Genomic DNA, 107719 nt, shown 5'->3' with positions numbered 1-107719 from the left:
AGAATCGCGCGGAGAGGGACGTGCCGTACGGAAAACGAAAAGACCCCGAGGATTCCTCGGGGTCTTGGTGGGGTGGCTAACGTGGCTTGAACACGCGACCTTCTGAACCACAATCAGATGCTCTACCAACTGAGCTATAGCCACCATGTGGTCTTGACCCGCTTGCGCCGGTCAGTGACAACAGGTGGATACATTACATGACTTTCGCCCGTTGTCCAACATCGGCGTGTCGCGCCATCCCGTTCCGCTCGCATCCGCACATGGGAACGGTCACATTGTTCGGTTATGTTCACTTTGAACTACGCCACAATCACTACTGCCGATTGGATTTTCAGCGTGTCGAGATACCACCCATGTTCGTTTTTTGGTACACTTGCAGACGAAGGCCGGAGTTCAAGATCGGCCGGGAATCCGGCAGGTCGCAACGAAGCGCAGAAAGCCGTAAGGCCGCAGGCGCAACACCTTCGAACTGATAACCGAACAGCGAACAGTGGTGAATTCACCGGATCGCGGCAAGGCTGTACGGCGCATGCGCCGGGCCGCGCATCATGTGCACAGACGATCGAAGTACTGGTTGTGTGAGCAGACATCATGTGGATCATCATTGCAAGGAGACCGCGCAGGGCGGCGCGGCAAAGGCAACGTACCATCACCTCCTTCCCCAAATACAGACGACTCCCGGAACTTTTCCCTTCGGTTCCGGGAGTCGTCTTCTTTTACGACCTAGACGTCTTACAGCCCGGACGCCCCGCCGGGCGTAGACTCGTCATCATGCTTTCCTTCGAAAACGACTATTCCCGCGCAGCGCATCCGGCGGTGCTCGACGCCATCGCGCGCGCCAACGAGACCCTCTACCCCGGCTACGGTTCGGACGCCCTGTGCGCCTCGGCCGCGAACCGCATCCGCGAAGCCTGCGACGCCCCCGACGCCGACGTGCGGTTCCTCGTCGGCGGCACGCAGACCAACCAGGTCGTCATCGACGCGATCACCCCGCCGTACGCGGGCGTCGTCACGGTCGACTCCGGCCACCCCAACGTGCACGAGGCCGGCGCCATCGAGTATTCCGGCCACAAGGTGCTCACCCTCCCCCACCACGACGGGAAAATGGACGCCGCGGAACTCGCCGCGTTCTGCGACACCTTCTACGCGGACGGCAACCACGAGCACATGGTCTACCCCGGTGCCGTCTACGTCTCCATGTCGACCGAATACGGCACCATCTACTCCGCATCGGAGCTGGAGGCACTCGCCGAAACCGCACACCGCTACGGCATGCCGCTGTTCGTGGACGGCGCGCGCCTCGGCTACGGGCTGACCGCCACCGGCTGCGACCTGACGCTGCCGGACGTGGCGCGCATCGCCGACGTCTTCTACATCGGAGGCACCAAGGTCGGCGCGCTGTTCGGCGAGGCGGTCGTCTTCACGAACCACGGCGAATACTCGCGCACGCCGAGGCACTTCCTCACGCAGATCAAACAGCACGGCGCCCTGCTCGCCAAAGGCTTCGTGCTCGGAGCGCAGTTCGACGCGCTGTTCACCGACGGTCTCTATCTGCGCATCGCGCGCAACGCGAACGCGCAGGCGGACCGCATCCGCGAGGCGCTCGTCGCCAAAGGCTACACGCTCACGTTCGAGGCGCCCACGAACCAGATCTTCGTCACGCTCGACCATCCGACCATCGCCCGACTCGAACGCGACGTGCGTCTCGGGTTCATGGAGAAGGCGGACGAGACGCATACGGTGATGCGCATCTGCACGAGCTGGTCCACCACCGACGCACAGACCGACGCGCTCATCGCGTTGCTGTAACGGTCGCGGACGAGTCCGGGAGCGTGCGTTGGCGCGGTTCCGCGCGGCGAGCGCGGAACCGTCGCGTCAACGCGCTCCCTGCGCCATCGCCTCACGTTCCATGTCGACGAACCGGTGCACGGACGCCTCCACCGAATAGTGCTCGCGCGTGTGGCGCGCATACGTCGCGCCCCAACGCGCGAGTTCGTCTGGATGATCGATCCACCAGTCGATGCGGCGCGCGAGCATCGTCGCGTCGCGCACCGGGAACAGCGATTCGTCGAGCAGCGCGAACTGGCTCGCCGCGGACAGTTCCGACGCGGCGATGACCGGCACGAGGCCGCACGCCATCGCCTCGATGACGCTCACCGATTCGATGTCCGCGATCGAACAGTGCACGAACAGGTCGCACGAGCGCAGCAGCGCGGGCATGTCCGCGTTGCGGTGGAAGCCGATGTCCGCCTTGCGCTTGAGACGACGGTTCGCACGGAACGTCAGGTAGCGGCGCAACGGCCCGGTGCCGGCGATCACCAGCTGGATGTCGCTGGCATGCCGGCTCATCGAAATCGCCTTGATGAGCGTGATCTGGTCCTTCTCATGCGCGAGACGCCCGGAGGCGATCACACGGAACGGCACATGCGCCGCGGCATCCGGGGCGAGAGGGGCGCGCGCGGTGAACCGCGGCGCGTAGCCGTTGGAGATTACATGCATCACGCCCTTGTAGCCGTGCTCGCGAAGCAGGCTCGCGGTCATCTCGGTCGGCGTGTGTATATGGTCGACGCGCTTGTACAGCCACTGGCGGAACAGCCAGTACAGGAACCGCTCCATGCCGGGGATGTAGCGCAGCGGACCGGCGGAATACAGCACGTTCTCCGGCTGCAGGTGGAATCCGGCGGTCACCGGAATGCCCATCTGACGGGCGATTTTCGCGGCGCGGCGCCCGAACTTGAACGGCATGTAGATGTGGACGACGTCGACGCCGCGGAACGCGGTGCGGAACAGCGTGTCGCTCGGTTCGGCGAACTGCATCTGCTGTTTGGCGGCCACCCAGGAGACCAGCGGAACATGGTTCACGCGCGCCGGATATTCGGGGGCGCCGATGCCCACCAGCCGCACATGATGCCCCTGCCGTCTCAGCTCCGCCGCCCATTGCAGCGCCGAGTTCGAGGTGCCGTTGCCCTGGTTGCCGATCGTGTCGACCACGAGGGCGATGGTCAGCGGGCGGTCGATGCCCTCCTCCGTGACGCCCGCGTCGTCTCCGGACTTGACTGTTCGGGCGTCACGGCCGGAGACGATGCGGTCTTCTTCAACTTCCTGTTCGCGCATTGCTTCAGTGTACGTCCGCCGAATCGCCGCGAATCCAGACGATGCGGCCGTCAGTGTCTGGAAACCGCGCGTGCGATGCGCGATACCGCCTCGTAGAGATCGGATTCGGGCCTGAGCAGGCTGAAGCGCACGAAACCGTCCGAGGCCGGGCCGAAGCACGAGCCCGGCATGACCGCCACGCCCGCATGCTCGATGAGCCACGCGGTGAACTCGTCGGAAGTGCCACGCCCCTGCGGCACATGCGCCCACAGGAACAGCCCGCCCTGCGGCGGCGCGACGGCGAATCCCGCCTCGCGCAATCCTCCGGCGAGCACCTTCGCGCGATGCCCGTAGGCGGCGGCGAGCTCGGCGACGGAACGCAGGTCGCCGCCCAGCGCGACGGCGCCGGCCTGCTGGACGATGCTGGGCGCGAGCACGGTGGTCTGGTTGTGCACGGCCTTGGCGGCGTCGACGATGGTCTCGTTGCCGGCGATCCACCCGCCGCGCCAACCGGCCACCATGAACATCTTCGACAGGGATCCGAGTTCCACAGCCACGTCGAGGGCGCCCGGAGCCTCGAGGATGCTGGGGCTCGGACTGCCTGCGAATTCGATGCCGGCGTAGGCGAAGTCGTTCATGATCGCGAACCGGTGCTTGCGGGCGAGCGCGACGGCCCGCTCGTAGAACGCGGCCGTGGCGACCGCGCCGGTCGGATTGTTCGGATAGTTGAGGATGAGGAGTTTCGCACGATCCCACAGGGCGGGGTCCACGGCATCGAGGTCGGGCAGGTAGCCGTGCGCGGGGTCGGCGGGTATCGTCTCAAACCGCCCCTTCGCCACGGCCGTGGATCCCTCGTACTGCGGGTAGTACGGGTCGACGGCCACGACGGTGTCGCCTTCGTCGATGAGCGCCTCGATCACCGTGGAGATGCCGACGGACGCGCCGGCGACGGCGAGAATCCTCCGTGACGGGTCGAGTGTGACGCCGTGGGCGTTCGCGTACCATCCGCCGATCGCGTCAAGATAGGCGGGGATGCCGGCGAACGGCGGGTAGCGGAAATTCGACGAATCGTGCGCGGCGTGGGCGAGCGCGTCCTGCATGAACGCGGGCGGCGCGCCGTCCGGATTGCCTTTGGACAGGTCGATGATGTCATGCCCGGCGCGAATCGCGGCGGCGGTGCGCGCGTCGGCCTGGGCGAACGGATTGGGCGGGAGCTCCGCCGTTCTGCGCGAAATCAGTCCCGCGACCGGCTCCTGAGCGGACGACGGACTCCCGTTCCCCATCTGCGACCCCCTGTTTCCCCTCATCTCCTCCCGCACGTGTGGCTCGTACGGGAGACGTTGGCCCGATCGTGTTTCACCATCGATCGGTGAGACCCACCATACGTGGCGTATGTCGCACGGTCCACGGCGTGTCTATACACGATGCTTATGGGCCGTTATCGATCCGCGGCGCGCCTTGCGGCGTCTCATCTGGTGGCGATGCGAGAATGTGCCCATGACCGATAGCGTGAACCTTCCCGTCGATTCCCTCTCCACCCCCTCCCCCACAGGCCATGCGCCGTCCGGCCGCGTGCTCGGCACGCCGCTGGGCGCCCGTGCGACTCGCGTGCTGTTCCTCGGCGCCGGCGAACTCGGCAAGGAGGTGACGATCGAACTCATGCGGCTCGGCGCGTGGGTGTGCGCGGCGGACTCGTATGCGGGCGCGCCCGCCCAACAGGTGGCGCACGAGTCGCGCGTGCTCGACATGGCCGACGCCGCCCAGCTGCGCGCCTTGTTCGATGAGGTCCGTCCGGACATCATCGTGCCGGAGGTGGAGGCGATCGCCACGTCCGAACTGGCGGATGCGGCGGCGCGCGGCGCGCAGGTGGTGCCGAGCGCCGAGATCGCGGCGATCTGCATGGACCGTGAGCGTCTGCGCGTGCTGGCGCATGAGGATCTGGGGTTGCCGACCACCCCGTACCGGTTCGCGGGCTCGTTGGAGGAGCTGCGCGCGGGGGCCGGCGAGGTGGGCTACCCGTGCGTGGTCAAGCCGGTGATGAGCTCGTCCGGTCACGGCCAGTCGGTGGTGCGTTCGGACGAGGCGATCGACGCCGCATGGACGGAGGCGCAGGAGGGTCGCCGCGCGGCCGGCGAGGGCGACGTGTCGCGTGTGATCGTCGAGGCCTTGGCGCCGCTCGACTACGAGCTGACCGTATTGACGGTCTCGTCGTCCGCGGGCATCGTGACGTGCGCGCCGATCGGGCAGCGTCAGGAGTCCGGGGATTATCGCGAATCGTGGCAGCCGGCGGCCTCCTCGGAGGCGGTGCTCGCCGAGGCGGGACGCATCGCGCGCGCGGCGGTCGGAGGTCTGGTCGCGAAGGCGCAGGCCGCGGGCGAGACCGGCTGGGGCGTGTTCGGCGTGGAGCTGTTCGTGCTCACGGACGGGCGTGTGCTGTTCAACGAGGTGTCGCCGCGCCCGCACGACACGGGCATGGTGACGATGATCTCGCAGCGGCTGAGCGAGTTCGCGTTGCACGCGCGCGCGATCCTCGGGATTCCGGTCACCGAGGGTCATGTGGCGACGACGCTCGGCGACGGCCAGGTGGCGGCGAGCCATGCGATCGTCGTCGGAGGCGACGGCGAGGCCGGGTTCTCCGGTCTGGCCGGCGCGTTGGCGGAGCCCGGCACCGACCTGCGCATCTTCGCGAAGCCCGAGGTGCATGGCCACCGCCGCATGGCCGTGGCGCTGGCCGTCGGCGGCAGCGAGGCCGACGCGCGCGCCAAGGCCGCACACGTCGCCGACGCGCTGACCATCGACGTGCGCTGACCGCGTCGCCGGAAACGGACCCGGCCGGCTGCATGCGCCATCCGGCCGGGTGTCGCATGTAGCCGGCGATTGGTACCCTTTTACCGTTAGTTCACCCAGAAATCCCACTCCTGAAAGGCGAGTAATGGAGAAGCTGGAAAAGCTCTACGAGGGCAAGGCCAAGCAGCTGTACGCAACCGACGACCCCGAGGTCCTTTGGGTCGAGTACAAGAACACCGCCACCGCCGGTGACGGTGAGAAGAAGGAGGACTTCACCGGCAAGGGCCGTCTGAACAACCTCATCACCACCATCATCTTCGACCTGCTCAAGAAGCGCGGCATCGACAGCCACCTCATCAAGCGCGTGAACGCCACCGGCCAGCTGGTGCGCAAGGTGAACATGTTCCCGCTGGAGATCGTGCTGCGCAACGTGGCCGCCGGCCACTTCTGCTCGCGTCTGGGCGTCGAGGAAGGCCTGCCCCTCAAGGAGCCGGTGCTCGAATACTTCCTGAAGAACGATGATCTGCACGATCCGTTCGTCAACGACGACGATCTCGTCGCCCTCGGCGTGTGCACGCGGCGGGATCTCGCAGAAATCGCCCCGCTCGCGCGTCGCATCAACGAGGCGCTCATCGAGATCTTCGCGAAGATCGACGTCAAACTGGTCGACTTCAAGATCGAGATGGGGCGCGCCTCGGACGGCACGCTGCTGCTGGCCGACGAGATCACGCCGGACTCCTGCCGCCTGTGGGACCAGCGTGACCATTCCGGCAAGGTCGAGCACCTCGACAAGGACCTCTTCCGCCGCGGACTGGGCTCGATCATCCCCGCCTACGAGGAGATCGAGGAACGCCTCGCCAAGCTGGCCGAGTCCGAAGGCATCGAAGTCGCCGAATGACGCGATGATCTGGCTTCCGCCTACGGAACCGTCGCCTCCCCGCAGGAGCACGGTCCGTAAGACGGGAGCCAGTTCTGGTTTTACACGAAACCGTCCATCTCTTTTCGCAGAACAGTCTCCCAAACATCTTCCAGAGGAAAGGAATCCCATGGTTTTCCGCGTGTACGTGGAGAAGCGACCCGGCTTCGACGTCGAGGCGCAGCAGCTCGCCGGCGAGCTGCGCACCATCCTCGGCGTCTCCGGCCTCAAGTCCGTGCGCATCGTGAACCGTTACGACGTGGAGGGCATCAGCGCCGAGCTGTTCGCCAAGGCCACGCCCACCGTGTTCAGCGAGCCCCAGGTCGACGCCGTCTCCAACGACCTGCCCGACTTCGGCGAGGCGAAGGTGTTCGCCACCGAATTCCTGCCCGGCCAGTTCGACCAGCGCGCCGACTCCGCCGCCGAGTGCATCCAGCTGATCTCGCAGGGCGAGCGCCCCACCGTGCGCTCCGCCAAGCTGTACGCCCTCGAAGGCGACCTGACGGACGCGGACGTCGCGGCCATCAAGAAGTACGTCATCAACCCGGTCGAGGCGCGCGAGGCGTCCCTCGAGACCAAGGAGACCCTGAAGACCGCCGTGCCGACGCCCGGCAAGGTCGAGGTCATCGCCGGATTCAACGAGATGGACGCCGAGGCGGGGTACCGCTTCATCGACGAGCGCGGGCTCGCGATGGACCTCGCCGACCTCGAATTCTGCCAGCAGTACTTCACCGAGGCGGGACGCGAACCGACGATCACCGAGATCAAGGTGATCGACACCTACTGGTCCGACCACTGCCGCCACACCACGTTCGGCACGATCCTCACCGACGTCGCGATCGACGACGAGGTCGTCAGGGCCGCGTTCGAGCGCTACCTCGAACTGCGCCACGAGCTCGGCCGCGACGAAAAGCCGCTGTGCCTGATGGACATGGGCACGATCGGCGCGAAGTGGCTCAAGAAGAACGGCATCCTCACCGGTCTCGACGAGTCCGAGGAGATCAACGCCTGCACCGTCAAGGTGAAGGTGGACGTCGACGGCGAGATGCAGGACTGGCTGTTCCTGTTCAAGAACGAGACCCACAACCACCCGACCGAAATCGAGCCGTTCGGCGGCGCCGCCACCTGCATCGGCGGCTGCATCCGCGACCCCCTGTCGGGCCGTTCCTACGTGTACCAGGCGATGCGCGTGACCGGCGCCGCCGACCCGACCGTGCCGGTCTCCGAGACGCTGGAAGGCAAGCTTCCCCAGCGCAAGCTCGTGACCACCGCCGCCGCCGGCTACTCCTCCTACGGCAACCAGATCGGTCTGGCCACCGGCCAGGTCGACGAGATCTACCACCCCGGCTATGTGGCCAAGCGCATGGAGGTGGGCGCGGTCGTGGCCGCCACCCCGGCCGACCATGTGCGCCGCGAGACCCCCGCCCCCGGCGACAAGATCATCCTGCTGGGCGGCCGCACCGGCCGTGACGGCATCGGCGGCGCGACGGGCTCCTCGAAGGCGCACAACGTGGAATCGCTGGAGCTCGACGGCGCCGAGGTGCAGAAGGGCAACGCGCCGGTCGAGCGCAAGCTGCAGCGCCTGTTCCGCCGCGGCGACGCGTGCCGTCTCATCAAGCGCTGCAACGACTTCGGCGCCGGCGGCGTGTCCGTGGCGGTCGGCGAGATCGCCGACGGCCTGTACGTGAATCTCGACACCGTGCCGAAGAAGTACGAGGGCCTCGACGGCACCGAGCTGGCGATCTCCGAGTCGCAGGAGCGCATGGCCGTCGACGTTGCCGCCGAGGACGTGGACGAGTTCCTCGGCTACGCGCGCGAAGAGAACCTCGAAGCCACGGTGATCGCCACCGTGACCGAAGACCCGCGCATGGTGATGACCTGGAACGGCGACGAGATCGTGAACCTCTCGCGCGAATTCCTCGCCTCCAACGGCGCGCCGAAGCATCAGGCGGTGCACGTCGAGGCGCAGCAGGCGTACGAAGTGCCGGCCGCGTGGCGTTCCGGTTCCCTGTCCGAGCGTCTCGACGCACTGGTCACCGACCTCAACGTGGCCTCCAACAAGGGCCTGTCCGAGCGCTTCGACTCCACGATCGGCGCGGGCACCGTGCTCATGCCCTTCGGCGGCGTGAAGCAGCTCACCCCGAACGAGGCGATGGTCGCGAAGTTCCCGGTGTTCGGCGAGACCACCACCGCCTCCGCGATGGCATGGGGCTTCAACCCGTACATCATGAGCGCGAACCAGTTCACCGGCGCGTACCTGTCCGTCGTCGAATCGCTCGCCAAGCTCGTGGCCGCAGGCTTCGAGCATGAGAAGGCGTACCTGAGCTTCCAGGAGTACTTCGAGAAGCTGCGCGACGAGCCGGAACGCTGGGGCAAGCCGATGGCAGCCGTGCTCGGCGCGCTGATGGCGCAGATCGACCTCGGCACCGGCGCGATCGGCGGCAAGGACTCCATGTCCGGCTCGTTCGAGGATCTCGACGTGCCGCCGACGCTGATCTCCTTCGCCGTGGCCGTGGGCGACATGAAGCGCGCCACCTCCCCCGAGTTCAAGGGCGCAGGCCACCGTGTCGTGCGCATCGCGCCGCGCTACCTGGCCGACGGCCTCACGCCGGACAAGGACGCGCTGCTCGACGCGTTCGCGCTGGTCGAGGAGCTCACCGATGCCGGCACCGCGCTGGCCGTGTCCACGCCGGGCTACGGCGGCACCGCCGAATCGCTGTTCAAGATGACCGTGGGCAACGGCATCGGCCTGACCCTGAACGACGGCATCGCCGCGGACGACCTGTTCGCGCCGGCGTACGGCTCGTTCATCGTCGAACTCAAGGACAACGAGAAGATCCCCGCCGTCTCCAACCTCGTCGAGGTCGGCGAGATCGGCGTGACGACCGAAGCGTACGAGTTGCGCGCCTGCGGCGAGACCATCGATCTGGCCGCACTGCAGAACGCGTGGGAGGGCGGCATCGAATCCGTGTTCCCGTACCGTTCGCACGGCGCCGCGCAGGGCGAGGGCGTCACCGTCGAGACGGTCGACTTCCATACCGAGGCGGCCGGCGTGAAGAAGACCGTGTACGTGGGTGCGGGCGTCGCCAAGCCGCGCGTCATCATCCCCGTGTTCCCGGGCAACAACTGCGAGTATGATTCCGCAACCGCGTTCGAGCGGGCCGGAGCCGAGGCGCACACGCTGATCGTCAACAACCTCACGCCCGAGGCGGTGGCCGAATCCACCGCCAAGCTGGTCGAGGAGATCAAGGCGAGCCAGATCGTGATGATTCCGGGCGGCTTCTCAGGCGGCGACGAGCCGGACGGCTCCGCCAAGTTCATCACCGCGTTCTTCCGCGCGCCCGCCGTCACCGAGGCGGTGCGCGACCTGCTGAAGAACCGTGACGGCCTGATGCTCGGCATCTGCAACGGCTTCCAGGCGCTCATCAAGCTGGGTCTGGTGCCGTTCGGCGACATCGTGGACATGACCGCCGACTGCCCGACGCTGACGTTCAACACGATCGGCCGCCACCAGAGCCGTCTCGTGCGCACGCGCGTGGCCTCCGACCTGTCCCCGTGGCTTGCGAAGACCTCTGTCGGCGACGTGCACACGGTGGCCATCAGCCACGGCGAGGGCCGTTTCGTGGCCTCCGACGAGGTGCTGGCGCAGCTCAAGGCCAACGGCCAGATCGCCACGCAGTACGTGGACGAGGCGGGCGTGCCCGGCATGGACCTTGCGGTGAACCCGAACGGCTCGCTGCTCGCCGTCGAGGGCATCACCAGCCCGGACGGCCGCGTGTTCGGCAAGATGGGCCATTCGGAGCGTTCCGGCAGCGGCCTGTACGCCAACGTGCCCGGCGACAAGTACCAGCCGATCTTCGAGGCCGGCGTCGAGTACTTCGCGGCGTGAGCTGTGGTGGGCGGCTGTCATCGGGCGGCCGCCCACCACATAGACGTTTCCTCCCCCACTTGGCTTGGCGCGATTTTGGTGCGCAAAACAGCTGTTTTGCGCACCAAAATCGCGCCAAGTGAATATTTGCCATCACCGGCTACGATATGGCCGTATGGGCGGACTGGGATTGCTACATGTGGAACATGGGTTCGGACCGGTGTGGGATGCCGGTTCGCGCATACTGGGCTGGGTTCGATGCCGAGTCCGAAATCACGGGAGGCGGCGTTCTACTACATGCACCCGCGAAACCGGTTCTGGCCGGTATCGGCAGGGGACGCGACCGCGACTAGACCCATCGTCGATGGGCGACGTCTTCTGCGACCGTTCAGCCGATGCGCTTGGCCGTGACGTGGTGGACGCTCACGGTGAGTTTGAGGTCAAAGTCGACGCTCTTGGCCATGCCGTCGTAGACGAATTCCTTCGTGGTCTCATCGGAGCCGAACTCCGATTTGGCGACCTTCCTGCCCTGTTCGGAGTCGGCATCGGCCTTGCTGGTCCACTTGCCCGTGGATTTGAGCGCGTCGGCGTCGACGGTGCCGTACCAGTACGGGTATTCGCCGAAGTTGTCGGACATGACCGCCGAAACCATGCCGTCCTTGATGGTGACGGTGACTTTGCAGTCCTTGACGCAATCCTTGCCGAAATCGGAGAACTCGTAGGTGCCGTTGACCGTCGCGGGGTCGGCGGGAGTCGGGGTCACGTCGGATGCGCCGTCGTCAGTCGAATCGCCGCTTTCGGAAGAGCCGGAATCGGAACCGTCGTTCCCATCCGTCTGCGAGCTCTGCGACGAATCGTTCGCCGTGTTCGACCCATTCGCCCCATTCGTTCCGTTCGACGACCCGCACGCGCCCATTCCGATCGTGAGCGCGCCGCACAGCAACGCCGCAGCCAGCGTCCTTCCCATCCTTACATCCATGATTCCCGGTCTTCCTTTCGTGACGTCCATGACGCCGGTGTCTGAACTATGCCTATACGGACGCCCATGATAGCGGCTTTTGCCAAAATTCCGTCGCATGATGCAAGAAACGGCTCGCGGAGTAGATTGGGCCGGGACAGGATTCACGATCCCGGCATGGGGATCTCGGTGATGAGGAGGCATGTTCGGCATGGCATCGGAGATTGCGAATGGAGGAGCAGGGGTCGATGTCCGACCTGCCGATACGGGGAATACGAAGGCGACGATCCTGCTGGTCGGCGGCTTCGGCGCGCTGCGCGGTTCGTCGTGCCCCGGCATCGAACGGGTGACGTTGCATGTCGCGAATGACGACACGACACCGGAAGGCGTCGGGGCGTCCGACGCATCCGTCTCGCTGCGCAAGGACGGTCTGCTGGCCGACGTGCCCTCCCCCACATGGCTCACACGCCACGGCGATACGCTGTACGCGGTGTTGGAGGACACGAACGAGGTCGCCGCGTTCCGTATCGATGCCGGCGAAGCCGGCGACAGGTGGGACGTGCGTCTGATTCCGCTGTCGCGAGTCCACACGCCGGGCACCAGCCCGACCCACGCGGCGGTCGTCGTGGACGATCTGGGCGGCGAGCATCTTCTCGTGGCGAACTACGCCGATGGTCATGTGTGCGTGCATCCGATCGCGGCCGACGGATCGGCGCTTGCGGCCGCACAGGTGTTGGAGAGCGAGGGCCATGGCCCGCTTCCCGCGCAGGAGGGCCCGCATGCGCACTGGATTCTGCCGCTTCCGGATGGGCGCGTGCTGTCCACCGATCTGGGCGCGGACCGCATTCATGTGCATCGCTGGGAATCGGGAAGTCTGGTTCGTGTCGGCGAGGTGCGGCTCATGCCCGGCACCGGACCGCGCGATCTGCATCTGCTGCCCGTTCCGGGCGCGGCAGATGCTGCGGCGAACGGCTCCGACTGGCGCGTGGCCGTGGTCGGTGAGTGGTCGGCTACCGTGACATTGCTCGGCCCGGCGCCGAACGGGCCGAGCGATGCGGATGGCTCTGACGGCATCCATGTGCTCCAGACCGTGGGACTCGGCGGCGATCATCTCGATCAGGCGGCGTCGCTCGCGTTCGTGCCGTGGACCGCGCTTCGTCACGGTTCCGATGACGCTACGGCCGATGACGATATGGCCGATGACGATATGGCCGACAGCACCCGTGGCATCGCGTATATGGGTCTGCGCGGTTCGGAGCGCATCGTGGCGTTGGGGTGGAACGGCGAACGTCTGTCCCGTCTCGCGCCGGAGGATGAGCCAAGTTGGCATGGACGTGGCCTCGACTGCGGCGGCAGCCGTCCGCGTCATATCCTGCCGATCGGAAACCTCCTGCTCGTGGCGAACGAGGTGTCGAACGACCTGACGGTCTTCCGTCTGGCTTCGGACGGCGAGCCGAGACGGGCCGCCGATCTTCCTTCCGGTTCCCCGACCGTGTTCGCGCGTCTGTGAAAGACGGAACGGATATGGACAGCCGCGTGGAACATCATGTGGAACATGTGAAACATGTGGAACATGGGTTCGGACCGGTGTGGAACATGACGTCGCGCGTGCTGGTGCTGGGGTCGATGCCGAGCCCGAAATCGCGTGAGGCGTCGTTCTACTACATGCATCCGCGCAACCGGTTCTGGCCTGTGATGGAGGCGGTATTCGCCGATCCGTCCGATCCGACGGATGTCGCAGGCGATACGCCGCAGTCGCGGCGCGGGTTCGCCCTGCGGCATCACGTCGCATTGTGGGATGTGATCGCCTCGTGCGACATCATGGGTGCGTCCGACGCGAGCATCCGCAACGCCGTGCCGAACAATCTGACGCCGATCCTTGCCACCGCGCCGATCGCGCGCATAGTCACGACCGGCGCCAAGGCCGCGCAGCTGTACCGTCGTCTTATCGCGCCGACACTGACTGCGTGCGGCATCGACGTGCCGATGACGCCGCTGCCCTCGACCAGCCCGGCCAACGCCTCGATGAGCCTCGACCGTCTCATCGCCGTCTACCGTGAGGCGTTCACCCCATACCTGCCATGAATCCCGCATCGGCCACACGTTCACGGATGTCCTTGGCTATGGAGGCGCAACGTGCACGGGCGATGCCGGCGCGTGTGCCGACCATCGTCAGATCACCAATCGTGATTCCCCGTCCTTTGCCGTTCACGGCGGTGGTGTGTTCGCCGTTGATTCCGGGGTTTTCGGTCAGATCGTAGCCGGGAGACAGGTGCCACTCCCCTTTGCCCCGGTCATACAGATATGAGAAGTTCTTGGCGTGATCATCCCGGTTGCCGATGAACACGTTGAAGCACATCAGCCTGTAAAGACGTTCGCAGTCCTCCGCGCTGTCGCACAGACGCATGGTCAGCCGCATCAGCAGACCGTAATCGAGGTTGGCAAGACGATGAGAGGTCTCCAACAATCCTCCGGCCGAAACCATATGAATCTTCGTTCGTGAGCGGTTCGGCCCGTTCACCCGGTCGAACCGCCGAGTACCGAAATACCCGGCGCATTGCTTCGATGGGAACAGCCGTGTCTCCGGCATGTCAATGCCGCATGCGGCCGCCAGTCGGGAGATCATGTATTCCCGTTCGCCGATATTCGGCGGATCCACGGAGGACGGGAATTTGATGATCCATTCCTCGCCATCGATTTCCGTCAGGATCTTGGGACGCGCACCTCCGGACGAACCTCCAAGGGCGAACAGCGTGTCCAGATCGTCCACAAAATCCGTTTCCAGCAGGCGGGCGCATTCCGCTGCTATGTCGTCCAGATCCGTTGGGAATACGCTGTCATTCATCGATGCGGCCGGCTCGTATTCAAGCGCTCCCATGCCGCCGGCTCCCACGATCGACAATCGGGTCAACGGGCCGACCGAGAACGGATCAATACCTCGTTTCCGTAGCATGCGATCGGTCAGCAATCTTCCCCAACCATCCGGCATGCTGTCGTCGAACACCCCGAACATGCCGTTGAGCGGATCACGCTTGGCCACGAACACGCCGGATCGCAGCGGCAACGACAGAGGACTGATGCTGAATCCGGCAGTCAGCCAATCATGGTCGTAGGCGAATGCCAAGGTGCGGGATGGAGCGATCGTGAGCCATCCCACGGTCACGCCGTCATAGATCACACGCACACGATCTACGGTCGCGTCCAGATTCCCCAGTTCATTGCGAGACATTATCACTGCGCTTTCCGCCTTTCCCGCCGACCTTCCCGCCGACCTTACCGTCATCGCCACGTGCGGCGACGACGGCGTCGATGTCCCTGTAATACGGGTGCGCGAACAGCCCCTCGAAATCACCCTCGCACCCTAACGCGAAGGCGATGTTGATCAACGACGTCAATGAGATCTCATGTGATTGCTCGAACCGTCTGAGCGACGAAAGACTGACGCCCGACTTGGAGGCCAACGCCGTTTGGGACATGCCGTGTTCCTTACGACGTTCGACCATACGACGTGCGATGCCGGCCGACACATCACCCGGCATGACTTCATCCAACAAAGTAAACATACCAATATATTAGCAATTTTTAGTTGCTAGAAGCAGAATTATCAATATATAGATAGTTTTTATGCTGTGTTGCCTAACGGCGCCTTGCGACACGCGCGGCAGCGGGGCGCGGGTTTGCGTTCAAGTGCGGTTGAGGTGTTTCAGAATGTGTTAGCGTTCACGGCCGATTGTGATGGCGACACGCGATTGGCGCGCGGAACGTCGAACCGTAGGAGCTGCAAACGAAGGAGCATCAATGAAGTACCGCAACGTAGGCAAGTCCGGACTGAAGATCAGCGAGATCACGCTGGGAAGCTGGGTCACGCAGCTGACGAGCGTCACGTGGGCTGACCCGTCACGTACGCGCGTTCACGCGCCGAAATCATGGTCATACTGGTTGTCCGCCTTGCGGACGGCCTCCTCGACATGGCGTGCGGTCTCCTCGATGACCTGATCGTAGCCGGTGAGCGCGGCGAACGGCATGAACTGCGCGGCACGCTTGTGCCGCGACATCGGCGGATGCCGCCGCGACACGTGATGCGGCAGATCGATGATGTCATCGTAACGGTGGGTCTCATGCAATGCCATACCACATTCCTTTCGTACACACGGACGGGCCACGCCCGCATACACCGGCTCGTCTCACGGCTCGCACACCACCTACAGACAACCCACAGGGTTGTCTGCTTAACGGCGCCGGCCCGCAACAGCGGACGGGCTACGCCCGCGTTACATCAGCTCGCCTCACGGCTCGCACACCACCTACAGACAACCCACAGGGTTGTCTGCTTAACGGTGGTGTCCCCCAATCTGGTTGTTGCGGGCTATGCCGGTGGCGCCGGGTTCCATGTCCATCGCCTTGATGACGGCGTTGCGACCGTATTTGCGTTTGATGTCAAGCAACGTACGCTGCACATCCCCGCTGCGATCGGGACGCGCCGACTCCGATTCGGCCACGGCGGGCGAGGACGGACCGGATGCCGACGCACCGTTCGCCGATCCACGGTTTCCACCATGCCCCGCGGCGTCGTCACCCGCACCGTCTCCCGCAGAGCCTTCTCCTTCCTCCAGTCCGGCAAACAGGTCGAGCTGCTCGTAGCGTTTGCCGGCGGCCAGCTCGTCGGCCGTGGCGAGATCGTCCGCGATGACGGTCAGACGTCTCGCCAGCAGACGCGAATCCACGATGCGCTCGAACAGCATCGTCATCGCTTCTCGTATCCGCGCCGAGGACGACGTGTACTCCCCCAACCCGATGGACCCGACCGCCGGTTTGGGGACCTGCCGCCCGTAATGGTCGACGGCCACCGGCCCGTGGTACTCCTGCGCGGCGCGGCGCGCCAGCCGGCGCATCGACGGATCCGCGCAATCGTCAAGTCTGGAAGCGTCGAGACTGCCGATGTCATACCCCACCGCCAAGGTGAGCCGATTCGTCAGTACGCCCTTGTCGACCAGGTCGAGGGCGAGCGCATTGGCCATCTCCTTGGCGATGAGGCGCGCGGTGGCCCAATCGGCCGGCCCGGTGAGCACCTGGCCGATGCTGGCGCTGTGCGCGTCAGGCTCATACGATGCGATGTCCGCGATGGTGCACGGCTCCCACCCCCACGCATGATCGATGAGCAGCTCCGCGTTGACCCCGAACATGCGGTAGAGCAGCTCCTCGTTGTAGTAGTCGGAGGCGCGCCCCACCGAGCATCGGGCGATGTCGCCCATCGTCATCAGACCGGCCTTCTCCAACCTGCGCGCATACCCACGCCCCACCCGCCAGAAATCGGTGAGCGGACGGTGGTCCCACAGCAGGCGCCGGTACGACGCCTCGTCGAGTTCGGCGACGCGCACGCCATCGGCGTCTGCGGGCATGTGCTTGGCGACGATGTCCATCGCGATCTTCGCCAGATACAGGTTCGTGCCGATGCCGGCGGTGGCGGTGATGCCCGTCTCCGCGAGGATGTCACGCACGATGGTCATGGCCATCTCGTGCGCGGTCATGCCCAACGCCCTCAAATAGGGCGTGGCGTCGATGAACACCTCGTCGATCGAGTACACGTGGATGTGCTCGGGTGCCGCGTACCTCAGATAGATGCCGTAGATGCTCCCACTGACCTCCAGATACCGGGCCATGCGCGGCGGGGCGATGATCATCGACGCTTTGAGCCTGGGAGCGGCGGCGAGGTCACGCGCATCGCACGACTCCCCCACGAGACGCCGACCGGGCGCGGCGAGCGCACGCTCGGCGTTCACCCGACGCAACCGCTCCTTGGCCTCGAACAGCCGGGGACGGCCGGGGATGCCGTACGCCTTGAGCGAGGGCGAGACCGCCAGACAGATGGTCTTGTCGGTACGGGTCTCGTCGGCCACCACCAGATTCGTCGTCAACGGATCGAGACCGCGCTCATGGCATTCCACCGACGCATAGAAGGATTTGAGGTCAATGGCGAGGTAGACACGCCCGCGCGGAGCGGCGCCCGACCCGACCTTGCCGTTCATCGCCATCGACATCGCCATCACTTCCTTTCGCGCGCTCGTTCCACGTGTCCCCACCACCATACCAGATAGTCGAACATCTGTTCGACCGACCGGCCGAGAGCGCGCCGTATTGTAGTCAAAATACTTACACGGAAGCACCTCGCGCATACCCGGTGATTAGCATGAAAGGATGTGCTCAGCGACTCCGAACCGAAACACGCATCACACCGGGCAAACTCCGATTCGCGTCGGACTGGTGGACAACGACGACTGTGTGCTGCAGTGGCTCCGCATGGCATTACGCAGCCATGGCATCAACGTCGTCTGGGCCGAGAAAAACTCCGGGAACGCAATCCAGCGGACACTGTTCGGCATGGACATCCCCCAAGTCGTCGTGACCGACATCGTCCTCGACCTCATATCGGGAGTGCGACTCTGCGAGGAGATCAGACGACACAATTCGACCATAGGCATTATCGGCATCACCTCATACACGACGAAGCATTATGAAAAAGCCTTGGCACGCGCCGGCGCCCAAGGTCTGCTCGACAAGAACCACACCATCATCGCGGATCTCATAAAAGCGATTCCCCTAGCCGCCCACGGGTTGCCGATCGACCAGAACGGCCCGTTCCTGGACGCCCAAACAGCACACCGATTCGTATCACCATCCAGTGCGGGCACCATCGGAAAACTCTCCGCAGCGGAAACAGCGATTCTCAGATTATACGACAGGCATTATTCGACGCAGGAAGTCGCCGATCTGCTCGACATGAATCCGAGAACCGTTTCCACCCATATCTCACGCGCTATGCGAAAACTCGGAGCAAAGGACAGATATGAGGCACTGAGAATCTGCTCCCGATATCAGCTACTCAACTAAAAGGCATCACACATGTGTCATTTCACGCGGACGATCCATTCCATCAACCACCGGTGGACAGCAATCATATCAATAACGATATGCGGATTCCTCATCAACGATGAAGCCCATCTGCTTGCCCACGACACCGCACCCATCCAAGTGCTGGTCACGGCGGCAGTAGTCGGCGCGCTACTCCTCATGGCTCCATATCCCCGGTTCGGCGCATGGGGAACAATCCTGGCAAGTGCAATCGCATATTTGCTCATGCCCATCCCCGTACTGTTCGCCGGAGTGTTCTCACTGCCGATGTACCTGGCCGTCGGAGTCCTCTCCTACAGGAATCTCACACAGGGCATTCTCGCGACCGTATGCACTGTGACCATCGACCTATGCACAGCATATGCCAGCGGACGATTGCATCTCCTCTCACTTTCCAACATCACGCTTATGGTAGCGGTCCACGCATTCGCCTGCGTCATAGGCTACTCACTGCACTGGCGGGAGCAAGGCATGCAGACGATGTTCAGACTTCGAGAAGCCCACACACGAGAAGCCGCGGCGCATCGACTGCACGATTCCATAGCCAACAGGCTCTCTTATGCGATGATGCACATCGATGCCTATCTGGACCCGAACCACGACACAAACAATCCGGACGAGGAAATCATGGTCCTGCGGGAAATACTCGCACAGACCATCACCGACACCCACAAGCTCATCGAAGAAATGGATTCCGGGCAAACCACCGACGGCGGGTCATTACACGCACCATCGACTGCCGTCGCGCCGTCTCCCGATCGTCCGGCCCCCTCGCCATCACATCACAACCGACAATGGCTTCGCCGTATGCGCATGGTTATCGATGAGGAACAATCAAGACTCGTAAAGCTGCACATCAAGGGAATCGTGTTGCTCCCGGAGTCCACGAACCGAATCATGTCCGACGTCACCGAACGTCTACTGACGGATTTCATCCGGGAACTGTTCGCCAATGTAGCCAAATACGCGAATCCCGAGAGCGGATATACCTTCATCCTGTCCGCGGACGATGATGCGGTAAGGCTTTCGTTGTCCGACTGCGCGAAACAACCGATTCAGCGGCATTCGTCCACCGGTCATGGCATCCGATACTATGATGCGGCTTTGAGACGTGCAGGCGGAACATGCACGGTCCGTGACGAGGACTCCCCCATTTGGAGCATCACCGCATATCTGCCCTACACGGATGAAATCAGGCGTCCCGATCCCTCTCCCATGTAGGAGTATGCACTACAAAGATTTGCCCATTCCCCTTCGCATCCTCTGTAATGGATTCCCGAATTCACCGTCGGCACATGATCAACGGTGAATGACCAGACAACTCAGCAAAGGAGAAACGCCATGAAAACAACTCTCCGACACATCGCGGTCGCCATCCTCGGCATGCTCGCGTTGCTGTTGCCGGCGCCCGCGACGGCCGCGGAACCCACCCAACCCTCAGGCACAGACTCCGCATTCATCCAGGTCGGCCCCACCCAGGTCGAAGCATCACTCAACATCCACACCGAGCAGGAGCTCAATGATTTCCTGCTGTCAAGCACCCCGAAGGACGTGTGGGAGGATGTCGAAACCGGGAACGTCACGAAGGTGACCCTGCACAAGGAAGAAGAGGCTCCCTATACCGATTACCAAAGCTACTGCGACACCTTCACCCTGTGCCTCATGACCCCAGGCGGCGCGGATGTCGCCGGCTTCAAAAACTCCGGCATCCGAGCCGGGCGTTGGGGCGGTGTCGGGCAATGGCGCACCTTGGCAATCAGCGGAGGCCAAATCCGATATTCCCAAAACGGTCGATACATCACCACCGCCAAAAAAGGCCCCTGGACATGGAGTCGACTGTCCGGAACCGTCGACGTGGTACAAGTTCGAGTCTGGAACTGACATCCCCAAGTCGACATCCCCAGGACACCGGTGCCCCGCAATCTCTGCGGGGCACCGGTTTATCCATTCCACCACGCTGATGTAGCCGGCGATTGGTAGGGTTAACGTTTAGTGAACCCCCCAGTTTGAGAAGGAGCTTTGGCTTGTCGGCTGAACTCGAAGACATTCATGAGGAATGTGGCATCTTCGGCGTGTGGGGACACCCAGACGCCGCTCGACTCACCTATTTCGGATTGCACGCGCTGCAGCACCGCGGCCAGGAGGGCGCCGGCATCGTCTCGAACGACCACGGCCACCTCATCGGTCACCGTGGACTGGGTCTGCTGACCCAGGTCTTCGGCGACGAGCGCGAGATCGAACGCCTCAAGGGCGACCGCGCGATCGGCCACGTGCGCTACGCGACCGCCGGTTCCGGCACCACGGACAACATCCAGCCGTTCATCTTCCGCTTCCACGACGGCGACGTGGCCCTGTGCCACAACGGCAACCTCACCAACTGCCCATCCCTGCGCCGCAAGCTCGAGGACGAAGGCGCGATCTTCCACTCCAACTCCGACACCGAGGTGCTCATGCACCTCATCCGCCGCTCCCTGCAGCGCACCTTCATGGACAAGCTCAAGGAGGCGCTCAACACCGTCCACGGCGGCTTCGCCTACCTGCTGATGACCGAGAACGCGATGATCGGCGCCCTCGACCCGAACGGCTTCCGCCCGCTCTCCCTCGGCAAGATGAAGAACGGAGCCTACGTGCTCGCCTCGGAGACCTGCGCGCTCGACGTGGTGGGCGCGGAACTCGTGCGCAACATCCGCCCGGGCGAGATCGTCGTCGTCAACGAGCACGGCTACCGCATCGTGCAGTACACGAACAACACGCAGCTGGCGATCTGCTCGATGGAGTTCATCTACTTCGCCCGCCCCGATTCCGACATCTACGGCGTCAACGTCCACTCGGCGCGCAAGCGCATGGGCGCGCGTCTCGCCGCCGAAGCCGGCGTCGACGCGGACATGGTGATCGGCGTGCCGAACTCCTCCCTGTCGGCGGCGTCCGGCTACGCCGAGGCCGCCGGCCTGCCCAACGAGATGGGCCTGATCAAGAACCAGTACGTGGCTCGTACGTTCATCCAGCCGACGCAGGAACTGCGCGAGCAGGGCGTGCGCATGAAGCTGTCCGCCGTGCGCGGCGTCGTCAAGGGCAAGCGCGTCGTCGTCATCGACGATTCCATCGTGCGCGGCACCACGTCGAAGCGCATCGTCCAGCTGCTGCGCGAAGCCGGCGCCGCCGAGGTCCACATGCGCATCAGCTCCCCGCCGCTCAAATACCCGTGCTTCTACGGCATCGACATCTCCACCACCAAGGAGCTCATCGCCGCGAAGAAGTCCGTCGAGGAGATCCGCGAGTACATCGGCGCCGACTCCCTCGCCTACCTGTCGCTCGACGGTCTGGTCGAGTCGATCGGCCTGGGCGCGGACGCGCCGTACGGCGGCCTGTGCGTCGCCTACTTCAACGGCGACTACCCGACCGCGCTCGACGACTACGAGGAGGCCTTCCTCAAGTCCCTCACCCCCGAGGACCGCGTGCGTCTGCCCGAGTTCGCGCTGTACAAGAGCAAGTACGTCGGCAACGAGTACACCGTGCAGCCCGACGGACCGGCAGCGGCGGGCGCCTGAGCGCGCCGACCGCACCGACCATATCGGCCCACCGGCCCCACCGCACACCACACTTCCCATCCAACCCAACCGAGCCCCAAGAAAGGCACCATACCAACATGCCCAAAGCATATGAGAACGCCGGCGTGAGCGTCGAAGCCGGCTACGAAGTCGTCAACCGCATCAAGTCGCATGTGGCGCGCACCGCCCGCCCCGGCGCCGGCGGCATCGGCGGCTTCGGCGGCCTGTTCGACCTCTCCTCCCTCGGCTACAAGGAGCCGGTGCTCGTCTCCGGCACCGACGGCGTGGGCACCAAGCTCATGGTCGCGAAGATGATGAACAAGCACGACACCATCGGCCAGGACTGCGTGGCCATGTGCGTCAACGACATCCTCGCCCAAGGCGCCGAACCGCTGTTCTTCCTCGACTACATCGCCTGCGGCAAGAACGATCCGGCCCTGCTCGAGCAGGTCGTCAAGGGCGTGGCCGACGGCTGCGTCGACGCCGGCGCGGCGCTGGTCGGCGGCGAGACCGCCGAAATGCCCGACATGTACGACGCCGACGAATACGATCTGGCCGGCTTCACCGTCGGCGTGGTCGAGAAGTCGAAGATCATCGACGGCACGAAGATCGCCGAAGGCGACGTGCTCATCGGCCTGCCGTCCTCCGGCATCCACTCCAACGGCTATTCGCTGGTGCGCAAGGTCCTGTTCAAGGACCATGATCTGACCGTCGATTCCAAGCCCGAGGAGCTGGGCGGCGAGACCCTCGGCGAGGAGATCCTCAAGCCCACCCGCATCTACGCGAAGCCGCTCAAGCCCCTGTTCGCCGGCGACGACCTGCTGCACGGCGTGGCGCACATCACCGGCGGCGCGTTCGTCGAGAAGGTGCCGCGCATCATCCCCGAGGGTCTGGCCGCCGCGTTCGACATCACCAGCTGGGACGTCCCGCCGATCTTCCGCCTGCTCCAAAACCTCGGCAATGTCGACGAGCTGGAGATGTACAACATCTTCAACATGGGCATCGGCATGGTGCTCATCGTCGAACCGGGCAAGGTCGCCGAAGTCGAGCGTCTGCTCGACGCGGAAGGCGAGAAGCACACCACCGTCGGCAGGATCGTCAAGGACGTCGACGGCACCCGCGTGCAGCTGCACAAGGGTCTGTGACGCGCATCGGACGCCGATCGGACGCAGACAGCTAAGGACACGTTAGACATATGACACAGGATGAGGTTCCTCCCCGACGGAAGGAGCCTCATCCCATTGGAAAGGACATCACATGGGACAGAAGGTTCTGGTCATCGGTTCCGGCGCACGCGAGCACGCCATCGCCCACGCGCTCCAGCGCGGCGGCAGCGTCGAGGAGGTGACCGTCGCCCCCGGCAATCCGGGCATGGAGCTCGACGGCATCTGCACCACGCAGATCGACGAGTCGAATCATGCCGCGCTCATCGCGTTCATGAAGGACAACGGCTACGACTGGGCGTTCGTCGGCCCGGAAGTGCCGCTCATCGAAGGCGTCGTCGACGATTTCGCCGCCGCCGGACTCAAGGCGTTCGGCCCGCGCAAGGCCGCAGCCCAGATCGAAGGCTCGAAGGACTTCGCCAAGCAGCTCATGGAACGCCACGGCATCCCCACCGCCGCCTACGCGACCTTCGACGCGCTCGAGCCGGCCGTCACCTACGTGCGCGAGCACGGCGCGCCGATCGTCGTCAAGGCCGACGGTCTGGCCGCCGGCAAGGGCGTCACCGTCGCCATGGACGAGGAGACCGCCGTCGCCGCGCTCGACGACATCTTCGTCGACCACCGCTTCGGCAACGCCGGCGCGAAGGTCGTCATCGAGGAGTTCCTCGAAGGCCAGGAATTCTCCCTGATGAGCTTCGTCAACGGCACCGAGTTCTGGCCCATGCCGATCTCGCAGGACCACAAGCGCGCCTACGACGGCGACCTGGGCCCGAACACGGGCGGCATGGGCGCCTACAGCCCGGTGCCGCAGATCCCGCAGTCGGTCGTCGACGAGGCCATCGAATCGATCGTGCGACCCACCGTCGAAGCCATGGCCGAGGAAGGCACGCCGTTCACCGGCATCCTCTACGCGGGCCTCATCGCCACCGCCGACGGCCCGAAGGTCATCGAATTCAACGCGCGTTTCGGCGATCCGGAGACCGAGGTCGTCCTGCCGAAGCTCACCTCCGACCTGGCGGCCGGCATCAGCGCGATCCTCGACGGCGGCACTCCGGAATTCACGTGGGACGAACAGAACGCCACGCTCGGCGTCGTCCTCGCCTCCGACGGCTACCCGACGAACGTCGTCAAGGGCGCGAAGATCCCCGCCATCAGCGTGGACGCCGACAGCCACGTCTACTACGCGGGCGTCGCGCATGACACCGACGGCAAGCTCGTCGCGTCCTCCGGGCGCGTCCTGTTCGTCGAAACGTCCGCGCCGACCATCAAGGACGCGCAGGACAAGGTCTACGCGATCATCGACGCGCTCGACACCGACGGCATGTTCTACCGCCACGACATCGGCTTCAAAGCCCTGAATGCGTGATGATGGAGCGTTAGCTGCGTTGCGGAAGACTCGACGTACCTGTTGCGCTACGCGCAACCGTCGCGGCATAGCCGCTCCCCTCACCTGAGGACAGCCCACAGGGCTGTCCTCTATACGGTTCGGCGACTTCGCCTTCCGCGCCTTGCTACCGCACACATCATCCCGCATTCAGGAAGCTGGAAGTCCCTATGACGCCAATGACGAGGCGGTCCCTCCGATTCGCCCGGAGGGGCCGCCTCGTCATATATCGCATATCGCCGGCGATCGGCGTCACCGACGATTCAGCCGGGACGCATGGACGCGCGACGCGTCAGACCATGCGCGACAACGCCGCGACAACGCGTTGCGTCATCGCGTCATACGGCGGGTAGACGAGACGCAGCGTATCCGGCCATGACGGTTTGACCGTCACGCTCTTGACGTGACTGAACGTGAGGAACCCTGCCTTGCCGTGGTAGGCGCCCATGCCGGACGCGCCGACGCCGCCGAACGGCAGCCGCGCGGACAGCAGGTGCCCGAGCGGCAGACCGAAACCGAGCGCGCCCGAAGTCGTGCGAGTCTCGAACATGCGGCATACGGCACGGTCCCGTGAGAACACGTACGCGGCAAGCGGGCGCGGGCGCGCGTTGATGAAACGGACCGCGGATGCGGCGTCCGCGACCACCAGTACAGGCAGAATCGGCCCGAAGATCTCCTCCCCCATCACCAGCGCGTCCGGCATCGTGCCGAACAGCACGGTCGGCGCGATGTAGCGCGCGGTGCGGTCAATATCGCCGCCGCACACCACGCGGCCTGCGGGATCGGTCACACCCGGCACACGGACGATGCCGTCCGACTGCGGTTCCGCGCGCCGCGACCGTTCCGCGCGCACGCCACGTCCCACCGTGGCGGCGTCATGTTCCGCGCCGCGTTCCGGCGCCGTGTGCGCGCCGAAACGACGCCCTACCATCTCCACCGCCGCGCCGAACACGGACGCGGCCTTGACCAGCGGCGAGACCGGCGCTTCGGGCGGCACGGCGCCGCCCGGAAGCAGCCGGCTCAGCCGCTCGACGTGCCGCGCGTCGACGATGCGCCCGTAGTCGGGCGAGCGGCGCGGGTCCTCGCCGAAGAATTCGGTGACGGCGAGCGCGATGCGACGGGCGAGCGCTTCGGCGACGTCCGGCGTGGCGAGCACGTAGTCGGGCGCCACGCATGTCTGTCCGGCGTTCGTGAACCGTCCCCATGCGATGCGTCTGGCGGTGGCGGCGAGGTCGCAGGTGCCGTCGACGAACACGGGCGATTTGCCGCCGAGTTCCAGCGTGACCGGCGTCAGATGTTCGGCTGCGGCGCGCATGACGATGCGCCCGACCCGTTCGCCCCCCGTGTAGAAGATGTGGTCGAACGGTTCGGCGAGGAGTTCGCCGGTCGCGTCCGCGCCGCCTTCGACCACGGCGACGGCGCTCCCGTCAAGATATCGGGGGATCAGGCGCGCGAGCAGCGCGGACGTGCGCGGCGCGAGTTCGGATGGTTTGATGCAGACCGCGTTGCCGGCGGCAAGCGCGTCGGCCAATGGCTCGAGCGCGAGCAGCAGCGGATAGTTCCATGGTGCGATGATGAGGACGACGCCCTTCGGTTCGGCCATCGTCCAGCCGAATGCGGGCTGGAGGGCCGCGGGCATCGCGACTGGGCGGCGTGAGGACCAGCGGCGCATATGGTCGCGCACAAACCGCGCTTCGGAGGCGATGAGATCGAGCTCCATGAGCGTGGTTTCCGCGGCGGGTTTGCCGAGGTCGACGCGCACCGCTTCGGTGAGCTCGTCGCGGCGTTCGACGAGCATGCGGCACAGGGCGTCGAGTTGGGCGCGTCGCCATGCGAGCGGGCGTGTGCGGCCGGACGTGTAGGCGGCTTTCAGCACGTCGAACGTCGACCGGGCGATGCCGGATGCGCCGGTTGCACCGATGCCGGTTGCGCCGGTGACGGACGACGTTGCGGGGGTGTGGCCGCCGGAAGGCCCGTGCGTGCCGGCCGTGATGCTCGCGTTGGTCATGTCGCTCCTTACGGCAGGTCCATGAAATCGGTGTTCTTCAGATAGTTGCGCCCATCGGTGATGTCGTATTGGATGAGCTTGTAGTCGGCAAGCAGCTGGCGGGTCTCCTCGTCGAAGTCGCTTTCGGCCATGGGCTTGCCGGCGTTGTCGAGGTAGATCGCCTGGCCTTCGGGGATGCGGTCCCAGCCTTGGATCTTGTTGACGACGGGCGGTTCCATGGCGGAGATCCGCTGGTGCATGAGCGTGAGGAACGCAAGGTAGGGCGAGACCTTCGCGTCCATGTGTTCGGCCGCCTGGGCGACGAAGAAGTTCGGCGAGGAGTAGTCGGCGTTGTCGATCTTCGTGCCTTGCGACGCGGAGGCCTTGTTCGACCAGATGAAGTAGTCGGTCAGGTGCAGGGCGAGCGAGTTGTCGTCGTCCTCGCTGGCGGAGGCGTAGATGCCGGGCAGGTGGTCGCCGTAGAAGACGACGGTGATCGGCTTGTCGAGCTTGTCCAGTTTGTCGAGGAAGTCGGCGGTGGCCTCGTCGGTGATGGATTCGCCCTTCTGGTAGGTTTCGATGGACTCCTGCTCGTCCTTGCCGAGCGGCGCGCCGGTGGTGGATTCGGCGGTGAAGTCGTTGTCCTTGTACCACTGATGGTAGGGCATGTGGTTCTGCATGGTGATGACCTGCAGGAACTGGTTGGAGTCGCTCTTCTCGACCTCCTCCAGCGTGCTCTGGTAGGTGGCGGCGTCGGAGACGTACGGGCTGTCGTCGATCTTGTCCTGATGGGCGATGACGTCCGGACCGGTGAGCGTGTAGAAGTGGGAGAAACCGAACTTCTTGTAGTTGGTGGCGCGCGAGTACATGGAGGATTCGTACGGGTGCAGGCCGATGGAGTTCTTCGCGGCGCCCCACATCTGGTTGATGGTGGGCGTCCAGTGCTCGCCGGGCACGAGCTGCTGGTAGGGGCTGGTGAGGGACGAGTCGAAGTTGGCCATCGACAGGCCGGTCAGTCCCATGTACTCGAGGTTCGCGGTGCCGCCGCCGTAGCCGGACGAAAGCATGAGGCCGGAGGTGGTGTTCTGCTTGATCTTGCGGATCTTGGGCATCGAATCCTTGTTGACCTTGAGGCCCGGCACGCGCGAGGTGTCGGAGAAGGATTCGGACAGCACGTAGATGACGGTCGAATCGGTGAGGTCGGACTTGCGGGAGGCGTTGATCGTGGCGGCGGCCTTGTCGTAGCGCGCGGCGACCTGCTGCATCGTCTCCTCGGAATAGTCCGAGGGCTTGTCCATCACCTTGGGATTGACCTGTCGCATGAACGCGACGAGCGGGCCGTTGCGCTGCGCGTCGTAGACGGAATCCCACATCGAGGGCTTGTCGCCCATCACGGTGGCGAGGTTCTTCGCCCACGAGCCGACGGTGCTCACCTGCATGGCGTACAGGCCGAAGAACAGGCCGGGGATGAGCACGAGCAGCAGCCGGGCGATCGCGTCGATCGACTTGGACTGACGGCCCGTACCGCGGAACAGGCGGCCGTGGCGGGCGTCGATGTGGTCGAGGAACACGAACAGCGCCACGAACACGGCGAACACGCCGATCGCGGCGAGGATCGTCCAATGCGCGCCGGCCGGCATGAATCCCATGAGGTTGCCGGCGTCCGCCTTGAGGAAGTTGAGGTCGGAAGGCAGCACGGCCTCGTATCTGATCGAGATCTTGAAATGCTCGATGACGGCGACGACGATCGCCGCCGCGACCAGCACCGGCGTGGCGATCCATAAGCGGTTGAAGATCATGAGCAGCGCGAGGTAGAGCACGCCGACGAGCAGCAGGTTGAGCACGAACACGAAATTGTGGTCGTCGAACATCTTGCCGACGAAATCCCAGCCGACCTCCGGGCTGGACAGGGTGACGCGCGACGAGGCGCCAAGGCTCACGCCGACCTCGAGCACCGCCACGGCGACGATGTCGAACACGACGAACAGGACGGCGTACAGCCAGCCGGGGAACGGCCGCGGGCGGATGCGGCGGCCTTCTTTCGAGGTCTCGGCGGATGCGGCGGCCTTGTTCGTCCTGCCCGTAGCGTCGCCGGTCATATCGGTGTCCGTGGCTGCGGACATGTCTGCGGTATTCCGCGCGATGGCGGTTCCACGTCCTTCCATGACGTGCGAATCCTGCTTCATACTGCTTGCTTCACCCATGCGTTCGGTTTCCCGTTCGTCTATCCGTCTCGTCCATGCCGTTGCGCGCTTCGGCGGCGCCGTCGTCCCGGCCCTGCCGCCGACCGTTCCCACGGCACGGTTCACCTGTTATCCAGAGGGATATTGTCTTCCGTTAACCTTGAGGAAACCATGTAGGCAACGGATTCCACACGATTCCCTAACCAATCACCCTAACGCAAAGGGTGCCTCGGTTCACCCCGAGGCACCCTGAATCATATAGGGCCTTCCCCTGATATTCTGCTGCGGCATCTCCCCCTATCCGCGAGCAGCGGTCTACTTGGCCGCGTCGGCGAAATCGTCGACGAGCGCGCCCATCCAGTCGAGCAGATCATCGTACTCCTTGGGCATCTGCTCGGTGAGTTCCACGACCGGCACGTCGCCCTCCTTGGCGGCGGAGGCGATCTGGTCAGTGGTGGAGTTCGTCTCCTGGGTGTTCAGGACCAGCGTCTTGATGGACTTGCCGTCCTTGAGCGCGTCCTGGAACGCCTTGATGTCGGCGGCGGTGGGCTCGCTCTCGTTGGCGGAGGCCTGCGCGTAGCCGGCGGGCGTGGCGTCCTTCATGCCGAGGTCGTCGGCGAGGTACCAGGCGACGGACTCGGTGGCCGCGTACGGCAGACCCTTGGTCTTGGCCGAGGTCTCCTTGATCTTGCTTTCGAGCGCGTCCTCCTTCTCGTGCCACTGCTTGTTGAGATCGGCGTACTCGTCTTTATGGTCCGGATCGGCCTTCTGGTAGGCGGCGGTGATCGCGTCGGCGGTCGCGGTGCGCACCTTGGCGGAGAACCACACGTGCGGGTTGTCGCCTTCCTCGATGCCCGCGGTCTCGGCGGCGTCCACCACCTCGGCCTTGGTGGATCCAGCTGCCTTGGACGCCCACGGGTCGTAGTCGGCGCCGTTGACGACGGCCACCTTGGCGGAGCCGAACTTGGCGACGTCCTGCGCGGTGGGCTCGTAGTCGTGCGCCTCCACGTTGGTTTTGGTCATGATGTTCGTGACTTCGACGTGGTCGCCACCGAGGTCGCGGGCGACCGAACCCCACTGGTTAATCGAGGCGACGACCTCGATCTTGCCGCCCGCGGCGCCGGACGCGGCGGAATCGTCGGACGTGGACGATCCGGAGCCGCAGGCCGCCATGGAGAACAGCGCGGCGGACGCGGCGACGAGCGCGAGCGCGCGCTTGGCTTTGGACATAACGGACATGATGTGTTTCCTCTCTACCACCATTGCATCCGCATCGGCATCGGCAATGGCTTCTGTTTCGACCGGCCGGTTCGTGGTCGGGCCGTTCGGCCCGTCTTCAACCGGTCACCGACACGACAGCATAACACGTATTGAGAATTATTATCGTTTGCGTTAAGAATCGGCGTGTCCCGCACGGGGGCATATCGTCAGCCCAGTCCGACGACATCCACCGACCTCACCGTCAGATCGTCGAACGACACGTCATGCGCGTCCTCATGCACCACGGCATCGCGAGACGCCACCGCACGGACGATCTCGCGGCAGCGGCACTCGCCGACCGCATCGACGTGCCGCGTCAGACAGCCGGCGCCGACCACGGGAAGCTGCAGGACGTGCGAGGCCTCATGAATCAGACGAGCGACCACGGCGCCCGTGGAACGGACGTCGAAGACGCCCTCCTCCCCCACGCCGTACATGCACAGGCGATCGTCGTCGAAGAACCGTTCCTCGAATTCATCCAATCCGACGACATCGGCGATGGCGGCGATGCGCATCGCCTCGCCCCACGCACCCAGACGGAAGGAGTCCTCAAGATACTGCATCGCCGGCACCGCCTCCATGCCGACGGGCAGGACGATCAGGAAGGCGTCGGCGCGGTCATGCAGCCGTTCAAGCGCGCGTCCAGCGTCACGCTTGACCGAGCATGACAGGCAGCAGTCGTCTACGGGCAGCGTCTCCGACTCGCCGACCCGGACGCCGCATGCGCCCGCGCGCGAGATGTTGCGCACGATGGAGATCCCCGCTTCGGCCGTTTCGTCCGGGCGCACGTCGTAGACGACGGAGCAGACCGACGGATGCGAGTCGACCAGGGAGAAGACCGCGGAGTCGAGACTCAGTCTGTCGGCGCCGGTGAGCAGCACCACCGGCACGCCCTTCCCGCCGCTTCCCGCAGTCTCTTCCCCATATCCCAATGACGGATGAATCATGTGCTTGTTCCTTTCACGACACACGTTTGTTGATAATGATTCTCATTATGTTACACTCGTGGACATGCCCAAACAATGCCAACTGCTGGGCACGCATGCCTCCACAGGCAACACCGTGTCCCATTCGCATAGGAAAACCCGCAGAACCTTCAGCCCGAACCTCCAATCCAAGCGGTATTGGATCCCCTCGCAAGGCCGCTGGATCAAACTGACGCTCAGCGCCAAGGGAATCAGGACCGTGGACCGCATCGGCATCGAGGCGGCCCTGGCGCGCATCGAACGACGCGCATCACACGGACGCTGAACCCGCGATCGGTAAACAACCGACGATCACGTCCACAGAATCACACCAACGAAAGCGACATCCATGTCCAGCAAATCATCGGAAATCAGACCGGTCATCACCCTTAAGTCCACGGCAGGGACCGGCTTCACCTACACCACCCGCAAGAACCGACGCAACACCCCGGACCGACTCGAACTGCTGAAGTTCGACCCGGTGGTGCGCAGGCGTGTCATCTTCCGGGAATCTCGTTAGAAGCCCATCCCGCCTCCCGTCCCCCATGCCGTCGTTTCCTAGGCAGGTTCTGCGTTTCCTAGGCACATCCGCCGTGGAACGCATCAATAAAACCACACGAATACAGGCATCGGCCGAGCACGACGCGGCGGCGAGGTGCCTAAGTAGCGAGAAATCTGCCTAAGAAATGAATCCACTCATTTCAGAGGAGCCACCAATGGCCAAAACCAGCAAAATCAACCGACAACTGCAACGCGAACGCATGGTCGCCCGCTACGCCGAACGCCGCGCACAGTACAAGCACAACAGCGTCGACCCGCATCTGACGGACGAGGAACGCACCGAGGCGATGCGCAAGCTGCACGCCCTGCCGCGCGACGCCAGCCCCACCAGACTGCGCAACCGCGACTCCATCGACGGCCGACCCCGAGGATTCAACTGCAAGTTCGGGCTGTCCCGCATCAACCTGCGCGAAAAGGCGCACAAGGGAGAACTGCCCGGCGTCGTCAAATCCAGCTGGTGATCCGCCGTACGACCGCGAGCGCGATCTCGTACGTCAGCTTCGGATACGACAACACAGCAACGAACACGACAACGAAGGATACGACATGAAACAGGGAATCCATCCCATATACGACCACGTGGTCTTCCACGACCGCTCCGCCGACAAGTATTTCCTCACCCGCTCCACGCTGGCGGCCAAGGCGGCAAGCCTGCCCACCATCGAATGGGAGGACGGCAACACCTATCCGCTGGTGAACGTGGAGGTCTCCAGCTACAGCCATCCGTTCTACACCGGCAGGAACGTCGTGCTCGACACGGCTGGACAGGTGCAGAAATTCAACGCGCGATACGGGCGGAAATAGCCGCATCCATCGCCAACCCAACCACCAATCCGATAGGAACACATATGAAGGTCAAGGCATCGATCCGCTCGCTGGCACGCAAGGACGGCTCCGTCATCGTGCGCAGACGCGGGCATCTGTACGTCATCAACAAGAAGAACCCCCGGTGGAAAGCGAGGCAGGGCTGATGGCATTGCCGAAGGTAAGGACATCACGCGCCAACACGCGCACGCGCCGATCCCAGTGGAAGGCGACAGTCCCGCAGTTGGCCACGGTCACCACACCGGAAGGCGAAGTCGTCCGAGTCCCTCAGAATCTGGCCGCCGCCGTGCGAAAGGGATACGTGAAGCCGTAGGGAGCAAGACCCCGTCCACGCGGTTTCTGCCACAACGCCAATCAGAGAACCAGAGAAATCAGAGAATCAAGTAGAAAGAAGGACCGACATGACCGATCAGAACACCAGTCAGCCCGGCCCCGACACCAACCACCAGACCAACCCCAACACCCAGATAAACCACAACACCCAAACGAACACCACCCCGGCCATCCGACGGGACCGCACGCCGCAACGGCACGGTCAACGTCATCGTCGCGTTCATCGTCGGCGCGTTGCTCGCCGGGCTCATCGCGGGAGCCGTGGCGTTCCTGCGGCCGAACGACTCAGCTCCGGGGGATGCCGCCGGTAGCGCGGCAAACACCTCGACCGGCGCCAAGGACTCCTGCGACACCACGTTCACCGTGGTCGCCTCGGTGAACCAGTGGGGGTCGCTCGCCCAGCAGCTCGGCGGCTCCTGCGCGGAGGTCACCTCGCTGATCAACTCGACCTCCGCCGACCCGCACGACTACGAGGCGACCGCCGCCGATCTGGCCAAGCTCGCCAAGGCCGACGTAGTGGTGCTCAACGGCGCCGGATACGACGGCTGGGCCGAGAAGGCGCAGCTGGACAAGGACAGGCAGCGCATCGTGAACGTGGGCGACCTCATGGGCATCACCGCGACCGAGGAGCACTCCCACGAGCACGAGGAGGGTGGCGAAGGCGAGGAAGGTCATCACCACCACGGCTCCACGAACCCCCACGTGTGGTTCAGCCCCGAGGCGGTGCTCAAGGCCGCCGAGGCGATCAACGACGCCTACATCGCAGAAGCCGGAGAGAACTCGAAGACCGCCGCCACCGTGCAGCGCCACTTCAACGAGTGGAACGGCGAATACGCCGACTTCGTCGCGTTGGTGAACAAGGGCCGTGCCACGGGCGTCGAGCGCGACTACGTGGCGACCGAGTCGATCATCAGCTATCTGCTGGACTACATCGGCGCGACCGACAAGACCCCCGAAACCTACACCAACGCGATGAACAGCGAGGCCGAGCCCTCCGCGGCCGATCTGAAGAGCGCAATGGACACCGTGGCCGGCAACGACGTGGACATCCTCGTCGTCAATCCGCAGGAGATGGACGGCTTCGCCAAGAAGCTCAACGAGGCCGCGGTCAAGAGCAACAAGACGATCATCTCCGCCACCGAGCAGCTGCCCGAGAATCAGAAGACGCTGCTGGGATGGCTCACCCTGATCGCCAAGCAGGCGCTGGCGACCGACACCACGAACGGCTTCTTCCTCACGCAGGACGTCAAGGACCGCACCCTGTCCGACTACGAGGGCGAATGGCAGTCGGTGTACCCGTTCCTCAAGGACGGCACGCTCGACGCAGTGATGGAGGCGAAGGCCAAGAAGGGCGACATGACCGCCGAGGAGTACAAGCAGTACTACGACACCGGATACAAGACCGACGTGGAGAAGATCTCCATCAAGGGCGACCGGATGAGCTTCACCCGCGGCGGCAAGACCGTCGCCGCCACCTACAAGTACGACGGATTCAGGATCCTCGACTACGCGAAGGGCAACCGCGGCGTACGGTTCCTGTTCACCGCCACCGGCGACGTGCCCGAGGGCGCCCCAAAGGTCGTGCAGTTCTCCGACCACGGCATCGCGCCGGGCAAGTCCGCCCACTTCCACATCTTCAGGGGCGACTCCTCGCAGGAGGAGACCCTGAAGGAGATGGACAACTGGCCCACCTACTACCCGGCGTCCATGAGCGGCGAGGAAATCGCCACCGAGATCCTGGCGCACTGAGCTGAGAAAACCTGCGGTGTCAATTCTGAACCGACCGCTCTGAATTGACACCGATTCATCCACACGCCCCGATCGGTTACACACCCCCACCGATCGGGGCGCCTCATCATGTCGTGTCAACCTACCGATATGGCGGCACCGGACGCCGGACCGGCACAATCGCGACACCTGATTCGCGGATTCCCACGGACCCCACGGATTCCCAACACCGACATCGGACTTGCCTTCTAAACGATAACCACTATCATTATCCAAGGGGATAGGAGGGGAATACAGTGACCGATCATGACCGGCAACAGCGCGACGAGCGCGCGGCGCAGTCGCCCAACCCCCGCATCACCAGACCGCGCATGCTGATCGAACAGACACTGTCGGAGTTGTCGCGCTTCGCCACCGCCCAGGAGATCACCGACATCCTGCGCAACCGCGGCACACGCATCGGCACCACCACCGCATACCGGAATCTGCAGATGATGGCCGGCCAAGGCAAACTCGACGTCATCCATCTCAACGGCGAAACCCTCTACCGCGCCTGCGTCGACCATCGTCACCACCACCACATCATGTGCCGGAACTGCGGAAAGACCATAGAGATCGAGATTCCCGGGCTGGAACAGTGGATCGAACAGGCGGCAACCAAACTGCACTACGTCAACGTCGCCCACGAGCTGGAGATCTACGGCCTGTGTCCCCATTGCGCAAGGAACGCCGTCGAAGGCGCCCGCAACAACGACGAACAACGGAACCGGTAACCACTTTCACTAACTTTCACGCGCACCACGCTCGGCTTACCCTTTCAAGCGAAAACAACGAACGCATTGAAAGGTAATCTTATGACCATCAAGACCATCGACCAGCACGCCTACGCAATCGTCACCGAGGAAGGCACCTTCGCCGTCTGCAAGGACACGCTCGCCAAGTTCGACATCTCCGCCCACGAGCACGGCGTGGCGGCCTGCGGCTGCTGCGGCTGCTGCCTGACCGGCGACTGCTGCGACGACAACGACTGCATGCACGGAACCGACGAGCAGTGCGAGGGCAAGGCCTGCATCCACACCTGCCACGAGAACCGCGAAGGCCACGAGTGCGCGTTCTGCCACCTCGCTTTCGACACCAACGAGGCCTGCCACGAGGCGATTCTGGCCGATCTGAAGACGCTCAAAGCCGAACTCGCCGCCTGAAACGCGATGCGCCCGGCCCGCGCGATGAGTGAATTCATCGCGCGGGCCGGGACCACAGGCCGTGCACCCCTTCCCTTCCGAGCGGGCGTCCCCCGTCATTCAAGAGAGGTATCCCCCTCTTAAATGACGGGGGACGCCCGCTAAGCATACGCCGCGATCACGCGCGATGCCGCGCACGGATCGACGCCCTGCACGAACCGGCACTGCATACAAGCCCCGAGCCGCCGCCCAAAACGACGAGAAACACCACGATCCCCGCCATCGTCGGCACCGATTCGCGCCGTGTTGCGATTTCCCCTCCCCCACGTGAATCGGAAGGCACGCGGACACCCGATACGAGAAGCCTATGGGTGTTCACCCCATACGGGGTGCAGGTCATCAGCGTGACGCGGTCCTCTCCGGGAACAATCAGCAGTTGCGTCACATCATCGGGCTCTATCACACTGATGCGATCGACGCGGTAGTCCATGCTCCTGCCCAGCACGTCGATCGAGAACCTGTCGCCGACCGCGACCTCGTCAAGATGGGTGAACATCACATCCCGCACCAACCCGCTGTGCGCCGTGATGACCGCATGCGTGGAGGGCCCGCCCACCGGCAGCGACGTGCCGTACAGATGGCCGGCGCCGCGCGCCAACGTCTGCTCGCCGGTGCCATGCCCTATCGGCAGATCCACATGAATGGCGCCGATGCGGATCGACCCCATGACCCCTGCGGAGACATCCAGCAATCTGCCGTATCGCGAGCGTTCCCCATCATCCCCTGTTCCGGCGGAACCCGATGGAACCGTCGACCATTCGCCCAGGACCGGCTGCCCCCGCGTCGCCAGTACGTCGTTGTACCGACGGGCCGCATCCAGCATGCGCTCCCGTTCACGTGCGCCTCCGCGCCGCGCGGCTTGCGCGACCTCCGCAACGCGATGCGCATGATCCACCTGCCGCACCATGCGCGTCCCGAACACGCCGACGACCAGAAGCAGCGCCACCAGCATGTACGCCATACCGCTTAGCAACAGCCGCCGCCCACGCCGCCTCTCCCGGTCGACGACGGTATGCACTCCCCCTTCGCCACGCCATACCGTCGCGGCATCCCTCATCGTTCGCATGACTCCTCCCGAACCGGCGACATCCCTCACAACGCATTCGGTTCCGTGACACACTCGGAGGCGTCACGGAACCGAACGAGACCCATCAGGCGGACAACCGGTCAGCCGAACGACGGCGCGCCGTCTTGAGCAGTCGCGCCTTGACGACGTTGCCGACTCCCAACGCGCCCAATCCCACGGCGAGCGCCACAATCGCGGTGATACCCGCACCACCGGTCAGCGGCAGCTGGGCGATGGTCTTCACGTTCGCCACACGGTAGTCCGAGGCGCCCGGATCATGGGATACCAGCCCGAGCACATCGTCCTGAGGATCGGTGTATTCGACCGACTGCAGCTTCTTCTGCCGGGAGGTGGCGCCGGAGACGAACGTCGGCTTCACTTCGAAGGAGAAGGAAGGCAGCGCATAGTCCGGATACCCCTGAGGCGCCTTGGTCTCCCGCACGGTCTGCACGCCGGAGTCCACGCCCGTGACGGAGACCGTGCCCTTGGCATCGCCGTCGGAGGCGGTCACGAACTTCTCGTCCCTGCCGGAGACGACGAATTCCGCGCCACCCAGCAGTTCGGACGGATCGGCCTTGTCGGTTTTGGTCACGCCGAACCCGTAGGTGTAGGCGTAGACGTAGTTGTCTTCACTGCCGAACGCGCATGCAGCGTTGGCGCACGCCTGCGCGGTATGCGTCAGATCGGTGGGCGTGCTGGAGTATGACAGGGACGAGGTTATCGGATTGCCTTCCACGTCCTGCGGCGTGGAGACGGCGGCGGCATCGGTGAGCCGCACCTTCGCATCCACGGTCAGGGAGCCTCCGTCAAGCACCTTGTTCGCTCCCTGTCCGTTGACGTACTTGCCGAAATCGATGGTGGCGATGCCGCCGGGCGTCACGTCGAAGTCCTTGCCGGCCTCGAGCCTCTGCACCGTCGCACCGTCCACGGACGTGACGGTCGCCACCACTTCGCTGCCGTCGAATTCGATGCCGGAACCGTCCTCGCCGCCATCCTCGCCGAACGCCAGCGCCAGCGAGTAGATGCGCCCACCCAGCGGATACCCGGTGTACGAGGGAATCGTGGTGGAGACCTGCGTGTAGAAGTCATGTCCGATGGCGAAATCCGGCTGGTCGACGATGCGGAACGCACCCTTATCGGTCTTCTCCGCCAAGGCGAGGTCCACCGTGGGCACGTTCTGGTTCTTCAGATTCACCTTGCCGAGCGGATGCGCGAGGTCGAACGCCGCTCCGGACGCGTCGGTGGAGACGAGAATCGGAATCGAGCCGATGGTCGCTCCGAAATCGATGCCCTGATCGTCTACGAGCAGCCAGATGCCTTCGTCCACCTCGAAGAACCGGTTCTGGTCGTTGCAGACGAGGACCTCGTCGGGCTCGATCTCCGTGTCGCCGGAGACGATGTCTTTGGCGAGGGCGTCGGCGAACGCTCTCAGCTTGGGGTTGGAGTCCCATGGCTTCGCATTGTCCTGGGGATCGGAGAATGCGGTGGCCACATACCGCAGCGGGTCGGAATCCACGACGCCTGCGGATTCGTGCAGAGCCGTCGAGGCCGCCGAGGCGTATTTCTCGTTGGTGGTGACGTCGACGCCCTTCAGGACGCCATCCTCCACCCGGGCGTTGGAGTACGTACCGACACGGTACGCCCTGAAACGGTGCTCGCCGGAGACGCCGGTGGGCGTGCCGCTGATTTCGATGGACGTGTCGGTGATGGCCGGATCTCCGGCGGCATCGGTGGAGGCGAATGCCGGAGCCGCCACACCCGCCAGCGCCGATATGGACAACGCCGCTGCGCATCCCACTGCGGTGATTCTGCTCATGCCCTTCATGGACACCTTCTTTCTATCTGCCTCAGGCAGCTGTGACAGGGCCGCCACGCCCGTCGACGGCAAGCCGCGGGGCGCGGGGCGGGATGGGTCATATCCCGTTCGGCCATACAAGGCGGTGATGCTCGCCGCCTCCATAATTATTGATAATGGTTCTCATTTTAGCAATCTGTGGCGTGTCGCAGCATGCTGGATGCGACTTGCGAGATTCAACGCGCAGGATGTATCCCGTGGGGATATGCGGTTTGCTGGATATGCCGTTCCCGTACCCAGTGCCCTGCGTCGTTAATTCGTTTATCTCATTCCCAGTTCCCCTTGTCAGGGGAGCCGGCCCGCGAAGCGGTCTGAGAGGCAGTCAATTCATCAACGAATTTGCGGCGCGAGATACAAGGTGTTTGTTTCATGCCGGGATTTCACTTCCGTACTGTATTGCTTCAATGCTTGTTCGGCAGGTTGAGCGGTGTTTCCCGCAGTGTGACACCAACCTGCCAGAGCACATCCTCGTTGCAAGGGGTACATCGCGCGCGTTGCGAACACCCATCTGCGCTACGAGGGGTATCCAAACCTCGACATCCCGGGTATGCACGGCGGAATACCGGCCCTCACGGCCTGGAATCCCCGTGAAACCCCGGTCCAGGCACCCCTCGCAAGCCACATAGACGTCCGCAGTACCCCGTATCAACCCCTCGTCAACGAGATAGCACAAACAGGTCAGCACCTGGCGGCGAAAAAGGCCGTGAGAAGCGCGGCGTACTCCCCCTCGCGCACACCGCCATACTCCCATCAGTCCCGTCCGAGTACATCACCCCCGTCCGAGCCAGCCAGCAGAAGCTGCCAACGGAAGCCACACGAAGCAACAGAACCCTCCAGCGGAAGCCACACGAAGCAGCAGCGCACCCCAGCGGCGGATTATACGGAGACAAGCCGCCAGCTCCGTAATTCCCGCCGCTGACGACGGCTTAACGGCGGATTGCACGGAGCAATGGGCCGTTCTCCGTACAAACCGCCGCCGACCTCATCCCAGTGCCCGAAAACACAAAGCAATGAACCGCACCCCCGATTGTTGGACTGGAGCGATTCGGATTCGATGATCGCGGTTGCGGTTCAATAAGAGAGGCAACCCCTCCCATACGAAGAGCCCGCCGCCGAATCTGATTCGGCGGCGGGCTCTTCGTATGGGAGGACCGTTCAGCCAGCGCGCGGTCACGACCTACCGGTCGACGTGCGCCGATCGCGCCATGCCATCCGGCCGCGTGGTCTCCTGCTGGCATTCGGGGCACAGGCCGAAGACCTCCAGCGTGTGCGATTCCACCGTGAATCCATGCTTGCCAGCCACTCCGCGCAGCCATGCCTCGTTCGGCGGTTCGATCTCCACGGTGCGGCCGCACCGCTTGCACACCAAATGATGGTGGTGCCCGTCGTCGCCGCACAGGCGGAACAGCTGCTGCCCGTCGAGCCTGATCGTGTCGGCCGCGCCGGAGTCGGCGAGCGCGTTGAGCTGCCGGTACACGGTGGCCAATCCGATCCGCAATCCCGAATCCTCGAGTCTGCGGTGCAGGTCCTGCGCGGAGATGAACTCGTCGCATCCGGCGAGTGCGGTGCGGATCGCGTCCTTCTGCTTGGTCTGACGTTCGATGTGTTCAGCCATCCGGAAAGGTCACGCCTCCCCGTCGCCGCGCCGCCCGCCGGCGGGCACAGGCCGCACGAACGGCCGAGCGTAGGCCTGAAGGTCGTCCCAGCAGCCGGTGGCCTCCAGCGAGTCGACGGTCGCGGCGGTGTCGTCGGCGAGCACGGTGATGTGGCCCATCTTGCGGTTGTGGCGCAGCTGCGCCTTGCCGTAGTCGTGCACGTTCCACTCGGGGTGGGTGGCGATCTGCGCGCGCGTGGGCAGGACATGCTGGCCGAGCACATTGACCATGACGGCCGGGCTCAGGAGCTTCGGCTGGATGAGCGGCCATCCGGCGATGCCGCGGATGTGCGCGTCGAACTGGTCGATGGAGCACGCCTCGATAGTGTAGTGGCCGGAGTTGTGCGGGCGCGGCGCGAGCTCGTTGACGATGACGCGGTCGTCCTTGGTGACGAACAGCTCGATGGCGAGCGTGCCGGCGAGTTCGAAGCCCTTCGCGAGCGCCAGCGCCATCTCGTGCGCGGTCCGCGCGATCGAGGCGTCGACCTCGGCGGGGGCGATCGTCATGTGCAGGATGTTGTTGCGGTGGTCGTTGCGCACGATCGGGAACGTCACGTAGTCCTTGCCGTTGCCGGAGACGAGGATGGACGCCTCGAACGCGAAGTCGACGAACCCTTCGAGGATAGACGGCGGGAAGCCGCCGCCACGATCGCCGCGCGCGCGAATCTTTTCCAGATCCATGTCGTTCCTGAGCACGTGCTGGCCGTGGCCGTCGTAGCCGCCGGAACGGGTCTTGAGCACGCAGGGGTAGTGGATGTCGTCGATGGCGGCCTCGAGCTCGTCGAAGTCGTTGACCTCGCGCCAGGGCGCGGTCTCGATGCCGTGCCTGTTGATGAACGTCTTCTCGTTGATGCGGTCCTGGGTGACGCGCAGCAGGTCGGTGCCCTGCGGCGCTGCGACCAGGTGGCGCACCTCGTCGATGGAGTCGGCGTCGACGTTCTCGAACTCATAGGTGAGCACGTCGGATTTCTCGGCGAGATCGTGGATGGCGGTCTTGTCGTCGTATTCGCCGACGACCTGGAAGTCGGCGACCTGCGCGGTCGGGCAGTCGGGCGTCGGGTCGAGCACGCCGATGCGGAAGCCCATGTATTTGGCCGAAAGCGCCATCATGCGGCCGAGCTGGCCACCGCCGATGATGCCGATCGTGGCGCCCGGCTGGAGCATCTGCGTGGCGCCGTGGGTTTCCTCAAACAAGCTGGGCATTGGACTCGGCCACCTTCTCCTTCAACGAATCGCGGTAGTCCTGCAGCTTGGCGGCGAGGCCCTCGTCGAACGCGGAGAGCATCTGCACGGCGAGCAGGCCGGCGTTGGTGGCGCCGGAGTTGCCGACGGCCGTGGTGGCGACGGGGATGCCGCCGGGCATCTGCACGATGGACAGCAGCGAATCCCAGCCGGACAGCGCGTGCGAGCGCACCGGCACGCCGATGACGGGCAGCGTGGTCTGCGCGGCGATCATGCCCGGCAGGTGGGCGGCCCCGCCGGCGCCGGCGATGATGACCTTGAGCCCGTTGGCACGCGCGTTGTGCGCGAAGTCGGCCATGAGCTCCGGGGTGCGGTGGGCGGAGATGACCTGCTTGTGATAGGCCACGCCGAACTGGTCGAGGATGTCGCAGGCGCGCTTCATGGTCTCCCAGTCGCTGGATGAGCCCATGACGACCGCCACTTGGGGCTTGCTGTCCGTCATTATCATTACCTCCACGTTATTGAGAATACGGTCTCACTGTACACCCGCCGCACGCCGTAACCGCCCGGCCGGGGCGCATCCCCGCGAACCCCCGCGAACCCGCTCCCCCGGCCTGCCGCCGCACCATCGCCATGCGCGTCACACGGTGATGGCGACCTTGCCGAACACCTCGCTGCCGATCACGCGGCGGAACGCGTCGGGCGCGGCGTCGAGCCCCGTGAACGTCGAGTCAAGCACCGGGTGCAGGTCGGCGTGTTCGACGAAGCGCAGCAATCGCGCGAAGTCCTCGCGCGTTCCCATCGTGTTGCCCTGCACGCGGATGTCCTGGAAGAAGATCCGCGTGAGTTCCGCGCCCGGCTGGTCGCCGGTGGTCGCGCCGCATACGGCGATGACGCCGCCGGGGCGCACGGACCTGACGGAATGGGACCATGTCGCGGCGCCCACGGATTCGATGACCGCGTCGACCTTGCGCGGCAGGCGTGCGCCCGGCTCGAACGCGGCGTGCGCGCCGAGTTCCAGCGCACGCGCACGCTTGGCCTCGGAACGCGAGGTGACGAACACCTCGAGTCCGGCGGCGTGCGCGAGCTGAATCGCCGCGGTGGAGACGCCGCCGCCCGCGCCCTGCACGAGCACGGTGTCGCCGGGGCGCACGTCGGCGGCGCGGAACAGGAGCGAGTAGGCGGTCAGCCAGCTGGTGCCGAGCGCCGCGGCCTCGGCGAAACCGAGGTTCGCCGGTTTGGCGAACACGTTCGCGGCGGGCACCTGCGTGCGTTCGGCCATCGTGCCCGGGTATTTCTCCGACAGGATGGTGCGGCGTTCGCCGGGCGCGACGCCCGCGCCGTCGGTGCCGACGAACGTGTACAGCACGACCTCGTCGCCGGCCTTCGGGCCGCCGCGTCCCGGCACGTCCTCGTCGAGCACGCCGGCGGCGTCGGTACCAAGGATCATCGGCGTCTGCTCGTCGCGCAGTCCGACTCCCCTGAGGCTCCACACGTCATGGTGGTTGACGGTCACGGCCCTGACGGACACCGTGGACCACAACGGTTTCGGTCCGGGTTCGGGCATGTCGCCCACCGTGAGCTTGGAGAGCGGGTCGGCGTTGTCGGTTCCGGAAGCGTATACGGCCTTCATCGGCGTTCCTTTCGATAGTGCTTTCGATAGTGTCCCTGCACCCATGGTGCTCCTCGACACGGCGCCGTGGCAGCCGCGCCGATGCGCGCGACGGCCACGGCGCCGCTTCGTCTCCCATTCTTCCACGTCACTCGCGGGCGACGGGGCATTTACGGAGATGTTGGGAGCATCCGGACGGCCGGGGCGAGCGCGGGCACCGGTACGTCTAGGCTTGCGTCGGCAGAAGGATCAAATCAGGAGGAACGGGGAATATGACGAACGGCGTGTTGGAACGGATAACGGGGCCGGCCGACGTCAAGGCCCTCTCCCACGACGACCTGCATGCGCTGTGCCGTGAGATCCGCGCCGCGCTGCTCGCCTACGGGCATGGGCACGGCGGGCACATCGGCTCGAATCTCGGCATGGTGGAGGCGACGGTCGCCCTGCACCGCGTGTTCGATTCGCCGCGCGACCGCATCGTGTTCGACGTGTCGCACCAAAGCTACGTGCACAAGATGCTCACCGGCCGTGCGGCCGCATACCTCGACCCGTCGCGCTTCGACGAGGTGACCGGATTCACGAACCCGCAGGAGAGCGAGCACGACCAGTTCGTGCTCGGCCACACCGGCACGTCGATTTCGCTGGCGTGCGGTCTGGCGAAGACGCGCGACATGGCGCGTGCGGCGGGCGACGCGACCGGCGCCGGCATCGGCGACGTGGTCGCGGTGATCGGAGACGGTTCGCTCAGTTCCGGCATCGCGTTCGAGGGATTGAACAACGCGGCCGAACAGGGCGGCAACCTCATCATCATCGTCAATGACAACGAGATGTCCATTGCCGGCGATTTCGGCGGCATGTACGGTCCGCTGGCGCGGCTGCGCGAGTCCGGCGGCACCGCGCAGCCGAACCTGTTCGAGGCGTTCGGACTCGACTATCGGTACGTGGCGCGCGGCAACGACGTCGACGCGCTCGTCTCCGCGTTCGAGGAGGTCAAGGGGACGGACCATCCGATCGTCGTGCACATCCACACGTTGAAGGGCGCCGGTTTCGCCCCCGGCACCCGCGCGGACGGCGCGAGCATCGTCGCGCGCGACGCGCACGCGGCCGTCGCGGCTGAACGCGCGCCGCGCGCGACGTTCGCCGCCGGCGCCGCGGACGGCATCGCGCCGACCGGCAACGTCTCGCACACCGAACCGTGGCGTTCGGACGAATGCGACCTGCCGGACGCGGCACCGCACGAAGGCCAGTGCGAGGCGTCGCACTGGCAGACGCCGGACCGTGCGCTGGGGCGTCCGGACGACCCGCGCAAGCATTACGGCAAACTCGCGATGGCCGCGCTGGAACGCCGCTTCCCCACCGAACCCGGGCTCGTGGTCATCTCGCCGGCGACGCCCGGCTCGAACGGCATCACGCATGATTTCCGCGAACGCGCCGGCGCGCACTACGTGGATTGCGGCATCACCGAGGCTCACGCGGTCACGTTCGCCGCCGGCATCGCGAAGGCCGGCGGCACGCCCGTGGTGGCGACGACCGCCTCGTTCTTCCAGCGCGCGTACGACCAGTTCTTCCAGGAGATGAGCCTCAACCGGTCGCGCGTGACGGTGCTCGACTTCCTCGGCGGGCTGTCCGGTTCGGACAACACGCATTCGGGCGCGTACGACGTGGCGATGTTCGCGAACATCCCCGGCGTGCCGATGCTCGCACCGACCTCGACGCGCGACTATCTCGCCGATCTCGCGTGGGCGACGCTGCCGGCGGGCGCCGCGGGAGCGCCGGACGGCCCGGTGGTGATCCGCGTGCCCGGTCAGGCGATCCTCGACCGCGAGCGCGCGTTGGGCCGCGCATTGACGCCGCAGGAGGTGCTGCGCGGGGAATCCGACGAGTCCGGTGCGGCGGCCGTATCGGCGTACGCCGAGGACCCGGATGCCGGACAGTCGGACGTCGTCGCGCGGATGCTGGCGTATCGGGTGGCACGGCGAGGTCGTGACGTGGCGATTCTCGCGCTCGGCAACACGTACCCGCTGGCGCTGCAGGTGGCGGACGAGCTGGCCAATGCGGGCGGATCCGACGGCGGTGACGGCCGTACCGACGGCCGCTCCCCCATCGACGCGACCGTCATCGACCCGCGGCAGTGCTCCGCGCTCGATACGGGAACGTTGGAGTCGCTGCGTGCCGGCCACCGTCTCGTCGTCACGTTGGAGGACGGCCAGCTGGAAGGCGGCTGGGGCGAAAAGGTGACCGCCTACTATGCGAACGGCGGCGCGGATGGTGCCGGATCCGCAGATGCGAAGACCGACGGCGCCGAGGCCCATGGCGCCGGGGTCGAGGCCGCGGAATCGGGGCCGCGCCGCATGCGCGTCCTCAACTTCGGCGCGGCCAAGGAGTTCACCGACCGTGTGCCGCTCGCCGAACTCGACGAACGCTACGGTCTGACCGTCGACGCGGTCGCGGGGCGCATCCGCGCGGCGCTCGACGCGTGACGCGTGACGCCGGACGAGTGACGCTCGGCGTGCAAGGCGCGACGAGCCCGATGCCGGAGCCGCCGAAATCACCTCCCCATCGTTCCGCGCGATTATGTTGCGCAACGAGGCGTCCAAGCGCACGAAAATCGCGCGGATGGAGAGGTACCGGCGCTACTGCGCGTTGCGGATCGCGTCGAGCGCGGGAATCCTCACCGCCTTGTTCGCCGGCTGGAAGCCGGAGATGACGCCGATCGCGGTGGAGAACGCTATCGCGAACAGGTACAGCCACCATGGGATCACGGAGACGCGGCTCACGTCCTCGCCGCCGACGATCGCATGCCATATGTTCGTGCCGCTCACGCCGCCCAACGCGAGCAGGTTGATGCCCAACGAGACGAGCGCGCTGATCAGACAGCCGATCACGCCGCCGAGCAGGCCGATGAAGCCCGCCTCGCCGAGGAACATGATGCGGATGTCGCGCACGTAGCAGCCGAGCGCCTTCATGATGCCGATCTCGCGCGTGCGCTCGGTGACGGACATGACCATCGTGTTCGTGATGCCGATCGCGGCGACGAGCAACGAGACCGCGCCGATGCCGCCGAGCACCAGTTGGATGATGCGCGACTGCTCCTCCAGGCTCTTGCGCGTCTGTTCGCTGGAGTTCGTGCCGAAGCCCATGTCGCGGATTTGCTGTTCGACATCGGCGACCTGGGAGATGTCGGCGACCTTGACGAGCGCCGTATCGTAGGTGGTGGTTTTCTTCGCGCTCCTATCGGCCTTCGCGATGAACTCCTTGAGCTGGTTCAGGTCCATGAGCAGTCCGCTGGACGTGGACGAGCCCTTGGGGTAATCCTCCTTGAGCGTGCCGGTCACCTTGAGTTCGAGCGTGTTCGCGGCGGGCGTGCCGGAGGAGCCGGTGTCGGGCGAGCCCGTCGCGCCGGCGACGGACGCGCCGGATGAGCCGCCGGATACGCCGGATGCCGACGCCGTGCCGTCGCCCGTGTCGATGCTCACCGTGACCTCGGCCCCCAACTGGTCGAAGAACGCGCCCTCGACCTGATCGGCCGGCACCGCTTCGCAATTGCCGGAGGCATCGCACTGCATGACCGTACCGTCGCCCATGTCGAACGGCTGCTGACGGTAGTTGCTGCCTTCGGGACGGTATTTGTCCATGAACTGGTAGGCGAAGTACTGGCCGGCGAGCACCTCGCCCGGTTTCGTCGGCTTCTCCCCCTGAAGGATCTCGTACCCCATGTTGCTGAGCTGCGTCATGTCCACCGCCTCGATGATGCCGTAGTCGGTGTAGTAGCGGCCGTTGTCGACGCTCATGCGCACAGCATAGTTCAACGGCATCTGCGGGCTCGCGCCGACGACGCCGGGAATCTGCTTCATGGAGTCGACCGCCGCATCGTCGAGCTTCGCCCCCTCGCCGGACTCGGACCCCGAACCGGAGCCGCCGCCCATCATGGCGTTGCCCGCGCTGCCCTGCGAATACACGTTGATGAGGGTCAGGTCGCCCATCTGCTTGAGCATCGCCTTGTTCTGCTCGGTCAGGCCCGCGCCGAGCGACACCATGATGACGATCGAGCAGCAGCCGACGATCACTCCCAACACGGTGAGTACGGTGCGTGATTTGCGTCTGGACAGGTTCTGCATGCACAGGCGCAGGATGTCCGCGAACCTCATGAGCGTTCCCCGCCGCGCGCGTGCGCCTTCTTCTCGCCGTCGGCTCCGGGCGCGGCCGGAAGGTCCGCGATCACCTGCGTGGCCGCGGCGTCGGCCGGAACCGGCGCCGACGCGACGTCGGCCTGCGCCGCGACGTCCTTGCCCCAATCGTCCCAATCCTCATCGTCCGCGGCGGCGGCCTTCGCCTTCGCCTTCTTCCGCCGGCGGCGCACGACCACCACGACCACGACGATGACGCTGACCACGCCGAGCGCGGCCAGCGCCCACACCCACCACGGCGTGGACGGCTGCGCCTCGTCGACCGTCATGGCGGCGTCATCGGGCATCGGCGCGGGCTCGGCCACGTTGACGGTCACCGGAAACTCCTTCGACTGCGCCTTGCCGTCGGAATCCTCATAGTTGACGTGCAGTTTCGCCGCGATCTCTCCCGGCGTGGTCGGCGTGAACGCGAACCCGATCGAACCGTTCGCGCCGGACGCGACATTGCCGACGTACTGCGTCTTGACCGTGGTCTCGATGCCGTCGCCCTCGATCGACGCCTCGACGTTCGCGATGTCGCCCTTGCCTTTGTTCACGTAGTCCATCGTGATCGTCGTCTCGGTGTCGACGGTCGCATCCTCAGGCACGACCGGATCGTTGAGCTGGAAGCGGTCCGGCTGGGAGACGGGCACGGAGACGGTGATGTCCGACGTGTTCGACGAACGCGCGTCATTGTCCACATACTCGTATTTGAAGCTCACCCGCACCGGCTGCGCGCCGCTCTTGGCCGTCTGCATCGCCTGCATCGGCACGCTCTGCGTGAGCGAATAGCCGGCGTACAGCACGTCGAAGTAGAACGTGTTCGTGCCGCCGGCGATCGCGAAGTTCTCGCCGCCGTCCACGGTGACGACCATGTTGCTCACCGAGACGCGCCCCATGTTCTGGAACGTGAAACCAAGCGTGAAATCGCCGCCGACCGGCACCGAACCGTCGCCGTACGTGAAGTTCGTGATGATGATGTTCGGTACCGGTCCGGCGACCGGCGTGGGGGCCGCGGCACCCGCGGTGTCGGCGGAGGCGCCGTCGTCCGCGCGGGCGGCGGGCGCGGCGGCGAGACCGCAAACCAGCGCAAATGCGGAGAACAGCGCGACGAGCGCCGCGAACAACGCGGACGCCGGGCTGGTGCGCGTGCGGGCACAGGTACGGGCGCGGCTGCTGGTGCGGGAAGCGGGAATGGTCATCGCGAGGCTCCTTGGGTCGATGCGGGGACGGCCGCGACGGGGCGGTCGTCGATGATGCGCCCGTCGAGCAGGGTGACGACGCGGTCTGCATACGCGGCCATGTTGTCGTCATGCGTGACGAGCACGATGGTCTGGTCGAGGGCACGCGCGAAGGAGACGATCATCTCCATCACGTCGATCTTGGTTTTGGAATCGAGATTGCCGGTCGGCTCGTCGGCGAACACGACCTGGGGTCTGGCGACGAACGCGCGGGCGATGCCGACGCGCTGCTGCTGGCCGCCGGACATCTGCGTCGGGTAATGGTTCAGCCGCTTGCCGAGGCCGACGCGTCTGAGCATGCCGCGCGCGGCCTTCTCGCGCTGCGTCTTCGGCACGCCGCGGAACATGAGCGGCATCGCCACGTTCTCGACGGCGGTGAGGTTGGGCAGCAGGTTGTACGACTGGAACACGAATCCGAGATGACGTTGGCGGAACGCGGCGAGTTCGCGCTCGTCGAGACGCGAGATGACGGTGCCGCCGATGCGCACGCCGCCGCGCGTGGGTTTCTCCATGCCGGCGAGCTGGTTGAGCAGGGTGGATTTGCCGGAGCCGGATTCGCCGTAGACGCAGCAGATCTGGCCGCGCGGAATGGCCAGGTCGATGCCGTCGAGCGCGACGACGGTCTCGTCCGCCGCCGGATACTCCTTGCGCAGATGACGCACTTCGATGATGGGCCGTTCCATGGGCATGCCGTCTCCCTCCGTTCGCCGCCGGTGGCGGACGTGCCGCGATTCATGCGACGTTCAGCACGTGTCCAGCTCAGTCTATAACCGCAGACATCGGCGCGCACCCCCTAAGGGTGTCCCCTGATGGGCGGCGGCAGCGCGCGGATGCCGCCGGCTTGTGGCGGTTTTACACCCCTGCGATTACACTGTGTCAGGTTTGGCCCCGTAGCTCAGCTGGATAGAGCAACTGACTTCTAATCTGTAGGTCGCCGGTTCGAGCCCGGCCGGGGTCACCACGGAATCCCTTGGAATCGTTGCGGTTCCAAGGGATTCCCTATATCTGCACGATTTTCGTGCGGGAACGGGTCCTCAGCGCACGACAATCGCGCGGAGGACATCAGCACGCCGGATGGTTCGTAAGGTCGCGTTCGATCCAGGCCATGACGAGGTCGGCGAGACGGTTCACCTCGACGTCGGTCAGGGCGCGGCCTTTGGGAATATGATGCCATTTCTCGATGCAACCGCGGCAGCAGGTGGCGGTGGCGTGCTGGGCGGTGAACACGGGGTGCCCGCGCCACGGGGTCTGGCGGCCGTCGTTCTTCGGCACGGCGTCGCCGACGCGGGCGCGAAGCATCTCACGCGCGTGCCGGTCAATCGTCTCCTTGCCCTTGGCGCGCGCATAGGCGCGGTCCTTGTCCGTCAGAACGAACTTCGCGCGGAACGCGGAACGCGACAACCGTTCCAACGTCCCGGATATCCACCGCAGCTCATCGTCATCCATAACGAATCCTCCCCTTTGGGCTTAGCACGAGAACCGTGAGAAACGCCGGCGGACCGCTGGCAGGCGGCGGCGCGAACGACTAGAACTGTAATCAGCCAAGGAATCCCGAAGGCGGGGTTCCCGAAGCGGCCGGACCGCCCGCCGACGCCGATGGAGGCGTACGCGGGGGCCGCGCCGTGACGGAAAGGAGCCGATCATGACCGGCATCAGCGAACAGGAACTGGACGAGAAGCTCGCGGCGGCGCAGACCATCGACGAGGTCATGGCCATCGCCAAGGAGGCGGGCCACCCGCTGACCTACGAGGAGGCGGACGCGTTCTTCGGCCGCATCGAACAGGCCAAGTCGGACACGGCCGAATTGGTCGGCGACTCCGTCAGGACGCAGGCGGAGAAGGAGTTCGGCATCTGACCTCCCGCGTTTGCCCACCCCATCGGACGCCCGTCGGAATACCCTCCGACGGGCGTCCGCCGTCAAAGCGCATGACGGACACGGCACGGTTCACGGCTGGAAGTACCCTAAAGAGTTATGAAGCTTACCGATATTTCCCCCGCAATCGCATTGACCCCGCTCGATGGCCGCTACCACAACGCCACCGCCCCGCTCGTCGAATACCTGAGCGAACCGGCCCTGAACCGCGAGCGCATGCGCGTCGAGGTCGAATGGATGATCCTCCTGGCCAACGGCTTCGACGGCAACGGCAACAAGCCCGTCATCGACGGCGTCGAGCCGTTCACCGAGGCCGAGCAGGCGTTCCTGCGCGCCATCCCCGAGGATTTCGGCGCCGAAGGCATCAAACAGCACGCCGCGCACGAGGCCGTCACCCACCACGACGTGAAGGCCGTGGAATACTACATCGACGACCAGATCGACAAGGCTCCGGCCGAGCTGACGCACATCAACGACGCGCTCAAGACGCTCGTGCACTTCGCCTGCACCTCCGAGGACATCAACAACCTGTCGATCGCCCGCTGCGTGAAGAACGCCGTCGAAAGCGTGTGGACCCCGGCGTTCAAGGAGATCATCGACCATCTCGCCGCCAAGGCCGACGAGTTCCGCGACATGCCGCTGCTCTCCCTCACGCACGGCCAGCCGGCCACGCCGACCACGCTCGGCAAGGAGCTCGCCGTCTACGTGTACCGTCTGAACCGCCAGCTGAAGCACATCGAAAACCAGGAGTACCTCGGCAAGATCAACGGCGCGACCGGCACGTTCGGCGCGCATCTGGCCGCCTGCCCCGACGTCGATTGGATCGCCGTATCGCGCGAGTTCGTCGCCAACCGCATGGGCCTGACCTGGAACCCGCTGACCACCCAGATCGAATCCCACGACTGGCAGGCCGAGCTCTACTCGACCATCTCCCACGCGAACCGCATCATGCACAACCTGTGCGTGGACGTGTGGATGTACATCTCGCGCGGCGTGTTCGCGCAGGTGCCCGTCAAGGGGGCGACCGGCTCCTCCACGATGCCGCACAAGGTGAACCCGATCCGCTTCGAGAACGCGGAGGCCAACTTCGAACTGTCCTGCTCGCTGCTGGACACGCTGTCCGCCACGCTGGTGGAATCCCGCTGGCAGCGCGATCTGACCGATTCGACCACGCAGCGCAACATCGGCTCCGCGCTCGGCTACTCGCAGCTCGCCCTGTACAACCTGATGGGCGGTCTCAAGTCCATCCACCCGAACGAGCATGTGATCGCGCATGAGCTCGACACCAACTGGGAGGTGCTCGGCGAGCCCATCCAGACGGCCATGCGCGCCTGCGAGCTCAAGGGTCTGCCCGGCATGGACAAGCCGTACGAGAAGGTCAAGGAGCTCATGCGCGGCCACACGATCGACAAGGCGCAGGTCGAGGCGTTCATCGACCAGCAATCCTTCGACCCCGAAACCGCCGCGCGCCTCAAGGCTCTCACCCCCGCCACCTACACGGGCGCGGCGTCGAAGCTCGTCGACTTCGACCGCTGAGGCCGCGCGAGGAGCCGGATCTTGCCGCAGACAACCAACGGCACGTCGTCGCCGCGCATCGACGACGTGCCACCGAAACGCATCCACGATTTCGGCGACCTGCTCCATGCCGCCGCCGCGGTGCTGCTCGCCGTCGTGACGATGCTGTCCGCGACGTATCTGAACGGATTCGTCACCGGCGTCGAATCGGACGCGCACACCGCCGGACAGGCGCTGAACTGGATGGTCGACCTGCCGACCACGATGCTGCAGCAGCTCGCGATCGTGCTCATCGTCATGATGGCGATCGCGCAGCTGCTGATCGGACGCGAGTGGATGCAGGCCACGCTGGCCGTCGTCGCCATGTTCGGCGGCATGGCGGCGGCGTGGGGCATCTCGTTGGCCGTCTCCGGCATCGACGACATCACGATGGTGTCCGCGTTGAGCTCGGCGAGCACGACGTTCGGCGCGCGACTGCTCCCCGACTTCTATGCGGGCGCGGCGGCGTTGCTCACGGTCGCCGGCCCGCGCCGCACGCGTTCCGCCGTCAAATGGGGGTGGAACATCCTCTACGTCGTGGCGGCACTGCTCATCGCATTGTCCGTGAACTCCGTGTCCGGCGTGATCGTCTCGTTCGCCGCCGGGCGCCTCGTCGGCATGCTCATGCGGTATGCGATCGGCACGAAGAACCAGGGCGCGTGGGGCGCCGAGCTCGTGCAGGCGCTCGCGGGCATCGGCCTGACGATCACCTCGCTGAGCCGTCGCCTCGACGTCGAACCGTCGCACGGTTCGTTGAACGCCACGCTCGACGACGATCTGGTCGAGGGATCGCGCCTGTACGACGCCGAGGACGACCAGGGGCGGCATTTCGTCGTCTCCGCGCTGGACAGCCAGGTGCGCACGGCCGGGTACCTGCGCCAACTGTGGCAATGGATCCGGTTCACCGGCGTGCCCATGCGCCGCGACCGCTCACCCCGCGAGGCGACGCAGCATCATATGGCGATGATCCTCGGACTCAAGAACGCGGGTCTTCCCACGCCGCGCGTCTACGGCGTGGCCGACACCGGCGAGACGTCAATCCTCGTGCTGCAGGGCGACGACATCATGGTCTCCTGCAATCTCGACACGCTCGAAGACCGCGACACGGTCGCGCTCATGCGGTTCCTGTCGGTGGCGAACCGGCGCGGCTACACGCATCGGCGCATCACCCCGGACACCATCGCACGCCTCGAATCCGGCACGCCGATCATCGCAGGATGGCAGAACGGCGACGACGCGAGCACCGCGCCGAACGTCGCCCTCGACCATGTGCAGCTGCTCGTCCTGCTCGCCGTGGCGGTGGGGCCCGAACGGGCCGTCGCCACCGGCTGCGACGTGTGGGGCGTGGACGTGATGACGTCCCTGGCGCCGTTCGTGCAGAAGGTCGCCATTCCCATGCGCACGCGCGCGATGGCGGGCTGGGACAAGCATCTTCTGGACGATCTGCGCGCACGTCTGCGCGCGCTGATGCCGCAGGACGAGGCCGAGGCGATGGCGCCGGTGAAGTTGTCGCGTTTCAGTTTCCGCTCGTTCGTGGGCGTGGCGCTGCTCGTGGTCGCCGCCGCCGTGGTGTTCACCCAGCTCAAGCCGGACGAGGTGATCGCCGCGGTGAGGAACGCGAATCCGGTGATGGCGCTCGTATGTCTGGTGTTCGAGGTGCTGGCGATCGTCGGCTCCTCCATCGAGCTCGGCGCATTCATCGACCGCGACAAGCGCAGGCCGTTGGGCGTCTTCATGTCCCAGGTGGCGCAGGGCTTCGCCGTCGTGTCGATGCCGGCAGGCGTGGGCCCCGCCTTCGTCAACCTGCAGTTCCTGCGCAGGGCCGGCTACCGCAACACCACGGCCACGGCCATCATGAGCGCCGTGATGGCCGTCTACTACGGCGGCACCGTCGTCATGCTGCTCGTCATCGGCCTGTTCACGGGCAGCGACGCGCTGAGCGGCATGATCCCGACGAACACGCTGATCACCATCATCGGCATCGTGCTCATGGCCGCGGCCGTCGCCATGATGATTCCGCCGTTGCGTCATCTGGTCACCGACCGTCTGCTGCCGTTGGCCAAGGCGTATGCGCGCCAGCTGGTCGACGTGCTCACCAATCCCCGGGAACTGGCCTTCAGCGTGGCCGGCATGCTGCTGCTCAACGTGTGCACCGGCCTGGAGTTCTGGGCGGCGCTGCTCGCGTTCGGGCACATGACCAATCCGCTGGAGACGCTGTTCATCTTCCTCGTGGCCAATGCGGTCGGTTCCGCAGTGCCCACGCCCGGCGGCCTGGGCGGCGTCGAGGCGGCGCTCACGTTCTCGTTCGGCGCGGCAGGCGTTCCCGCCGGCGTCGCGCTGTCGGCCACGCTGCTGTACCGCGCGCTGTTCTACTGGCTGCGCATCCCGCTGGGCGCGTTGGCGATGCGTTGGTTGGACAGGCGCGACATGATCTGACCGGAGCGGCGCTGTGACCGACGCTGTGACCGTGCCGGCGCCGCAAACCTTGGAATACCGCGGAATTCACGCGCTTCTGCGCAGAATCCCCCACATGCCCATACACACACTACATATGTAATGAAAATGTGGAGACACTCGCGGCCAATGCATGCAATAACACGGGAAATCGTTGGAAAATGCGCTATTTGGCCTCATCATGCGCTATCATCATTGATGAAATACACGGACCGGCGGCCAAGCGGCCGGTCCCCGGACAAAGAAGGATGCTTTCATGGCATACAACAAGTCTGATCTCGTGTCGAAGATCGCCCAGAAGTCCAACCTGACCAAGGCGCAGGCCGAGGCCGCCGTCAACGCCTTCCAGGACGTGTTCGTCGAGGCCATGCAGTCCGGCGAAGGCCTGAAGCTGACCGGCCTGTTCTCCGCCGAGCGCGTCAAGCGCGCCGCCCGCACGGGCCGCAACCCGCGCACCGGCGAGACCATCGAGATCCCCGCCACCTACGGCGTGCGCATCTCCGCCGGCTCCCTGCTGAAGAAGGCCGTCACCAACAAGTGAGTCTTCCCGCGCGCATGATGACGCGCGAAGCATCATAGATTGCCGAGGGCCTCCGACCGTACACAATACGGTCGGAGGCCCTCTCGTATCCCGCGGCGCACGCGCGCCTGCGGCCCGTCTCAACGGTTCGTCTGCAACGCGGCCATCAGCGCACGGTAGTCGTCGGTCTCCCCGGCATGGAACGGATCGAGGAGCGTGGTCTCGCGGCGCAACGGCGCGGAGACGACCAGCGTGGTCCAGTCGCAGGAGAACTGCGCGCCCGCGTCGAGCGCGCGCCGCACGAACGCGCCGCGCAGGGCCGCGCGCGTGTCCGCCGGCGGCGTGTGCATCGCACGCCGCACCAGCGCGTCCATCGTCGTCGAACCGTCGCGCACGTCGCCGCATCCATCAGCGCACGTACCGTCGCCGTCGCCCGCCGGCACGACTCCTGACACCCCTTCCGCAAGCTGGCCGTGCGCGACGAGCGAGGCGTAGAGCCGCCCGTTGGCCACGTCATGGTAGTCGAGTTCCATCCGTTCCAGCTGCGCGAGGGGAAGATCGCCGCCCTTCCGTCGTCGCATCGCCTCGGCGAGGCGGTATTTCGCCGCCCAGTCGACGCGCGTGGCGAGCGCGGCGACATCGCGTCGTCCGAGCGCGTCCAACGCCCAACGCCACGCGTCGAGCACCGCGTCGACGTCCGTGCGCGGCAGGGACGCGGCGACGGCCGCGTGCCGCCCGCGCACGAACGCTTCGACGGCGTCGAGATAGCGGTGCTGCACCGCCAGCGCGTCGACCGGCGACGCCCCCGACTCGGCATGCTCCGCCGCATCCGCGTCCAGCCACCGGCTGACCATGCGGTTCGCGGCGGCGGGATCGTCGAACGCGAGATCCTCGAATCCGCTCGGCACGCCGCGGCGCACCGCCTCCTCGATGACGCACAGGACGAGATGCGTGGATGCGAGCTTCATCCACGTGGCCCAATGGGAACGGTTCGAGTCGCCGATGATGACGTGCAGGCGACGGAACGATTCGGGGTCGGCGTGCGGTTCGTCACGCGTGTTGACCATCGGGCGCGAACGCGTCGTCGCGGACGAGACGGCTTCGTCGAGGAAGTCGGCTCGCTGCGTGATCTGGAATCCGTCGGACGTGAAACGGCCCGCGCCCGTGTACAGCTGACGGGTGATGAGGAACGGCAGCAGCTGGCGTTCGATGGTCTCCAACGGCACGAACCGGCGCACGAGATAGTTCTCATGGCATCCGAACGCGTGGCCCGCGGAGTCGACGTTGTTTTTGAACACGTGGATCGCGGCGCCGGCGCCGTGGCTTTCCCGCAGGCGCTTCTGCGCCTCGGCGGCCAGCGACGCCATGATCCGCTCCCCCGCCGCGTCCTGCGCGAGCGCGTCGAGCGGATCGCGCGCCTCGGCCGTCGCATACTCCGGATGGGAGCCGACGTCGAGGTAGAGCCGGGCGCCGTTGTCAAGATACGTGTTCGTGGAGCGGGCGCGCGAGACGACCGGCTGGAACATCGTCATCGCGACCTGACCGGCGTCCACCGGCCGGTCCGCGCCGGTGACGGACACGCCGTATTCGGTTTCGATGCCGAAGATGCGCTGGAAGCCGTCGAGTTCGGCGGCCGGCGTCGCGCCCGCATCGTGAGCGGCGCGCGTGCCGCTGTCGCGCAGTTGCGGCATCACTCGCCGCCCTTCTGCACGAAGCTGTTCACGTACTCCTCGGCGTTGGTCTCCAACGTGGATTCGATGTCGTCGAGCACCGCGTCGAGCGCGTCGAATCCTTCCTGCGACTGCGCCGCGGCCTGCGCGGAGACTCCCGTCTCCTGCGCGTCCTGCGGCTGCTCCTGCTGCGTCCGGTTCGTCTGCTGAAATTCCTGCGGCATGATGATGCTCCTTCGATGATTTCCGGTTAGTCCGGTTATGCCCGGTTTCGTGTGCTCTCGCCTACGATACGCGAAAGCCCCGGGATGTTCTCCCGAGGCTCGCGATACGACTGCCGTATGCACCGTACGATGCGGCTTCACTCGCCGTCGCGCTGGATGAGGTACGGCTTGAGTTCACGGTCGATGAGACCGTTCGTGCACAGCACGTCGTTGCTCTGACGCCAGTGGATGCCGTTGCCGTTCCACCGCTTCAGCAGGCCCTGCGCCTCCCAGACGACCACGGCGGCCGCGGAGATGCCGGGAATGTCCCACTCGTGCAGCATCGGCTCGAAGTACGCGTCATACGTACCGTCGGCGACCTTGCACAGGTCGAGCGACGCCGGTCCGACGCGCTTGATGTCGGCGGGGCGCCCCTCGGCCAACGCAGCGACGGTGTGCAATGCGCGATCCGCCTCGCCCGGCAGATACGACATGCCGAAGCTCACCACGGCGCCGTCAAGCGAGGACGTCATCGACGGGACGACCTTCTCGCGCTTCTCACCGACCGGCGTGTTGCGGATGCGCACCGCGCCCGCGCCCTTCGCCGCCAGATACGTCTCGCCGAGAGCCGGCGCGTGCACGACGCCGAGGATCGGCTGCGCCGACCCCTCCTCGTTGAATTCGAACAGGGACACGGTGACCGTCCACTCGCTCATGTTGCGCACGTAGTTGATGGCGCCGTCGATCTTGCCGACGCACCAGTAGCGCTGGCCGGGGCGGGATTTCGCGGGGCGGGTCTGCCAGAAGCCGTCGAAATGCTCCATGTCCGCGAGTCTGCCGGACATGTAGCGCAGCAGACGGCCATCGACCTCCACGTTGAACTGTTCGCCGGGATTCTCACGCGAGATGAGCATGTCGTGCGGGGCCATCTGGTCCTGCAGCGCATGCTTGCCCGCGGCCCTGGCGATGTCCGCGACCTTCATGGCGAGGTCGCGCAGATTCTCCTGTTGTGCCATGGTTCCCCATCGTATCCGCTCGAACCGGTTTTGTCGCGCACGCGGGCGCGGGCTCCACGAAACGCGCCAGAACCGCGCCGCACGGCTCACCGCCGCTGTTCCGTGGCGAGCCGCGCCAGCAGGCCGGCGGCGTCGGCCGCTTCGGCCACGGCAGTTTCGACGTTCTCCTTGCGGAACGCCAACGGATCGGACATGTCGAGGCTCACGAGGTCGCCGGGGCGCACGCTGGTCGCCTCGGCGGCGGACGCGTTGCCGTACGTGTCGGGCAGCGCGTCGCCCGCGCCGTCGGCCCGTGGCATGCGCGCGGTCAGATGCGACCAGCTGGCGGCGACCACGTCCGCGGGGAACGCGCGCACGACGGCGGCGCGCAGCCACGCGCGCGTCGTCTCGGGAGGGTTCGCGGCGGCCGTGGCGAGCGCGGCGTCGTCGACGAGACGTTCCACGCTCCCCGCCTTTTCGAGCTTGGCGAACACGGACCGGCCGGGGTCAAGCGCCGCCCACGACAGGTCGACGGCGGCGAGACGTGGATCATCCCACGACGTGTCCGGCCCGATCTTGCGGCGCAGCTTCTCCAGCAGCTGCCATTTGAGCAGCCATTCGACGCGTCCTGCTTCGGCGCGCATCGTCAGGCGCGCGTCGTCGCCGGCATGGCGGATGGCGGCGGTGTCGGCGAGCGCCTGCCCCCACATGGCCATCACGTTGCGGGTCTCACGGTCCTCCCATGCGGGTTCGCCGGCGGTGTCGGTGCCGAGCGTGGCGGCGGCGACCTCGTAGACGAAGCGGCGCAATGTGACCTGCATGAGCCATGCGGTGATCTCGCCGCCGGTTTCGCGCGGAAGCGTGGCTGCGAGCGTGAGGTCGTGGGAGACGGTGTGCATGGCTTCGACCGGGTCGGCGAGCTGGAGGGAGCCGAGCAGCGCGTCGAGGTCGTAGCCAGTTTCGCGCGCGTGTTCGAGCGCCCACAGCAGGATGGAGGTGACGCCGAGTTTCAGGACCTGGGGCACGTCCATGCGGTTGGCGTCGCCGACGATCACGTGCAGGCGGCGGTATTCGCCGGTGGAGTGGGATTCGTCGCGCGTGTTGATGATGGGCCGGTCGAAGGTGGTCTGCAGGCCAATCTTCGCGTGGATGGTGTCGGCGCGTTGGCTCAGCTGGTAGCCGGGCGTCTCGCTCTTCTCGCCGATGCCTACCCTGCCGGAGCCGGCCCAGATCTGCCGGGAGACGAAATGCGCGGTCATCAGGGCGGCGACGTCGGCGAAGGGCACGTCGCGGCGCATCATGTAGTTCTCGTGCGTGCCCCAGCTGGCGCCTTTGCCGTCCACGTTGTTGCGGTGGAGGACGATCGGACGAGCTGGTGCCGCGACGGCGCTGGCGGCGCGGGCGGCGGCGAGCATGAGCCGGTCGCCGGCATGGTCGTAGGCGAGTGCCTGGAACGGGTCCGTGGTTTCGGGCGCCGAATATTCGGGGTGCGCGTGATCCACGTAAATGCGGCCACCGTTGGGCGCGATCACGTTGGTGATGTTGAGTTGGGGCGCGTCGGTGAGCATGTCCGGGCGGGCCGCGGCGCGGTCGAGCCTGGTGCCGCGCGCGTCGTTGACCGGATCCTCCTGACGGTAGTCCCAGCGGATGTGCCGCGTGGCCGGCGTCGCGGCCGCGCCGACCACGTCGAAGCTCAGCTGCACCGGCTGGTAGTAGGCCACGCCCGGCTGCGAGACCGCGTACTCGGTCTCCGTTCCCATCACTCGTTTCACGCTCATGCGCACCATGATAGTTGCGCGAGTACGGCGCCTCACAGCCGGGTCTCGCCCCATCGGCCCGCTCGCGGAATCCGTCGTATCGGACTGCTGCAGGCCACAATCAGGGTGCTGGCGAGAATCGTCAGGGAAAACACCAGTACCGTATGCGGGAAACCGAGGACCGGCAGCAATGTTCCGGCGGCCGCACCGCAGAACGCCGAAAGGGTCTGGGCCGGCACCGTCAATGTGACGGTGATCCGGCCCTGCATATCCTGTGGCGACTTGGCGAACACGAAGCCGAGGAGCAGTGCGTTGATGACAGGGAAGGGCAGCCCCATCAACGAGTTGGCGATTAGGATGGCACGATAGTCATCGGTCAGCATCATCGGCGTCACACAGACGCACATGAAGACGAAAGCCACGCATACCGTCGTTCCCACAGGCAGTTCACCGCCGAACTTGCCCGCAAGAGCAGACCCCACCAGCATGGCAAGGGAGATGCCCGCGCTGATGAGGCCGATGAGCGTCGCGTTGGTACCGGCTGAGACCAGATGAAGCTGGATGGCGTATTGGATGCCATTGACTCCGAAATTCGTCAGCGATGCAGCCACCACGACGACCACCAACATCCGCTTATGCAGGAACCATGACCAGCCTCCGATGAGGTCCTGAAAGAACGATCCGCCGCTTTTCGACGGCCTTCCATCGGCAGGTTCCCCGGTTTGGTCTTCCCTCTTCCTGATGACCATAGCCGAAGCACCGGCCATGGCATACGCACATGCGGCGATCAGGAACGGGAGCCACGGTCGGACGCTGTACAGGAATCCCCCTATAGGATTCCCCATCATGTTGATGGTCGCATCGCGGCCCTCATTCAGGCTGCGGGCCTGAGGATAGTCACGGACGTCGATGATCGACCTGAGCATCGCGTCGGTCGCGCTGCCCAAAAAGCCATTGACGCCCGAAGCGATCACCGATATCGCAAGCAGTACGGGGAAGGACAACCGCCCCACAGACAGTAGAATGCCCACGATACCCCAGGCAAGCGTTCCCGTCACGGAGTTCGCGACGATCGCGGCCCTTCTGTCATGACGATCGACGAACGTGCCTCCGAACACACTCATCCCCTGTTGCGCGATCATCGACAACGACCCCATCCAGCCCGCCGCCACGGTGGATCCGGACAACGCATAACCGAGCAGGCTTATCGCCAACGCGCGCAGGGCCAAGCCAATCGCGGAAGCGGTATCCGCAGTGAACCATGCGACGTATCCGATGGAACGCCAGAACGGTAATTCCCCCCTCATATTCATATGAGCCTTCTTTCTTATTGTCGGATACCTGATATGAGAATCACGGCATCCAACGGAACACCTGAAGAACCAAGGCGACTCGTTCGGCGTCATTCCCGCCATCGGCGCGGCCCGCCCCGACCTGTTCCCATCTGCGGATGACCTCGTTCAATTCCCCGATCATCTCCTTCATCTCCGAGACGTTCAGGTTCAGAACGTGGTCGTCGCTCGTGCAGTTGTCGACCCACTCGCGAGGAAGATCGGGAACGCGGTCAAGGTACCGTTCATAGGCCATCTCGTAGGACACAGCGGCGGAACGGCGGAACAGATCCATGGCATCCGCACCTGCCCTGTCGCTTCGAGACGCAGGAACGTCCGGCCGTATCGCATCCTGGCAAGCCCTCCACCAGCTCTTTCGCCTATCGCCGTCCGGGGATTCGACCTTTTCCACGAATCCCGCACGAGCCAATTGCCCGAGGTGATAGCTGACCACCCCCGGAGCCTCCCCGATACGGCCACTGATGCTTCCCACGGTCTGGACCCCGTCGACGCGAAGCGTCCCAAGGATTCTCATGCGGACCGGATTGGCCACGGCGCGGAGAGCGGCGGAATCCGCCACCTTCACGGCGGTGTCCTCCAGCAATGCATGTCGCTGCGGCGTTTCGTCAGTCATTCCAACACCTTCCTTTCCCTGATCCAATCATACAACAAGGTTTTTGTACAAATTTTTTGCGCATTTATTTTGTTTGCGCCATCTCTTTATCGGGTAGCGCAGACGCGCAACCCAAAACAATTGAGCCTTCGCCAGTTTGTGTGGTGGGGTGTTGGGTTTCCGTAGCGGCGAGTGGGGGTTCCCGGGGTGTGGGAGGAGGGTTCTCCCTGTATGGTTTGTTCCCGCCAAGGAGCAGACGCCGACGCCAGGCTGTGTTGTTGTGTTTTGGCAGGTTGGTGTCCGCCTTGCGGGAAACACCGCTCAACCTGCCGAACAGACATTGAAGCAATACACCTGCACGGCCGCATGGCGGAGGGTGTTCTTCGTTGCAAGGGGTACATTGCGCGTGCCGCGGACATCCATCTGCGTTACAAGGGGTGCCCAGACCCCGATATCCCGGGTACACATGGCGGAATACCGTCCCTCACGGGTCTCGAACCCCCGCGAAACCCCAGCCTGGGCACCCCTCGCAAACCACATGGATGCCCGCAACGCCCCATACCTACCCCTCATCAACGAGATAGCACAGACAGGTCAGCGTTTGACGGCGAAGAAGCCGGCGAGAAGCGCGGCGCGCGAGTGCGGCCGCCTCGCCCATCTCCTCGTCGTAGCACATGGCCCCTATTCATACCCCATATTTCCATCAGTCCCCCGTCCAAGCCCCATCTCCTTCGCCCGAGCCTACCAATGGAAACCACATCTCAGTGACCGAAAACACGGAGCAATGGGCGGCTCCTACTCGAACAGCACCATCACCCCACACATACTGGTGAAGGCTCTGATTTCTACGGCTCGGACCACAGCAACGGCATGTTCGACCCGGTCAGTGTTCCACGCCGCGGATGGCGGTGACGGCACCGGCGTCGAAGCCGTTGACGCGGCTCCACTGCACGGGGTCGGCGTCGAGCAACGAATCGCGTGTCTCCGTAAACTCTTCCTCGACGGCGCGCGCCAGCAGGTCCACGCCGATCGCGACGTCGCTCCCGGTGCCGATGGACGCCTTCACGGCGAGAGTCTTCGCACGGTCGACGATGTTCTTCAGGCTCGCGCCGCTCGTCACGTCGGCGAGGAACAGCGCGTTCCACACACCGTGCTCGTCGCGTACGTCGGCGAGATGACGACGTGGCGAACGCGTGTAGATGTCGCGCACGAGCACACCGGCGAGCGCGTCGGCGTCCACGCCGCCCTCGAGCGGCAGGTCGTCGGTCAGATAGTGGCGGATGACAGCGCGCGCCGCGTCGCCGTTCGGACGATCGATGCGGATCTTCACGTCGAGACGGCCCGGGCGCAGCACGGCCGGGTCGATCATGTCGACGCGGTTGGAGGCGCCAATGACCATCACGTTGCCGAGCGATTCGACGCCGTCGAGTTCGGCGAGGAACTGCGGCACAATCGTGGTCTCCACGTCGGAGGAGACGCCGGAGCCGCGCGTGCGCAGCAGCGAATCCATCTCGTCGATGAACACGATGACGGGCCGCCCGTCGGCAGCGCGTTCGCGCGCGCGACGGAAGATGAGACGGATGAGACGTTCCGATTCGCCGACGAACTTGTTGAGCAATTCCGGGCCTTTGACGGACAGGAACACGCCGCCGGCGCCCGGCGTGCCGGAGCGCTCGCCGAAGCCGTCGCCTTCGGCGAGCGCGTGCGCGACGGCCTTGGCGATGAGCGTCTTGCCGTTGCCGGGCGGGCCGTACAGGAGCACGCCCTTCGGTGGTTTGAGATCGTAGCGGGCGTACAGTTCGCGATGCTGGAACGGCAGTTGGACGGCGTCGCGGATGCGTTCGATCTGCCGGTCGAGGCCGCCGATGTCGTCGAACGTCACGTCGGGCGTCTCCTCGAGGACGAGGTCGGCGTCGTTCGCGCGGGGCAGCGCGTCGACGGCGATGCGGCCGGAGGCCTCGACGATCACGCGGTCGCCCTTGTCGAACGGGTGGGAGGCAAGTGTGCTGGCACGGCGGACGACGCTCGCGTTGCCGCCCGCGTCGGCAACGACGAGACGACCGTCGCCGAGCGGCTCCGTGACGGTGCGCACCATGCCGGACGTATCGTGGTCGCGCTGGTCGACGAGGACCATCTTCTCGTTGAGGATGACGGTGCGCCCGGCTGCGAGACGCGAGGCGTTGAGTCCGGCCGCGACGGGCACGATCATACGGCGCGTGCCGACGATGACCTCGGCGCTGGCGTGCGTGACGCCCATCTCGTCCGTGCGGGAGGAGTCGACCTTCACCATCGTGGCGAAGGTGAGCGGCGGCTGGGCGAGCTGCGACAGCTGCGATTTCGCTTTGGTGAGCTCCTTGCCGGCGCGGGTGAGCGCCTCGGCCAGCGCATGGTTCTTCGCCATGAGCCGGTCGTTCAACGCGGCGAGCTCGCGGGCCGTCTGCTCGCGCGCCTGCCTGTCCAACGTCTGCCGATCGTCCGTCATGCCTGTCCGTCTCCCCCGATTCCTTACTTCCGGTGTGCTCCGCGTTTACTCGTCACTGTACGGATTTTGCGCACCGCCCACACCACGATGACCACGATGAAGGCGACGATCACCACGTCCTCGAACACGTTGAGGTAGCCGAGGATCGAGCACCAGCCGGAGCCGAGGAAGTAGCCGGCGGAGACGAGGATCGTGTTCCACACGGCCGAGCCGAGCAGCGTCCAGCCGGTGAAGTGGAGGAAGTTCATGCGGTTGAAGCCCGCGGGGATGGAGATGAGCGAACGGACGACGGGGATCACGCGGCCGATGAGCACGCTGGCCGTGCCGTAGCGGGTGAACCAGTCGTTCGCCTTGTTGACGTCCTTGCGGCTGACGCCGGGGATCACGTCGGCGGCCCTGTGGATGCGGTGCAGTCCCACCCAACGGGAGATGCCGTACAACGCCCACGCGCCGAGAAGCGAGCCGACGGTCGCCCAGATGATCGCCTCGACGAGGTTGAGCGTGCCGCGCGAGGCGGTGAATCCGGCGAGCGGCAGGATCACTTCGGAGGGGATCGGCGGGAAGACGGATTCCAACGCGATGGCGAGCGCCACGCCGACGCCGCCGACCGTCTCCATCAGGGAGACGAGCCAGTCGGTGATGACCTGGATGAGACCGCCGTCGCCGGTCGGGCAGACGGGGGCCGGCGCGTTCGTGGCGGCCTGCGTAGTGACGCCCGCGGCGGCGGAAAGATTCAGAACCATGGTTGCAAAGGGCATGACGCGTATTGTCCCAAGGTTTTTCGACAATCGGGGGCATGACCGAAGAACTTGCGCAATCCCTTGACGAGCAGACCCATGCCGGCGATGCCGGCGACAACAAGGAAGGCACGCCCGCGGCGGACGTATGGGGCTTCCCCCAGGCGCCGACCCTGGCCCGCCCCGGCCTACTGGTCATGGACGTCGATTCGACGCTCATCGACGAGGAGGTCATCGACGAGCTCGGCGAGGCGGCCGGCTGCGGCGAGCGGATCGCCGAGGTGACGGCGCGCGCGATGCGCGGCGAACTCGAGTTCTGCGACGCGCTGCGCGCACGCGTGGCGCTGCTTCAGGGCCTGCCGGTCTCCGTGTTCGACACGGTGCACGACAAATTGCATTTCACCAACGGCGCGCTGGAGCTCATCGACACGCTGCACGCGCACGGCTGGAAGGTGGGCGTCGTCTCCGGCGGATTCCATGAGGTCGTGGATCGGCTCGTCGCCGAAGCGCATATCGACCATCGGCTTGCGAACCGGCTCGAGGTGCGCGACGGCCATCTCACCGGCAAGGTGCTCGGCGACATCGTGTGCAAGACGGTGAAACTGCATGCGCTGCGCGAATGGGCGAAACGCGAGGGCGTTGACATGGCGCAGACCGTGGCCGTGGGCGACGGCGCGAACGACATTCCGATGATTCAAGCCGCGGGTCTCGGCATCGCGTTCTGCGCGAAGCCGAAGACCCAGCTCGCCGCCCACGAGGCCATCAACGAACGCGACCTGACCAAGGTCCTCGACTTCCTGCGCCGCTAGGCGAGACGGGCGGAATCGGCCAGGCGGGCGCCGCGCGCCCAGTCGGCGGCGCGCATGGCCTTCTTGCCTTGGGCCTTGACCTCGAGCAGTTCGAGCGGCGTGGTGCCGGTGCCGACCCACACGTTGCGCTTGCCGGCCTTGAGCTCGCCCGGTTCCAATGACTGCGGCGCGTTCGGGTTCGCCAAGTCCGCCGGCTGGGCGCGCAGGATGTGCAGGGTGAGCGGCTTCGCGGGTTCGCCGGTCTGAGCACCGCCGACGTCGCCGGCACCCGTTCCGGCGACGTCGGCCGAACCGTCATCGCCGGGCAGTCCGTCCGCGTACAGCGCGCACCATGCGCCCGGATTCGGCGTGCAGGCACGGATCTGGCGGTCCACGGCCTCGATCGGCGCGGTGAAGTCGACGTGCGCGTCCTCGACGGTGATCTTGCGCGCGTATTCGTGGTCGCCTTCCGGCTGCGGGGTGAACACGGCGGTCCCCTCCCCCACATGCGCGAGCGCGTCCACATACATGGGCGCGCCTTCGACGGCGAGACGGTCGAGCAGTTCGCCGGCGGTTTCGCGGCCGGTGAGGTCCACGCTCATCGTGGCGATGACGGGGCCGTCGTCCAATCCCTCGCCGACTTTGAACACGTCGGCGCCGGTGGTCGTGTCGCCGGCCCAGATGGCGCGTTGCGCGGGGGCCGCGCCACGCCACGCGGGCAGGTTGGAGAAGTGGAGGTTGTACCAGCCGAGCGGTACCGCGTCGAGCACGTCGACGGGCAGGATGTTGCCGTAGGCGATGACGGCGGCGATGTCCACGTCGAGCGACTTCAGCGTGTCGAGGAAGCCGGGGTCGCGCGGTTTCGCGTCGATGACGGGGATGCCGAGCTCCAGCGCTGCGGCCTTGACCGGGCTGGGCTTGAGCTTGCGGCCGCGGCCGGTGGGCGCATCGGGACGGGTGAGCACGGCCTTCACGTCGAAACGCGGGTCGGCGGCGAACGCCTTCAGCGACGGCACGGCCACGTCGGGCGTGCCGGCGAACAACAGGTTGAGCATAGGTGTGCGTGTTTCCTTCGTGACGGGGAATCTACCGAAACGGCGATTCTACTTCACGGTCTTCACGTCGGGGATGTCCACGCCGGCGGCGATCAGCAGCTCGCGCAGCTTCACCGGATCGCGGAAGCGGATGCCGCGGATGCCGGCGGCGTTCGCGCCGACGATGTTCATCGCCTTGTCGTCGATGAACACGGCTCCCGAAGCCGCGATGCCGAACTCCTCGAGCGCGCGCTCGTAGATCTCCTTGTGCGGCTTGCGCAGCCGCACATAGCCGGAGACGATCTTGCCGTCGAGCGAGTCAAGGATCGGCGTGGCCTTCTCGGCGATCGGGAACAGCTCCTTCTCCCAGTTCGACAGGCCCCACACGCCGATGCCGGCGGCCTTGAGGTCGTTGATGAGCACGCGCGCGCCGGGCACGACGCCGACGAGCGAATCCTCGAAATTGTCGAGATAGTACTGGAGCATGTCGGCCCACTGGTCGCCGCTGTGCTCGCGCATCCACGCGACGCCCTCCTGAGGGGTGGCGCCGGCGTCCATCCGGTCGTTGGCGTCGTAGAAGCGGGACACGTCGTTGTCGAGGAAGCGGTCGATGGTCTCCTGGTCGTAGCGCGGAATGAGCACCGCGGACGGATCCCAGTAGATGAGCACATTGCCGAAGTCGAAGATGACGTCGGTGATCGGCTTGCCGGCGTTCGCCGCTGCCTCGCCGTCCGCCACCATCACGTCGTATTCCATATCCGGTTCTCCGGGCCAACCCTTCATCGCGTCCTCCGTTCGTATCCGTTCGACGCGGGCGGCATGCGCCCGCATTCCGTCATCATGTTCCCATGCGCGCGGGACGCTGCCGCCCACGTCGTCGACCGGTCCGGCCGGCCGTCAGCGTTCGTCCAGCGTCGTCGTCGCCGGCGCGAACGCCGCCGGACGCAGACGCCGGGCGCGGCCGACGGCGAGGCCGACGCAGACGAACGCCACGGCGAACAGCGCGACGATGCCGACCGACACGCCCCAGCCGGCAACATCCACGCCGCCGGACGCGCCGATGCCGAACGCATCGTCGATCGACGCGCAGTACCACCGGCCGGGCAGCATCCGGCCGAGCGCGGCCATCGCCGCGGGCATCATGTCCAGCGGGAAGGTGACGCCGGAGGTGAACAGGATGACCAGTCCGAACACGTTGGCGAAACCGTTGGCCATGATGTCGTTGAACCCGCACTCGCTGAGCAGGAACCCGCAGGCGACCGTCATCAGCGCGTACACGCAGGCCGACGCGAGCGTCATCGCCACGCCGGACGGGGCGAGGGCGCTCGGATCCACGCCCGCCGCGACCATCATCGCGAGAGCCGCGACCGCGTAGCCGGCCACGACGACCAGCGCGAACATGCACAGGGTGGCCATGCGCTGCAGGCCCATCGTCGAGGAGCGCTGCGGCGAGGCGTACAGGCGCCGGCGCGTCTCTCCGGCGTTGAACACGCCCAGCACGAGCGACGTGCAGACGGTCATGGCGAGGAACAGCGGGTAGAGCACGGTCTGCATCAGGCCGCCGAATCCGATTGCGGCGCGGTCGGACGCGGACGCCGAAGAGGCGGGGTCGGCGTCGCTGTGGTCCACGGCGATCGCATGGTTCGCGGCCTTGTCTCGCGCGGCGTCGACGGCCTGTTTCGTCGCGGACGTGAGGTCGTCCAGCGTGAGGTTCGTGAGTGTGCCGGCAGGGAGCTGGTCGGGCGAGAAACCGCCCGACTGCGCGCCCGCCGAGCCAGTCGCATCCGCGCCGAACCGCTCGGCCAGCTGCGCGGGGTCGACCGTCACGTTGCCGCCGATCAGCGCGGTGCGGGTCAGGGACAGGAATCCGCCCGCGTCCATGGAGGCCATCGCGCCCACTCCGGACGTGTAGCTGGTGACGGTCTCGACCTGCGGCGCGTCACCGCCCGAGGCGACGGAGGCGACCAGCCTGTCCGCGTACCCGTCGGGGATGATGACGATCAGGTCCACCCAGTTCGAGGCGACCGCCTGCTGCAGCGTCTCCGGATCGTCGTCGAGGTCGGTGAGCTCGTTATCGACGGCAAGGTAGGCGCGCATCGCGTCGGCCACGCCGCCACGGTTGGAGTCCCTGTCGATGACCGCCACGTCGGCCTTGCCGGGCGTGAAAGTGTCGCCGACCTGACGGCTCCCGGACAGTGCGGAACCGCCGAGCGCGAGCATCATGACGCCGATGCCGATCAGGTAGATGAGGATGTAGATGCGGTGCGCGATGAGCACACGCAACGTGGCCTTACAGGTGTTCATAGCGTTGCTCCTTGAGCATCAGGGCGCCTGCGGCGAGGAACAGCGCGCTCATGGCGAGGAGCACGCCGCAGGTGGCGAGGAACGGACGGTAGCTGTCGAAGTAGAGGATGTCGTAGAACAGGTTCACGACCTGCTGCGTGGGGTTGATGAGGGCGAGCGCGGGCAGATTGCGGGCGATCCAGTCGCTCAGGGACATCGCGAACGCGCCGTACAGTCCGGAGAACAGCGACAGGGTGCAGGCGATGGCGCTGGTCATGCCGACCTTGACGCCGTAGGAGAGCTTCGGTATCGCGCCGATCATCGTGCCGAACGCGCATGCCATGAACGAGGCGGTGACGACGGCGAGGACGGCGGCGGGTTCGCGCCCGCCGAACGGGACGCCGAGGACGAAGCGGATGTAGGCGAACGCGACGAGCAGGCAGACCGAGGCGCACAGCCAGCTGGCGAGGAACCCGGCGACGAGCTGCCGCGTACGGCTCAGGGGCGCGATCGAACGGCGCACGCCCAACGCGGACAGGTTGGCCTGCGCGGTGACGACCGCCCTGATCGAATAGGACATCGACATGATGCACGCCATGGCGAACAACGCGTAGAAGTACCGGGTGGAGACGCCGGGGACGGAGTTGGTGAGCGTGGTCTCGCGGGTCATGCCGGTGGCGGAGCCGAGGGACGTCCAGAAGGATCGGCTGGTCGCGGCCCAGGGGTTGTCGGCGATGAGCTTGCGGGTGAGCGCGTCGGTGCGGTTGTACAGGTCGATGGCGCCGCCGAGGGCCGAGATGGTGATGGACTTGCCCGAGACGGACGCGCCGGAGCCGTCCATGCCGGCGACGGCGCCCGAGGCGAGGGTCAGGGTGATGCGCCCCTGCTTGTCGACGGTCAGGTAGCCGTCCGCGTCGCCTTTCGCGATGAGGTCGCGGGCCTTGCCGACCGAGTCGGCCCGGGTCGCGTCGAGCAGCGGCCGGCTGATGCCGGTGGCGTCCTTGGCTTCGCCCGACAGCGCGTCGATGAATGCGGAAGCCCCCTTGTCGTTGTTCCAGTTCGTATCCTGGACCGTGGCGAGGGGCACCGCCTTGAGCTCGTATTGCGAGCCGAGGTCGGCGAACATCATGTTGAACAGGGTGGCGAGCGCGAGGGGGAAGACGATGAGCCAGAACATCGACGCCTTGTCCTGCAGGTTCGTTCTGAGGGTCATGACGAAGGTGGACCACATGGTGCGTCTCCTTTCCGTGTTTCCGTGAAATGCGTGGGGTGGGTGCGTGGGGTGGGGTCAGTCGCGCAGCGCCGTGCCGGTGAGTTCGAGGAACACGTCGTTGAGGGTGGGCGGACGGCTGGTGAGGTGGCCGATGCTCGCACCGCCCGCGCGCAGCACGCCGATGAGGTCGACGAGGTTGTGGTCGCCCCGGCGGCAGGTGACGTCGAGCCTGCGGCCGTCCCATGCGGCGTCGGTGACGAAGCCGAGCGCGCGCACGGCGGCGAGCGTCTCATCGCCCAGGTCGAGGGTCTCGATGGTGATGCGTTCGCCGGTGTCGATCATGTCCTTCAGTTCGTCGGCGGTGCCGAGGGCGAGGTGCCGGCCGTAGTCCATGATGAGGATGCGGTCGCAGATCTCCTCGACCTCCTCCATGTAGTGGCTGGTGTAGATGACGGTGGCGCCGTCCCGGTTGAGCCGCTGGATGCCTTCGAGGATCGCGTTGCGGCTTTGCGGGTCGACGGCTACGGTGGGTTCGTCGAAGATGATGAGATCGGGTTTGTGGGCGATGCCGCAGGCGATGTTGAGCCTGCGCAGGAGGCCTCCGGAGAGTTTGCCGGGGCGGAAGCGCCGGTAGTCGCCGAGCCCGGCGAAGTCGATGGCCTCGTCGACGAGCGGGGCGCGTTCGGCCTTCTTCGGCACGTACAGGGAGCAGAAGTAGTCGATGTTCTCTTCGACGGTGAGTTCGTTGAGAACGGCGACGTTCTGCGGCACGAGTCCGATGCGCCGTTTGAGCGCGTAGCTGGTGGGGGTCATGGGCTCGCCGAAGACGCGGATCGTCCCCGAGTCGTAGGCGAGCAGGGCGAGGATGCAGTTGATCGCGGTGGTCTTGCCGGAGCCGTTGGGGCCGAGCAGGCCGAAGATCTCGCCTTGGCGCACGTCGAGGTCGAAGTGGTCGAGCGCCGTCATCTCGCCGTAGTGTTTGACGAGTCCGGAGACGCTGACGGCCGGGACGGCCTCCGGCGCCGCGCCGGTCGGATGGTCGATCGTCATGTCCGTTCCTTTCCGCAGGTTTCCATGGGTCCGTCCGTAGACCTTCCGCGGGGACTCCCTCCCGATTCGCGGAACCGGTTCCGCGGGTGGTCTCCACGGGCGATGGTTCCATCCTGTCATCCGGCGGCGGGTGCGGCCACCGGCAGACGTCACGATTGCGCGCGGGTCGTCCGTGACATTTGTCATGACGTCCGCCCCCATGCGCGCGATGTCTCCCCGATGCTTCGGGGCGGGTAGGCTTGGGCGTGGTAGGGCGCGACCTGAGAATCGGGGGGTGGATGTACGCATGCGCGTGATGGGCGAGAAGGCGCTGCTGGCCGCGTTGGGCGTGGCGCTGGCCCTGTGCGCGCATGCGCCGGTGGATGCGGTGCTGGTCGCGGCGCTGTTGGCGGCGACGTCAGTGACGGGTCTTGTCTCGTGGATGAGGCCCGCCAGTCTGGCGTGGCTGTCGACTGCGGCGTTCGTCACGGTAGCCGTGTTCGTGCCGTTGTGGCGCGTGTTCCTGCCGCTGGCCGCGTATGATCAGGCGCGTATGGGATTGCCTCGGGTGCGGTGGCGATCCGCCGTTGCGCTTCGTCTGATGCCGCTGTCACGCTGGCTGTGGCTGTTGCCGTTCGCGCCCCTGTTCGCGTCGCTCGTCGCGGGCGACGGCGGCACGGGCGCGGCGGACGGCCTGTCCGATCCCGCCCTCGCGAGTGCGCTCGTCATCGTCTCGTGCGTGGGATGCGCGTTGGGATTCGAATCCCGTGACGCCGCCACGACGCACGACGAGGTGCTCCGTCTGCGTGACGGATTGCGTGAGCACGCCCGCGTGACCCGTATGCGGATGGCGGATGTGGCGGAGGAACGTGCACGGTCGGTGCGCATGGCGACGCTCGGCGAACGCACGCGCATCGCCCGTGAGATCCACGACAACGTCGGTCATCTGCTCACCCGCGCGATCATGCAGTCGCAGGCGTCGCGCACGGTGGCCGAGGCGACGGGCGATACCGTGGCCGCGCAAGGGTTCGGCGCCATCGCCTCCACGCTGGACGGCGCGATGACGATGGTGCGCCGGTCCGTGCATGATCTGGAGGACGACGGCACCGATTTCGCCGCGCAGATCGAGGATGCGGCACGGTCGTTCGACGGGATCTCGCGGGATTTCCACGTCTCGGTGACGAACGACATCGCCGACGCCCCGGCGCCGGTGGCCCGCTGCTTCGCGACGGCGATCCGCGAGGCGCTGGCCAATGTGGTGCATCATAGCGAGGCGCGGGAGGCGACCGTCACGTTGCGGGACATGCCCGCGTTGTGGCAGTTGGTCGTGCAGGATCCCGGCCCGGCGGCCGCCGGAGCCGGCGGGGCGGGGCGCGGCATGGGTGTTGCGGACATCGAATCGCGGGCCAGAGCGCTGGGCGGCACCGCCCTGTGCGGGCCGTATGCCGCAGGCTGGCGCGTGTTCGTGTCCCTGCCGAAATCACGATGGACGACACGGGAAGGGAGCACATCATGAGCGTCTCGATCGTGGATGACGATCCGATTGTCTGCCAATCATTGGAGACCATTCTCACCGCCACCGGCGCGGCGAAGGTGCTGTGGACGGCGAACGACGGGCGTACCGCCGTCGACCGGTATTTCGGCTCGTCCGCGGGCAGACCGGACGTGCTGCTCATCGACATCCAGATGCCCGGCATGGACGGGCTGGATGCGGCGCGCGCCGTTCTCGACCGCGATCCGGAGGCGCGTGTCCTGTTCCTGACGACGTTCGCCGACCGCCCGACCATTACGCGGGCCATGGCGCTCGGCGCCAAAGGGTATCTCATCAAGCAGGACGTGGCGGCGGTGGGTCCCGCGATCCAGGCGGTGACGGCAGGTCAGGTGGTGATGGGTTCGGACGTGCTCGGCAAGCTCACCGGCGTCTCCCGCGAAGGCCTGCCCCCCGCCGGAGCCTCCCCCGCGTTGGACGGGCCGATCGACGATCTTAATGAGCGCGAGCGCGAGATCGCCTCGCTGGTGGCGTTGGGACTCGACAACCGCGAGATCGCGCACCGGCTGTATCTCAGCGAAGGCACGGTGCGCAACCGCGTGAGCGCCCTGCTCGACAAGCTGGGGCTTGCCAATCGCACGCAGCTGGCGATCCTGTGGATCAACGCGCACCGGTGAGCCGGCGCGGTTCCCGGATTGCTCAACTATTCAACGGCTCAGATAAGGTCCTTCCTGTCGAGCTGGAAGCGCAGTTCGCCCGGTTCGCGTGCGGCGACGTGACGCGCGACCGCGTTGCGCAACCGGGCTGCGAGCTCTTCGCGCCGCGCGTGCGGCACGCGGATGATGGCGCGCACACGGTCGGCGGTCACTTCGAGCTCGCGCGCGTCGATGGTGCGCGGCTGCGGAATCGGCACCGGGCCGAGTACGCCGGGCAGTTCCGTCTCTCCGCCCGGCAGTGGGCAGACGGCCATGTCGCCGCCCAGCGCACCGACCGCCTTCAACGCGTAGGCGACCGCGTCACGCCGCCCCCACACGCAGGCGACGGATACGGCCGGCGGCATGCCGGTCTCGAAGCGTTCCGCGAGCTCGCGTGCGGCGAGCAGCGAGGAATCCCAGATCATCAGCGACTGCGCGATCGCCGGATCGGTTTCCCCGAGCAGCAGCGCCTGACCGCCTTCGGTGCGCGGCGCGCATAGGGCGACGACGCGCATCCATGTGGCAAGCGCGTCCACGCGCGCGTCCAGTCCGGGCGAGTACAGGCTCGTCCACGCGTCGAGTATCGCCACGGCGGCATATGACCCGTACGCGGCAGTGACGCCTCCCGCCGCGGTACCGGCCGTCTCATCCCCACGTCGGATGCCTGCCACGCCCGCGTGTGCGGCCGCCTCCGCATCGTGCAACCGCACGCGCGGCTCCGCGCCGGGCGTGGCGATGACGATGACCGGGCGTGCGTCGATCTCCTCGATGACGCCGCCCGGCTGGCTGGGCGACGACAGCAGCACGGGTATGCCGCGGAACAGGCCACGCAATTCCGCGGCGGTGCCGGCCGCCCCGACGCGCACGACACGCAACCGCTCGCCATGGCAGTGCGGGCATGTCCAATTCGACGCGGCGGCGCCGCACCACCGGCATCGTGGCGTGACGGACCCACGCGTCTGCTGCAACGGACCGGTGCAGCGGCTGCACCGCGCCTGACGCAGGCATCTGGGATTGGCGCAGCTCAACGTTTCGGCGATGCCGTCCGCCGGAATCGAGAACAGCACCGGACCGGAGCGCAACGCCTGCCGGATGTTGGCGACGGCGGTGTGCGGCACGCGCGCGCCGATGGACGGATCGGCGAGCCGTGCCAGCTCCTCGCGGTTCAGCCACCGCACCCAAGGCATGGCGTCCTTCAGCACGCTGGGCAACGGCCGCACCGCGTCGCTCGGCCCGCTCACGGCCGTGGCGGCGGCACGCGGCGGCATGCCGGGCAGACCGGCGACCTCCATCTGGCTCAATGGGCTGCGCGCGTTGGCGAGGGCGACGAACACGCCGCCGTGCGCCTTCGCGCGCAGCCTGAGCACGCCGCGCGCGTGGGCGTAGGGCATCATGCCGTCCGCCTGCTGGTAGGCGATGTCGTCCATGATCGCGAACAGCGCGGGGCCTTCGACGGGCGCGTACATGGCGGCGCGCGGGCCGATGGCGCACCGGACCTGCCCTGTGGCGAGGGCGAGGTAGGCACGGTAGCGGTCCGCCGGCGGCATGCCGGCGCTGAGCACGGCGACGTCGCCCGTCCACCCGCCGGTGGCGGAACGCCGCGCACCCGTCCCGCCCGCTTCGGAATGCTCCATGCCGGCCCGCCCCGGGGAGAACGGGCGCAGGCCCAATGCGCCCAACGCATCGAGCACGTCGCGAGTCTCCTTCATGCCGGGCAGCACGATGACGGCGCCGTGCCCGGCGGACAACGATTCGGCGGCCATCCATGCGAGCGCCGCGGCGGCCTTGCCGACGCCGGGCAGCGGGTCGAACACGAACGGGCGGAACGTGCGCGCATGCAGGGCGTCGCGCAGCTCATGCACCGTATGGTCGTATTGTGCGGCGATGGTTCCGAACGCGCGGTCGAGCGCGGCGGCGCCCCGCTCCTCCCCCGCGCCGGAGCGTGTGAATCCGGCGACGAGCCGCTGCTCCTGCTCGACTTTGGCGACGCGCGGAGGCACGGCCAGGCGCAGGATGTTGGCGCGTGTGCCGCCATATGCGTCCGCGATGAGCGTGATGTCGCGGCGCATCGACGCCGGTACGAGCACGCCGCCGCCGAGCACGCGTTCGAGGTAGCGCAGCGAGGAGCGCGGCGTTTCGGACGTATCGGCGCGTTCCCAGATGACGCCGTTGACGCGCCGGCCGCCGAACCGGACGCGCACGAGCGCGCCGGGCACGGCCGCTTCGGAATCCTTCTCGTCGATGAGATAGTCGAACGTGCGGCCCAGATGCGTCGCCTGGACGTCGAGCACGACGCGCGCCACCGGCCCGCTGCCCGCGGGCGTATGCGCCGCGGGGGCGCGACGGCGCCGCTTGCGGGGTGCGAGCCCGTCGAGCGCCAGTTGTTCCGCTTCCGTTCCAGTCATAGCTGCAATGGTAACGGCAACGCGAAGGGCCGGTACATGAGTACCGGCCCTATCCTCTCGGCGTGTCGCCGTGCGGAGCCCTGTGCGGGGCGCTACCGCAGTTCGGCGATGGCGGCCTTGAGCTCGTCGACCTTGTCGGTGCGCTCCCACGGGAATTCGACGTCGACGCGGCCGAAGTGGCCGTAGGCGGCGGTCTTCGCGTAGATCGGGCGCTTGAGGTCGAGCTCGTCGATGATCGCGGCGGGGCGCAGATCGAACACCTTGCGCACGGCTGCGGCGATCCGGGCGCGGCTCACGCCCTCCTCGGTGCCGAAGGTCTCGACGTTCACGGAGACCGGGTCGGCCACGCCGATCGCGTACGCGACCTGCACCTCGACGCGGTGCGCGAGGCCGGCGGCGACGATGTTCTTCGCCACCCAGCGGGTCGCGTACGCGGCGGAACGGTCCACCTTGGACGGATCCTTGCCGCTGAACGCGCCGCCGCCGTGGTGGGCGGCGCCGCCGTATGTGTCGACGATGATCTTGCGGCCGGTCAGACCGGCGTCGGCGGCCGGGCCGCCGAGGATGAACGAGCCGGTCGGGTTGACGAGCTGGCGGTAGTCGTCATGCTTGACCTTGCCGTCGAGCACGTCGTCGAGCACCGGGTCGATGACGTGCTCCTTGAGCTGGCCGCGCAGCCATTCCTGCGTGGCCTCGGGGTCGTGCTGCGTGGAGATGAGCACGGTGTCGACACGCAGCGGACGGTCGTTCTCGTCGTATTCGATGGTGACCTGCGTCTTGCCGTCCGGGCGCAGGTGCGGCACTTCGCCGCTCTTGCGCACTTCGGCCAGACGGTAGGCGAGGCGGTGCGCCAGATAGATGGGCAGCGGCATGAGCACGTCGGTCTCGTCGGTGGCGTAGCCGAACATCACGCCCTGATCGCCGGCGCCCTGCGCCTCATAGCGTTCCTCGCGGCTGGCGGCGGTCTCCTTCTCACCGGTCAGGCGTGCCACGCCCTGGTTGATCTCCGCGCTCTGCTCGGTGATGGCGACGATCACGCCGCACGAGTCGGCGTCGAGGCCGACTTCGGAGGAGGTGTAGCCGATACGGCGCAGCGTCTCGCGCACCTTGGACTGCACGTCCACGTAGCCTTCGGACTTGACCTCGCCGAACACGAGGAACACGCCGGTGGCGGCGGAGGTTTCGACGGCGACGTGCGAGGACGGGTCCTGCCTGAGCAGTTCGTCGAGAATCTCGTCGGAGATCTGGTCGCACACCTTGTCCGGGTGGCCTTCGGTGACGGATTCGGCGGAGATGAGCTTGCGCTCCTGGTTGGTCATATCATCCCTCTTTCGGACTTATCGCCCCGCGCCGCCGCCGTTGCCGGCCGCGCGCGAGGCACAATGATACGGTTTGCTGTTGTTGTCGAGGATCGCACGGGTTCCATGCCTCCGCAGGCGTCGCCGCCGCGGTGATTATGAAAAAGGCCCGTGCCTGCCATGTCGCCATGGCCGGCGCGAGCCTCAGGTCGTTCGCTCCTGCGTTCCAGTTCTACACGTCGCCGCCTTGGTTGGCAAGCGTCCGCGAGAAATACGCGCGGAAAGAACGGGCGGCGGAATCGGTCAGTTGCCTTCGGTCAGATCGTCCTCGCCGAGGGTCTCCTCGAGCAGGCCCTCGTTGATCTCGCGGAAGGCGATGGACAGCGGCTTCTCGTTGTTCTGGTACTCGACGAGCGGGCCGACGTTCTGCAGCAGGCCCTCGTTGAGCTGCGTGAAGTAGGAGTTGATCTGACGGGCGCGCTTGGCGGCGAAGATCGCCAGGGCGTACTTGGAGTCGGCGTGCTCCATGAGATCGTCGATAGTCGGGCTGGCCAGACCGTCGGGGGTGGGGCGGGTGCCGAACTCCTCTTCGCCCTTGACCTCGGTGGTCTCGGTTTCATCTGCCATATTCGTATGCTCCAAACCGTGGGAAAATCTATCTCAACCGCAACAAGTATAGACATGCCCGGCGACGCGGCGACGTCGCACCATGCCCCGCCTCACCGCCACGGCACGTATTCGCATGCGGAGTCGCGCAGGCGCGGCATGCCCTCGACCACGTCCACGCGCGCCGGCGGCTCCTGCGTGCCGCCGCGCCGCGCCTCCACCTGCTCGTAGAGCATGCGGAACGCGCGTTCGCCCATCTCCAGGTAGTTCTGGCTGTAGCTGGTGAGCGCGGGCGAGACCACGGCGGCGAAGTTGCGATCGTCGAAGCCGACGACGCTCACGTCGTCCGGCACCTGGCGGCCCGCCTCGCGCAGTCCCTTGACGACGGCGATGGCAGTTTCGTCGTCGCCGGCGAACACGGCGGTGACGTCGTCGCGCTCCCCCAGCGCGCGCCCCGCGGCGACCGCCTCGCCGAGGTCGCGCGAGACGACGATCGGCTCGTGGACGGCCGCGCCGCGCTCGGTCAGCGCGTCGCGCCAGCCGTCGGTGCGGGTGTTGCCCGTGGGGCCCTTCGGCCTGGTCACGTGGAAGACGGTCGGGTGGCCGAGGTCGAGCAGACGCATGGTCATCCAGCGCCCGCCCTCGCGTTCGGCGTTGATGACCTGCCGTTCGCCGTCGCCAAACTCGCCGCCGACGACGACGAACGGCAGATCCTTCGGCAGGTGGTCGAGCACGGCGATGCCGGCACGGTCGTATTCGTACACGATGGCGCCGGCGGGGCGCACGGACAGGCCCATGCGCACGCGCTGCGGCACCGAGTCCATGTCGGATTCGTCCAGCGAGACGATGTTGACGAGGAATCGGCGCCTGCGCGCGGCGGCCTCGACGCCATGGTTCGTTTCGGACGTGGAGAAGGCGGACGGGTTGGCGGCGAAGACGACGACCGTGTCCATCTCACGGTTGGACAACGCCCGGGCGACGACGCTCGGCTCGTAGCCGAGTTCCTCGATGGCCTTCGCGATGCGCCGGCGCTTCTCCTCGGTGACGTTGACGGTGCCGTTGAGGTAGCGCGAGACGGTGGGCGCGGAGACCCCGGCGAGCCGTGCCACATCCTTGATGACCGGCCTCGCCCGCCTTGCACTCCTCGCCATGTCCTCTCCTTAATCGTCCCGCTCGGCCTCGCCCCGTTCCGGCATGTTTCGTCCGCCACCTTACGCGATTGCCGCGATGCCGGGATGCCAACGTTTGCAATGATTGCAGGCCCCGACGTGATATCGAACCGGTTCGAGCGCTGGGGCGCATACGGTTTCGACATGGCGTCAAGACACGCCGGTGCAGTGGACGGCACTTGCGCAGGTCGCCGGAGGGCATTATTCTGAAACCGGTTTCAGAAAGAAGCCGGAAACAACAAAGCCACCAAGGGCTTTGACCTACGAAAGGAATCATCATGTCGTTCAAGGATTCGATGATGCGCGGTCTCGCTCTCTACGGTGCCAGCGCGATGGCCCAGCACAGCATGGGCAACACCAAGGTCCTCTCCGACCTCGTCAACGAGGCCCAGAAGACGGCCCGCTGAGAAACAGCCAGACTTCGCGACGCCGGCCACCGACGGATACGAGATGACAAGCGGCGGCGGCGCACCCGGAAAAAACAGATACGGCCACGGGCCACGGGCCCTGGCCACACCGAAAGGAAACACATTATGTCGTTCAAGGATTCCATGATTCGCGGTCTCGCCATGTACGGTGCCAGCACGATGGCCCAGCACACCTTCGGCAACACCAAGGTCCTCTCCGACCTCGTCAACGACGCCCAGAAGACCGCCCGCTGACCCGGTCGCGCATGCGGCATCGGCCCGATGGCCGGTAGAACGGGGCCGTGCGTACGCCATCCGCGTACGCACGGCCCCGTTCGTATCCCGTCACACACCGCACATCGCACGACATCCCGTAGCATCCCACGCCGTTCGCGTCACCCTGCACCGCCGCAGCCAGACGCCGACAAGCACGATCAAAGTAACATCCTCGTGAATTCCACATTCTGACTCTTGACAAAACCCGTGTCCCGAATAAGGGCTTGAATGGAGGCATGACTGAAATGCGATCCGCAAAACTCATGTCCGGCCGCGTCTTCGCAGGCGCGCGAGCCCTGTACCGTGCCGCCGGCGTCAGCGGCGACGACATGGGCAAGAAGCCCATCATCGCCATCGCGAACTCCTTCGACGAGTTCCTTCCCGGCCACGTCCACCTCAACAAGGTGGGCCGCATCGTCTCCGAGGCCATCAAGGAAGCGGGCGGCATCCCGCGCGAGTTCAACACCATGGCCGTCGACGACGGCATCGCCATGGGCCACACCGGCATGCTGTACTCGCTGCCCTCTCGCGACATCATCGCCGACACCGTCGAATACCAGTGCAACGCGCACTGCGCCGACGCGCTGATCTGCATCCCGAACTGCGACAAGGTCGTCCCCGGCATGCTCATGGCGGCCCTGCGCCTGAACATCCCCACCGTGTTCGTCTCCGGCGGCCCGATGGAGGCCGGCACCACCGTCCTTGCCGACGGCACCGTGAAGAAGAACACCGACCTCATCTCCGTGATGTACGCCTCCGCGGACGACAGCGTCTCCGAAGAGGACCTGCTCAACTACGAGAAGACCGTCTGCCCGACCTGCGGCTCCTGCGCCGGCATGTTCACCGCCAACTCGATGAACTGCCTGACCGAGGCCATCGGCCTCGCCCTGCCCGGCAACGGCACGATCCTCGCCTCCCACGGCTTCCGCAAGGAGCTGTTCCGCAAGGCCGCGCGCCAGGTCGTCAAGATCGCCAACCAGTACTACAAGGACGACGACGATTCCGTGCTGCCGCGCTCCATCGCCACCAAGGAGGCGTTCGAGAACGCGATGACGATGGACGTCGCCATGGGCGGCTCCACCAACACCGTGCTGCACATCCTCGCCATGGCCCAGTCCGCCGACGTGGACTTCACGCTCGACGACATCGAACGCATCTCGCACACCGTGCCGTGCATCTGCAAGGCAGCGCCCTCCGGCAAGTGGGAGATCTCCGACGTGCACCGCGCCGGCGGCATCTGCGGCATCCTCGGCGAGCTCGACCGCGCCGGCAAGCTGCACAAGAACGTCCACTCCATCGACTACCCGACGCTCGAGGCCAAGCTCGACGACTGGGACATCATGCGCGACACCTGCACCGAAGAGGCGAAGACCCTCTACCACGCGGCGCCGGGCCACATCATCTCCCCCGAGCCGTGGACGCACGAGACCCTGTTCGACTCCCTCGACACCGACCGCACCAACGGCGCGATCCACGACATCGACCATCCGGAGATCCACGAGGGCGGCCTTGCCGTGCTGCGCGGCAACCTCGCGCCCGACGGCTGCGTCGTCAAGACCGCCGGCGTGCCGCAGGAGATCTGGAAGTTCCGTGGACCGGCCCTAGTCGTCGAATCGCAGGAGGAGGCCATCAAGGTCATCCTCGACGACACGTTGAAGCCGGGCATGGCGCTCGTCATCCGCTACGAGGGCCCGAAGGGCGGCCCGGGCATGCAGGAGATGCTCTACCCGACCTCCTTCGTCAAGGGCAAGGGCATCGGCAAGCAGGTCGCCATGCTCACCGACGGCCGCTACTCCGGCGGCTCCTCGGGTCTGGCCATCGGCCACATGGCCCCGGAGGCCGCGAACAAGGGACCGGTGGCGCTCATCAAGAACGGCGACATCATCGACATCGACATCGAAGCCCGTTCCGTGAACGTCGAACTCACCGACGAGCAGCTGGCGGAGCGCCGCCGCGAGCTCGAGGCCGGCGACGGCTACGTGGCGCACCGCGACCGCAAGGTCTCGCAGGCCCTCAAGGCCTACGCCGCCTTCGCCCGCTCCGCGGACAAGGGTGCTACGCGAGATCCGGAGCTCATCAACAAGCTCTCCGGCCTCGCGTAGCCGTCGCGGCACAGCCGCTCCCCTCACCTACGGACAGCCCACCGGGCTGTCCGCTACACGGTTCGGCACGCGATCCGGAGCTCATCAACAAGCTCTCCGGCCTCGCCTGATACCAGATTCGTATCGGAACATACGGGAAGCCCCCCGCGACCATGCGCATGGTCGCGGGGGGCTTCTCTATGTCGGGAGACAACCGTCACGCGGCGAAGCGCGCGCGGATGTCCTCGACGCCGCCGTAGGAGGATTGGGCGCCACGGCCGCCCGCGGCGTACGCGGAGACGTAGGAGGCGAGGCGGGCGGCGGAGGCGAGGTCGAAGCCGGAGGCAAGACCGGCGAGCACGGTGCCCATGAAGGCGTCGCCGCAGCCGGTGGTGTCGACCGCGTCGACCTTCACCGGCGCGATGCGGACGACACGGACGCCATCCGCGTCACCACCGGCGCCGGCAGCCGCGGCCTCCGTACCTTCGCCCGTCACGTCCAGCACAACGGAGCCGTCCGCGCCGAGGGTGACGACGGCGCGCGGGAAGCCGAGCCGACGCATACGCGCGGCCGCATCCCGCCAGTCGAATCCGGACCAGTCGCCGTCCGCGGGCTCGTCCAGACCGAGCATCTGCGCCATCTCGTGCTCGTTGACGAGCAGGATGTCGCAATGCTCCACCAGCTCCTCGGGCAGCACCGGCATGAACGGCGAATTGTTGAGCAGCACCGGCACGCCGGCCTCGTGGGCGATGCGCGCCGCCTCGGTGACGGCCGAGATCGGGCTTTCGAGGCACAATCCCAGCGCGCCCGAGGCGGTGAGCGCCTCACGCGACGCGTCGATGTAGTCGACGTCGACGGACGCGTTGGAACCGGGCGAGTAGACGATCGTGTTCTCCGCGGAGGCGTCCACGGTGATCACGGTGGTGCCGCTGGGGCCGGGCACGTGGCGCACGTGCGTGACGTCCACGCCCGCCTTGCCGAGCTCGCCGAGCAGGAAGTCGGCGTTCGTGTCGGAGCCGACCGCGCCGAACAGACGCACGTCGGCGCCAATGCGCGCGGCGGCCGCGGCCTGGTTGCCGGATTTGCCGCCGGGCAGGATCGTCAACGGCCCTCCGGTGACGGTCTCCCCCGGCCCGGGCAGCCGCTGCGTGGTGACGGTGTAGTCGGCGTTCATGGATCCGACGACGGACACGGTGCCGTCGATGGCGTCGAACGCGGCGAGGATGCCGGATGCGGTCGCGGCGCCCTCGGACGGAATCTCAGTGGTCATGGTTGCACGCCCCTCTCACTTCGCGTAGATGTGCTTGCGCACGATGAGGTAGTAGATCACGCCGACCAGCGGCACGCAGCCGGCGATGATGAGCAGGTTGGAATAGCTGGCGGCGGCGCCGGTCGCGCCGATGAGGCTGCCGCCGGAGAACGCCTGGCCGCCCATGAGCCCGCCGAACACGGCGATGCCGATCGAGGCGGTCACGTTCATCACCAGATCGTTCATGCCGACGCCGCGGCCGGACTCGTCCTGCGGGAGCGTGCCGAGCACGGTGGAGACGACGGGCGAGTACAGCAGGCCGCATCCGGCGTAGAACACGCAGGCGAACAGGGTGAGCACCACGAAGCCCGACTTGACGGACAGGCCCGCGCCGATGAATCCGACGGCCATGAGCGTGCCTGCGGTGGCGAGCGCCGGCTGCACGCCGATCCTGCCGACGATCGCGCCGGAGCAGATGCCGAACGCGGCGGCCACGAGGAACGCGAACACGATGTGCATGGAGACCTGCGAGGTGGTCATGCCGTACACGTTCGCGCCGATCGCGTTGAAGACCGGGGAGGCGAAGTAGTTGACGAAGTAGAACACGAGGATGAGCGCGATGGCGCTGATCCAGCGCGTGTTGCGGAAGAACGCGGGCGTCACGAACGGGTGCGCGGCCTTGCTGATGTACACGGCGAAGGCGACGAACAGCACGGCGGCGACGACGAGCATCCAGATCGCGGTGTAGGAGAAGTACAGGGTGAGGAACGCGACGGCGAATCCGACGAGCGTGAAGCCGATCCAGTCGACCTTCTCGCCGTTGCCCTGCTTGTCCGGCAGGTTCTTCAGCAGCAGCGGCAGGAACAGGATGGTGACGGACGGGATGAGGAACAGGTACTGCCAGGCGATGGAGCTGAGCATGCCTGCGGCGAACACGCCGATCGAGGCGGAGATCTGGTAGCCGGCGGTGAACAGGCCGAAGAAGACGACCTTGAGCGAGGGTTTGAGGTATTTGCTGGCGACGACGAGGAACGCGGAGCCGGCGACCTGTTCGCCCGCGGTCTGCAGGACGCGCGCGATGATGACGGTCCACAGGTTCGCGGCGAACATGAAGTTGGCGACGAATCCGAAGAGGGAGCCGACGAACAGGGTGATGAGGCCGACGACGACGAGCTTCTTCAGGGAGACGAAGTCGCCGAGCGAACCGTAGATGAAGCACACGATGCCGAGCACGATGCCGGGCAGCGCGGTGATGAGCGAGGCCTGCGCGGGGGCGCCGACGTCTTCGCCGACCTGGGTGAAGACGAGGTTGAAGCCCTGCAGGCACAGGGTGCCGAGGATGAAGGTGATGAGCAGCGGGATGAGGGCCTTGACGGCCATGGCGTTGCTGGTTTCGGGATCGGACCACGGGTCCGCGGTGGTGGTCGTCGCTTCGTTGCGTGACATGTCGTGTTCCTTCGCTGTATGCTGTGCGGTTTCTTGAACGTCAGGCCGCGTGGGCGGCGAGCGTGGTGATGCGGGTCATGAATTCGTCGAGGAAGCGCGGCACGTCGACGCCGACGGCCACGTCGGTGGTGGTGGCGGGCTCGTTCAGGCGCTTCTCGTCGCCGATGGTGCGTCCGCGCGTGGCGCCGGCGACGTCGACCTTCATGTTGAGGGCGAGCGTGCTGACGAGCGTCGGGTCGACGGCGACGCCGACGGCGAGCGGGTCGTGCAGGCCGCAGCCGCCGAGGTGCGGCGACGTGGTCTCGTAGGCCTTGATGTAGTAGTCGGTCATGTCGGCGAGGAACGTGCCGGCTTTGGTGCCGAGTTCGCGCCAGCGCGCCGTCTCCTTGTAGGTGAGCAGCGTGCGCAGCGTGACGTCGAGGCCGATCATCGTGACGCGCGCGCCGGAACGGAACAGGGCGTCCGCGGCCTCTGGATCCTGCGAGATGTTCGCCTCGGTCCATGCGTTGACGTTGCCGGGGACGGTGAGCGCGCCGCCCATGAGCACGATGCGGCCGATCTCGTCTTTGATCTCGGGGGCCTTGGCGAGCGCGGCGGCGATGTTGGTCATCGGGCCGGTGGGCACGTAGACGAGGTCTTCGCCATAGGTCTTGGCGGCGTCGATGATGAAGTCGACCGCGGATCCGGTCTCCGGCTCGCGCGGCGAATCGGGGATGCTCACGTCGCCGATGCCGTTGCGGCCGTGGATGAACGCGGAGATGTCGAGCACCGAGAAGGAATCGGTGGTGCTGGAGTGCGGCAACCCCTTGTATACGGGCACTTCGGGGTGGCCGAGCAGGTCGGTGACGGCGAGCGCGTTGCGCACGCCCTGGTCGAGGAGTACGTTGCCGTAGGTGCCGGTGATGCCGATGAGCTCGACCTCCGGGCTGCCCAGCGCGTAGGAGATGGCGAGCGCGTCGTCAATGCCGGTGTCGAGATCGAGGATGAGCTTCTTCATGGTTTCCTGCCTTGGTTCGTGGTTTGTCGCCGTGGTTCTTCGTTGATGGCGTTGGCGCCGTAGCCGTCATTCGATGATGGATTACCGTGGAAGCTCGTTCGGCCTCGCTTTGACGTTTTATCATCGCCACACCATGATGATAAAACGTTAAATCAACAATGTCAACCACCGCCGGGCGCGTCGCTTGCAGTCGTGGATGCGATACGCCGCCACCTCCCGCGCACCCGTCGGGCATGTTCGGCACATGGCGACGTCATCCCGCCTTCGGCGGAACCGACGGTGTATCGTGTGGCCTATGGTCACGATGAAGGAGATCGCGCAACGCACGGGGGTATCGGTATCGACGGTGTCGCTGGTGATGAACCACCGCGACGCCGGGCGCGTCAAGCCGGCGACCGCGGCGCACGTGCGCGCCGTCGCCGCCGAACTCGGCTATCAGGTCAACCCGATGGCGAGCTCGCTGCGCACCAACCGCACGCGCACGCTCGGCTTCATCAGCGAGGAGGTGGCCACCACCCCGTACGCAGGCGGCATGATCCTCGGCGCGCAGGCGGCCGCCAGCCGTCTCGGCTACCTGCTCATCACCGTGAGCACCGACGGCGGCATGGACGAGGACGCGGAGATCGACACGCTCAAACGCTACGGGGCCGACGGCTTCCTGTACGCGAAGATATCGAACCGCGTGACCGACGTGCCGTCGCGGCTCGAGGGGAGCCCGACGGTGCTCGTCTACGCCACCGACCGCGCGGGCGGCGTGCCCAGTGTCGAACCCGACGAGTACGCGATCGGATTCGACGCGACGACGCGCCTCATCGACGCGGGCTGCGATCGCGTGGCCTACATCGGATGCTCGGAGCCGATGATCGCGCAGGAGGGGCGTCTGGCGGGATATCGCGCCGCGTTGGAGCACGCCGGGCGCGAGTTCGACGAACGGCTCGTCATCGACGTCCTCAACAACGGGCCGGCGTTGCAGGACGTCTCCGACCTGTTCGACTGGGAACGCCCCGACGGGTTCTTCTGCTTCAACGACGCGCGCGCATGGTACGTGTACGAGTGCGCGGCACGACGCGGCCTCACGGTCGGCCGCGACGTCTCGGTCGTCGGCGTGGACAACCACCGCGTGTTCGCCGAGACGCTCTCGCCGCGACTCACCACCGTCGAGCTGCCGCATTTCGAGATGGGGTATTGGGCGGCCATGAAGGTCGTCTCGATGATCGAGGGGCGCGACCTCGCCGACGTGGAGGCGCCGCACACGACGGCGCCGCTGCCGCCGCTCGACTCCCCCGTTCCGGCGAAGATCCGCTGCACGCTCATAGAGAAGGAGTCGGTGCAGGCGCGGTAAGGCCCACACGACACGCCGGAACGCCGGCCAAGCCCCGTCTGCAAATCCGCAGTAAATCAATCGTTTGACGTTTTGATTTCACTGACATCGAACCGGTTTGCGTAAATCGTTTGACGTAGCACGATTGACACGCTACACTGAACCCTGTCAACACGATTCCGGACACGGCGCGGCAGCCGCGGACGGAACCCCGCCCGGCACGGTCCGGGCACCACACAACAGCCATATACGGAAGGCATCCGCGTCGCGGCGGATGCGGAAGACAAGGGAATACACAACTATGGCAAGCGCATCGAAGTCCCCGTGGAGGAACCCCTCCTACCTGCAGAGCTCATTCGGCATCTTCATGTTCTTCTGCTCGTGGGGCATCTGGTGGTCCTTCTTCTCCAGGTACCTCATCGACGGCGTCGGCATGACCGCCGCCGAACAGGGCCAGATCTACTCCATCAACTCGCTGGCCACGCTGATCATCATGTTCGCCTACGGCGTCATCCAGGACCAGCTCGGCATCAAGCGCAAGCTCGTCATCTTCGTGTCCTTCGTGGCGATGCTCGTCGGCCCGTTCGTCCAGTTCATCTACGCGCCGATGCTCAACGCCGGCGGCACCACGCGCTTCATCGGCGCCCTCATCGGCTCCGTCGTGCTGTCCGCGGGCTTCATGTCCGGATGCTCGCTGTTCGAGGCCATCACCGAACGCTACTCGCGCCACTTCGACTTCGAGTACGGCCAGTCCCGCGCCTGGGGCTCCTTCGGCTACGCCATCGTCGCCCTGTGCGCCGGCTTCCTGTTCAACATCAACCCGCTCATCAACTTCTGGGTCGGCTCCGCCTTCGGCCTGGGCATGCTGCTCGTCTACGCCTTCTGGGTTCCGGCCGAGCAGAAGGAGGAGCTCAAGAAGGAAGCCGATCCGAACGCCGCCCCGACCAACCCCTCCTTCAAGGAGATGCTCGCCGTCCTCAAGATGCCGACGCTGTGGGTGCTCATCGTCTTCATGCTGCTCACCAACACCTTCTACACCGTGTTCGACCAGCAGATGTTCCCGACCTACTACGCCTCCCTGTTCCCGACCATGGAGATCGGCAACGCCACCTACGGCACGCTCAACGGCTTCCAGGTGTTCCTCGAGTCCGCGATGATGGGCGTCGTGCCGATCATCATGAAGAAGATCGGCGTGCGCAACGCCCTGCTGCTCGGCGCCACCGTCATGTTCCTGCGCATCGGCCTGTGCGGCGTGTTCCACGACCCGATCTCCGTCTCCATCGTCAAGCTGTTCCACTCCATCGAGGTCCCGCTGTTCTGCCTGCCGGCGTTCCGCTACTTCACCCTGCACTTCGACACGAAGCTGTCCGCCACGCTGTACATGGTCGGCTTCCAGATCGCCTCGCAGGTCGGCCAGGTCATCTTCTCCACCCCGCTCGGCGCCCTGCATGACGCGATGGGCGACCGCCCGACCTTCTTCACGATCTCCGCGATCGTGCTCGCGGCCCTGATCTACGGCTTCTTCGTCATCAAGAAGGACGATCAGGACGTCGGCGGCGACCCGTTCTACACCGACGCGCAGCTGCGCCGCATGGAAGCCGCGAAGGCCTGACACCGCGGCCGCGCGACGACGCGGCCGCGACCGATGATCGTGGGCGGCGGGGCCCCCTTCCCCCGCCGTCCATCTCCCTCCCCCCCCCACAACCACCGTTCCACCCATCGACCACAAGGAAGTGCCATGACCGACAACATCGATTTCACCCCCGCCGCCCCCGTCCTCACCCCGATCCGCGACCACGCCGAGGAGCTCGCCAAGGCCGAGGCCGGCGTCGCCGGACTCGCCGCGAAGCGCAACGACCGCTGGTACCCGAAGTTCCACATCGCCTCCGACGGCGGCTGGATCAACGACCCGAACGGCCTGTGCTATTACAAGGGCCGCTGGCACGTCTTCTACCAGCTGCACCCGTACGGCACCCAGTGGGGTCCGATGCACTGGGGCCACGTCTCCTCGGTGGACATGGTCAACTGGAAGCGCGAGCCGATCATGTTCGCCCCCTCGCTCGAGCAGGAGAAGGACGGCGTGTTCTCCGGTTCCGCCGTCATCGATGACAATGGCGAGCTGAAGTTCTACTACACCGGCCACCGTTGGGCCAACGGCGTGGACAACACCGGCGGCGACTGGCAGGTGCAGATGCTCGCCACCCCGGACGACGACGAGCTCACCTCCGCCACCAAGCAGGGCATGATCATCGACTGCCCGACCGACCGCGTGGACCACCACTACCGCGATCCGAAGGTGTGGAAGACCGGCGACAAGTGGTACATGACCTTCGGCGTCTCCTCCGCCGAGAAGCGCGGCCAGATGTGGCTGTTCTCCTCCGACGACATGGTCCGCTGGACCTACGAGCGCGTGCTCTTCGAACACCCGGACCCGGACGTGTTCATGCTCGAATGCCCCGACTTCTTCCCCATCCATGACAAGGACGGCAACGAGAAGTGGGTCATCGGCTTCTCCGCGATGGGCTCCAAGCCGAAGGGCTTCATGAACCGCAACGTGAACAACGCCGGCTACATGATCGGCACGTGGGAGCCGGGCGGGGAGTTCAAGCCGGAGACCGAATTCCGCCTGTGGGATTGCGGCCACAACTACTACGCGCCGCAGTCGTTCCACGTGGACGGCCCGGAGCACGGCGGCGACGGGCGCCAGATCGTCTACGGCTGGCTGAGCCCGTTCGTCGAGCCGATCCCGATGCAGGAGGACGGCTGGTGCGGCCAGCTCACCCTGCCGCGTGAGATCACGCTCGGCGAGGACGGCGACGTCGTCACCGCGCCGGTCGCCGAAATCGAAGGACTGCGCGAGGACACGACCGACCTCGGCCCGATCGCGCTCGACATCGCCGGCGAGCAGGTCATCGCGGACGACGCCGAGGCGGTGGAGATCGAGATGGCCATCGACCTGACCGCCTCCACGGCCGAGCGCGCGGGCCTCAAGATCCACGCCACCGAGGACGGCTCCTACACCTACGTGGCGTACGACGATCAGATCGGCCGCGTGGTCGTGGACCGTCAGGCCAACAAGTACGGCGACAAGGGCTACCGCGCCGCGCCGCTGACCGAGGCCGAGCTCGCCGCCGGCACGCTGGATCTGCGCGTGTTCGTCGACCGTGGCTCCGTCGAAGTGTACGTCAACGGCGGCCACCAGGTCCTGAGCTCCTACTCCTACGCCGCCGAGGGTCCGCACGCGATCAGGCTCGCCGCCGAATCCGGCTCGCTGAAGGTCACGGCCCTGAAGCTGCACCACCTCAAGTCCATCGGACTGGAGTAGTCTGACTCCCCAAGACGGACTTTCCAAGACCAACCGCGTCACTATACTGTGACGCGGTTGTTCGTATATGCCGGTCGGCGCGCAGGCTCCCTCCCGCGCGCCTCTCTTACTCCTCTGTCAATAAAAGGGGGCTTCGCCGGTTGGTGTGGAGCGGTATTGCTCCACACGCCCCTCGGCGAATGTCCTGCGGGTCTTGCGTGGCGCAGCGCTGCTCCACACGTCAAGACCTGACGCTCGTGTGGAGCGCCGGTGCTCCACACGTCGGGTCCAGGCGGGTATTCGTGGCCTGTGTGGAGTGGGAACGTTTCCTTGGCCGAGAGAGATCGGCCTCAACGGATCGAGGGCGAATCATCCGGTTCCTCGACATTGGGAGATCGGTTCCAAGCGGACGGGCTCGGCTCTCATTCCCCACCGATCCGCCGTTCCCTCCTCCCTCGACTGAGGGCAACCGGTTTCATCGGATTGGGTGCGGAAAAGCCTCCTCCCCCAACCGCGCAAGGGGCGGTTTCGGGGTTGAGGGAGGAATTCCCGCCAGACAAGGATCACGCGCAATCGTTGGAAAACAGCGGTTTCGGCGATATCGCGCCGAACATGCCCCATCGGCCCCGCAGGCCGGGTTCCTTCCCCAACCCGGAAAGTCAGCCCGCCGGAGTTGAGGGAGAAACAATCCCCACCGACGGGCATGGGCCCCGACATACCCCGACGAATGCAGACGCTTTTGGACGGAAACGATCCAGCAACCGGGTCCGTTGCCCGGATGGTGATTCCATATTTAGAAAAAGGAGGACGCCTCGGCCATCGTCCGTAGGGCTGAATCCGGTCTCGTCGTCGAGACGGCTTTCGTTCCCACGGATGATGGTCGCAGATCCTCATCGGTGACACAATCCCGTACCGTGAACACAACCGGGTCACATCAAGTCCGAGTTATGCGGAAGGTGAACTATGCCATCTATATCGGCGACCAATCTCTCGATCGGGTATAAGGGTTCCCCGATCGTCAGCGACATCAATCTACAGCTAAGAACAGGCAGGATCATCTGTCTGCTTGGAGCGAACGGCGCGGGCAAGACCACGTTGATGAAGACACTGCTCGGGCGGATAAAGCCCGTGAGTGGGAGCGTCACCTACACCCGGACGAGTATCGATGAGATGACTGCGGCGATAGACCACCCGAGCTACTTCCCCTACCTGAGTGGTCGGCAAAACGTCCAGGTGGCCTCCGCGTTCTGGGGCTTGGATGTGGATCCGGAATCGGCGTTGAGCGGCGTGGGCATCGCCCGCGCGGCGCATGGGCGGAAGGCGAAGGACTATTCAACGGGCATGAAGGAGCGTCTGGAGCTGTGTCTTGCCTTGCTTCCGCGTCCGAGGTTCCTGTTCCTTGACGAGCCGCAGAACGGCTTGGATCCCGATGGCATAGCTTCCTTGTCCGAAACGCTGCGCGCCTATCGGGACAAGGGCAACTGCGTGGTGATTTCCACGCATCTACTCCATGAGATTCAGGGAGTCCCGGACGAGTGCATTCTGATTCGTCATGGTCGGGCCGAGCAGATCGCGGATCTGACCGGGGTGAACCTCGCGGATCTGTATAACGGGAGGTAAGGTCGTGAACGCCGTTTCCCCTGTCCGCGCACTGGTCATGTATTACTGGAGCGCATGGTATTTCCTCGCCGCGGTGCTCGGGTCCGTAGCGTCCCTTCTGATGGGCGCGTGGATCTCGAGCGAGGCGAACGGAACCCCGATCACTGGAGGGTACAGCTTCCTCTTCACCGGCACCCAGCCGCTGATCTGTCTCGCGCTGCTCTTTATGTGCGATGACAGGGTCTCGAAAGCGCACTACGGAGGCTTGCCCCCACGGATGTATTTCGCATGGAAACCATGCTCCCTCAGAGCCATATTCCGGGTGCTGGTTCTGACCGCCGTGAACCTGCTGAGCGTTCTGGGCTTCGACGCCATCATGATCCTGACGGGCGCCGCAATGACCCCGCATCTGGGTGTGGTCCTGTGTTACGTCGTATTGCAAAGCCTGTTGATTGCCCTGGTCTACTCAATCATCGAGATCGCCGTCAATCCCACGGCCACCGGGATCATCTCAGGTGTCCTCTTCTATGTGTGGATCCTGTTGCCGGGTGACCTTCCCGACTATGCGACGCCCTACGTCGCCAATGCCCTGCGGGCCGTCGGATTGAACCTGAACGGCACCGTGATGTCGACGGCGGAAGCGGCGAGTCCGCCGCCCGTCGGTCCTGTGATGGTCGTCGTCCCGATTGTGGTGCTCTTGGCTGCCTATGCTCTGCTGAGCTGGTTCCGTTGCAAAGGAGCGGAAAAGAAATGAAATCCCTGTTGCGTATTGGATACGTGGCGTTGATCCGCTGGTCGACGCTCGCCTTCATGGCCGTGCTTGTTCTTCCGCTGATCTTTCTGCGTTACGGGAACACGGGTGCGGTGGCGCAGACTGCGATGGCGATGGCGCTTCCCATAGCCTCGGCTGGCCTTGTTTTCTCCCATGCTAGGGTGCCCTGCTCGTATCGTTCCTTCAGCATCCACAATCGGCTCCTGCTTCGTTTTACCTTGAAGTCGCTGGCGCTTGGCGTCGCGGTCAACGTCTGTCTGACCCTGCTGTACGGGCTTGTCATCGGATTCGTCGTCAATGGGCGGCCGCTTTCGTTGCATACCGTTCTGATGCTTGCATTCACCGCCGCCGTTCTTGCTCCGGCGTGCTTCGTGTTACGGCTCTGGATCGATCCCGTTGCCGTTTGGAGCGTCGTCGGTTTCTTCATTATCGCCGGACTTACAGTCAGCTCCGGCATGTTCGATGGCTCACCGATCCTGTACGCCGTCATACCGACCACATGGATGCTGTACGGGGTGAGATTCGCCGCCTACGTGATTCCGGTCGGCGTCGCCGTCGCCGCGATCAGCGCATGGCTGCTGCGCAAGGCGGTGAAACGTGTCTAGTTGCGTCGGGCCGCTCTCGGGAAAACCGTGACTTCCGAGAAAAACCGTCACCCACCACCCCAACGTCAGGTTCTCTCGAGAATCCTTTTCTTCCTCCCCCAAGACCAACCGCGTCACTATACTGTGACGCGGTTGTTCGTATATGCCGGTCGGCGCGCAGGCTCCTCACCTTACTGCTCCACGCCCCGGCACCGGGAAAGAAGGCAAGGTGACCATGTCCGTCCTCGAGCGCATCAGACGCCGCGTCCCCACCATCATCGCCGTCGTCGCGCTGTTCGGCGTCTGGGAGGCGTGGGTGCGCATCGGCCACGTGCCGTCCACGATGATCCCCGCGCCGAGCGAGATCGCGCAGGCGACCGTCGAGGTGTGGCCCACATTGGGCCCGGCGGCGGCCGTCACCACCTACGAGGGCGTGGTCGGATTCCTCTTCGCGGTGCTGCTCGGCATCCTCATCGGCATCGGCCTGTACTGCTCGCGCGTGTTCAACGCGGCGTTCTACCCGCTGCTCGCCGCCGCGCAGACGATGCCGCTCATCTCCATCGCCCCGCTGTTCCTCATCTGGTTCGGATTCGAGACGTCCGGCAAGATCGTCATCACCGCCGTGTTCGGACTGTTCCCCGTGGCCGTACAGACGGTGCGCGGGCTCGAGGCGGTGCCCGAATTCTATTCCGACGTGGCGCTGACCTGCGGCGCGACCCGCTGGTGGACGCTGTGGCACGTCAAGCTCAGGGTCGCCGCACGCCAGATCTACGGCGGCATCCGCGTGACCGCCGCCTACATCTTCGCCACCGCGTCCACCGCCGAATACCTCGGCGCGCGCAAGGGCCTCGGCATCTGGCTGCAGGCCGCGTACAACTCGTTCCGCACGCCGCTCATCTTCTCCGCCACGTTCACCATCATCGCGATGACGTGCCTGCTGCTCATCGCCGTGAACCTGAGCGAACGGTTGCTGCTCGGCCCGGTCGGCGACGACGCCGACCCCGACGCGGACCAGTAAGTCACGTCGCTCAAGCGAGGCACGTATCCCCGTGCCTCTATAATGGCAACCGCTTGTCCGGCGTGTGGCAAACGGCATCCCTCTCCCTTTTCGCTTCAGCATGGGAGGGTATGCCGGGGCGCCGGTCGGGCGGACTGTCAGGCCCTCCATGCCGTTCTCTGCCGATCGTCCGCCCGGAGCAACACCCAGAGAACGGTCGAGAGACAACGAACTAGGGATTCATCATGAAGCACAGCCTTGTGACCAAGGCCATCGCCCTCGTGGGCGCCATCGCCATGACGATCGGCCTCGCCGCGTGCGGCCAGAGCAACGATTCCTCTTCCTCCTCGGACGGCCTCAAGAAGGTCACGTTCATGCTGTCCTGGGCGCCGGACACGAACCACATCGGCGTCTACGTCGCCAAGAACAAGGGCTGGTTCAAGGACCAGGGCCTCGACGTCGACATCGTGGCGGTCGCGCAGGCCGGCGCCGAGCAGGCCGTGAACAACGGCAACGCCGACTTCGCGCTGTCGAACCTCACCAACGTGGGCATGTACAACCTGAAGGGCGCGCACCTCAAGCAGGTGCTGCAGGTCCAGCAGAAGCCGAGCGCCATCTGGTGCGCGCTCGCCTCGAACACCGCCGTCAAGTCCCCGAAGGATCTCGACGGCAAGACGTTCGCCACGTTCGGCTCGAACGAGTCCGACGCGGTGGTGCGCCGCATGATCCAGACCGACGGCGGCAAGGGCGAGTTCGACAAGGTGACCGTCGGCACCTCCACGTTCAAGACGCTCGAATCCGGCAAGGCCGATTTCGGCGGCTTCTACGCCACCTGGGAGGGCGTGCAGGCCGAGATGTACGGCCCGAAGCTCAACTGCTTCACCGAGCCGGACTACGGCGTGCCCGGCAACGCGGACGCCATCGGCGTGATCACCAGCGACAAGACCATCAAGGAGAACCCGGACCTGGTCAAGAAGTTCACGCAGGCCACGCAGAAGGGCTACGAGTACGCCTACTCGCACCCGGACGACGCGGCGCAGATCCTCGTGGACGAGGCCCCGGAGGCGAACCTCAAGGTCGACTTCGTCAAGAAGAGCATGAAGACCATCGTCGACGGCCAGTACTGGGGCGACCCGGCCAAGATCAAGGACGGCTCCTTCGTGCTCGGCACCAACGATTTCGTCGAGCCGCAGAAGTACTTCGACTTCCTGGCCGAGGAGGACGCCTACACCGACTCCCATGACAAGGTGATCCACGAGGCCCCGAACACCAAGGACTTCGCCACGAACGAGTTCCTCGGCAAGTAGTCCCCGCGATCCGGGAACATACTGAGCAGCAAAGCGCCCGTTCGCGGGCGCTTTGTCGTCACGGCACCGAACAACGAAAGGAGACATGCCATGCCCCACTCCCCCACCCGCATCGTCGCCTGCGTCGACACCGGCGTCGACGACGCGATGGCGCTGGCGTATCTGCTTGCCTCGCCGCACGAATGCGAGCTGCTCGGCGTGCTCGCCGGATACGGCAACGTGGACGCGCCCACGGCCGAACGCAACACGCGCCTCGTGCTCGACCTGTTCGGACGGCCCGACATCCCGGTGTTCCGTTCGTCGAGGCACCCCTCGTGGGCGGACATGTTCATTCCCGACGCCGGATGCGCGCAGTTCCATGGTCCGGACGGGTTGGGCGGCGCCGTCGCGGACGGTCTCATCGCTCACGACGGCATCGCGCGCGGCACCACGACGGACAGCGGCGATACGCACGCCGATACCGCCGGCACCGTCGACGGAGACGATGCCGGCACCGTCTCCGTCGGCGGGTATCCGCTCGGCGACCGGCACGCGAACCCGGCATACGGGCACGAGCGAATCCTCGAGTCCGCGGACACGTCGGCGTCGCCGGACGCGGGTATCGCCTTTCTCGTCGACGCGGTGCGCGAGTACGGCCGCGACGTGACCGTACTCGCCACCGGTCCGCTCACCGACGTGGACGCGGCGATCACGCACGCGCCAGGCATCGCACCGGATCTGCGGCTCGTGATGATGGGCGGCGCGCTCACCCAGCCCGGCAACTGCTGGGACGCGGTCGCGGAAACGAACGTCATCCAGGATCCGGAGGCGGCGGACCGCGTGTTCCATTCCGGCGCGGACGTGACGATGGTGGGTCTCGACGTGACGCACCAGTGCCTGCTGCCGTGTTCGGCCGCCGACCGGTGGCGTGCGGCCGGCACGGCGCGAGGACGGTTCCTCGCGAGGCTCGCCGATTTCTCCATCAAGGCGAACCTCGCGGCCGACCCTGTGATCTTCGCCGGCGGCATGCCGCTGCACGACCCGTTGGCGGCGGCGGTCGCGCTCGACTCGTCGCTCGTCTCCTGTTTCGATGTCGCGTTGCGCGCGGAGACCGCTACCGGCGACTTCGCCGGCGTGCGCGGCCGCACCACCGGCGACCCTGCCGGCCTCGTCACGCCGTCCGCGCCGCGCGTGCACGTGGCGCTCGGCGTGGACGCCGCCCGTTTCGTGGGCGAGTTCACGGACCGTCTCGCCGCGCTCTGCGCCGCATAGCCGGCTGCGCCCGGATGCAGCCAGGCTATCTGTCCACAGCGGCTACTTCGTGACGCCGCCGAAGCGGCGGTCGCGGTGGATGTAGTGGTCGATGGAACGCCAGAGCACCTCGCGGCCGCAGTCGGGGAAGAGTTCGGGCACGAAGTCGAGCTCGGCGTAGGCGGCCTGCCACGGCAGGAAGTTGCTCGTGCGCTGCTCGCCGGACGTGCGGATCACCAGATCGCAGTCGGGCACGTCGGGCAGGTAGAGGTGGTCGGCGATCATCTTCTCGGTGACGCGGTCGCCGCTGATTCTGCCGTCGCGCACGTCGCGCGCGATGGCGGCGCAGGCGTCGGCGATCTCGGCGCGGCCGCCGTAGTTGATGCAGAACACCACGTCGATGACCTTGTTGTGCTTCGTGCGCTCCTGCGCGACCTCGAGCTCGTCGATCACGGACTTCCACAGCTTCGGGCGTCGGCCCGACCAGCGCACGCGCACGCCCCACTCGTCCATCTGCGCGACGCGGCGGTGGATGATCTCACGCGAGAAGCCCATGAGGAAGCGCACCTCCTGCGGGCTGCGCTTCCAATTCTCCGTGGAGAACGTGTACAGGCTCAGATAGCGCACGCCCGCCTCGATCGCGCCGGCGATGGTGTCGAACACGACCGGTTCGGCGGCCTGATGACCGTTCGTGCGGATCATGCCGCGCTCCTTGGCCCAACGGCCGTTGCCGTCCATGATGACGCCCACGTGGCGGGGCACTTTGCCCTTGGGGAAGTCCGGGATGCGCGAGGGGTCGGAGAAGGGGGCCGCGGGAATGTCCAGCGAGGTGTAGTCGACGTTTTCGAAAGCCATGGTTGTCAATCTAGCAGCCGCATGGAACGTAGCGGGCGTTCGAGATAGTACTCGGCCCAATCCTCCACGAGGTGCGCCGTCTGGGGCAGGAGCCCGTTCCCGTCGAGCGTCCGCCAGTCGCCGTCCGTGAGCGCCCTGAGCTGCACGAGCTCCGCCGCAGTGATGCGCGTCGCCTCGGGCGTGTGGTCGTTCGCGCACATGAGGCCGCCCGACGGGACGGACAGGTACATCCCATTGGCGAAGGCGGGTGCCGGCTGCGGCACGACTGGCTGCGGCGTGAAACGTTGCGTGAAACGTTGCGCCGATTGGAATTCGGCCGTTCCCACATCACCACTGCGACCGTTGCTGCCACCACCGGCCGCACCCGTGAAACCATCCGTGAAACACCGCTGCCCGCAGACGACGCACGCGTGCAGGCGCGGCGCCCAACCGGCGAGCGCGAGTGCGCGCATCACGTAGGAGGCGCTGATATGGTCCGGCGCGTGCGCGTGCTTGGCGAGCGCGTTGAGCGCGCCGATGAGCAGCCGGTACTGCCCGGCGACGCGGCTTTCCTCGGGTCCGACGAGCTTGTCCGCGGTTTCGACGATGACGTTGGCCGCCGTGTACGCCTCGTAGTCGGCGCAAATCGGTTCCGCGTAGGCGGCGACGGATTCCGCCTGCGAGACGACGTCGAGGGAGCGCCCCTGCGCCACGAGCAGGTCGGCGCGCATGAACGGTTCGAGTCGCGCGCCGAAGCGTGATTTGGTGCGGCGCACGCCTTTGGCGACGGCGCGTATCTTGCCGTGGCCCAGGGTGAGCAGGGTGATGATGCGGTCGGCCTCGCCGAGTTTCGCGGTGCGCAGCACCACGCCTTCGTCGCGGTACAAGGGCATATCATGCACCTCCCTGGTGGTGTTGCCGGCTGGTCCGCCGCCGGCCTGCAGGATTCAGTATACGAACAGTCCCCAGAACGCGAAGAAGAACAGCACGTGCAGCATGGCGGCCGCAGTGAGCCAGAACAGCACACGTCCGAAACGCGTGGAGGCGAGCACCGGTTCGCGTCCGGTGACGATGCCGTGGATGGCGTCGTGCCGGGGCGGCCACTGCAGCACGCCGCGTTCGGAGGCGACTTCGATGAGGCGTGCGAACACGCGCGACCATGCCCAGACGACGAGCGTGCACACGATTTCGATGACCGGCCAGCTCCACCAGATCATACCGGGCTCCTCGGCGGGCGCGGCGCCCCAGGCGAGGCGCACGACCGCCATGACGACCTGCCCGAGTCCTGCGGCGAACAGGAGCAATGTGGCCATCGTGGTGATGGCCAGGGTGATGAGCGTATTGCCGAACCCGTTGCGGAATCCCAGTCCGGGGTAGGCCTTGCCGCGGTTGCGCCGTGCGAGCCGGAACGCCACGTGCCGGCCGAGCGCGGCCAGCCAGCCGACGATCGTGGCGAACAGGAGCAGCACGGTCCCCATGTGCAGCAGGACGCCGTAGATGGTGAGCGCGCGGCGGGGCTTCAGGTCGTCGGGCACGGCGATCGACTGGTAGATCGTGTCGCCGGCCACCCGTTCCGAGGTCTGCGTCGCGCCTGCCGCGGTGCCGGCCGCCCATGCGACCACGTCGTCCACGTAGGCGTCGGCGAATCGGGTGCCGGTTTCGGCCTCGTCGCCGAGCCGCAGCACATGGTTGGCGACCGGGTAGCTGCGTACGGTCACGTCCCAGTTATCGGCGGCGTGCGCGAGCGCGAGGATGTGTCGGACGCCGTCGACCTGCGCGGTCATCACGTCCTTCGACCCGTAGGCGACGAGCGTGGGAATCGAGTATGCGGAGGATTGCGGCAGGTCGAGGTCGAAGTTGTCCAAACCGAACAGGGCCGTGTCGGCGTTGAACACGCGCCGCACGATGGACTGGTAGCCGTCGTTCGCGCCGACGAGCGCGAAATCCTGCGAGATGAAGAAGCCGAGCGACTGCCGGGGCGTGAACACCATCGGCGAAAGCAGTATCTGGAAGGCGATGTCGTGGTCGTCGGCGAGCAGGTATTGGGAAATCCATGTGGATTCGCTGGTCGCGTAGATGCCGACGTTCGCCGCATCCACGTCGTCCCGCGCGCGCAGCAGGTCGATGGCCGCGTCGTAGGCGCGTGCGGAGGCCGGGTAGTCGCGCGACACGTCGGTGGTGGACCAGACGGGCTTGTCGATGACGGCGGTGACGAAACCGGCGGAGGCGAGCGCGGCGGCCATGTCGCCGAAGGAGTTGTAGGCGGTGCCGAAACCGGCGCCGTGCATGAACACGATGGCGGGGCGCTTGCCCGCCGCGCCCGCCGGGCGGCGGATGAGCACCGTGATGTCCTGCGTCTCGTCCGCGCCGGAGCCGCGCACCTTCCACGTGCCGTCGGCGGCCGCGTCGACCTTCGTCTCGCGCGCGGCGCCGACCTGCGTGCCGTCGCGGCGCACGGTGACGGTCATGGCGCTCTCCTCGACCTCGTACGCGCCTTCGGCGGCGTCGGTTCCGCCGCCTGAAGCGTCGAACGTGATGGCCGTGTCGTCGGTGAGCGTGGCGATGGTGCGTCCGGTGGGTTCGTTGTTCCACGGGACGGTGGTCAGATTGGATACGGAGACGAGCAGTCCGATCAGGATGATGAAGATGGGCAGGCTGACCGACAGCCTGCGCCATCCGCTCCACGGCGCGGTCGGCGCGGGCATCAGTGGCCGGGGTGCTGGATCGGGACGACGACCGGACCGGTGGAGCCTTCGGGGACCTTGCCTTCGGCCTCCATCTTCGCGGCCATGTCGTCGGCGATCTCGAGCAGCGTCGTGACGATCTGATCCTCGGGCACGGTCTTGATGACCTTGCCCTTGATGAAGATCTGCCCCTTGCCGTTGCCGGAGGCGACGCCGAGGTCCGCCTCGCGCGCCTCGCCCGGGCCGTTGACGATGCAGCCCATGACGGCAACGCGGATCGGGGCGGTCACGTCCTTGAGGCCTTCGGTGACGGCGGAGGCGAGCTGGATGACGTCCACCTGCGCGCGGCCGCAGCTCGGGCAGGAGATGATGTCGAACTTGCGCGGACGCAACCCCATGTATTCGAGCAGCTTGCAGCCGACCTTCACCTCTTCGACGGGCGGCGCGGACAGGGACACGCGGATCGTGTCGCCGATGCCCTCAGCCAGCAGCGCGCCGAACGCGAGGCACGATTTGATGGTGCCCTGCCATTGCGGGCCGGCCTCGGTGACGCCGAGGTGCAGCGGCCAGTCGCCCTTGGAGGCGAGCAGGCGGTAGGTCTGCACCATCGTGATCACGTCGTGGTGCTTGACGGAGATCTTGAAGTCGTGGAAGCCGACGTCCTCGAACATGTGGGCCTCCTTCAGCGCGGAGGCGACGAGCGCCTCCGGCGTGGGGCCGCCGTACTTGGCGTACAGCTCCTTGTCGAGCGAGCCGGCGTTGACGCCGATGCGCAGGGATATGCCCGCGTCCGTGGCGGCCTTGCAGATGTCGGGGCCGACCTGGTCGAACTTACGGATGTTGCCTGGGTTGACGCGCACGGCCGCGCAGCCGGCGTCGATCGCCTGGAACACGTACTTCGACTGGAAGTGGATGTCGGCGATGACGGGGATCGGCGACTTGCGGCAGATCTCGGGCAGCGCGTCGGCGTCGTCCTGACTGGGCACGGCCACGCGCACGATGTCGCAGCCGGCGGCGGTGAGTTCGGCGATCTGCTGGAGCGTGGCGGGCACGTCCGCGGTGAGCGTGTTGGTCATCGACTGCACGGAGATGGGCGCTCCCCCGCCGACCGGCACCGGACCGACCATGATGCGGCGCGACTTGCGGCGCGGGTGCAGCGGCGACTCGCTGGTCAGCACGGCCGGGTCGCCGGTCTTGCGGAACGGTTTGGACACAGGGGTTTCAATGCTCAACGATCTCACCATTCTTCGAGAGGTACCGTCATCATGCGCGCTCCCGGCGACCTTGGGTCACCGGGAGCGCATCGGACGCGACTACTGCCTGTCTATCAGCTCGTCGGCCTTGGCGCGGGCCTCGAGTTCGAGCTGTTCCATTTCCTCCACGTCCTCGAACAGCGGCGCCCCCCTCAGCTCGGCGTCCATGTCGTCCAGCACGGCCTTGACCGTGTCGACGATGCCGAGGTACGGCAGGCGGTGGTCGAGGAACGCGTGGACGGCCTGCTCGTTGGCCGCGTTGAGCACGGCCGTATGCTTCTCGGAGGCAGCGAGGCAGTGGCGTGCGAGCGAGACGGCGGGGAACGCCTCGTCGTCGAGCGGCTCGAACGTCCACGTGGCGGCCGTCGTCCAGTCGCAGGCGGCGGCCACGTCGCCCATGCGCGCGGGCGCGGACAGGCCGAGCGCGATGGGCAGGCGCATGTCGGGCGGCGACGCCTGGCAGATGGTGGCACCGTCCACGAACTCGACCATGGAGTGGACGATGGACTGCGGATGCACGGTCACGGCGATGCGTTCGGGCGGGATGTCGAACAGGCGGGACGCCTCGATGACCTCGAGGCCCTTGTTCATCAGCGTGGACGAGTTGATGGTGACGACCGGCCCCATGTTCCACGTGGGGTGGTGCAGCGCCTGTTCGGGCGTGATGCCGGTCATCTGCGCGCGCTTCATCCCTCGGAACGGGCCGCCGGACGCGGTGACGACGAGGCGTGCGACCTCCTCGTGCGTGCCGGAGCGCAGCGACTGCCAGATCGCCGAATGCTCCGAATCGACCGGATTGATCTGCTGTTCGCGCGTCTGCGCGCCGAACAGCAGATGACCGCCGGCGACGACGGACTCCTTGTTGGCGAGGGCGAGCTGCGAACCGGCCTTCAACGCGGCGATGGACGGCTCCAGACCGATGGATCCGGTGATGCCGTTGAGCACGACGTTCGCCCCCGAACCGGCCATCGCGATGACCGCGTCGGGACCGGCCTGGATCTGCGTGTTCCTCGCGCCGGCGGCGTCGAGCGCCTCACGCAGCGCCTTCGCCTTGGAGGCGTCGAAGACCGCCACCTGCGGCACACGGAAGCGCGCCGCCTGGCTGGCGAGCAGGTCGATATGCGCGCCGCCGGCCGCAAGACCGACGACGGTGAAGCGCTCGGGGTGGCGCGAGATGACGTCCAGACCCTGCGTGCCGATGGAACCGGTGGAACCGAGTATGACGACTGTGCTGCTGTGTATCACTGTTGCTTCTTCCCATCATCGTCGCCGAAGGTCGGGAACGACAGGTCGGGGATCTCCAGATCGCCGCCGTCCGTGGACAGCAGCGAGAAGGGATTCGTGGTATGCGTGGGCGCGGTCGGGGCCGCGGGCGACGCAGGGGCCGAAACCGGCGCCACGGGGGTGGCGGCCGGAGCCGGAGAGGAGACCGCCGCAGGGGTGGATGCCGCCGCGACCGCGCCGGGCGCGGCGAGCGGCCGGGAGGGTTCCGCAGAGACGGCGGGCACGTCGAGCTTCGGCATCTGCGGCACGAACGACGGCACGGCGATGGCGGGCATCTCCTGCGAGACCTCGGCCATATGCGCGAGCGCCGCGAGCGATCCCGTCCGCGCGGGAGCATCCTCATGGGCCGACGATACGGCCGGCGTTACGGCCGGGGCCGCAACGGGCGACACCGTCACGGACGACGGCACCGGGGACGGCGTGTAGGCGATCGGCTCGGTCGGCTGGTAGGAGGCCGCCGGTGCGGCCGGCTGGTACGCGTTCACCGCGGAGGCCGCCGGGGCCACGGCCGGCATGGATGCGGGAACCGCGGTCACGGGGGCGGCGGGCGTCGCGGTCACAGGGGCCACGGACACCGCCGGCGCGAGCACCGGAGAGGCCGATGTGGGCGCGGAGAACAGGCTCTGCTCGGCCTGGCTCAACGCGTCGAAACTGGCGTCACTTCCACCCGCGACCGGCGAATCCACGGACGCGGCCGGCGCGACGGCGGGAGCGGTCTCGGCCGCCGGCGCGTAGCTGACCGGCGCCTCCCCGCCATCAGGTTCGGAGGCGACGGGACCCTGCCGGTATTGGGCGTCCGGGGAGAACAGCGGCGCGACGCCGTCGCCGTCGGGCGACGCTGCGGACGCGGGCGCGTCCGCCGCACCGGCGTTCGGCTCCTCCGCGGCATAGTCGCCGACACGGTCGAAGGATTCGATGCGGCTGAGCAACTCCACGCACGAGTTGAGGAAGTAGTCGACCTGACGCTCGTCATACCCCTTCCTGCCCCTGCGCTGGGTGAACACCGCATTCGCCACGGCCTCGGCGTCGAGCTTGTCGAGATCGCGCACGTCCTTGCGCGACACGCCGTCCATCCCGAGTTCGGCGGCCGCCTTGTCGGCGATCTGGTCGGCGAGCTTGTCGACCTGCTTGCGGTCGTATGAAGGGGTGTGGGGCTTGCCGGAGCCGAAGCGCTCGCCGGCCGCGCGGTCGAGGTGCTTGACGATCTCGCGGTAGAGCTCCTCGGTCTTCGCCTTCCACGCGATGCGCCCGTTGCGGCTGATCTCCCACGCGGTCTGCTTGTCGACGACGGCGCGTTCGAGACGGGTGAGCGCGGCGTCCACCTGGGCGATCTCATAGCCTCCGCGGCTCAGGTCGAAGGAGACGTTCTGGATGTCCCGCTGCGTCAACTGCGCGCCGTCGCTGTCGTACAGGGCGTGCGCACGCTCCAGAAACGCGTCCACCTGGGCGGGGTCGTAGCCCCACTTGCGCTTGCCTGCCCTGGGGATTCCGGCTTCGGATTGCTGCGCCATGGGCTATCAACCTCCTAGAGGAACGAACGATACTGTCTGTCACCTTACGTGATTGTTGAGACGCACTGCCGTTTAGGGCGGGGTCTACGCTATGGTGTGTTGGACGGGCGATTAGCTCAGTCGGCTAGAGCGCCACCTTTACACGGTGGATGTCGGGGGTTCGAGCCCCTCATCGCCCACAAGCACGAAACGGCGACGGCCGGAGGAATCATGCATTCCTCCGGCCGTCGCCGTCATCAGCGTCCTTTGCCGTAGGCGCGCAGACGGATGCCGTTCCAGTCCGGGCTCACGGTGATCGGCGTGGCGGCGTTCATGCCCGCCGTCTTCGCCGCGGACTGCACCGTGCTGGAACTCGCCGCGCCCTGCCTGCCGGGCTTGGGGGTGAGCACCCACAGCGGACCGTCGTCGCCGAGCACCGCGTAGGCGTCGACAATCGTATCGGACAGCTCGTCCTCGTCGTCGCCGTCGCGCCACCACAGAATCACGCCGTCCACGGCGGAGGCGTAATCCTCGTCGACGAGATCCTCCCCCGTCAGATTCTCGATCTTCTCGCGGACCGAATCGTCTACGTCGTCATCCCACAGCCATTCCTGCACGATGTCGCCGGGTCTAAACCCAAATTCCTCAGCGTTCTGTGATGCGGTTTGATTCACGAGACCCAACAATAGCAATACGCGACGAACAGCGGCGTTAACAAACGGTGAAACGTGAGACGCGCGATCCGACCGCGCCGCGGCCGTGACATGTCACTTCACGGCGCAGCGCGGCAGCGACTCCCCCTTCCCCTCGCCGATGGCGACGAGGGCCTTGTACGCCTCGTCGAGCGTGGAGACGCTCACGTCGCGCAGACCGTCGGGCACATGCCCCACGACCTCGTCGCAGTTGGATTTCGGCGCGAGGAACCATGCGGCGCCGTCGCGACGCGCGGCAATCATCTTCAGGCGGATGCCGCCGATGCGCCCCACCTTCCCCTCGGCGTCGATGGTGCCGGTGCCGGCGATGGTCTCGCCGCCGGTCTCCTGCTGCGGGGTGACCTTGTCGATGAGGCCGAGCGCGTACATCATGCCGGCCGAGGGGCCGCCGATGTCATCCACATGCATGCTGGCCTTCATGCCGGAGACATCCACCCCCCGCCCGTCGAGGAACCGTTTCGCCGCCTTCACCGCGTTGTCCTGCGAAGAGGTCATCTCCTTCGCGGTCTCCTCGCGGTATTCGTCGCCTGTCTGGCCCGCGGGCACCACCACCTCGCGCGGCATGACCACCGATTGCGGGTCGAACCACGCCCGCACCACCTCCAGATTGGTGACCGGATAGCCCGGCACGCCGTTGGCGGAGATCGTGACGAGCAGCAGTTTGCCGGAGTCCTTATGCGTTTCGACGCCCGTCACGTCGATCACCTCCGACTCCTCGCCGTCCCCGCCCGTCGGCGCCGTGCCGAGCACGTCGCGCGTCGGCCCGGGCCATTCGGTCGAATACGCGCTCGGCAGGCACAACGTCACCGCGCACAACGCCACGGCGGCGGCACCGGCGAACCATCGCGGCGAACGGGCGCGGCAGTAGCGCAGAAGACGGCCGAAACGCGTGACATGCTCGGAGCCGTCCGGCTCGACCCGGCCGGTCACGCCGAGATATGGGAGGAGGTTGCGCAGGAAAGACATACCGCGCATCATAGCAGCGCACGCTATACGCGAAACATGCGCGGGGCACCCTAGTATGGAGGGCAAGACCAGACGCGACCAGACAAGAGGATCCGATATGGATGAGAACGCAATCCACGAGTGGCTGATCAAATGCTTCGGCCCGGTGCAGGGCGAGATGGCATGGCGGCAGATCTCGCAGCTGCCCGATTCGATCCGCGAACAGCTCATGAGCCAGGATCCGAGCACATTGCCGAACCCCGCCGAGGTCCAGCAGATGATGGCGGCGTTCACCGCCGGAGGCCTCAACACGATGGGCGACATGAACCAGGTCGTCGAAGAGGGGCCCATCAACGTCAAGCTCGCCAAATCGCTGGCGTTGCAGCAGGCGAACGCCTCCGGCTCGCGTACAAGCGTGACGGCCGCGGAGGGCGCCGCGGTGCGGCGGGCCATGAGCGAGGCGAACCTGTGGCTGGACACCGCGTGCGCGTTCGACCCGGCGCCCGGCGAGCCGCAGGCGCTCACCCGCGCCGGCTGGGTGGAGGACACGCTCGACGCGTGGGCGAAATTCGCCGCACCCGTGGCCTCCTCGATGGGCGAGGCGCTCGCCTCCGTGCTGTCCGAGCGTCTCGGCGACTCGTTCGACGGCGAGATCGCCGGCATGTTCGCCGGACCGGTGCCGATTCCCATCCCGGACGGCATGAAGGACCCCCGCCAGCTGGTCAGGTTGCTCGGCAACACGTCGTTCGCGATGCAGCTGGGCAACGCGGCCGGCTCGCTCAGCCGCGAGGTGCATGGCGGCTTCGACCAGGGCATCGCGCTGCTGTCCAACCCGGCCGGCGCGTTGGTCGCGCAGAACGTCGAGGAGTACACGCGTCAGCTCAACGGCGACGGTGTCGACCTGACGGACGACGGCGCCCAAGGCGCGGCCGAAGCCACGTCCAATCCGATCGGCTTCACGTCGGCCGCCGGCGACACCCCGGCGAGCACGCCCAAGGACGCCTCGCACCCGTCCATCGACCCGTCCACCGAGCGGATACTCGGTGATTTCGCCCGCACCGAACGCATTCCCGCGGACGAGGTCATGGCGTTCCTGGCGCTGCGCGAGGTCGCGCACGCCCGCCTCTACTCGGCCGTGCCGTGGCTGATGCCGCGTTTCGAGGCGCTGATCGGCAAGTACGCGCGCGGCATCAGCATCGATCTGGATGCGATGGAGGAACAGCTGCGAGACGCCGGCGCGCTCGACCCGGACTCCATCTCCGGCGCCGTCAACCTCACCAAGGTGGGCATTCCGGACACGCCCGAGCAGCAGGAGGCGCTCGCCGCGCTCGAATCGCTGCTCGCCATGGTCGAGGGATGGGTGGATTGCGTGGTGTGGCGCGCCGGCATGGCGCATATCCCGCATATCGAGCAGCTGCGTGAGATGATGCGCCGCGAGCGCGCCACCGGCGGCCCGGCGGAACGCACGTTCGAGAGCCTGCTGGGATTGGAGCTGCGCCCGAAGCGCATGCGCGAGGCGGCCGGATTGTGGGAGATGCTCACCGCTTCCGAAGGCGTGGACGCGCGCGACGCGAAATGGTCGCACCCCGATCTGCTGCCCGTGCTCGCCGGTGACGGCGGGCACGCGAACGACGGCAACGGCGCGGACGCCGCCGGCGACGGTTCGTCCGCCGGTGCCGCCGGCTCCTCCGCCGCCGGCGACCCGACGATCCCGGGCGGCACCGATTGGGACGCCGAGCTTTCGAAGCTCCTCGGCGAGGAGGGCGCCAGCGGCGCCGATTCCAACGACGATAACGACGACAACCGCTGACCGCAGCGCAGGCTCAGCTCAGGAATCTGCTGAGCCTGCGCTGCTGCGACCCGTACCCCTGCTTCGAACGCGCGTAGGAGAGGTGAAGTGTGTCCTCGGCGCGCGTGACCGCCACGTACATGAGACGACGCTCCTCCTCCAGCTCGTCCCCCGGCTGCGGCGAACCGTAGGGCATGAGCCCCTCGGAACACCCGATGACGAACACGTGCCTGAACTCCAGACCCTTGGAGGCGTGCACGGTGGATACGGTCACCCGCCCGAGCCTGGCGGCCAGACGCCCCGCATCGTCGGCACCGGCGCCCTGCGCGTCCATGTGCGACTCGTCGCGCTCGCGCAGCGTCTCCATCATCGCGAGTTTCGCCGCCATGTCCATGTCGGCGACGGGCGAGGCCGAGGCCCAGCCGTTGTCGCGTTTGACCCGGTACCCGAATCCCTCATGGCGCAACGCCGCAC

91 protein-coding genes, 3 tRNA genes, 4 pseudogenes and 1 riboswitch are annotated in these 107719 nt (G+C 66.1%); of the genes and pseudogenes, 46 read left to right on the top strand and 52 right to left on the bottom strand.

Annotated features, from left to right (window positions below):
- Positions 1-68: 68 nt before the first annotated feature.
- Positions 69-144 (bottom strand) — tRNA-His (locus BFAL_RS03225).
- A gap of 627 nt (positions 145-771) precedes the next feature.
- Here BFAL_RS03225 and BFAL_RS03220 point away from each other — a divergent pair.
- Complete coding sequence (locus BFAL_RS03220; protein ID WP_055426982.1) at positions 772-1809, top strand: threonine aldolase family protein; 1038 nt, start codon at positions 772-774, stop codon at positions 1807-1809.
- A gap of 66 nt (positions 1810-1875) precedes the next feature.
- Here the strand turns inward: BFAL_RS03220 and BFAL_RS03215 are convergent, their stop codons facing one another.
- Positions 1876-3114 carry a glycosyltransferase gene (locus tag BFAL_RS03215; protein ID WP_082440323.1) on the bottom strand — a complete coding sequence of 413 codons (1239 nt, stop codon included), beginning with the start codon at positions 3112-3114 and terminating at the stop codon, positions 1876-1878.
- 50 nt (positions 3115-3164) lie between these two features.
- Positions 3165-4376: a pyridoxal phosphate-dependent aminotransferase gene (locus tag BFAL_RS03210; protein WP_055426981.1), complete on the bottom strand. Its 1212-nt coding sequence runs from the start codon at positions 4374-4376 to the stop codon at positions 3165-3167.
- 214 nt (positions 4377-4590) lie between these two features.
- Here BFAL_RS03210 and purT point away from each other — a divergent pair, with 214 nt between their 5' ends.
- The 4 genes and pseudogenes from purT to BFAL_RS11510 form a co-directional block, all read left to right on the top strand.
- The gene (gene purT, locus BFAL_RS03205; protein ID WP_082440322.1) at positions 4591-5901 is read left to right on the top strand and encodes a formate-dependent phosphoribosylglycinamide formyltransferase; all 1311 of its coding nucleotides are present in this window, start codon (positions 4591-4593) and stop codon (positions 5899-5901) included.
- Positions 5902-6025: 124 nt separating this feature from the next.
- Positions 6026-6778: a phosphoribosylaminoimidazolesuccinocarboxamide synthase gene (purC, locus tag BFAL_RS03200; RefSeq protein WP_055426980.1), complete on the top strand. Its 753-nt coding sequence runs from the start codon at positions 6026-6028 to the stop codon at positions 6776-6778.
- A gap of 148 nt (positions 6779-6926) precedes the next feature.
- Positions 6927-10685 carry a phosphoribosylformylglycinamidine synthase gene (locus BFAL_RS03195; protein WP_055426979.1) on the top strand — a complete coding sequence of 1253 codons (3759 nt, stop codon included), beginning with the start codon at positions 6927-6929 and terminating at the stop codon, positions 10683-10685.
- 154 nt (positions 10686-10839) lie between these two features.
- Positions 10840-10991, top strand: a pseudogene (locus BFAL_RS11510) (DNA-deoxyinosine glycosylase); the annotation flags it as partial.
- Positions 10992-11052: 61 nt separating this feature from the next.
- Here the strand turns inward: BFAL_RS11510 and BFAL_RS03190 are convergent.
- Complete coding sequence (locus tag BFAL_RS03190; RefSeq protein ID WP_055426978.1) at positions 11053-11631, bottom strand: hypothetical protein; 579 nt, start codon at positions 11629-11631, stop codon at positions 11053-11055.
- Positions 11632-11833: 202 nt separating this feature from the next.
- On the opposite strand from BFAL_RS03190, the gene BFAL_RS03185 reads away from it, so the two are divergent.
- Positions 11834-13132 carry a lactonase family protein gene (locus tag BFAL_RS03185; RefSeq protein WP_082440328.1) on the top strand — a complete coding sequence of 433 codons (1299 nt, stop codon included), beginning with the start codon at positions 11834-11836 and terminating at the stop codon, positions 13130-13132.
- Between the two features lie 14 nt (positions 13133-13146).
- Positions 13147-13707, top strand: coding sequence for a DNA-deoxyinosine glycosylase (locus tag BFAL_RS03180; RefSeq protein WP_055426977.1), 561 nt, complete (start codon positions 13147-13149; stop codon positions 13705-13707).
- Here the strand turns inward: BFAL_RS03180 and BFAL_RS03175 are convergent.
- The 4 genes from BFAL_RS03175 to BFAL_RS03160 form a co-directional block, all read right to left on the bottom strand.
- Positions 13688-14851 carry a type II toxin-antitoxin system HipA family toxin gene (locus BFAL_RS03175; RefSeq protein WP_055426976.1) on the bottom strand — a complete coding sequence of 388 codons (1164 nt, stop codon included), beginning with the start codon at positions 14849-14851 and terminating at the stop codon, positions 13688-13690. The two genes, BFAL_RS03180 and BFAL_RS03175, sit on opposite strands and share 20 nt — an antisense overlap.
- Positions 14838-15125: a helix-turn-helix domain-containing protein gene (locus tag BFAL_RS03170; protein WP_269082761.1), complete on the bottom strand. Its 288-nt coding sequence runs from the start codon at positions 15123-15125 to the stop codon at positions 14838-14840. The genes BFAL_RS03175 and BFAL_RS03170 overlap by 14 nt, the downstream gene beginning before the upstream one ends.
- 408 nt (positions 15126-15533) lie before the next feature.
- Positions 15534-15752, bottom strand: a complete 219-nt coding sequence (locus BFAL_RS03165; protein WP_055426975.1) for a hypothetical protein — start codon at positions 15750-15752, stop codon at positions 15534-15536.
- A gap of 201 nt (positions 15753-15953) precedes the next feature.
- Entirely contained in the window at positions 15954-17654 is a 1701-nt protein-coding gene (locus tag BFAL_RS03160) for a Y-family DNA polymerase (protein ID WP_055426994.1), read from the bottom strand.
- 163 nt (positions 17655-17817) lie between these two features.
- Between BFAL_RS03160 and BFAL_RS03155 the strand changes: the two genes are divergently transcribed.
- From BFAL_RS03155 to purD, 6 genes are all read left to right on the top strand, one after another.
- Positions 17818-18510 carry a response regulator transcription factor gene (locus BFAL_RS03155; protein ID WP_082440320.1) on the top strand — a complete coding sequence of 231 codons (693 nt, stop codon included), beginning with the start codon at positions 17818-17820 and terminating at the stop codon, positions 18508-18510.
- A 12-nt stretch (positions 18511-18522) separates the two neighbouring features.
- On the top strand, positions 18523-19752 hold the full coding sequence (locus BFAL_RS03150; protein ID WP_055426973.1) for a sensor histidine kinase: 1230 nt from the start codon (positions 18523-18525) through the stop codon (positions 19750-19752).
- A 120-nt stretch (positions 19753-19872) separates the two neighbouring features.
- Complete coding sequence (locus BFAL_RS03145) at positions 19873-20412, top strand: hypothetical protein (protein WP_055426972.1); 540 nt, start codon at positions 19873-19875, stop codon at positions 20410-20412.
- A gap of 143 nt (positions 20413-20555) precedes the next feature.
- Entirely contained in the window at positions 20556-22079 is a 1524-nt protein-coding gene (gene purF / locus BFAL_RS03140) for an amidophosphoribosyltransferase (RefSeq protein ID WP_055426971.1), read from the top strand.
- 98 nt (positions 22080-22177) lie between these two features.
- Positions 22178-23224, top strand: a complete 1047-nt coding sequence (gene purM / locus BFAL_RS03135) for a phosphoribosylformylglycinamidine cyclo-ligase (RefSeq protein WP_055426970.1) — start codon at positions 22178-22180, stop codon at positions 23222-23224.
- Between the two features lie 112 nt (positions 23225-23336).
- Positions 23337-24608 (top strand): phosphoribosylamine--glycine ligase, encoded by a 1272-nt coding sequence (gene purD, locus BFAL_RS03130; protein ID WP_055426969.1) that lies wholly within the window; start codon positions 23337-23339, stop codon positions 24606-24608.
- A gap of 310 nt (positions 24609-24918) precedes the next feature.
- On the opposite strand, the gene BFAL_RS03125 is transcribed toward purD, so the two are convergent.
- The 4 genes from BFAL_RS03125 to BFAL_RS03110 all read right to left on the bottom strand — a co-directional run bounded on the left by BFAL_RS03125 (position 24919) and on the right by BFAL_RS03110 (position 31003).
- Positions 24919-26523, bottom strand: coding sequence for an aldehyde dehydrogenase family protein (locus tag BFAL_RS03125; RefSeq protein ID WP_055426993.1), 1605 nt, complete (start codon positions 26521-26523; stop codon positions 24919-24921).
- Between the two features lie 119 nt (positions 26524-26642).
- Positions 26643-28799 carry an LTA synthase family protein gene (locus BFAL_RS03120; protein ID WP_236691640.1) on the bottom strand — a complete coding sequence of 719 codons (2157 nt, stop codon included), beginning with the start codon at positions 28797-28799 and terminating at the stop codon, positions 26643-26645.
- A gap of 312 nt (positions 28800-29111) precedes the next feature.
- Positions 29112-30035, bottom strand: a complete 924-nt coding sequence (locus BFAL_RS03115; RefSeq protein ID WP_055426968.1) for a metal ABC transporter solute-binding protein, Zn/Mn family — start codon at positions 30033-30035, stop codon at positions 29112-29114.
- Between the two features lie 188 nt (positions 30036-30223).
- A complete protein-coding gene (locus BFAL_RS03110; RefSeq protein WP_055426967.1) occupies positions 30224-31003 on the bottom strand; it encodes a hypothetical protein in 780 nt (259 codons plus the stop codon).
- On the opposite strand from BFAL_RS03110, the gene rpmB reads away from it, so the two are divergent.
- The 7 genes and pseudogenes from rpmB to rpmF all read left to right on the top strand — a co-directional run bounded on the left by rpmB (position 31002) and on the right by rpmF (position 32720).
- A complete protein-coding gene (gene rpmB, locus BFAL_RS03105) occupies positions 31002-31307 on the top strand; it encodes a 50S ribosomal protein L28 (protein WP_370696053.1) in 306 nt (101 codons plus the stop codon). The genes BFAL_RS03110 and rpmB overlap by 2 nt on opposite strands.
- 63 nt (positions 31308-31370) lie before the next feature.
- The gene (gene rpmG / locus BFAL_RS03100) at positions 31371-31541 is read left to right on the top strand and encodes a 50S ribosomal protein L33 (RefSeq protein ID WP_055426966.1); all 171 of its coding nucleotides are present in this window, start codon (positions 31371-31373) and stop codon (positions 31539-31541) included.
- A 166-nt stretch (positions 31542-31707) separates the two neighbouring features.
- A pseudogene (gene rpsN, locus BFAL_RS03095) lies at positions 31708-31980 on the top strand (30S ribosomal protein S14); the annotation flags it as partial.
- Positions 31960-32043: pseudogene (locus BFAL_RS11930) on the top strand (30S ribosomal protein S14); the annotation flags it as partial. The pseudogenes rpsN and BFAL_RS11930, both read left to right, overlap by 21 nt.
- 85 nt (positions 32044-32128) lie before the next feature.
- Positions 32129-32386, top strand: coding sequence for a type B 50S ribosomal protein L31 (locus BFAL_RS03090; protein ID WP_055426964.1), 258 nt, complete (start codon positions 32129-32131; stop codon positions 32384-32386).
- Between the two features lie 44 nt (positions 32387-32430).
- Positions 32431-32553 carry a type B 50S ribosomal protein L36 gene (gene ykgO / locus BFAL_RS03085; protein ID WP_043167076.1) on the top strand — a complete coding sequence of 41 codons (123 nt, stop codon included), beginning with the start codon at positions 32431-32433 and terminating at the stop codon, positions 32551-32553.
- Positions 32553-32720, top strand: a complete 168-nt coding sequence (gene rpmF, locus BFAL_RS10590) for a 50S ribosomal protein L32 (RefSeq protein WP_082440318.1) — start codon at positions 32553-32555, stop codon at positions 32718-32720. The genes ykgO and rpmF overlap by 1 nt, the downstream gene beginning before the upstream one ends.
- A gap of 58 nt (positions 32721-32778) precedes the next feature.
- On the opposite strand, the gene BFAL_RS10930 is transcribed toward rpmF, so the two are convergent.
- The gene (locus BFAL_RS10930; RefSeq protein ID WP_152973508.1) at positions 32779-32964 is read right to left on the bottom strand and encodes a hypothetical protein; all 186 of its coding nucleotides are present in this window, start codon (positions 32962-32964) and stop codon (positions 32779-32781) included.
- A gap of 37 nt (positions 32965-33001) precedes the next feature.
- On the opposite strand from BFAL_RS10930, the gene BFAL_RS03080 reads away from it, so the two are divergent.
- From BFAL_RS03080 to BFAL_RS03070, 3 genes are all read left to right on the top strand, one after another.
- Complete coding sequence (locus BFAL_RS03080) at positions 33002-34489, top strand: metal ABC transporter substrate-binding protein (RefSeq protein WP_236691639.1); 1488 nt, start codon at positions 33002-33004, stop codon at positions 34487-34489.
- 275 nt (positions 34490-34764) lie between these two features.
- On the top strand, positions 34765-35241 hold the full coding sequence (locus BFAL_RS03075) for a Fur family transcriptional regulator (protein WP_055426963.1): 477 nt from the start codon (positions 34765-34767) through the stop codon (positions 35239-35241).
- 81 nt (positions 35242-35322) lie between these two features.
- Positions 35323-35670 carry a hypothetical protein gene (locus BFAL_RS03070; protein ID WP_055426962.1) on the top strand — a complete coding sequence of 116 codons (348 nt, stop codon included), beginning with the start codon at positions 35323-35325 and terminating at the stop codon, positions 35668-35670.
- A 157-nt stretch (positions 35671-35827) separates the two neighbouring features.
- Here BFAL_RS03070 and BFAL_RS03065 read toward each other — a convergent pair whose 3' ends face one another.
- From BFAL_RS03065 to BFAL_RS03040, 6 genes are all read right to left on the bottom strand, one after another.
- Positions 35828-36661 (bottom strand): class C sortase, encoded by an 834-nt coding sequence (locus BFAL_RS03065; RefSeq protein ID WP_236691638.1) that lies wholly within the window; start codon positions 36659-36661, stop codon positions 35828-35830.
- Positions 36662-36860: 199 nt separating this feature from the next.
- Positions 36861-38591, bottom strand: coding sequence for a SpaA isopeptide-forming pilin-related protein (locus tag BFAL_RS03060; RefSeq protein WP_152973507.1), 1731 nt, complete (start codon positions 38589-38591; stop codon positions 36861-36863).
- A 1216-nt stretch (positions 38592-39807) separates the two neighbouring features.
- Positions 39808-40245: a Fur family transcriptional regulator gene (locus BFAL_RS03055; protein WP_055426959.1), complete on the bottom strand. Its 438-nt coding sequence runs from the start codon at positions 40243-40245 to the stop codon at positions 39808-39810.
- Positions 40246-40254: 9 nt separating this feature from the next.
- Positions 40255-41487 carry a 5-(carboxyamino)imidazole ribonucleotide synthase gene (gene purK / locus BFAL_RS03050; RefSeq protein WP_152973506.1) on the bottom strand — a complete coding sequence of 411 codons (1233 nt, stop codon included), beginning with the start codon at positions 41485-41487 and terminating at the stop codon, positions 40255-40257.
- Positions 41471-41968 carry a 5-(carboxyamino)imidazole ribonucleotide mutase gene (gene purE, locus BFAL_RS03045; protein WP_055426958.1) on the bottom strand — a complete coding sequence of 166 codons (498 nt, stop codon included), beginning with the start codon at positions 41966-41968 and terminating at the stop codon, positions 41471-41473. Before purE ends, purK begins: the two co-directional genes overlap by 17 nt.
- Positions 41969-42106: 138 nt before the next feature.
- Complete coding sequence (locus tag BFAL_RS03040) at positions 42107-43099, bottom strand: zinc-binding dehydrogenase (RefSeq protein ID WP_055426957.1); 993 nt, start codon at positions 43097-43099, stop codon at positions 42107-42109.
- 251 nt (positions 43100-43350) lie between these two features.
- Between BFAL_RS03040 and BFAL_RS03035 the strand changes: the two genes are divergently transcribed.
- Entirely contained in the window at positions 43351-45558 is a 2208-nt protein-coding gene (locus BFAL_RS03035; protein ID WP_055426956.1) for a 1-deoxy-D-xylulose-5-phosphate synthase, read from the top strand.
- A 153-nt stretch (positions 45559-45711) separates the two neighbouring features.
- Here the strand turns inward: BFAL_RS03035 and BFAL_RS03030 are convergent, their stop codons facing one another.
- From BFAL_RS03030 to BFAL_RS03020, 3 genes are read right to left on the bottom strand one after another with little or no spacing between them, the layout of a single operon-like run.
- A complete protein-coding gene (locus BFAL_RS03030) occupies positions 45712-47226 on the bottom strand; it encodes an ABC transporter permease (RefSeq protein WP_055426955.1) in 1515 nt (504 codons plus the stop codon).
- Complete coding sequence (locus BFAL_RS03025) at positions 47223-48446, bottom strand: CARDB domain-containing protein (RefSeq protein WP_055426954.1); 1224 nt, start codon at positions 48444-48446, stop codon at positions 47223-47225. Before BFAL_RS03025 ends, BFAL_RS03030 begins: the two co-directional genes overlap by 4 nt.
- A complete protein-coding gene (locus tag BFAL_RS03020; RefSeq protein WP_055426990.1) occupies positions 48443-49168 on the bottom strand; it encodes an ABC transporter ATP-binding protein in 726 nt (241 codons plus the stop codon). Before BFAL_RS03020 ends, BFAL_RS03025 begins: the two co-directional genes overlap by 4 nt.
- 201 nt (positions 49169-49369) lie before the next feature.
- Here BFAL_RS03020 and BFAL_RS03015 point away from each other — a divergent pair.
- Positions 49370-49446 (top strand) — tRNA-Arg (locus BFAL_RS03015).
- Positions 49447-49547: 101 nt separating this feature from the next.
- On the opposite strand, the gene BFAL_RS03010 is transcribed toward BFAL_RS03015, so the two are convergent.
- Positions 49548-49931, bottom strand: a complete 384-nt coding sequence (locus BFAL_RS03010; RefSeq protein WP_055426953.1) for a DUF4186 domain-containing protein — start codon at positions 49929-49931, stop codon at positions 49548-49550.
- Positions 49932-50127: 196 nt separating this feature from the next.
- Here BFAL_RS03010 and BFAL_RS03005 point away from each other — a divergent pair, with 196 nt between their 5' ends.
- From BFAL_RS03005 to BFAL_RS02990, 4 genes are all read left to right on the top strand, one after another.
- Positions 50128-50340: a Nif11-like leader peptide family natural product precursor gene (locus tag BFAL_RS03005; protein ID WP_055426952.1), complete on the top strand. Its 213-nt coding sequence runs from the start codon at positions 50128-50130 to the stop codon at positions 50338-50340.
- 117 nt (positions 50341-50457) lie between these two features.
- On the top strand, positions 50458-51894 hold the full coding sequence (gene purB / locus BFAL_RS03000; protein ID WP_055426951.1) for an adenylosuccinate lyase: 1437 nt from the start codon (positions 50458-50460) through the stop codon (positions 51892-51894).
- Positions 51895-51915: 21 nt separating this feature from the next.
- Positions 51916-54348: a lysylphosphatidylglycerol synthase transmembrane domain-containing protein gene (locus BFAL_RS02995; protein ID WP_236691637.1), complete on the top strand. Its 2433-nt coding sequence runs from the start codon at positions 51916-51918 to the stop codon at positions 54346-54348.
- Between the two features lie 274 nt (positions 54349-54622).
- On the top strand, positions 54623-54907 hold the full coding sequence (locus tag BFAL_RS02990) for an HU family DNA-binding protein (RefSeq protein ID WP_055426949.1): 285 nt from the start codon (positions 54623-54625) through the stop codon (positions 54905-54907).
- Between the two features lie 119 nt (positions 54908-55026).
- Here BFAL_RS02990 and BFAL_RS02985 read toward each other — a convergent pair whose 3' ends face one another.
- The 8 genes from BFAL_RS02985 to BFAL_RS02950 form a co-directional block, all read right to left on the bottom strand.
- The gene (locus tag BFAL_RS02985; protein ID WP_055426989.1) at positions 55027-56577 is read right to left on the bottom strand and encodes a proteasome accessory factor PafA2 family protein; all 1551 of its coding nucleotides are present in this window, start codon (positions 56575-56577) and stop codon (positions 55027-55029) included.
- A complete protein-coding gene (locus tag BFAL_RS02980) occupies positions 56577-56780 on the bottom strand; it encodes a ubiquitin-like protein Pup (RefSeq protein ID WP_055426948.1) in 204 nt (67 codons plus the stop codon). The genes BFAL_RS02985 and BFAL_RS02980 overlap by 1 nt, the downstream gene beginning before the upstream one ends.
- A gap of 137 nt (positions 56781-56917) precedes the next feature.
- Positions 56918-57775, bottom strand: a complete 858-nt coding sequence (locus BFAL_RS02975) for an inositol monophosphatase family protein (RefSeq protein WP_055426947.1) — start codon at positions 57773-57775, stop codon at positions 56918-56920.
- 86 nt (positions 57776-57861) lie between these two features.
- Positions 57862-59532 carry a depupylase/deamidase Dop gene (gene dop, locus BFAL_RS02970; RefSeq protein WP_055426988.1) on the bottom strand — a complete coding sequence of 557 codons (1671 nt, stop codon included), beginning with the start codon at positions 59530-59532 and terminating at the stop codon, positions 57862-57864.
- A gap of 32 nt (positions 59533-59564) precedes the next feature.
- Positions 59565-60824 carry an MFS transporter gene (locus BFAL_RS02965; RefSeq protein WP_236691636.1) on the bottom strand — a complete coding sequence of 420 codons (1260 nt, stop codon included), beginning with the start codon at positions 60822-60824 and terminating at the stop codon, positions 59565-59567.
- A gap of 40 nt (positions 60825-60864) precedes the next feature.
- Complete coding sequence (locus tag BFAL_RS02960) at positions 60865-61476, bottom strand: winged helix-turn-helix domain-containing protein (RefSeq protein ID WP_055426946.1); 612 nt, start codon at positions 61474-61476, stop codon at positions 60865-60867.
- A gap of 862 nt (positions 61477-62338) precedes the next feature.
- Complete coding sequence (gene arc, locus BFAL_RS02955) at positions 62339-63937, bottom strand: proteasome ATPase (protein WP_055426945.1); 1599 nt, start codon at positions 63935-63937, stop codon at positions 62339-62341.
- A gap of 23 nt (positions 63938-63960) precedes the next feature.
- Entirely contained in the window at positions 63961-64680 is a 720-nt protein-coding gene (locus BFAL_RS02950; RefSeq protein ID WP_055426944.1) for a DedA family protein, read from the bottom strand.
- Positions 64681-64871: 191 nt separating this feature from the next.
- Here BFAL_RS02950 and serB point away from each other — a divergent pair, with 191 nt between their 5' ends.
- Positions 64872-65483, top strand: a complete 612-nt coding sequence (gene serB, locus BFAL_RS02945; RefSeq protein WP_236691645.1) for a phosphoserine phosphatase SerB — start codon at positions 64872-64874, stop codon at positions 65481-65483.
- On the opposite strand, the gene fmt is transcribed toward serB, so the two are convergent.
- The 5 genes from fmt to BFAL_RS02920 all read right to left on the bottom strand — a co-directional run bounded on the left by fmt (position 65480) and on the right by BFAL_RS02920 (position 71042).
- Entirely contained in the window at positions 65480-66517 is a 1038-nt protein-coding gene (gene fmt, locus BFAL_RS02940) for a methionyl-tRNA formyltransferase (protein WP_055426942.1), read from the bottom strand. The two genes, serB and fmt, sit on opposite strands and share 4 nt — an antisense overlap.
- A gap of 48 nt (positions 66518-66565) precedes the next feature.
- Positions 66566-67279, bottom strand: a complete 714-nt coding sequence (locus BFAL_RS02935; RefSeq protein ID WP_055426941.1) for an HAD family hydrolase — start codon at positions 67277-67279, stop codon at positions 66566-66568.
- Between the two features lie 114 nt (positions 67280-67393).
- A complete protein-coding gene (locus tag BFAL_RS02930; protein ID WP_055426940.1) occupies positions 67394-68800 on the bottom strand; it encodes an ABC transporter permease in 1407 nt (468 codons plus the stop codon).
- Positions 68787-70010 (bottom strand): ABC transporter permease, encoded by a 1224-nt coding sequence (locus BFAL_RS02925; RefSeq protein ID WP_055426939.1) that lies wholly within the window; start codon positions 70008-70010, stop codon positions 68787-68789. The genes BFAL_RS02930 and BFAL_RS02925 overlap by 14 nt, the downstream gene beginning before the upstream one ends.
- 57 nt (positions 70011-70067) lie before the next feature.
- Positions 70068-71042, bottom strand: coding sequence for an ABC transporter ATP-binding protein (locus BFAL_RS02920; RefSeq protein WP_055426938.1), 975 nt, complete (start codon positions 71040-71042; stop codon positions 70068-70070).
- 286 nt (positions 71043-71328) lie between these two features.
- Here BFAL_RS02920 and BFAL_RS02915 point away from each other — a divergent pair, with 286 nt between their 5' ends.
- Both BFAL_RS02915 and BFAL_RS02910 read left to right on the top strand, forming a co-directional pair.
- A complete protein-coding gene (locus BFAL_RS02915; RefSeq protein ID WP_055426937.1) occupies positions 71329-72537 on the top strand; it encodes a sensor histidine kinase in 1209 nt (402 codons plus the stop codon).
- On the top strand, positions 72534-73187 hold the full coding sequence (locus BFAL_RS02910; protein WP_055426936.1) for a response regulator transcription factor: 654 nt from the start codon (positions 72534-72536) through the stop codon (positions 73185-73187). Before BFAL_RS02915 ends, BFAL_RS02910 begins: the two co-directional genes overlap by 4 nt.
- Positions 73188-73225: 38 nt before the next feature.
- Here BFAL_RS02910 and BFAL_RS02905 read toward each other — a convergent pair whose 3' ends face one another.
- The 4 genes from BFAL_RS02905 to BFAL_RS02890 form a co-directional block, all read right to left on the bottom strand.
- Positions 73226-75610, bottom strand: a complete 2385-nt coding sequence (locus tag BFAL_RS02905) for a primosomal protein N' (RefSeq protein ID WP_055426935.1) — start codon at positions 75608-75610, stop codon at positions 73226-73228.
- Positions 75611-75702: 92 nt separating this feature from the next.
- On the bottom strand, positions 75703-76929 hold the full coding sequence (metK, locus tag BFAL_RS02900) for a methionine adenosyltransferase (RefSeq protein ID WP_055426934.1): 1227 nt from the start codon (positions 76927-76929) through the stop codon (positions 75703-75705).
- Positions 76925-77000: riboswitch (SAM riboswitch) on the bottom strand. (Overlaps the previous gene by 5 nt.)
- A 211-nt stretch (positions 77001-77211) precedes the next feature.
- A complete protein-coding gene (gene rpoZ / locus BFAL_RS02895; RefSeq protein ID WP_055426933.1) occupies positions 77212-77535 on the bottom strand; it encodes a DNA-directed RNA polymerase subunit omega in 324 nt (107 codons plus the stop codon).
- 92 nt (positions 77536-77627) lie between these two features.
- Positions 77628-78665 (bottom strand): LacI family DNA-binding transcriptional regulator, encoded by a 1038-nt coding sequence (locus tag BFAL_RS02890; protein ID WP_055426932.1) that lies wholly within the window; start codon positions 78663-78665, stop codon positions 77628-77630.
- A 296-nt stretch (positions 78666-78961) separates the two neighbouring features.
- Here BFAL_RS02890 and BFAL_RS11695 point away from each other — a divergent pair, with 296 nt between their 5' ends.
- The 3 genes from BFAL_RS11695 (at position 78962) to ilvD (ending at position 81468) form a co-directional block, all read left to right on the top strand.
- The gene (locus BFAL_RS11695) at positions 78962-79090 is read left to right on the top strand and encodes a hypothetical protein (RefSeq protein ID WP_269082760.1); all 129 of its coding nucleotides are present in this window, start codon (positions 78962-78964) and stop codon (positions 79088-79090) included.
- A gap of 126 nt (positions 79091-79216) precedes the next feature.
- Positions 79217-79345 carry a hypothetical protein gene (locus tag BFAL_RS11690; RefSeq protein WP_269082759.1) on the top strand — a complete coding sequence of 43 codons (129 nt, stop codon included), beginning with the start codon at positions 79217-79219 and terminating at the stop codon, positions 79343-79345.
- A gap of 257 nt (positions 79346-79602) precedes the next feature.
- Positions 79603-81468: a dihydroxy-acid dehydratase gene (gene ilvD, locus BFAL_RS02885; protein ID WP_082440316.1), complete on the top strand. Its 1866-nt coding sequence runs from the start codon at positions 79603-79605 to the stop codon at positions 81466-81468.
- A 196-nt stretch (positions 81469-81664) separates the two neighbouring features.
- Here ilvD and BFAL_RS02880 read toward each other — a convergent pair whose 3' ends face one another.
- From BFAL_RS02880 to BFAL_RS02870, 3 genes are read right to left on the bottom strand one after another with little or no spacing between them, the layout of a single operon-like run.
- A complete protein-coding gene (locus BFAL_RS02880) occupies positions 81665-82717 on the bottom strand; it encodes a ribokinase (protein ID WP_055426931.1) in 1053 nt (350 codons plus the stop codon).
- Positions 82718-82732: 15 nt separating this feature from the next.
- Positions 82733-84142: an MFS transporter gene (locus tag BFAL_RS02875; RefSeq protein WP_055426930.1), complete on the bottom strand. Its 1410-nt coding sequence runs from the start codon at positions 84140-84142 to the stop codon at positions 82733-82735.
- A 40-nt stretch (positions 84143-84182) separates the two neighbouring features.
- Complete coding sequence (locus tag BFAL_RS02870; protein WP_055426929.1) at positions 84183-85139, bottom strand: nucleoside hydrolase; 957 nt, start codon at positions 85137-85139, stop codon at positions 84183-84185.
- A 295-nt stretch (positions 85140-85434) separates the two neighbouring features.
- Here BFAL_RS02870 and BFAL_RS02865 point away from each other — a divergent pair, with 295 nt between their 5' ends.
- From BFAL_RS02865 to BFAL_RS02825, 9 genes are all read left to right on the top strand, one after another.
- A complete protein-coding gene (locus BFAL_RS02865; protein ID WP_055426928.1) occupies positions 85435-86481 on the top strand; it encodes a LacI family DNA-binding transcriptional regulator in 1047 nt (348 codons plus the stop codon).
- 280 nt (positions 86482-86761) lie between these two features.
- The gene (locus BFAL_RS02860; RefSeq protein ID WP_055426927.1) at positions 86762-88072 is read left to right on the top strand and encodes an MFS transporter; all 1311 of its coding nucleotides are present in this window, start codon (positions 86762-86764) and stop codon (positions 88070-88072) included.
- Between the two features lie 126 nt (positions 88073-88198).
- Positions 88199-89785: a glycoside hydrolase family 32 protein gene (locus BFAL_RS02855; RefSeq protein ID WP_055426926.1), complete on the top strand. Its 1587-nt coding sequence runs from the start codon at positions 88199-88201 to the stop codon at positions 89783-89785.
- A 942-nt stretch (positions 89786-90727) separates the two neighbouring features.
- Entirely contained in the window at positions 90728-91384 is a 657-nt protein-coding gene (locus BFAL_RS02850; RefSeq protein ID WP_055426925.1) for an ABC transporter ATP-binding protein, read from the top strand.
- Between the two features lie 4 nt (positions 91385-91388).
- On the top strand, positions 91389-92117 hold the full coding sequence (locus BFAL_RS02845) for a hypothetical protein (protein WP_055426924.1): 729 nt from the start codon (positions 91389-91391) through the stop codon (positions 92115-92117).
- Entirely contained in the window at positions 92114-92740 is a 627-nt protein-coding gene (locus BFAL_RS02840) for a hypothetical protein (RefSeq protein WP_055426923.1), read from the top strand. Before BFAL_RS02845 ends, BFAL_RS02840 begins: the two co-directional genes overlap by 4 nt.
- Positions 92741-92954: 214 nt before the next feature.
- Positions 92955-93737, top strand: coding sequence for an ABC transporter permease (locus BFAL_RS02835; RefSeq protein ID WP_055426922.1), 783 nt, complete (start codon positions 92955-92957; stop codon positions 93735-93737).
- A gap of 224 nt (positions 93738-93961) precedes the next feature.
- Positions 93962-95023, top strand: coding sequence for an ABC transporter substrate-binding protein (locus BFAL_RS02830; protein ID WP_055426921.1), 1062 nt, complete (start codon positions 93962-93964; stop codon positions 95021-95023).
- 90 nt (positions 95024-95113) lie between these two features.
- Positions 95114-96274 carry a nucleoside hydrolase gene (locus BFAL_RS02825; RefSeq protein ID WP_055426920.1) on the top strand — a complete coding sequence of 387 codons (1161 nt, stop codon included), beginning with the start codon at positions 95114-95116 and terminating at the stop codon, positions 96272-96274.
- 42 nt (positions 96275-96316) lie between these two features.
- On the opposite strand, the gene BFAL_RS02820 is transcribed toward BFAL_RS02825, so the two are convergent.
- The 6 genes and pseudogenes from BFAL_RS02820 to BFAL_RS02795 all read right to left on the bottom strand — a co-directional run bounded on the left by BFAL_RS02820 (position 96317) and on the right by BFAL_RS02795 (position 103819).
- The gene (locus tag BFAL_RS02820; RefSeq protein WP_055426919.1) at positions 96317-97108 is read right to left on the bottom strand and encodes an isoprenyl transferase; all 792 of its coding nucleotides are present in this window, start codon (positions 97106-97108) and stop codon (positions 96317-96319) included.
- 389 nt (positions 97109-97497) lie between these two features.
- A pseudogene (gene recO, locus BFAL_RS11845) lies at positions 97498-97980 on the bottom strand (DNA repair protein RecO); the annotation flags it as partial.
- Positions 97981-98034: 54 nt separating this feature from the next.
- Entirely contained in the window at positions 98035-99792 is a 1758-nt protein-coding gene (locus BFAL_RS02810; RefSeq protein WP_055426917.1) for an alpha/beta hydrolase family protein, read from the bottom strand.
- Positions 99792-101015 (bottom strand): flavodoxin-dependent (E)-4-hydroxy-3-methylbut-2-enyl-diphosphate synthase, encoded by a 1224-nt coding sequence (ispG, locus tag BFAL_RS02805; RefSeq protein WP_055426916.1) that lies wholly within the window; start codon positions 101013-101015, stop codon positions 99792-99794. The genes BFAL_RS02810 and ispG overlap by 1 nt, the downstream gene beginning before the upstream one ends.
- 69 nt (positions 101016-101084) lie before the next feature.
- Positions 101085-102266, bottom strand: coding sequence for a 1-deoxy-D-xylulose-5-phosphate reductoisomerase (dxr, locus tag BFAL_RS02800; protein ID WP_055426985.1), 1182 nt, complete (start codon positions 102264-102266; stop codon positions 101085-101087).
- Positions 102266-103819: a DivIVA domain-containing protein gene (locus BFAL_RS02795; RefSeq protein ID WP_055426915.1), complete on the bottom strand. Its 1554-nt coding sequence runs from the start codon at positions 103817-103819 to the stop codon at positions 102266-102268. The genes dxr and BFAL_RS02795 overlap by 1 nt, the downstream gene beginning before the upstream one ends.
- Positions 103820-103924: 105 nt before the next feature.
- Between BFAL_RS02795 and BFAL_RS02790 the strand changes: the two genes are divergently transcribed.
- Positions 103925-103998: transfer RNA gene (locus BFAL_RS02790), tRNA-Val, on the top strand.
- Positions 103999-104055: 57 nt separating this feature from the next.
- Here BFAL_RS02790 and BFAL_RS02785 read toward each other — a convergent pair.
- Positions 104056-104472, bottom strand: a complete 417-nt coding sequence (locus BFAL_RS02785; RefSeq protein WP_055426984.1) for a DUF3052 domain-containing protein — start codon at positions 104470-104472, stop codon at positions 104056-104058.
- Between the two features lie 93 nt (positions 104473-104565).
- Entirely contained in the window at positions 104566-105477 is a 912-nt protein-coding gene (locus BFAL_RS02780; RefSeq protein WP_082440315.1) for a YlbL family protein, read from the bottom strand.
- Between the two features lie 97 nt (positions 105478-105574).
- Here BFAL_RS02780 and BFAL_RS02775 point away from each other — a divergent pair, with 97 nt between their 5' ends.
- The gene (locus BFAL_RS02775) at positions 105575-107266 is read left to right on the top strand and encodes a zinc-dependent metalloprotease (protein WP_055426914.1); all 1692 of its coding nucleotides are present in this window, start codon (positions 105575-105577) and stop codon (positions 107264-107266) included.
- A 13-nt stretch (positions 107267-107279) separates the two neighbouring features.
- On the opposite strand, the gene BFAL_RS02770 is transcribed toward BFAL_RS02775, so the two are convergent.
- Positions 107280-107719: 3'-5' exonuclease (locus BFAL_RS02770; RefSeq protein WP_160319021.1), on the bottom strand; the 440-nt coding region annotated here is incomplete at its 5' end.

The sequence above is a fragment of the Bifidobacterium aesculapii genome, assembly GCF_001417815.1.
GTDB classification, from domain to species: domain Bacteria; phylum Actinomycetota; class Actinomycetes; order Actinomycetales; family Bifidobacteriaceae; genus Bifidobacterium; species Bifidobacterium aesculapii.
Note: the sequence above shows the minus strand (reverse complement) of the source record. Positions and strands in the feature narration are given on the sequence as shown.

Bases quoted from the DNA above. Each gene is read 5' to 3' on its own strand.
- BFAL_RS03220 (WP_055426982.1), top strand. From the start codon at position 772: ATGCTTTCCTTCGAAAACGACTATTCCCGCGCAGCGCATCCGGCGGTG.
- BFAL_RS03215 (WP_082440323.1), bottom strand. From the start codon at position 3,114: ATGCGCGAACAGGAAGTTGAAGAAGACCGCATCGTCTCCGGCCGTGAC.
- BFAL_RS03210 (WP_055426981.1), bottom strand. From the start codon at position 4,376: ATGGGGAACGGGAGTCCGTCGTCCGCTCAGGAGCCGGTCGCGGGACTG.
- purT (WP_082440322.1), top strand. From the start codon at position 4,591: ATGACCGATAGCGTGAACCTTCCCGTCGATTCCCTCTCCACCCCCTCC.
- purC (WP_055426980.1), top strand. From the start codon at position 6,026: ATGGAGAAGCTGGAAAAGCTCTACGAGGGCAAGGCCAAGCAGCTGTAC.
- BFAL_RS03195 (WP_055426979.1), top strand. From the start codon at position 6,927: ATGGTTTTCCGCGTGTACGTGGAGAAGCGACCCGGCTTCGACGTCGAG.
- BFAL_RS03190 (WP_055426978.1), bottom strand. From the start codon at position 11,631: ATGGGAAGGACGCTGGCTGCGGCGTTGCTGTGCGGCGCGCTCACGATC.
- BFAL_RS03185 (WP_082440328.1), top strand. From the start codon at position 11,834: ATGGCATCGGAGATTGCGAATGGAGGAGCAGGGGTCGATGTCCGACCT.
- BFAL_RS03180 (WP_055426977.1), top strand. From the start codon at position 13,147: ATGGACAGCCGCGTGGAACATCATGTGGAACATGTGAAACATGTGGAA.
- BFAL_RS03175 (WP_055426976.1), bottom strand. From the start codon at position 14,851: ATGTCTCGCAATGAACTGGGGAATCTGGACGCGACCGTAGATCGTGTG.
- BFAL_RS03170 (WP_269082761.1), bottom strand. From the start codon at position 15,125: ATGGTCGAACGTCGTAAGGAACACGGCATGTCCCAAACGGCGTTGGCC.
- BFAL_RS03165 (WP_055426975.1), bottom strand. From the start codon at position 15,752: ATGGCATTGCATGAGACCCACCGTTACGATGACATCATCGATCTGCCG.
- BFAL_RS03160 (WP_055426994.1), bottom strand. From the start codon at position 17,654: ATGGCGATGAACGGCAAGGTCGGGTCGGGCGCCGCTCCGCGCGGGCGT.
- BFAL_RS03155 (WP_082440320.1), top strand. From the start codon at position 17,818: ATGTGCTCAGCGACTCCGAACCGAAACACGCATCACACCGGGCAAACT.
- BFAL_RS03150 (WP_055426973.1), top strand. From the start codon at position 18,523: ATGTGTCATTTCACGCGGACGATCCATTCCATCAACCACCGGTGGACA.
- BFAL_RS03145 (WP_055426972.1), top strand. From the start codon at position 19,873: ATGAAAACAACTCTCCGACACATCGCGGTCGCCATCCTCGGCATGCTC.
- purM (WP_055426970.1), top strand. From the start codon at position 22,178: ATGCCCAAAGCATATGAGAACGCCGGCGTGAGCGTCGAAGCCGGCTAC.
- purD (WP_055426969.1), top strand. From the start codon at position 23,337: ATGGGACAGAAGGTTCTGGTCATCGGTTCCGGCGCACGCGAGCACGCC.
- BFAL_RS03120 (WP_236691640.1), bottom strand. From the start codon at position 28,799: ATGAAGCAGGATTCGCACGTCATGGAAGGACGTGGAACCGCCATCGCG.
- BFAL_RS03115 (WP_055426968.1), bottom strand. From the start codon at position 30,035: ATGTCCGTTATGTCCAAAGCCAAGCGCGCGCTCGCGCTCGTCGCCGCG.
- rpmB (WP_370696053.1), top strand. From the start codon at position 31,002: ATGTGCTTGTTCCTTTCACGACACACGTTTGTTGATAATGATTCTCAT.
- BFAL_RS03110 (WP_055426967.1), bottom strand. From the start codon at position 31,003: ATGATTCATCCGTCATTGGGATATGGGGAAGAGACTGCGGGAAGCGGC.
- rpmG (WP_055426966.1), top strand. From the start codon at position 31,371: ATGTCCAGCAAATCATCGGAAATCAGACCGGTCATCACCCTTAAGTCC.
- BFAL_RS03090 (WP_055426964.1), top strand. From the start codon at position 32,129: ATGAAACAGGGAATCCATCCCATATACGACCACGTGGTCTTCCACGAC.
- ykgO (WP_043167076.1), top strand. From the start codon at position 32,431: ATGAAGGTCAAGGCATCGATCCGCTCGCTGGCACGCAAGGACGGCTCC.
- rpmF (WP_082440318.1), top strand. From the start codon at position 32,553: ATGGCATTGCCGAAGGTAAGGACATCACGCGCCAACACGCGCACGCGC.
- BFAL_RS10930 (WP_152973508.1), bottom strand. From the start codon at position 32,964: ATGAACGCGACGATGACGTTGACCGTGCCGTTGCGGCGTGCGGTCCCG.
- BFAL_RS03070 (WP_055426962.1), top strand. From the start codon at position 35,323: ATGACCATCAAGACCATCGACCAGCACGCCTACGCAATCGTCACCGAG.
- BFAL_RS03065 (WP_236691638.1), bottom strand. From the start codon at position 36,661: ATGCTGGTGGCGCTGCTTCTGGTCGTCGGCGTGTTCGGGACGCGCATG.
- BFAL_RS03060 (WP_152973507.1), bottom strand. From the start codon at position 38,591: ATGAGCAGAATCACCGCAGTGGGATGCGCAGCGGCGTTGTCCATATCG.
- BFAL_RS03055 (WP_055426959.1), bottom strand. From the start codon at position 40,245: ATGGCTGAACACATCGAACGTCAGACCAAGCAGAAGGACGCGATCCGC.
- purK (WP_152973506.1), bottom strand. From the start codon at position 41,487: ATGCCCAGCTTGTTTGAGGAAACCCACGGCGCCACGCAGATGCTCCAG.
- purE (WP_055426958.1), bottom strand. From the start codon at position 41,968: ATGACGGACAGCAAGCCCCAAGTGGCGGTCGTCATGGGCTCATCCAGC.
- BFAL_RS03040 (WP_055426957.1), bottom strand. From the start codon at position 43,099: ATGAAGGCCGTATACGCTTCCGGAACCGACAACGCCGACCCGCTCTCC.
- BFAL_RS03035 (WP_055426956.1), top strand. From the start codon at position 43,351: ATGACGAACGGCGTGTTGGAACGGATAACGGGGCCGGCCGACGTCAAG.
- BFAL_RS03030 (WP_055426955.1), bottom strand. From the start codon at position 47,226: ATGAGGTTCGCGGACATCCTGCGCCTGTGCATGCAGAACCTGTCCAGA.
- BFAL_RS03025 (WP_055426954.1), bottom strand. From the start codon at position 48,446: ATGACCATTCCCGCTTCCCGCACCAGCAGCCGCGCCCGTACCTGTGCC.
- BFAL_RS03020 (WP_055426990.1), bottom strand. From the start codon at position 49,168: ATGGAACGGCCCATCATCGAAGTGCGTCATCTGCGCAAGGAGTATCCG.
- BFAL_RS03010 (WP_055426953.1), bottom strand. From the start codon at position 49,931: ATGGATGACGATGAGCTGCGGTGGATATCCGGGACGTTGGAACGGTTG.
- BFAL_RS03005 (WP_055426952.1), top strand. From the start codon at position 50,128: ATGACCGGCATCAGCGAACAGGAACTGGACGAGAAGCTCGCGGCGGCG.
- purB (WP_055426951.1), top strand. From the start codon at position 50,458: ATGAAGCTTACCGATATTTCCCCCGCAATCGCATTGACCCCGCTCGAT.
- BFAL_RS02990 (WP_055426949.1), top strand. From the start codon at position 54,623: ATGGCATACAACAAGTCTGATCTCGTGTCGAAGATCGCCCAGAAGTCC.
- BFAL_RS02985 (WP_055426989.1), bottom strand. From the start codon at position 56,577: ATGCCGCAACTGCGCGACAGCGGCACGCGCGCCGCTCACGATGCGGGC.
- BFAL_RS02980 (WP_055426948.1), bottom strand. From the start codon at position 56,780: ATGCCGCAGGAATTTCAGCAGACGAACCGGACGCAGCAGGAGCAGCCG.
- BFAL_RS02975 (WP_055426947.1), bottom strand. From the start codon at position 57,775: ATGGCACAACAGGAGAATCTGCGCGACCTCGCCATGAAGGTCGCGGAC.
- dop (WP_055426988.1), bottom strand. From the start codon at position 59,532: ATGAGCGTGAAACGAGTGATGGGAACGGAGACCGAGTACGCGGTCTCG.
- BFAL_RS02965 (WP_236691636.1), bottom strand. From the start codon at position 60,824: ATGAATATGAGGGGGGAATTACCGTTCTGGCGTTCCATCGGATACGTC.
- BFAL_RS02960 (WP_055426946.1), bottom strand. From the start codon at position 61,476: ATGACTGACGAAACGCCGCAGCGACATGCATTGCTGGAGGACACCGCC.
- arc (WP_055426945.1), bottom strand. From the start codon at position 63,937: ATGACGGACGATCGGCAGACGTTGGACAGGCAGGCGCGCGAGCAGACG.
- BFAL_RS02950 (WP_055426944.1), bottom strand. From the start codon at position 64,680: ATGGTTCTGAATCTTTCCGCCGCCGCGGGCGTCACTACGCAGGCCGCC.
- serB (WP_236691645.1), top strand. From the start codon at position 64,872: ATGGACGTCGATTCGACGCTCATCGACGAGGAGGTCATCGACGAGCTC.
- fmt (WP_055426942.1), bottom strand. From the start codon at position 66,517: ATGCTCAACCTGTTGTTCGCCGGCACGCCCGACGTGGCCGTGCCGTCG.
- BFAL_RS02935 (WP_055426941.1), bottom strand. From the start codon at position 67,279: ATGAAGGGTTGGCCCGGAGAACCGGATATGGAATACGACGTGATGGTG.
- BFAL_RS02930 (WP_055426940.1), bottom strand. From the start codon at position 68,800: ATGAACACCTGTAAGGCCACGTTGCGTGTGCTCATCGCGCACCGCATC.
- BFAL_RS02925 (WP_055426939.1), bottom strand. From the start codon at position 70,010: ATGTGGTCCACCTTCGTCATGACCCTCAGAACGAACCTGCAGGACAAG.
- BFAL_RS02920 (WP_055426938.1), bottom strand. From the start codon at position 71,042: ATGACGATCGACCATCCGACCGGCGCGGCGCCGGAGGCCGTCCCGGCC.
- BFAL_RS02915 (WP_055426937.1), top strand. From the start codon at position 71,329: ATGCGCGTGATGGGCGAGAAGGCGCTGCTGGCCGCGTTGGGCGTGGCG.
- BFAL_RS02910 (WP_055426936.1), top strand. From the start codon at position 72,534: ATGAGCGTCTCGATCGTGGATGACGATCCGATTGTCTGCCAATCATTG.
- BFAL_RS02905 (WP_055426935.1), bottom strand. From the start codon at position 75,610: ATGACTGGAACGGAAGCGGAACAACTGGCGCTCGACGGGCTCGCACCC.
- metK (WP_055426934.1), bottom strand. From the start codon at position 76,929: ATGACCAACCAGGAGCGCAAGCTCATCTCCGCCGAATCCGTCACCGAA.
- rpoZ (WP_055426933.1), bottom strand. From the start codon at position 77,535: ATGGCAGATGAAACCGAGACCACCGAGGTCAAGGGCGAAGAGGAGTTC.
- BFAL_RS02890 (WP_055426932.1), bottom strand. From the start codon at position 78,665: ATGGCGAGGAGTGCAAGGCGGGCGAGGCCGGTCATCAAGGATGTGGCA.
- BFAL_RS11695 (WP_269082760.1), top strand. From the start codon at position 78,962: ATGTCGTTCAAGGATTCGATGATGCGCGGTCTCGCTCTCTACGGTGCC.
- BFAL_RS11690 (WP_269082759.1), top strand. From the start codon at position 79,217: ATGTCGTTCAAGGATTCCATGATTCGCGGTCTCGCCATGTACGGTGCC.
- ilvD (WP_082440316.1), top strand. From the start codon at position 79,603: ATGACTGAAATGCGATCCGCAAAACTCATGTCCGGCCGCGTCTTCGCA.
- BFAL_RS02880 (WP_055426931.1), bottom strand. From the start codon at position 82,717: ATGACCACTGAGATTCCGTCCGAGGGCGCCGCGACCGCATCCGGCATC.
- BFAL_RS02875 (WP_055426930.1), bottom strand. From the start codon at position 84,142: ATGTCACGCAACGAAGCGACGACCACCACCGCGGACCCGTGGTCCGAT.
- BFAL_RS02870 (WP_055426929.1), bottom strand. From the start codon at position 85,139: ATGAAGAAGCTCATCCTCGATCTCGACACCGGCATTGACGACGCGCTC.
- BFAL_RS02865 (WP_055426928.1), top strand. From the start codon at position 85,435: ATGGTCACGATGAAGGAGATCGCGCAACGCACGGGGGTATCGGTATCG.
- BFAL_RS02860 (WP_055426927.1), top strand. From the start codon at position 86,762: ATGGCAAGCGCATCGAAGTCCCCGTGGAGGAACCCCTCCTACCTGCAG.
- BFAL_RS02855 (WP_055426926.1), top strand. From the start codon at position 88,199: ATGACCGACAACATCGATTTCACCCCCGCCGCCCCCGTCCTCACCCCG.
- BFAL_RS02850 (WP_055426925.1), top strand. From the start codon at position 90,728: ATGCCATCTATATCGGCGACCAATCTCTCGATCGGGTATAAGGGTTCC.
- BFAL_RS02840 (WP_055426923.1), top strand. From the start codon at position 92,114: ATGAAATCCCTGTTGCGTATTGGATACGTGGCGTTGATCCGCTGGTCG.
- BFAL_RS02835 (WP_055426922.1), top strand. From the start codon at position 92,955: ATGTCCGTCCTCGAGCGCATCAGACGCCGCGTCCCCACCATCATCGCC.
- BFAL_RS02830 (WP_055426921.1), top strand. From the start codon at position 93,962: ATGAAGCACAGCCTTGTGACCAAGGCCATCGCCCTCGTGGGCGCCATC.
- BFAL_RS02825 (WP_055426920.1), top strand. From the start codon at position 95,114: ATGCCCCACTCCCCCACCCGCATCGTCGCCTGCGTCGACACCGGCGTC.
- BFAL_RS02820 (WP_055426919.1), bottom strand. From the start codon at position 97,108: ATGGCTTTCGAAAACGTCGACTACACCTCGCTGGACATTCCCGCGGCC.
- BFAL_RS02810 (WP_055426917.1), bottom strand. From the start codon at position 99,792: ATGCCCGCGCCGACCGCGCCGTGGAGCGGATGGCGCAGGCTGTCGGTC.
- ispG (WP_055426916.1), bottom strand. From the start codon at position 101,015: ATGGTGAGATCGTTGAGCATTGAAACCCCTGTGTCCAAACCGTTCCGC.
- BFAL_RS02795 (WP_055426915.1), bottom strand. From the start codon at position 103,819: ATGGCGCAGCAATCCGAAGCCGGAATCCCCAGGGCAGGCAAGCGCAAG.
- BFAL_RS02780 (WP_082440315.1), bottom strand. From the start codon at position 105,477: ATGTCTTTCCTGCGCAACCTCCTCCCATATCTCGGCGTGACCGGCCGG.
- BFAL_RS02775 (WP_055426914.1), top strand. From the start codon at position 105,575: ATGGATGAGAACGCAATCCACGAGTGGCTGATCAAATGCTTCGGCCCG.